99 protein-coding genes, 2 tRNA genes, 3 rRNA genes and 1 pseudogene (2 of these 105 only partly in view) are annotated in these 114,249 nt (G+C 67.6%); 54 read left to right on the forward strand and 51 right to left on the reverse strand.

Annotated elements, in window-relative coordinates:
• Both J2853_RS41070 and J2853_RS41075 read right to left on the reverse strand, forming a co-directional pair.
• A protein-coding gene (locus J2853_RS41070) for an NUDIX hydrolase (RefSeq protein ID WP_307566851.1) crosses the window boundary here: on the reverse strand, nucleotides 1–234 show its 5' end (the start). It extends 339 nt beyond the left edge of the window; 234 of the gene's 573 nt are visible here — the first part of the coding sequence; its start codon is at nucleotides 232–234; its stop codon lies beyond the left edge, outside the window.
• On the reverse strand, nucleotides 231–1,562 hold the full coding sequence (locus J2853_RS41075) for a zinc-dependent metalloprotease (protein ID WP_307566853.1): 1,332 nt from the start codon (nucleotides 1,560–1,562) through the stop codon (nucleotides 231–233). The genes J2853_RS41070 and J2853_RS41075 overlap by 4 nt, the downstream gene beginning before the upstream one ends.
• 82 nt (nucleotides 1,563–1,644) lie before the next feature.
• On the opposite strand from J2853_RS41075, the gene J2853_RS41080 reads away from it, so the two are divergent.
• From J2853_RS41080 to J2853_RS41095, 4 genes are all read left to right on the forward strand, one after another.
• Nucleotides 1,645–2,718, forward strand: a complete 1,074-nt coding sequence (locus J2853_RS41080; RefSeq protein WP_307566855.1) for an NAD-dependent epimerase/dehydratase family protein — start codon at nucleotides 1,645–1,647, stop codon at nucleotides 2,716–2,718.
• Between the two features lie 214 nt (nucleotides 2,719–2,932).
• Nucleotides 2,933–3,358, forward strand: a complete 426-nt coding sequence (locus J2853_RS41085) for a molybdenum cofactor biosynthesis protein MoaE (RefSeq protein WP_307566857.1) — start codon at nucleotides 2,933–2,935, stop codon at nucleotides 3,356–3,358.
• 158 nt (nucleotides 3,359–3,516) lie between these two features.
• Nucleotides 3,517–4,560 carry a YlbL family protein gene (locus J2853_RS41090; RefSeq protein WP_307566858.1) on the forward strand — a complete coding sequence of 348 codons (1,044 nt, stop codon included), beginning with the start codon at nucleotides 3,517–3,519 and terminating at the stop codon, nucleotides 4,558–4,560.
• Between the two features lie 388 nt (nucleotides 4,561–4,948).
• Nucleotides 4,949–7,855, forward strand: coding sequence for a UPF0182 family membrane protein (locus J2853_RS41095; protein ID WP_307566859.1), 2,907 nt, complete (start codon nucleotides 4,949–4,951; stop codon nucleotides 7,853–7,855).
• Between the two features lie 19 nt (nucleotides 7,856–7,874).
• Here J2853_RS41095 and J2853_RS41100 read toward each other — a convergent pair whose 3' ends face one another.
• Complete coding sequence (locus J2853_RS41100) at nucleotides 7,875–8,768, reverse strand: IS982 family transposase (RefSeq protein ID WP_307555729.1); 894 nt, start codon at nucleotides 8,766–8,768, stop codon at nucleotides 7,875–7,877.
• Between the two features lie 142 nt (nucleotides 8,769–8,910).
• Between J2853_RS41100 and J2853_RS41105 the strand changes: the two genes are divergently transcribed.
• The 3 genes from J2853_RS41105 (at nucleotide 8,911) to J2853_RS41115 (ending at nucleotide 9,890) form a co-directional block, all read left to right on the forward strand.
• Nucleotides 8,911–8,987 (forward strand) — tRNA-Met (locus J2853_RS41105).
• A 293-nt stretch (nucleotides 8,988–9,280) separates the two neighbouring features.
• Nucleotides 9,281–9,357, forward strand: a tRNA-Met gene (locus tag J2853_RS41110).
• A gap of 113 nt (nucleotides 9,358–9,470) precedes the next feature.
• Nucleotides 9,471–9,890, forward strand: coding sequence for a PH domain-containing protein (locus tag J2853_RS41115; RefSeq protein ID WP_307568985.1), 420 nt, complete (start codon nucleotides 9,471–9,473; stop codon nucleotides 9,888–9,890).
• 16 nt (nucleotides 9,891–9,906) lie between these two features.
• Here the strand turns inward: J2853_RS41115 and J2853_RS41120 are convergent, their stop codons facing one another.
• Together J2853_RS41120 and J2853_RS41125 are read right to left on the reverse strand one after the other, a co-directional pair.
• Nucleotides 9,907–10,134, reverse strand: coding sequence for a hypothetical protein (locus J2853_RS41120; RefSeq protein WP_307566861.1), 228 nt, complete (start codon nucleotides 10,132–10,134; stop codon nucleotides 9,907–9,909).
• 53 nt (nucleotides 10,135–10,187) lie between these two features.
• Nucleotides 10,188–10,586 (reverse strand): hypothetical protein, encoded by a 399-nt coding sequence (locus J2853_RS41125; RefSeq protein WP_307566862.1) that lies wholly within the window; start codon nucleotides 10,584–10,586, stop codon nucleotides 10,188–10,190.
• Between the two features lie 676 nt (nucleotides 10,587–11,262).
• Here J2853_RS41125 and J2853_RS41130 point away from each other — a divergent pair.
• From J2853_RS41130 to rrf, 3 genes are all read left to right on the forward strand, one after another.
• Nucleotides 11,263–12,783: ribosomal RNA gene (locus J2853_RS41130) — 16S ribosomal RNA — on the forward strand.
• Nucleotides 12,784–13,218: 435 nt separating this feature from the next.
• Nucleotides 13,219–16,354 (forward strand): 23S ribosomal RNA (locus tag J2853_RS41135).
• A gap of 205 nt (nucleotides 16,355–16,559) precedes the next feature.
• Nucleotides 16,560–16,676 (forward strand): 5S ribosomal RNA (gene rrf / locus J2853_RS41140).
• Together the 16S, 23S and 5S rRNA genes form the textbook arrangement of a ribosomal RNA operon.
• A gap of 253 nt (nucleotides 16,677–16,929) precedes the next feature.
• Here rrf and J2853_RS41145 read toward each other — a convergent pair.
• A complete protein-coding gene (locus J2853_RS41145) occupies nucleotides 16,930–17,382 on the reverse strand; it encodes a nuclear transport factor 2 family protein (RefSeq protein ID WP_307566863.1) in 453 nt (150 codons plus the stop codon).
• A 48-nt stretch (nucleotides 17,383–17,430) separates the two neighbouring features.
• Between J2853_RS41145 and J2853_RS41150 the strand changes: the two genes are divergently transcribed.
• Entirely contained in the window at nucleotides 17,431–18,138 is a 708-nt protein-coding gene (locus J2853_RS41150) for a TetR/AcrR family transcriptional regulator (RefSeq protein ID WP_307566865.1), read from the forward strand.
• Nucleotides 18,139–18,147: 9 nt separating this feature from the next.
• Here the strand turns inward: J2853_RS41150 and J2853_RS41155 are convergent, their stop codons facing one another.
• On the reverse strand, nucleotides 18,148–18,609 hold the full coding sequence (locus J2853_RS41155) for an Lrp/AsnC family transcriptional regulator (protein WP_307566867.1): 462 nt from the start codon (nucleotides 18,607–18,609) through the stop codon (nucleotides 18,148–18,150).
• A gap of 120 nt (nucleotides 18,610–18,729) precedes the next feature.
• On the opposite strand from J2853_RS41155, the gene J2853_RS41160 reads away from it, so the two are divergent.
• The gene (locus tag J2853_RS41160) at nucleotides 18,730–19,617 is read left to right on the forward strand and encodes a phenylalanine 4-monooxygenase (protein WP_307566869.1); all 888 of its coding nucleotides are present in this window, start codon (nucleotides 18,730–18,732) and stop codon (nucleotides 19,615–19,617) included.
• A gap of 160 nt (nucleotides 19,618–19,777) precedes the next feature.
• Here the strand turns inward: J2853_RS41160 and J2853_RS41165 are convergent, their stop codons facing one another.
• The 6 genes from J2853_RS41165 to hisN form a co-directional block, all read right to left on the reverse strand.
• Nucleotides 19,778–20,497: a response regulator transcription factor gene (locus J2853_RS41165; protein ID WP_307566870.1), complete on the reverse strand. Its 720-nt coding sequence runs from the start codon at nucleotides 20,495–20,497 to the stop codon at nucleotides 19,778–19,780.
• A 20-nt stretch (nucleotides 20,498–20,517) separates the two neighbouring features.
• Entirely contained in the window at nucleotides 20,518–21,294 is a 777-nt protein-coding gene (gene pstB / locus J2853_RS41170; protein ID WP_307566872.1) for a phosphate ABC transporter ATP-binding protein PstB, read from the reverse strand.
• Nucleotides 21,295–21,309: 15 nt separating this feature from the next.
• Entirely contained in the window at nucleotides 21,310–22,185 is an 876-nt protein-coding gene (gene pstA / locus J2853_RS41175) for a phosphate ABC transporter permease PstA (RefSeq protein ID WP_307566874.1), read from the reverse strand.
• Nucleotides 22,182–23,159, reverse strand: a complete 978-nt coding sequence (gene pstC / locus J2853_RS41180; protein WP_307566876.1) for a phosphate ABC transporter permease subunit PstC — start codon at nucleotides 23,157–23,159, stop codon at nucleotides 22,182–22,184. Before pstC ends, pstA begins: the two co-directional genes overlap by 4 nt.
• A 3-nt stretch (nucleotides 23,160–23,162) precedes the next feature.
• Nucleotides 23,163–24,275, reverse strand: coding sequence for a phosphate ABC transporter substrate-binding protein PstS (gene pstS / locus J2853_RS41185; protein ID WP_307566878.1), 1,113 nt, complete (start codon nucleotides 24,273–24,275; stop codon nucleotides 23,163–23,165).
• 454 nt (nucleotides 24,276–24,729) lie between these two features.
• A complete protein-coding gene (hisN, locus tag J2853_RS41190; RefSeq protein ID WP_307566879.1) occupies nucleotides 24,730–25,533 on the reverse strand; it encodes a histidinol-phosphatase in 804 nt (267 codons plus the stop codon).
• A 165-nt stretch (nucleotides 25,534–25,698) separates the two neighbouring features.
• Between hisN and J2853_RS41195 the strand changes: the two genes are divergently transcribed.
• Nucleotides 25,699–26,142: a DUF4442 domain-containing protein gene (locus J2853_RS41195; protein WP_307566881.1), complete on the forward strand. Its 444-nt coding sequence runs from the start codon at nucleotides 25,699–25,701 to the stop codon at nucleotides 26,140–26,142.
• Nucleotides 26,143–26,292: 150 nt separating this feature from the next.
• Here the strand turns inward: J2853_RS41195 and rsgA are convergent, their stop codons facing one another.
• Both rsgA and aroA read right to left on the reverse strand, forming a co-directional pair.
• Nucleotides 26,293–27,375 carry a ribosome small subunit-dependent GTPase A gene (gene rsgA / locus J2853_RS41200; RefSeq protein ID WP_307568987.1) on the reverse strand — a complete coding sequence of 361 codons (1,083 nt, stop codon included), beginning with the start codon at nucleotides 27,373–27,375 and terminating at the stop codon, nucleotides 26,293–26,295.
• Between the two features lie 152 nt (nucleotides 27,376–27,527).
• Nucleotides 27,528–28,817: a 3-phosphoshikimate 1-carboxyvinyltransferase gene (gene aroA, locus J2853_RS41205; protein ID WP_307566882.1), complete on the reverse strand. Its 1,290-nt coding sequence runs from the start codon at nucleotides 28,815–28,817 to the stop codon at nucleotides 27,528–27,530.
• On the opposite strand from aroA, the gene J2853_RS41210 reads away from it, so the two are divergent.
• A complete protein-coding gene (locus J2853_RS41210; protein WP_307566883.1) occupies nucleotides 28,816–29,655 on the forward strand; it encodes an SOS response-associated peptidase in 840 nt (279 codons plus the stop codon). The two genes, aroA and J2853_RS41210, sit on opposite strands and share 2 nt — an antisense overlap.
• Nucleotides 29,656–29,825: 170 nt before the next feature.
• The gene (locus J2853_RS41215; RefSeq protein ID WP_307566885.1) at nucleotides 29,826–30,158 is read left to right on the forward strand and encodes a TraR/DksA family transcriptional regulator; all 333 of its coding nucleotides are present in this window, start codon (nucleotides 29,826–29,828) and stop codon (nucleotides 30,156–30,158) included.
• Between the two features lie 36 nt (nucleotides 30,159–30,194).
• On the opposite strand, the gene J2853_RS41220 is transcribed toward J2853_RS41215, so the two are convergent.
• Nucleotides 30,195–30,935: a class I SAM-dependent methyltransferase gene (locus J2853_RS41220; protein ID WP_307566886.1), complete on the reverse strand. Its 741-nt coding sequence runs from the start codon at nucleotides 30,933–30,935 to the stop codon at nucleotides 30,195–30,197.
• 351 nt (nucleotides 30,936–31,286) lie between these two features.
• On the opposite strand from J2853_RS41220, the gene J2853_RS41225 reads away from it, so the two are divergent.
• From J2853_RS41225 to J2853_RS41255, 7 genes are all read left to right on the forward strand, one after another.
• The gene (locus tag J2853_RS41225) at nucleotides 31,287–31,823 is read left to right on the forward strand and encodes a sigma-70 family RNA polymerase sigma factor (protein ID WP_239514519.1); all 537 of its coding nucleotides are present in this window, start codon (nucleotides 31,287–31,289) and stop codon (nucleotides 31,821–31,823) included.
• A 67-nt stretch (nucleotides 31,824–31,890) separates the two neighbouring features.
• The gene (gene rsrA, locus J2853_RS41230) at nucleotides 31,891–32,157 is read left to right on the forward strand and encodes a mycothiol system anti-sigma-R factor (protein ID WP_307566888.1); all 267 of its coding nucleotides are present in this window, start codon (nucleotides 31,891–31,893) and stop codon (nucleotides 32,155–32,157) included.
• A 51-nt stretch (nucleotides 32,158–32,208) separates the two neighbouring features.
• Nucleotides 32,209–33,153 carry an NAD-dependent epimerase/dehydratase family protein gene (locus J2853_RS41235; protein ID WP_307566890.1) on the forward strand — a complete coding sequence of 315 codons (945 nt, stop codon included), beginning with the start codon at nucleotides 32,209–32,211 and terminating at the stop codon, nucleotides 33,151–33,153.
• Nucleotides 33,154–33,543: 390 nt separating this feature from the next.
• A complete protein-coding gene (locus J2853_RS41240) occupies nucleotides 33,544–34,893 on the forward strand; it encodes an HD-GYP domain-containing protein (protein WP_307566892.1) in 1,350 nt (449 codons plus the stop codon).
• Entirely contained in the window at nucleotides 34,890–36,170 is a 1,281-nt protein-coding gene (locus J2853_RS41245) for an HD-GYP domain-containing protein (protein ID WP_307566893.1), read from the forward strand. The genes J2853_RS41240 and J2853_RS41245 overlap by 4 nt, the downstream gene beginning before the upstream one ends.
• Nucleotides 36,171–36,296: 126 nt before the next feature.
• Nucleotides 36,297–37,628, forward strand: coding sequence for an acetyl-CoA carboxylase biotin carboxylase subunit (locus tag J2853_RS41250; RefSeq protein WP_307566895.1), 1,332 nt, complete (start codon nucleotides 36,297–36,299; stop codon nucleotides 37,626–37,628).
• Between the two features lie 49 nt (nucleotides 37,629–37,677).
• Nucleotides 37,678–37,890: a biotin/lipoyl-binding carrier protein gene (locus J2853_RS41255; RefSeq protein WP_307566897.1), complete on the forward strand. Its 213-nt coding sequence runs from the start codon at nucleotides 37,678–37,680 to the stop codon at nucleotides 37,888–37,890.
• A 93-nt stretch (nucleotides 37,891–37,983) separates the two neighbouring features.
• On the opposite strand, the gene J2853_RS41260 is transcribed toward J2853_RS41255, so the two are convergent.
• Entirely contained in the window at nucleotides 37,984–38,364 is a 381-nt protein-coding gene (locus J2853_RS41260) for a thioesterase family protein (RefSeq protein WP_307566899.1), read from the reverse strand.
• A gap of 554 nt (nucleotides 38,365–38,918) precedes the next feature.
• Here J2853_RS41260 and J2853_RS41265 point away from each other — a divergent pair.
• Nucleotides 38,919–41,006 (forward strand): serine/threonine-protein kinase, encoded by a 2,088-nt coding sequence (locus tag J2853_RS41265; RefSeq protein WP_307566902.1) that lies wholly within the window; start codon nucleotides 38,919–38,921, stop codon nucleotides 41,004–41,006.
• Between the two features lie 160 nt (nucleotides 41,007–41,166).
• Here J2853_RS41265 and J2853_RS41270 read toward each other — a convergent pair whose 3' ends face one another.
• From J2853_RS41270 to J2853_RS41285, 5 genes are all read right to left on the reverse strand, one after another.
• Complete coding sequence (locus J2853_RS41270) at nucleotides 41,167–42,819, reverse strand: acetolactate synthase (protein WP_307566903.1); 1,653 nt, start codon at nucleotides 42,817–42,819, stop codon at nucleotides 41,167–41,169.
• 17 nt (nucleotides 42,820–42,836) lie between these two features.
• Entirely contained in the window at nucleotides 42,837–43,058 is a 222-nt protein-coding gene (locus J2853_RS48055) for a hypothetical protein (protein WP_370879490.1), read from the reverse strand.
• Between the two features lie 25 nt (nucleotides 43,059–43,083).
• Complete coding sequence (gene bioD / locus J2853_RS41275) at nucleotides 43,084–43,806, reverse strand: dethiobiotin synthase (protein ID WP_307566904.1); 723 nt, start codon at nucleotides 43,804–43,806, stop codon at nucleotides 43,084–43,086.
• 99 nt (nucleotides 43,807–43,905) lie between these two features.
• On the reverse strand, nucleotides 43,906–44,625 hold the full coding sequence (locus tag J2853_RS41280) for a GntR family transcriptional regulator (protein WP_307566906.1): 720 nt from the start codon (nucleotides 44,623–44,625) through the stop codon (nucleotides 43,906–43,908).
• Between the two features lie 76 nt (nucleotides 44,626–44,701).
• Complete coding sequence (locus J2853_RS41285; RefSeq protein WP_307566907.1) at nucleotides 44,702–45,460, reverse strand: aminotransferase class I/II-fold pyridoxal phosphate-dependent enzyme; 759 nt, start codon at nucleotides 45,458–45,460, stop codon at nucleotides 44,702–44,704.
• Between the two features lie 68 nt (nucleotides 45,461–45,528).
• Here J2853_RS41285 and J2853_RS41290 point away from each other — a divergent pair, with 68 nt between their 5' ends.
• On the forward strand, nucleotides 45,529–46,992 hold the full coding sequence (locus tag J2853_RS41290) for a sensor histidine kinase (RefSeq protein ID WP_307566908.1): 1,464 nt from the start codon (nucleotides 45,529–45,531) through the stop codon (nucleotides 46,990–46,992).
• 299 nt (nucleotides 46,993–47,291) lie between these two features.
• Here the strand turns inward: J2853_RS41290 and J2853_RS41295 are convergent, their stop codons facing one another.
• Both J2853_RS41295 and J2853_RS41300 read right to left on the reverse strand, forming a co-directional pair.
• Nucleotides 47,292–47,546: a WhiB family transcriptional regulator gene (locus J2853_RS41295; protein ID WP_307566909.1), complete on the reverse strand. Its 255-nt coding sequence runs from the start codon at nucleotides 47,544–47,546 to the stop codon at nucleotides 47,292–47,294.
• A gap of 282 nt (nucleotides 47,547–47,828) precedes the next feature.
• Nucleotides 47,829–48,788, reverse strand: coding sequence for a diacylglycerol/lipid kinase family protein (locus tag J2853_RS41300; RefSeq protein WP_307566910.1), 960 nt, complete (start codon nucleotides 48,786–48,788; stop codon nucleotides 47,829–47,831).
• Between the two features lie 78 nt (nucleotides 48,789–48,866).
• Here J2853_RS41300 and J2853_RS41305 point away from each other — a divergent pair, with 78 nt between their 5' ends.
• Entirely contained in the window at nucleotides 48,867–49,250 is a 384-nt protein-coding gene (locus tag J2853_RS41305) for a hypothetical protein (protein ID WP_307566912.1), read from the forward strand.
• Here J2853_RS41305 and J2853_RS41310 read toward each other — a convergent pair.
• The 3 genes from J2853_RS41310 to sodN all read right to left on the reverse strand — a co-directional run bounded on the left by J2853_RS41310 (nucleotide 49,247) and on the right by sodN (nucleotide 51,092).
• Nucleotides 49,247–50,026 carry an RNA polymerase sigma factor SigF gene (locus J2853_RS41310; RefSeq protein ID WP_179282577.1) on the reverse strand — a complete coding sequence of 260 codons (780 nt, stop codon included), beginning with the start codon at nucleotides 50,024–50,026 and terminating at the stop codon, nucleotides 49,247–49,249. The genes J2853_RS41305 and J2853_RS41310 overlap by 4 nt on opposite strands.
• A gap of 17 nt (nucleotides 50,027–50,043) precedes the next feature.
• On the reverse strand, nucleotides 50,044–50,469 hold the full coding sequence (locus J2853_RS41315) for an ATP-binding protein (protein WP_307566913.1): 426 nt from the start codon (nucleotides 50,467–50,469) through the stop codon (nucleotides 50,044–50,046).
• Nucleotides 50,470–50,687: 218 nt separating this feature from the next.
• Complete coding sequence (gene sodN / locus J2853_RS41320) at nucleotides 50,688–51,092, reverse strand: superoxide dismutase, Ni (RefSeq protein ID WP_307566915.1); 405 nt, start codon at nucleotides 51,090–51,092, stop codon at nucleotides 50,688–50,690.
• Between the two features lie 91 nt (nucleotides 51,093–51,183).
• On the opposite strand from sodN, the gene J2853_RS41325 reads away from it, so the two are divergent.
• On the forward strand, nucleotides 51,184–51,489 hold the full coding sequence (locus J2853_RS41325) for a S24 family peptidase (RefSeq protein ID WP_307566917.1): 306 nt from the start codon (nucleotides 51,184–51,186) through the stop codon (nucleotides 51,487–51,489).
• A gap of 175 nt (nucleotides 51,490–51,664) precedes the next feature.
• Here J2853_RS41325 and J2853_RS41330 read toward each other — a convergent pair whose 3' ends face one another.
• A complete protein-coding gene (locus tag J2853_RS41330) occupies nucleotides 51,665–52,198 on the reverse strand; it encodes a CGNR zinc finger domain-containing protein (protein ID WP_307566919.1) in 534 nt (177 codons plus the stop codon).
• Between the two features lie 265 nt (nucleotides 52,199–52,463).
• Between J2853_RS41330 and J2853_RS41335 the strand changes: the two genes are divergently transcribed.
• The 3 genes from J2853_RS41335 (at nucleotide 52,464) to J2853_RS41345 (ending at nucleotide 54,808) form a co-directional block, all read left to right on the forward strand.
• Nucleotides 52,464–53,663, forward strand: coding sequence for an NAD(P)-dependent malic enzyme (locus J2853_RS41335; protein ID WP_307566922.1), 1,200 nt, complete (start codon nucleotides 52,464–52,466; stop codon nucleotides 53,661–53,663).
• Nucleotides 53,664–54,122: 459 nt separating this feature from the next.
• Nucleotides 54,123–54,371 carry a type II toxin-antitoxin system Phd/YefM family antitoxin gene (locus tag J2853_RS41340; RefSeq protein ID WP_307566924.1) on the forward strand — a complete coding sequence of 83 codons (249 nt, stop codon included), beginning with the start codon at nucleotides 54,123–54,125 and terminating at the stop codon, nucleotides 54,369–54,371.
• The gene (locus J2853_RS41345) at nucleotides 54,368–54,808 is read left to right on the forward strand and encodes a PIN domain-containing protein (RefSeq protein WP_307566926.1); all 441 of its coding nucleotides are present in this window, start codon (nucleotides 54,368–54,370) and stop codon (nucleotides 54,806–54,808) included. Before J2853_RS41340 ends, J2853_RS41345 begins: the two co-directional genes overlap by 4 nt.
• Nucleotides 54,809–54,831: 23 nt before the next feature.
• Here the strand turns inward: J2853_RS41345 and J2853_RS41350 are convergent, their stop codons facing one another.
• Nucleotides 54,832–55,050, reverse strand: a complete 219-nt coding sequence (locus J2853_RS41350) for a helix-hairpin-helix domain-containing protein (RefSeq protein WP_307566928.1) — start codon at nucleotides 55,048–55,050, stop codon at nucleotides 54,832–54,834.
• 253 nt (nucleotides 55,051–55,303) lie between these two features.
• Between J2853_RS41350 and J2853_RS41355 the strand changes: the two genes are divergently transcribed.
• Together J2853_RS41355 and J2853_RS41360 are read left to right on the forward strand one after the other, a co-directional pair.
• The gene (locus tag J2853_RS41355; protein ID WP_307566930.1) at nucleotides 55,304–55,819 is read left to right on the forward strand and encodes an HAD domain-containing protein; all 516 of its coding nucleotides are present in this window, start codon (nucleotides 55,304–55,306) and stop codon (nucleotides 55,817–55,819) included.
• A gap of 669 nt (nucleotides 55,820–56,488) precedes the next feature.
• A complete protein-coding gene (locus J2853_RS41360) occupies nucleotides 56,489–57,178 on the forward strand; it encodes a hypothetical protein (protein ID WP_307566932.1) in 690 nt (229 codons plus the stop codon).
• 262 nt (nucleotides 57,179–57,440) lie between these two features.
• On the opposite strand, the gene J2853_RS41365 is transcribed toward J2853_RS41360, so the two are convergent.
• Nucleotides 57,441–58,619 (reverse strand): Cmx/CmrA family chloramphenicol efflux MFS transporter, encoded by a 1,179-nt coding sequence (locus tag J2853_RS41365; protein ID WP_307566934.1) that lies wholly within the window; start codon nucleotides 58,617–58,619, stop codon nucleotides 57,441–57,443.
• A 560-nt stretch (nucleotides 58,620–59,179) separates the two neighbouring features.
• On the opposite strand from J2853_RS41365, the gene J2853_RS41370 reads away from it, so the two are divergent.
• Entirely contained in the window at nucleotides 59,180–60,538 is a 1,359-nt protein-coding gene (locus J2853_RS41370) for an NsdA family TPR-like regulatory protein (RefSeq protein ID WP_307566936.1), read from the forward strand.
• Nucleotides 60,539–60,724: 186 nt separating this feature from the next.
• Here J2853_RS41370 and J2853_RS41375 read toward each other — a convergent pair whose 3' ends face one another.
• From J2853_RS41375 to J2853_RS41385, 3 genes are all read right to left on the reverse strand, one after another.
• Nucleotides 60,725–62,374, reverse strand: coding sequence for a trypsin-like serine peptidase (locus J2853_RS41375; RefSeq protein WP_307566938.1), 1,650 nt, complete (start codon nucleotides 62,372–62,374; stop codon nucleotides 60,725–60,727).
• Between the two features lie 468 nt (nucleotides 62,375–62,842).
• On the reverse strand, nucleotides 62,843–64,015 hold the full coding sequence (locus tag J2853_RS41380) for a trypsin-like serine peptidase (RefSeq protein ID WP_307566940.1): 1,173 nt from the start codon (nucleotides 64,013–64,015) through the stop codon (nucleotides 62,843–62,845).
• A gap of 209 nt (nucleotides 64,016–64,224) precedes the next feature.
• Nucleotides 64,225–65,817 (reverse strand): trypsin-like serine peptidase, encoded by a 1,593-nt coding sequence (locus tag J2853_RS41385; RefSeq protein WP_307566942.1) that lies wholly within the window; start codon nucleotides 65,815–65,817, stop codon nucleotides 64,225–64,227.
• 325 nt (nucleotides 65,818–66,142) lie between these two features.
• On the opposite strand from J2853_RS41385, the gene J2853_RS41390 reads away from it, so the two are divergent.
• Nucleotides 66,143–66,730: an SSI family serine proteinase inhibitor gene (locus J2853_RS41390; protein ID WP_307566943.1), complete on the forward strand. Its 588-nt coding sequence runs from the start codon at nucleotides 66,143–66,145 to the stop codon at nucleotides 66,728–66,730.
• A gap of 82 nt (nucleotides 66,731–66,812) precedes the next feature.
• On the opposite strand, the gene J2853_RS41395 is transcribed toward J2853_RS41390, so the two are convergent.
• Nucleotides 66,813–67,928, reverse strand: a complete 1,116-nt coding sequence (locus tag J2853_RS41395; protein WP_307566944.1) for a trypsin-like serine peptidase — start codon at nucleotides 67,926–67,928, stop codon at nucleotides 66,813–66,815.
• A 436-nt stretch (nucleotides 67,929–68,364) separates the two neighbouring features.
• Here J2853_RS41395 and J2853_RS41400 point away from each other — a divergent pair, with 436 nt between their 5' ends.
• Nucleotides 68,365–69,243, forward strand: a complete 879-nt coding sequence (locus tag J2853_RS41400; RefSeq protein ID WP_307566945.1) for a hypothetical protein — start codon at nucleotides 68,365–68,367, stop codon at nucleotides 69,241–69,243.
• A 9-nt stretch (nucleotides 69,244–69,252) separates the two neighbouring features.
• A complete protein-coding gene (locus J2853_RS41405; protein WP_307566946.1) occupies nucleotides 69,253–70,212 on the forward strand; it encodes a zinc-binding dehydrogenase in 960 nt (319 codons plus the stop codon).
• Between the two features lie 286 nt (nucleotides 70,213–70,498).
• Here the strand turns inward: J2853_RS41405 and J2853_RS41410 are convergent, their stop codons facing one another.
• The 9 genes from J2853_RS41410 to J2853_RS41450 all read right to left on the reverse strand — a co-directional run bounded on the left by J2853_RS41410 (nucleotide 70,499) and on the right by J2853_RS41450 (nucleotide 80,380).
• A complete protein-coding gene (locus J2853_RS41410) occupies nucleotides 70,499–72,007 on the reverse strand; it encodes a golvesin C-terminal-like domain-containing protein (protein ID WP_307566948.1) in 1,509 nt (502 codons plus the stop codon).
• Nucleotides 72,008–72,322: 315 nt separating this feature from the next.
• Complete coding sequence (locus J2853_RS41415) at nucleotides 72,323–72,985, reverse strand: potassium channel family protein (RefSeq protein ID WP_307566950.1); 663 nt, start codon at nucleotides 72,983–72,985, stop codon at nucleotides 72,323–72,325.
• Nucleotides 72,986–73,085: 100 nt separating this feature from the next.
• Nucleotides 73,086–73,841 carry a PadR family transcriptional regulator gene (locus J2853_RS41420; RefSeq protein ID WP_307566952.1) on the reverse strand — a complete coding sequence of 252 codons (756 nt, stop codon included), beginning with the start codon at nucleotides 73,839–73,841 and terminating at the stop codon, nucleotides 73,086–73,088.
• Nucleotides 73,838–74,623 (reverse strand): DUF4097 family beta strand repeat-containing protein, encoded by a 786-nt coding sequence (locus J2853_RS41425; protein WP_307568991.1) that lies wholly within the window; start codon nucleotides 74,621–74,623, stop codon nucleotides 73,838–73,840. Before J2853_RS41425 ends, J2853_RS41420 begins: the two co-directional genes overlap by 4 nt.
• 228 nt (nucleotides 74,624–74,851) lie before the next feature.
• A complete protein-coding gene (locus J2853_RS41430) occupies nucleotides 74,852–75,034 on the reverse strand; it encodes a DUF6104 family protein (RefSeq protein ID WP_307566954.1) in 183 nt (60 codons plus the stop codon).
• Nucleotides 75,035–75,148: 114 nt separating this feature from the next.
• Nucleotides 75,149–78,811 (reverse strand): multifunctional oxoglutarate decarboxylase/oxoglutarate dehydrogenase thiamine pyrophosphate-binding subunit/dihydrolipoyllysine-residue succinyltransferase subunit, encoded by a 3,663-nt coding sequence (locus J2853_RS41435; RefSeq protein ID WP_307566956.1) that lies wholly within the window; start codon nucleotides 78,809–78,811, stop codon nucleotides 75,149–75,151.
• Between the two features lie 171 nt (nucleotides 78,812–78,982).
• On the reverse strand, nucleotides 78,983–79,648 hold the full coding sequence (locus J2853_RS41440) for a B3/B4 domain-containing protein (protein WP_307566958.1): 666 nt from the start codon (nucleotides 79,646–79,648) through the stop codon (nucleotides 78,983–78,985).
• A gap of 78 nt (nucleotides 79,649–79,726) precedes the next feature.
• Complete coding sequence (locus J2853_RS41445) at nucleotides 79,727–80,005, reverse strand: helix-turn-helix domain-containing protein (protein WP_307566961.1); 279 nt, start codon at nucleotides 80,003–80,005, stop codon at nucleotides 79,727–79,729.
• A gap of 9 nt (nucleotides 80,006–80,014) precedes the next feature.
• Nucleotides 80,015–80,380 (reverse strand): type II toxin-antitoxin system RelE/ParE family toxin, encoded by a 366-nt coding sequence (locus J2853_RS41450; RefSeq protein ID WP_307566963.1) that lies wholly within the window; start codon nucleotides 80,378–80,380, stop codon nucleotides 80,015–80,017.
• A 247-nt stretch (nucleotides 80,381–80,627) separates the two neighbouring features.
• Here J2853_RS41450 and J2853_RS41455 point away from each other — a divergent pair, with 247 nt between their 5' ends.
• The gene (locus J2853_RS41455) at nucleotides 80,628–80,873 is read left to right on the forward strand and encodes a hypothetical protein (protein ID WP_307566965.1); all 246 of its coding nucleotides are present in this window, start codon (nucleotides 80,628–80,630) and stop codon (nucleotides 80,871–80,873) included.
• Nucleotides 80,874–80,952: 79 nt separating this feature from the next.
• Here J2853_RS41455 and J2853_RS41460 read toward each other — a convergent pair whose 3' ends face one another.
• Nucleotides 80,953–83,508, reverse strand: a complete 2,556-nt coding sequence (locus tag J2853_RS41460; RefSeq protein ID WP_307566968.1) for a glycoside hydrolase family 9 protein — start codon at nucleotides 83,506–83,508, stop codon at nucleotides 80,953–80,955.
• A gap of 427 nt (nucleotides 83,509–83,935) precedes the next feature.
• Between J2853_RS41460 and J2853_RS41465 the strand changes: the two genes are divergently transcribed.
• Together J2853_RS41465 and J2853_RS41470 are read left to right on the forward strand one after the other, a co-directional pair.
• Entirely contained in the window at nucleotides 83,936–84,484 is a 549-nt protein-coding gene (locus J2853_RS41465; RefSeq protein WP_307566970.1) for an RNA polymerase sigma factor, read from the forward strand.
• On the forward strand, nucleotides 84,481–85,497 hold the full coding sequence (locus tag J2853_RS41470) for a hypothetical protein (protein WP_307566972.1): 1,017 nt from the start codon (nucleotides 84,481–84,483) through the stop codon (nucleotides 85,495–85,497). Before J2853_RS41465 ends, J2853_RS41470 begins: the two co-directional genes overlap by 4 nt.
• Nucleotides 85,498–85,648: 151 nt before the next feature.
• Here J2853_RS41470 and J2853_RS41475 read toward each other — a convergent pair whose 3' ends face one another.
• Nucleotides 85,649–86,542 carry a glutathione S-transferase family protein gene (locus J2853_RS41475; protein WP_307566974.1) on the reverse strand — a complete coding sequence of 298 codons (894 nt, stop codon included), beginning with the start codon at nucleotides 86,540–86,542 and terminating at the stop codon, nucleotides 85,649–85,651.
• 285 nt (nucleotides 86,543–86,827) lie between these two features.
• Here J2853_RS41475 and J2853_RS41480 point away from each other — a divergent pair.
• The 7 genes and pseudogenes from J2853_RS41480 to J2853_RS41510 form a co-directional block, all read left to right on the forward strand.
• Nucleotides 86,828–87,313: pseudogene (locus J2853_RS41480) on the forward strand (ABC transporter substrate-binding protein); the annotation flags it as partial.
• Between the two features lie 160 nt (nucleotides 87,314–87,473).
• On the forward strand, nucleotides 87,474–87,809 hold the full coding sequence (locus J2853_RS41485) for a substrate-binding domain-containing protein (RefSeq protein WP_307569059.1): 336 nt from the start codon (nucleotides 87,474–87,476) through the stop codon (nucleotides 87,807–87,809).
• Entirely contained in the window at nucleotides 87,806–88,600 is a 795-nt protein-coding gene (locus J2853_RS41490; protein WP_307568993.1) for an ABC transporter ATP-binding protein, read from the forward strand. The genes J2853_RS41485 and J2853_RS41490 overlap by 4 nt, the downstream gene beginning before the upstream one ends.
• On the forward strand, nucleotides 88,593–89,570 hold the full coding sequence (locus J2853_RS41495; RefSeq protein ID WP_307566976.1) for an ABC transporter permease: 978 nt from the start codon (nucleotides 88,593–88,595) through the stop codon (nucleotides 89,568–89,570). Before J2853_RS41490 ends, J2853_RS41495 begins: the two co-directional genes overlap by 8 nt.
• Nucleotides 89,570–90,907: an LLM class flavin-dependent oxidoreductase gene (locus tag J2853_RS41500; RefSeq protein WP_307566977.1), complete on the forward strand. Its 1,338-nt coding sequence runs from the start codon at nucleotides 89,570–89,572 to the stop codon at nucleotides 90,905–90,907. The genes J2853_RS41495 and J2853_RS41500 overlap by 1 nt, the downstream gene beginning before the upstream one ends.
• A complete protein-coding gene (locus tag J2853_RS41505) occupies nucleotides 90,904–91,425 on the forward strand; it encodes an NADPH-dependent FMN reductase (RefSeq protein ID WP_307566978.1) in 522 nt (173 codons plus the stop codon). The genes J2853_RS41500 and J2853_RS41505 overlap by 4 nt, the downstream gene beginning before the upstream one ends.
• A 124-nt stretch (nucleotides 91,426–91,549) precedes the next feature.
• Nucleotides 91,550–92,056: a flavin reductase family protein gene (locus J2853_RS41510; protein WP_307566979.1), complete on the forward strand. Its 507-nt coding sequence runs from the start codon at nucleotides 91,550–91,552 to the stop codon at nucleotides 92,054–92,056.
• Between the two features lie 133 nt (nucleotides 92,057–92,189).
• On the opposite strand, the gene J2853_RS41515 is transcribed toward J2853_RS41510, so the two are convergent.
• Both J2853_RS41515 and J2853_RS41520 read right to left on the reverse strand, forming a co-directional pair.
• The gene (locus J2853_RS41515) at nucleotides 92,190–92,669 is read right to left on the reverse strand and encodes an Ig-like domain-containing protein (protein ID WP_307568995.1); all 480 of its coding nucleotides are present in this window, start codon (nucleotides 92,667–92,669) and stop codon (nucleotides 92,190–92,192) included.
• A gap of 564 nt (nucleotides 92,670–93,233) precedes the next feature.
• Complete coding sequence (locus tag J2853_RS41520) at nucleotides 93,234–94,292, reverse strand: NAD(P)H-dependent amine dehydrogenase family protein (RefSeq protein WP_307566981.1); 1,059 nt, start codon at nucleotides 94,290–94,292, stop codon at nucleotides 93,234–93,236.
• Nucleotides 94,293–94,517: 225 nt separating this feature from the next.
• On the opposite strand from J2853_RS41520, the gene J2853_RS41525 reads away from it, so the two are divergent.
• The 8 genes from J2853_RS41525 (at nucleotide 94,518) to J2853_RS41560 (ending at nucleotide 106,775) form a co-directional block, all read left to right on the forward strand.
• Nucleotides 94,518–95,414 (forward strand): SDR family oxidoreductase, encoded by an 897-nt coding sequence (locus tag J2853_RS41525; protein ID WP_370879557.1) that lies wholly within the window; start codon nucleotides 94,518–94,520, stop codon nucleotides 95,412–95,414.
• 328 nt (nucleotides 95,415–95,742) lie between these two features.
• Nucleotides 95,743–99,258 (forward strand): ThuA domain-containing protein, encoded by a 3,516-nt coding sequence (locus J2853_RS41530; RefSeq protein ID WP_307566985.1) that lies wholly within the window; start codon nucleotides 95,743–95,745, stop codon nucleotides 99,256–99,258.
• A 316-nt stretch (nucleotides 99,259–99,574) separates the two neighbouring features.
• Complete coding sequence (locus J2853_RS41535) at nucleotides 99,575–100,660, forward strand: ROK family protein (protein WP_307566988.1); 1,086 nt, start codon at nucleotides 99,575–99,577, stop codon at nucleotides 100,658–100,660.
• A complete protein-coding gene (locus J2853_RS41540) occupies nucleotides 100,657–102,210 on the forward strand; it encodes a sugar ABC transporter ATP-binding protein (protein WP_307566990.1) in 1,554 nt (517 codons plus the stop codon). Before J2853_RS41535 ends, J2853_RS41540 begins: the two co-directional genes overlap by 4 nt.
• Nucleotides 102,207–103,304 (forward strand): ABC transporter permease, encoded by a 1,098-nt coding sequence (locus tag J2853_RS41545; protein WP_307566992.1) that lies wholly within the window; start codon nucleotides 102,207–102,209, stop codon nucleotides 103,302–103,304. The genes J2853_RS41540 and J2853_RS41545 overlap by 4 nt, the downstream gene beginning before the upstream one ends.
• Before the next feature lie 224 nt (nucleotides 103,305–103,528).
• Nucleotides 103,529–104,590, forward strand: coding sequence for a substrate-binding domain-containing protein (locus J2853_RS41550; RefSeq protein WP_307556150.1), 1,062 nt, complete (start codon nucleotides 103,529–103,531; stop codon nucleotides 104,588–104,590).
• Nucleotides 104,590–105,771, forward strand: a complete 1,182-nt coding sequence (locus J2853_RS41555) for a Gfo/Idh/MocA family protein (protein WP_307566994.1) — start codon at nucleotides 104,590–104,592, stop codon at nucleotides 105,769–105,771. Before J2853_RS41550 ends, J2853_RS41555 begins: the two co-directional genes overlap by 1 nt.
• Complete coding sequence (locus J2853_RS41560; protein WP_307566996.1) at nucleotides 105,768–106,775, forward strand: sugar phosphate isomerase/epimerase family protein; 1,008 nt, start codon at nucleotides 105,768–105,770, stop codon at nucleotides 106,773–106,775. The genes J2853_RS41555 and J2853_RS41560 overlap by 4 nt, the downstream gene beginning before the upstream one ends.
• A gap of 437 nt (nucleotides 106,776–107,212) precedes the next feature.
• On the opposite strand, the gene J2853_RS41565 is transcribed toward J2853_RS41560, so the two are convergent.
• From J2853_RS41565 to J2853_RS41575, 3 genes are read right to left on the reverse strand one after another with little or no spacing between them, the layout of a single operon-like run.
• The gene (locus J2853_RS41565) at nucleotides 107,213–108,298 is read right to left on the reverse strand and encodes a Zn-dependent alcohol dehydrogenase (protein WP_307566998.1); all 1,086 of its coding nucleotides are present in this window, start codon (nucleotides 108,296–108,298) and stop codon (nucleotides 107,213–107,215) included.
• Between the two features lie 11 nt (nucleotides 108,299–108,309).
• Complete coding sequence (locus J2853_RS41570; protein WP_307567000.1) at nucleotides 108,310–108,504, reverse strand: ferredoxin; 195 nt, start codon at nucleotides 108,502–108,504, stop codon at nucleotides 108,310–108,312.
• A gap of 9 nt (nucleotides 108,505–108,513) precedes the next feature.
• The gene (locus J2853_RS41575; RefSeq protein WP_307567002.1) at nucleotides 108,514–108,978 is read right to left on the reverse strand and encodes a pyridoxamine 5'-phosphate oxidase family protein; all 465 of its coding nucleotides are present in this window, start codon (nucleotides 108,976–108,978) and stop codon (nucleotides 108,514–108,516) included.
• A 77-nt stretch (nucleotides 108,979–109,055) separates the two neighbouring features.
• Here J2853_RS41575 and J2853_RS41580 point away from each other — a divergent pair, with 77 nt between their 5' ends.
• Nucleotides 109,056–109,703, forward strand: coding sequence for a class I SAM-dependent methyltransferase (locus J2853_RS41580; RefSeq protein ID WP_307567004.1), 648 nt, complete (start codon nucleotides 109,056–109,058; stop codon nucleotides 109,701–109,703).
• A 149-nt stretch (nucleotides 109,704–109,852) separates the two neighbouring features.
• On the opposite strand, the gene J2853_RS41585 is transcribed toward J2853_RS41580, so the two are convergent.
• Nucleotides 109,853–114,249: the 3' portion of an SDR family NAD(P)-dependent oxidoreductase gene (locus J2853_RS41585; RefSeq protein ID WP_307567006.1), read on the reverse strand. The gene runs 7 nt beyond the window's last position; only the last 4,397 of its 4,404 coding nucleotides appear in the window; its start codon lies off the right edge, out of view; its stop codon occupies nucleotides 109,853–109,855.

Here is a 114,249-nt window from a genome sequence, read left to right on the forward strand (position 1 = left end):
GCCGCCCATGGGCAGCCACATCCCGGCCTTGGGATGCAGCGTGAGCAGCACCCGCTCACCGTCGTGGGAGAGCACCGCGGTCGTGGCCGTCAGGTGGCCGGGGACGCACTCGCGCCACATCGCGTCCTCGTTGGCGTCCAGGTGCTCCAGGAACTCCTCACGCAGGAGTTCCTCCTCGGCGGTCGGCGCGGTCCAGCCCGTGAGCACGTTCCGTGCGTCGGCACGCAGGCTCACGTGCCGTCGCCCTTGTCTCCGCGGCCCTTTCCGTCGCCGTCCTCGCCGTCCTCGCCGCTCTCACCGCGTTCGTCGCGCTCGGAGGAAGGATCCTGCCCGGGGGCGTCCAGGAACGACAGGTCGAGCTCGGGCTCGCCCCTGACGAAGCCCTCGGGGTTGTCGAGGTCGTCGGCGGTGGGCATCAGGTCGGGGTGGCTCCAGACCGCGTCCCGGCCGTCCACACCCCGGTCCGCCTCCAGCGCCTGCCACAGAGCGGCGGCCTCGCGCAGACGGCGGGGACGCAGTTCGAGGCCGACGAGGGTGGCGAAGGTCTGCTCGGCGGGGCCACCGGTCGCCCTGCGGCGCCGTACGGTCTCCGCCAGCGCGGTCGCGGACGGGAGCTTGCCGTCGGCGGCGCCGTCCACCACGGTGCCGACCCAGCCCTCGACCAGGGCGAGCATGGTCTCCAGCCGGGACAGGGCGGCCTTCTGACGCTCGGTCTCCTCGGGCTTGAGCAGGTTGCCGCCGCTCAGCGCCTGCTGGAGCTGCTCGGGGTTGTTGATGTCGAGTCCGCGAAGCTGCTCCTCCAGGGCGGACGCGTCGACCGTGATGCCCCTGGCGTACTCCTCCACGGCGCCGAGCAGATGCGTGCGCAGCCATGGCACGTGCTGGAAGAGCCGGTGGTGGGCCGCCTCGCGGAGGGCGAGGTACAGGCGGATCTCCTCGGCGGGAGTCTCCAGGCCCTCGCTGAACGCGGCGATGCCCCCCGGCAGCAGGGCGGCGTTGTCGGACAGCGGCAGGCCGATGTCGGTGGAGCCGACCACCTCGCGGGCGAGGGAGCCGATGGCCTGGCCGATCTGCTGGCCGACCATCATGCCGCCCATCTGCTTCATCATGCCCATCAGCGGCCCGGCCATGGCCTGGGCCTCGGCGGGCAGGCCCGCGGCGCCGAGTGTGCCGCTCATGGTCTCGACCATGCGGGCGGCGATGGGGTCGCAGAGTTTCTGCCAGACGGGGACGGTCTTCTCGATCCATTCGGACCTGCTCCACGCCTGTGGGTTGCTCACCCCGCTCGGCAGTGCGGTGGCCTCGTTGAGCCACAGGTCGGCGAGATTCAGGGCGTCGACGATCTGGCGCCGCTCGCCTTCCATGACACTCGGGTCGCCCTCGGCGACCACGACGTGCCGTGCGATGTTCTTCGCCATGTCCCAATTGACGGGACCGGAGCTCGGTGGGGCGGAGAGCATGTCCGCGAACTGCCGCATGGCCGCTGCGATCTGCTCCGGGTTGCCGAACATGGCGAACGGATTTTCGTTGGGGTCGTTTTCCCGACCTGGCAAGTCAGTCACCGCTCTACCTCGTGCAGGATGGAGGAGTCCACATCCGCCACGTTATCCGTCGCATGGCGGGTCAGTGCAAAGTGAGGACCCGGTGCCTACCTCGAAACGCTCCCGGCCCCCGGTCGTCGCCGTCACCGGCGCGGCCTCGGGTATCGGCCGTGCCTTCGTCTCGAAAGTCGCCTCGTCTGCGGATTTTCGCAGAGTCGTGGCCATCGACGAGCAGCGCGGCGACGTGCCCGACGTCACGTGGCGGGTGCTCGACGTCCGAGATCCGCTCTTGGCGAACCGGATCTCCGACATCGATGTGCTCGTTCATTTGTCCGCCGACTACACACTCGACGCGGACCCCGCGGAACGGCGCGCCTACAACCTGCGCGCGGCTCAGACGGTGCTCACCGCCAGCGCCGCCGCCCGGGTGCGCCGTGTGGTGCTCGTCACCAGTGCCATGGTGTACGGCGCGGTCCCCGACAATCCCGTCCCGCTGCCGGAAGACTCCGCGGTGGCCGCCGAACCCGATACCGGCGTGGTCGGTGACCACCTGGAGATCGAGGCGCTGGCCCGGCGGTCGCTGCGCAGCCATCCGGGTCTCGACGTGACCGTGATCCGCCCCGCCGCCGTGGTCGGCCCCGGGGTGGACAGCGTGGTCACCCGGCACTTCGAGGCGCCCAGGCTGCTCAGCGTCAAGGGCTGCAGCCCCCGTTGGCAGTTCTGCCATGTGGACGACCTGGTCTCAGCGCTTGAGATGGCCGCGCTCGGCGCGGTCTCCGGCGTGGTGGCCGTGGGAGGTGAGGGCTGGCTGGAGCAGGAGCAGGTCGAGGAGATCTCCGGGTTGCGGCGGCTGGAACTGCCCGCCGGGCTGACCTTCGGCACCGCCCAGCGCCTGCACAGGCTGGGCATCACCCCGGCCCCTGCCGCCGATCTTCACTACGTCGTCTACCCGTGGGTGGTCGACTGCGCGGCGCTGCGCGAGGCCGGGTGGAAACCGCTGTGGACCAACGCGGCCGCGCTCGAACAGCTCCTGGAACTGGGCGAGGGCAGGCACGCGGTCGTGGGCCGCCGCCTGTCCGGCAAGGACGCCACGATCACCGCCGCCGCGGGCGCGACCGTCGCCGTCCTCGGCACCGCGGCGATCGTCGCCGCCGCCCGCAAGAAGCGCCGCCCGTGAGAAACGGCATTCATGGGAAACGTCGCCCGTGGGAAGTGCCGTCCACAGGGGCACGGTCCCTGAGGAGCCCGTGAGGGGCGCTGCCCGCGGTGGACACGGCGGTCGGGCACGGTGCGAAGAGGTGCCTCCGGGGATGCCGAACGTAAATCTTTTTAAAGTTTTGAGCACGATGCGCGCCCCGGGGACTTTTCCCCGGGGCAGTACTCTTTGTGACGTGGATGTCATCCGTTTGCTCGGTATTCGCGACAGCGCGCTCTCCGTCGACGAGGTGTTCGCCGCCATCGGCGATCATGCCGCGGGCGGAACGACGATCTTCGTCGGCACGGTGCGCGACCAGGATCACGGCAAGCCGGTCACCCGGCTCTCCTATTCGGCACACCCGAGCGCCGAGGATGAGCTGCGCCGGGTGGCCGAGAAGGTCGCGGCGGATTTCCCCGTGACCGCGCTGGCCGCGGTGCACCGGGTCGGCGACCTGGAACTCGGCGACATCGCGGTGATCGTGGCGGTCGCCTGCCCGCACCGCGGCGAGGCGTTCGAGGCCTCCCGGAGGTTGATCGACGACCTCAAGAGCGAGGTTCCGATCTGGAAGAACCAGCTTTTCGCGGATGGTTCGACCGAATGGGTCGGGGCCTGCGACTGAGGTCCCCGGCCGGAAAGCCGACAAAAAACGCTTCCCGTCGCCCTGAAGACGGGGTGCTCACCCTGGGTACCCGGTGAAATCGGGCGTAGGCGGCGGCATGGGCAGGGTGGCGGCAGATGGGGGCGTCATGACCTGCCGTACCGCATAGGCTCTACCCCATGTCCCGACGAGTGCTGACCCTCATGGTGGCCGGCTTCCTCACGCTGACACTCGCGGTTGTCGGCACCCTGCTGCCGGTGCCGTACGTCGTGCTGAGTCCCGGACCGACCGAGAACACCATCGGCGATGTCAAGGGCAAGCCCGTCATCAGCATCGAGGGACGTCCGACCTACCCGACCACGGGTGCGCTCAGCCTCGTCACCGTGGCCTACCAGGGCGGGCCAAGCGCCAGGATCGGCCTGTTCAGCGCACTCAGAGGATGGGTCGATCCGACCATCGCGGTCGTGCCGGAGGAGACGATCTTCCCGCCGGCGACCACCGCGCAGGAGGTCGAGGAGCAGAACACCCAGGAGATGACCGGCTCCCAGGACGACGCGACCGCGGCGGCCCTGACGGAGCTGAAGATCCCCTACAGGTCGGTCGTGACCGTGGCCTCCGTCGAGAAGGACCTGCCGGCCGAGGGGAAGTTCAAGAACGGCGACGAGATCGTCTCGGTGGACGGCACGCCCGCGGTGGACCGCGAGGCCGTGTCCGCCGCCGTCCGCAAGCACAAGGTGGGCGAGCAGGTCACCTTCGCCGTCAACCGCGGCGGCCAGAGCCAGACGATCGTCGTCCCCACCGTCGCGGCCACGGACGGCTCGCCCCTGGTGGGCATCAGCATGCAGATGGCCTACAAGTTCCCCTTCAAGGTGACCATCAACGTCGGTGACGTCGGCGGTCCGAGCGCGGGGATGATGTTCTCCCTCGGCATCGTGGACAAACTCACCCCCGGGGCCATGACCGGGGGCAAGTCGATCGCCGGGACCGGAACGATCACGCCGGAGGGCGACGTCGGCCCGATCGGTGGCATTCAGCAGAAGATGGTCGGCGCCCGCGACGCCGGAGCGACGTTCTTCCTCACCCCCGCGGACAACTGCGCCGAGGCGGTCAAGGCGATCCCCGACGGACTGACCCTGGTCAAGGTCGGCACGCTCCATGAGGCGTCGCAGGCGATCGAGTCGATTCGTACCGGTGGCGCCGCGCCGAGTTGCTCGGCGAGCTGACGGTCGTTCGATTCGTACCGGTGGCGCCACGCCAAGTCGCTTGGCGAGCTGACGGTCGTTCGATTCGTACCGGTGGCGCCGCGCCGAGTCGCCCGGCGAGCCGACCGCCGTGATCCGGGCCCCGAAGGCGCGGAAAGGCCGAGGACGTTTGGCGGGGGCCGCCGGGGGCGATCACGTCTTTCAGGGTTCGAATCGCGGGATGGGGCACTCATCCGGACTCCCGTACGTTGGTATCCCTGGACCCCAGACCTGCGGGAGTTGTGGCCGGACCGTGCCCGAGAGGCCTAACGCGACCGAACCCTCGCCGGTGTAGGTTGCCAAAAACGGACCGTGCTCTTACGACAAGGGGTTGGCCTTGAGCTTCCGGACCCCCGGAGCCGGTAGGGCAATGCGCTTGCCCCGCCGGCCGCGACTGCTACTTCCTGTCGCGATCGCCCTCGTTGCGATCGTCGTCTTGTTCTTCCTCTTTGCCGGAATTTTCACCGATTACCTCTGGTACAACTCAGTTGGATACACCTCGGTTTTCTCTGGTGTGATCGTCACGCAGATCGTGCTGTTCGTCGTCGGCGCCCTGGTGATGGTCGGCGTCGTCGGCGGCAACATGCTGATGGCATACCGGATGCGGCCGATGTTCGGTCCCGGGATGTTCGGGGGAGCCAGCGGCGCCGACCGATACCGGATGGCTCTCGACCCGCACCGTAAGCTGATCTTCCTGATCGGCGTGGCGGTGCTCGCCCTGTTCGCCGGATCGTCCTTCTCCGGCCAGTGGAAGACCTGGCTGGAGTTCGTCAACGGGACGCCGTTCGGTGAGACCGACGCGCTGTTCAAGATGGACATCTCGTTCTTCATGTTCACCTATCCGTTCTTGCGGATGGTGCTGAACTTCCTGTTCGTCGCGGTGGTGCTGTCCGCGATCCTGTCCGCGATCGTGCACTACCTGTACGGCGGTTTCCGGCTCCAGTCGCCGGGCATGCACGCCTCCCGCGCGGCCCGGGTGCACCTGTCGGTGCTGCTCGGCATCTTCGTGCTGCTGAAGGCGGTCGCCTACTGGGTCGACCGGTACGGGCTGGTCTTCTCCGACCGGGGCTTCCGGAACGGCGCCTCGTACACAGACGTCAACGCGGTGCTTCCCGCGAAGACCATCCTCGCGATCATCGCCCTGATCTGCGCCGCCCTGTTCTTCGCCGGGGTCGTACGGTCCGGCGGCATGCTGCCCGGCGTCGGCTTCGGACTCCTGGTGCTCTCGGCCATCCTGATCGGCGGGGTCTACCCGGCCCTGGTCGAGCAGTTCCAGGTCAAGCCGAACCAGCAGGGCAAGGAGCAGGAATACATCAAATACAACATAGACGCGACTCGAAAAGCCTACGGAATAGATAAAGCCGAGGTCATCGACTACACCGCGCAGGGCGACGCGAGCAAGGTCAACGTCACCGCCGACAGCTCCATCTCCGGCGTGCGCCTGCTCGATCCGAGCCTGGTCGCCAAGACCTACCAGCAGAAGCAGCGGATCCGCGGCTACTACGACTTCCACGACCCGCTGGACGTCGACCGCTACCCGGACCCCAACGGCACGATGCGCGACACCGTCGTGACCGTTCGCGAGCTCACGGGCCCGCCGCCGGAGCAGAACAACTGGATCAACCGGCACCTCGTCTACACCCACGGCTACGGTTTCGTGGCCGCGCCCGGCAACGAGGTCGACTCCGAGGGCCTGCCGAACTTCGACGCCAAGGACATGCCGGTCACCGGAGCCCTGGCGGAGCGGACGAAGCTCAAGGAGTCGCGGATCTACTTCGGCGAGGCTCCCGGTTCGACCGACTACGTCATCGTCGGAGGCAGCGGGAACCAGGAGCTCGACTACCCCGAAAGCGGCGGCACGGGCCAGAAGAACACCACCTACGACGGCAAGGGTGGCGTTCCGGTCGGCTCATTCTTCAACCGGATGCTCTACGCCGCCAAGTACGGCGAGATCAACCTCCTGCTGTCGAGTGACGTCAACGCGAACTCCAAGATCCTTTACGAACGCAACCCGCAGGAACGCATCGCCAAGGTGGCGCCGTTCCTGAGCATGGACGACAACCCCTACCCCGCCATCGTCGACGGCAGGGTGGTCTGGATCGCCGACGCGTACACCACCTCCAACGCCTACCCGTACTCCCAGAGCAAGAGTCTGGAGGCGATGACGCGCGACACCGTCACCGACCCGCGCCTGGTGGTGCCGCAACCGCGTGACCAGATCAACTACATGCGCAACTCGGTCAAGGCCGTGGTCGACGCCTACGACGGCAGCGTCAGCCTGTACGCCTGGGACGACAAGGACCCGATCCTGCAGACCTGGCGCAAGGCCTTCCCGGGCGTCATCAAGCCGCAGACGGAGATGTCCCCGGAGCTCAGGCAGCACCTGCGCTACCCGGAGGCGCTGTTCAAGGTCCAGCGTGACGTGCTCTCCCAGTACCACATCCAGGACCCGAACGCCTTCTACAGCGGTCAGGACTTCTGGAACGTCCCGAACGACCCGTCGTCGGGCGAGCGCGACATCAAGCAGCCGCCGTACTACCTGTCGGTCAAGATGCCGAAGACCTCGACTCCGTCGTTCTCACTGACCACCACGTTCGTGCCGCGTCAGGGACCCAACCTGGCCGCGTTCATGGCCGTGGACGCCAATCCAGGGCCGGACTACGGAAAGCTGCGCATCCTGCGCATGCCCTCCAACACCACGATCCCCGGTCCCGGCCAGGTGCAGAACAACTTCCAGAACAAGTTCTCCGGCGAGCTCAACCTGCTCGGTCTCGGCCAGGCGAAGGTCCGCTACGGAAACCTGCTGACCCTGCCGTTCGCCGACGGCCTGGTCTACGTCGAACCCGTCTATGTGGAGATCGCCGCGGCCTCCGGCCAGGAGCCGTATCCGATCCTCCGCCGGGTCCTGGTGGCCTACGGCAACAAGGTCGGCTCGGCGGACACGCTCAAGGGCGCGCTGGAGCAGGTCTTCGGCAACAACGCCGCCCCACCGGCCAATCCGGACACCACCCAGCCGGAGGAGACACAGCCGGAGGGGAACGAGTCCATCACCGAGGTGGCCAAGGTGATCGAGCAGGCGCAGGCGGCGTACAACAAGGCGCAGTCCGCCCTGACGCGCAACCCGCCCGACTGGGCGGAGTACGGCGTGGCCCAGAAGGAGCTGAAGGACGCTCTGGAGAAGCTGAAGGGCACAGCCGTGCCGGCGCCGACGTCCACCGCCACCCCGGCTCCCTCGGTGACACCGACGCCTACGCCTACGCCTACGCCGAGTTCCTAGACGAGTAAGTCCGATGTGATCAGTGGTCGTAGGCGATCAGCGAGCGGGTGACCGGGGCTCCGGTCTTGTTGTTGTGCCAGATTGCCGCGGCCATCGCCAGGATGCGCTGGGCGACGCGGACGGCGACGCCCTCGAAGGTCCGTCCGCCGTGTTGTTCCAGGTCGAGTTGGCCTTTGAGAGTGTCGTTGACCGACTCGATGAGCTGGCGGACCTTCTTGAGCATTGGCTCGCCGTGCCGCTGTTTCTCCCGCTTGCGGGAGGGACGCAGCAGGTCGATGCCGTGGGCGGCGAGTTCCTTCTCAAAAGGCTTGGAGGCGAAACCCTTGTCGCAGATGAGCAGAATGCCCTCGCGTTCGGCGATCAGGCCGGCATCGACCTCGAGCATCGCGGCCAGCACCTCCCGCTCGCCGATCTTCGGGTTGGCCAGCGCCCATAAGATCGGCATGCCGGTCGGGGTGCACACCAGATACAGCCGCAGGCCCCAGAAGAACCGGGAGTGTGAGGCGCAGTAGCCATAGCCGGCCCAGCCGGCCAGGTTCGAGCGCTGCACGGTTGGGCGCGACATCCCGCACGGCACCGGTGTGGAGTCAACGATCCAGTGGTTGTCGAACCAAAAGTCGCTGTCGGTGGCCAGCTCCCGGATCATCTGCTTGACCAGGGGCAATGCCGCGCGCAGGCGTTTGTTGTAGCCCGACTGCTGCGGCAGGTACGGGAACATGCCGGACAGGTGCGTGCGGGCGAAGCGCAGCCAGCGGGCCTCGGAGTGGTGACCGAGCAGCGCCTGGGCCACCGCTAGGCAGACGAGCTCGGAGTCGCTGAGCAGCGGCGGCCTGCCCATCGATCGGCTTCCTCCGATCTTGTCGTCGATCTTCACATATAGTGCGGTCAAGAGGGTGTTCAGGTCTTGCGTCACAACATGATCTTGAACGCCCTCTCTTCATGCCCGGTCACCGGCCCCAGACATCGGACTTACTCGTCTAGGGGATATGACAGGGCCCAGCGCTATTTGATTCGCATCCACCGCCAAAGCCGGGTAGTCTCCAGACATACACCGACGCGGGGTGGAGCAGCTCGGTAGCTCGCTGGGCTCATAACCCAGAGGTCGCAGGTTCAAATCCTGTCCCCGCTACCAAAGAAGATCCCGGTCTCCGAGAAATCGGAGACCGGGATTTTTTGCATCCGGTCCTGTCCTGCACCGGCACCGCCATTCCGGAGACGGGCAAGGCCTGATCCGCTGCCGGGGTGATCTCTCTCCGCACCGGATCGTCGAAAACGATCAACCGGACGGGCGCCGGCCCCGGAGATCCGGGATCCGGCTCCGTTGCCGGGTCCGCCGGGCCTCGTGGTCGTCCCGGGCTGACCAGGGAAGCCTCATATGGATTTGCCGTTCGGGTGGGAAGGCAATAGTGTTCAGACATACACCGACGCGGGGTGGAGCAGCTCGGTAGCTCGCTGGGCTCATAACCCAGAGGTCGCAGGTTCAAATCCTGTCCCCGCTACCACATGAAGGCCCTGGTCTCTGAGAGATCAGGGCCTTCGTCGTTTTCCACGCGGGAGCGTGGCTCCGCCGTACGTGGCCCGGAAAGCTGCGAGGTAGCGTGTCAGCGTGGCTGACATGTCCCCAGCGGTGCTGCACTGGCGCGTACGCCGGGAATTCCTCATCCTGAAGATCGTCGCGGCACTCGTGCTCGCGACGGTCACCGTGCTGAGCCTCGATGACCCGCGCGGGGCGGTCCTGGCGGCCGCCGCGACCGTGGCCGTGATCGTGCTGGCGCTGCGCGACGTCCTGGCTCCGGTACGGCTCAGCGTGGACGGGGAGGGACTCGTGGTGGTGAGGGGCTTCGCCGGCTCCGAGCGGTTGCCGTGGAACGCGGTCGAGCGAATCCGGGTGGACACGCAGACCCGCTTCACCTCCCGCACGGAGTTCCTGGAGATCGACACCGGCGAGAGAATCTTCCTTCTCAGCCGGTTCGACCTCGGCGCCCCCTGCCAGGAGGTCGCCGACGAGCTGCGCTCGTTCCGGACGGGTTTCTAAGCCGCTCTCCGGATTGTCAGGCTCTGATCCGACGATGCCTCGCGACGAACCTGGGCTCGGTACGGCGGAGCAGCAGGCCCGCCTTGTAGAGAGCCCAGCCGGCGAGGCAGGCTCCGAAGGAGGCCTGCCCCACGCGCGCCCATGCCGGTGCGTCGACGGCGGCGAACACCACAACACCGACCCAGGCAAAGCCGAAGACGCCCACGAGGGTCGTCGCAACCCAATTCAGCCCTCGCTGCAACATGCCTGAAGTCTTACAGATCTTGGTTCAAGCCCAGGTCAATGACGCGGAACGCCTCATCGCGGGAGGCTACGGCTTGTGCCGCCGCACCTTCGGGAACGGGGCCCGGAAGTGGCCACAGGGACAGGGGGCTGCTCCAGGCAGGCCAGCAGCGCGGCCGCGGTGTGCGCATCGGCCAGGATCCGGCTCACCTCCTCGCTCGCCGGGAGCTGGCCGCGTTTGGCGAGCTCGTCGGTGAGGAAGGTGAGCGGCTCCGGATAGCCGGCCGTCTTCGCGGCCACCGTCGCCCGAGCCGCGGTGAGAAGACGCAGATAGTAGGCGCGGAGGGTTGCCTCTCGCATCCGTGCGTCTTCAAGGTCGTTCAGCAGAGACCTGGCAACCCTCAGTAGGTCACCTGGATGGTCGGCCTCCGCGTCGATGTGCGCGCGGATGTCGTCGAACTCCGAGCGGGTCATGGTGCTCACCTCCACTGCGGAGTCAGGATTCTGACCCTCGCGAGTACTTCGTATCCAGAGTGGGTTGCGGATGGCTTGACGTCTGCTTGCGTGCTTCGACTTCCTACGAACGTTTGAGACGCGCGAGGGCCGGGGATGGTTGGCAAGTTGTCTCTGTGACGCGAGAGTCCTGGTAGTGTTCATCTCGCAGGGCGAAGAGCTCCGGGGCCTTGAATCCCCGGGTAGGTGAGCCGCCCAGCAACTCCTCTCACCAAAGCCTGACAAATCGGGCGTGTCTGCACAGTTGACACAAACCGAATGTCGGAGTAAGTTAGAGGGGTTGCCCTGGAAACAGGGCAGTCGAGATCCTAGCGGATTTCGCGGGTTCGATGGAAACGGATGCGCAAGCGCCGATTTCACTCGGACCGGGCGGACCTGCTAAGATCGGAACACAGAAACGAACACAGCACAACAGAAAACACAACGAACGCCCCGGATGGTCAGCCCTGGTGGGCTTGGTCACTCCGGTGTACGCGTCCGTTTCTTGAGAACTCAACAGTGTGTTAAAAGCCAGTGCATGATGCACAACCCCGTTCATCCCACCCTTCGGGTGGGGGACGGATTCCTTTGGTTGATACACGCGCCCCTCTTGTGTGAGGGGCGGGTGCTTTCAGCTGGGGTGAACTTTTTCAGACATTGTTTGGAGAGTTTGATCCTGGCTCAGGACGAACGCTGGCGGCGTGCTTAACACATGCAAGTCGAGCGGAAAGGCCCTTCGGGGTACTCGAGCGGCGAACGGGTGAGTAACACGTGAGTAACCTGCCCCTGACTCTGGGATAAGCCCGGGAAACTGGGTCTAATACCGGATACGACACCTCCTCGCATGGGGTGGGTGTGGAAAGTTTTTCGGTCAGGGATGGACTCGCGGCCTATCAGCTTGTTGGTGGGGTAACGGCCTACCAAGGCGACGACGGGTAGCCGGCCTGAGAGGGCGACCGGCCACACTGGGACTGAGACACGGCCCAGACTCCTACGGGAGGCAGCAGTGGGGAATATTGCGCAATGGGCGAAAGCCTGACGCAGCGACGCCGCGTGGGGGATGACGGCCTTCGGGTTGTAAACCTCTTTCAGCAGGGACGAAGTTGACGTGTACCTGCAGAAGAAGCGCCGGCTAACTACGTGCCAGCAGCCGCGGTAATACGTAGGGCGCAAGCGTTGTCCGGAATTATTGGGCGTAAAGAGCTCGTAGGTGGCTTGTCACGTCGGGTGTGAAAGCTTGGGGCTTAACTCCAGGTCTGCATTCGATACGGGCTGGCTAGAGGTAGGTAGGGGAGAACGGAATTCCTGGTGTAGCGGTGAAATGCGCAGATATCAGGAGGAACACCGGTGGCGAAGGCGGTTCTCTGGGCCTTACCTGACGCTGAGGAGCGAAAGCGTGGGGAGCGAACAGGATTAGATACCCTGGTAGTCCACGCTGTAAACGTTGGGCGCTAGGTGTGGGGACCTTCCACGGTTTCCGCGCCGTAGCTAACGCATTAAGCGCCCCGCCTGGGGAGTACGGCCGCAAGGCTAAAACTCAAAGGAATTGACGGGGGCCCGCACAAGCGGCGGAGCATGTTGCTTAATTCGACGCAACGCGAAGAACCTTACCAAGGCTTGACATTGCCCGGAAACACTCAGAGATGGGTGCCTCTTCGGATCGGGTGACAGGTGGTGCATGGCTGTCGTCAGCTCGTGTCGTGAGATGTTGGGTTAAGTCCCGCAACGAGCGCAACCCTTGTTCAATGTTGCCAGCAACACTTTCGGGTGGTTGGGGACTCATTGGAGACTGCCGGGGTCAACTCGGAGGAAGGTGGGGATGACGTCAAGTCATCATGCCCCTTATGTCTTGGGCTGCAAACATGCTACAATGGCCGGTACAGAGGGCTGCGATACCGCAAGGTGGAGCGAATCCCTAAAAGCCGGTCTCAGTTCGGATTGGGGTCTGCAACTCGACCCCATGAAGTCGGAGTCGCTAGTAATCGCAGATCAGCAACGCTGCGGTGAATACGTTCCCGGGCCTTGTACACACCGCCCGTCACGTCACGAAAGTCGGCAACACCCGAAGCCCGTGGCCCAACCAGCTTGCTGGGGGGAGCGGTCGAAGGTGGGGCTGGCGATTGGGACGAAGTCGTAACAAGGTAGCCGTACCGGAAGGTGCGGCTGGATCACCTCCTTTCTAAGGAGCACCGACCGTGCAGCGCAAGCTGCGGGGTCTACGCCGTGTTCGTGAGCGTTCGTCTCACGCATGGCACGCTCATTAGTGGAGCACTGGCTACTCGGTTCGGCGGGATCGCTGACCGGCAAGTACCGCCCACGCTCTTCGGAGCATGGGAGTGGGAACGACGGTTTCAGGGGTTCGGCCGGGGTGAACACACTGTTGGGTCCTGAGGAAACGGGCCGCTTTCGGGTCACCGCCGTCGGGTGGTGGCCTGGGTAAGTGGCTGCTCGCCCCTGTTGTGGGGTTGGGCGCCGTTGGTTCCTCGTTTGCGGGACTGTTCTCCTGCCACATCGGCTCATCACCTCTTCGCGGGGGTGTGGGTGTCTGGTGGTGGGGTGGATACGGTCGCTGTTTGTTGTTTGAGATTTGCATAGTGGACGCGAGCATCTTTGTGGCCAAGTTTTTTAGGGCACACGGTGGATGCCTTGGCATCAGGAGCCGATGAAGGACGTGGGAGGCTGCGTTAAGCCCCGGGGAGTCGCCAACCAGACGTTGATCCGGGGATGTCCGAATGGGGAAACCTAGCACCAGTCATGTGGTGTTGCCTCCGCCTGAATGTATAGGGCGGTTGGTGGTAACGCGGGGAAGTGAAACATCTCAGTACCCGTAGGAAGAGAAAACAAATAGTGATTCCGTGAGTAGTGGTGAGCGAAAGCGGAACAGGCTAAACCGTTCGCGTGTGATAGCCGGCAGGCGTTGCGCGGGCGGGGTTGTGGGACCCTCTAGCAGGAACTGCCGTTTCTGCAAACAGTAAAAAATCCTTTCGATAGTCGAAGCCTCTGGGAAGGGGCGCCACAGACCGTGAGAGTCGGGTAGGCGAAATCGGTTGGACTGTTTGAGGGGATCCCAAGTAGCACGGGGCCCGAGAAATCCTGTGTGAATCTGCCAGGACCACCTGGTAAGCCTAAATACTCCCTGATGACCGATAGTGAACAAGTACCGTGAGGGAAAGGTGAAAAGCGCCCCGGTGAGGGGTCGTGAAATAGTACCTGAAACCGTGTGCCTACAAGCCGTAGGAGCGTAAACACTTTTCGGAGTGTTTGTGATGTGACTGCGTGCCTTTTGAAGAATGAGCCTGCGAGTTATGGTGTGTGGCGAGGTTAACCCGTGTGGGGGAGCCGTAGCGAAAGCGAGTCTGAATAGGGCGTTTGAGTCGCATGCTGTAGACCCGAAGCGGAGTGATCTAGGCATGGGCAGGTTGAAGCGCGGGTAAGACCGCGTGGAGGACCGAACCCACCAGGGTTGAAAACCTGGGGGATGACCTGTGTTTAGGGGTGAAAGGCCAATCAAACTCCGTGATAGCTGGTTCTCCCCGAAATGCATTTAGGTGCAGCGTTGCGTGTTTCTTGCCGGAGGTAGAGCACTGGATGGCTAATGGGCCCGACAAGGTTACTGACGTCAGCCAAACTCCGAATGCCGGTAAGTGAGAGCGCAGCAGTGAGACTGCGGGGGATAAGCTCCGTAGTCGAGAGGGAAACAGCCCAGACCACCGACTAAGGCCCCTAAGCGTGTGCTAAGTGGGAAAGGATGTGGAGTCGCAGTGACAACCAGGAGGTTGGCTTAGAAGCAGCCACCCTTGAAAGAGTGCGTAATAGCTCACTGGTCAAGTGATTCCGCGCCGACAATGTAGCGGGGCTCAAGTACACCGCCGAAGTCGTGGCATTCACACGTATGCTGAGCCTTTGTGGTTTAGGTGTGTGGATGGGTAGGGGAGCGTCGTGCGGCCGGCGAAGCGGCAGAGTGATCTAGTCGTGGAGGCCGTGCGAGTGAGAATGCAGGCATGAGTAGCGAATCAGAAGTGAGAAACTTCTGCGCCGGATGACCAAGGGTTCCTGGGCCAGGCTAATCCGCCCAGGGTAAGTCGGGACCTAAGGCGAGGCCGACAGGCGTAGTCGATGGACAACGGGTTGATATTCCCGTACCCGCTACGATGCGCCAATACTGAATCCAGTGATACTAAGGGTCCTTAAGTCCCTCGTTTGCATCCTTCGGGGTGTGTAGGGGTGAGGCTGAACGCCTGGCCTGAACTGGTAGTAGGTAAGCGATGGGGTGACGCAGGAAGGTAGCCCAGCCCAGGCGATGGTAGTCCTGGGGTAAGCATGTAGGGAGAGAGGTAGGCAAATCCGCCTCTCATGTAATCCTGAGATGTGATGCCGAGCCGATTGTGGCGAAGTGGGTGATCCTATGCTGCCGAGAAAAGCCTCTAGTGAGTGTCGTGGCGGCCCGTACCCCAAACCGACTCAGGTGGTCAGGTAGAGAATACCAAGGCGATCGGGTGAACTGTGGTTAAGGAACTCGGCAAATTGCCCCCGTAACTTCGGGAGAAGGGGGGCCTCCGCTGGTGATCAGACTTGCTTTGTGAGCTGGTGGGGGTCGCAGAGGCCAGGGGGAAGCGACTGTTTACTAAAAACACAGGTCCGTGCGAAGTCGTAAGACGATGTATACGGACTGACGCCTGCCCGGTGCTGGAACGTTAAGGGGACCGGTTAGCGCACTTCGGTGTGCGAGGCTGAGAACTTAAGCGCCAGTAAACGGCGGTGGTAACTATAACCATCCTAAGGTAGCGAAATTCCTTGTCGGGTAAGTTCCGACCTGCACGAATGGCGTAACGACTTCCCCGCTGTCTCAACCGCAGACCCGGCGAAATTGCACTACGAGTAAAGATGCTCGTTACGCGCAGCAGGACGGAAAGACCCCGGGACCTTCACTACAGCTTGACATTGGCGTTTGGAACGTCTTGTGTAGGATAGGTGGGAGACTTTGAAGCTATCACGCTAGTGGTGGTGGAGTCATTGGTGAAATACCACTCTGGTCGTTTTGAACGTCTAACTTCGGTCCGTGATCCGGATCAGGGACAGTGTCTGGTGGGTAGTTTAACTGGGGCGGTTGCCTCCTAAAGAGTAACGGAGGCGCCCAAAGGTTCCCTCAGCCTGGTTGGTAATCAGGTGTCGAGTGTAAGTGCACAAGGGAGCTTGACTGTGAGACCGACGGGTCGAGCAGGAGCGAAAGCTGGGACTAGTGATCCGGCGGTGGCATGTGGAAGCGCCGTCGCTCAACGGCTAAAAGGTACCCCGGGGATAACAGGCTGATCTTCCCCAAGAGTCCATATCGACGGGATGGTTTGGCACCTCGATGTCGGCTCGTCGCATCCTGGGGCTGGAGTAGGTCCCAAGGGTTGGGCTGTTCGCCCATTAAAGCGGTACGCGAGCTGGGTTTAGAACGTCGCGAGACAGTTCGGTCCCTATCCGCTGCGCGCGCAGGAGACTTGAAAGGAGCTGTCCCTAGTACGAGAGGACCGGGACGGACGAACCTCTGGTGTGCCAGTTGTTCCGCCAGGAGCATGGCTGGTTGGCTACGTTCGGAAGGGATAACCGCTGAAAGCATCTAAGCGGGAAGCTCGCCTTGAGATGAGGTCTCCCACCACGTGAGTGGGTAAGGCCCCCGGGAGACGACCGGGTTGATAGGCCGGAGGTGGAAGCACGGTAACGTGTGGAGCTGACCGGTACTAATAGGCCGAGGACTTGACCACAAAGCAATCGTGCTCTGAAGGTCAACCGATGGTGGTTGTCGCTGCGCTCTGTATCCTTCGCCGGGTCCGGAGCAGCGCGTGACCGCTGGGGTTGGTTGGTAGGAGGGCAGTGTTGCCCGCGTCCACTATGTGATTCTGAAACAGCAAACACCGCCCCCCACGGCAGAGTTGGTGGGGGTGTGTGGTGTTGATAGTTTCATAGTGTTACGGCGGTTATGGCGAAGGGGAAACACCCGGTTACATTCCGAACCCGGAAGTTAAGCTCTTCAGCGCCGATGGTACTGCACCGGGGACGGTGTGGGAGAGTAGGTCGCCGCCGGACAATCTTTGAGAAGGGTCACCCCATGCGGGGTGGCCCTTCTTTCATTTCCGGCCCCGTTTTGTTCTCCGGGGGCTTTCCCGGGGGTTCCTCGGAGGGTTTTTCCTCTTGGGGTTTTCCCTGGGGGTTTCCTGGCGGCTTTTTGCCTGCGGATCCACCGCGCGGAGCCGCGGGGTTTCCCTGGGTTTCCCTGGGTTTCCCGGTGGTGTTTATGGGCTGATCCGGCCGTGTGACGACGGCTCGACGTCGATCGCGGTTATTTCTCGTCCTGGATCGGTGTCTGGGCCTCGACAAAGGCGGCGGCCATGGCCGGCGTGTCCTGGTACTCCCGCCAGTGCACCGTCTTCCCGTCGCGCACCCTGAGAACCGTGACGAAAGGAGAGGAAGCGCGGCGGCCGGTAGCTTTGATCGTTCCGACGAGTTCGTACTCGACGACGATCACCTCTTGATCGGTGGTCTCGTGGATGACCGTGTTGCGGACCTCTTCTATGGTGAATTGCCGAACGAAGGCGGCCCTTTCAGGGGCGGCGAAGTCGAGGAACTTCTCGCGTCCCTCGTAGCGCCGGGTCCTGCCCGGTGGGGCGAAGGGCATTTCGATGATGACATCCTCGGCCAGGTCCTTCCCGGTGTCCACGCTGTTGTCGAGCCACTGCTGCCGCATGCGCTCGAAGATCTCTCGGGGACCCGGAACGGTGACGGTTTCGGCCATGGTGGTCCTTTCCCGGTGAACGACTAAGATGAGTCGATACTCATCTTAATGATGATGGTGAGTCGAGACTCACTTTGTCAACGTCGCAGGAAGGCCGATCAGATGACCTCCTCGAAGCCCTCTCCGGATGCGACGGGAAACTCCGGAGATCCTGGCGGTGCCAAGCCGTTGCGTGCCGACGCCCGACGCAATCGAGAGCGCATCCTCGCCGCAGCCGAGGTGGCCTTCGCGGAAAAGGGCCCGGCGGCGTCGACCGACGAGGTCGCCGCTCGCGCGGGGGTGGCCATAGGCACGGTTTTCAAGCACTTCCCCACCAAGCAGGCCCTGTTGCAGGCCATCATGAAAGATCTTCTCCTCCGGCTCACCCAGGAGGTGGACACGCTTGCCGCCGCCTCCCCTCACGAAGGGCTCTTCACCTTCATCGCCCGGATGGTCGAGCAGGCGGCACAGAAGAAGACCGTCGTCGGCCTCTTGGCGGAGGCGGGCTTGGCGGAGGCGGGCATCGATCTCCAGGTCGCCGACTCGGTGCAGTTGCTGCGCGAGGGCATCGACGTGCTTCTGACGCGCTCCCAGGATGCCGGCGCCGTCCGTGAGGACGTCCGTCTGGACGAAGTGATCGCCCTTCTCACCGGTGTCTGCCAGGGCGCGCTACACGCCGGCTGGAATCGTGATCTTCAACACCGGACCCTTGCCATCGTCTTTGAGGGACTCCGTCCGTTCGAGGCCCGCGGAGGTGCGATCGGCCCTTCCTCCTGAACTCGGCCTCTACTCCTGAACCTGGAGCAGGGGTTCGATCCGGTAGGGAACCTGGACGGACAGGGCGATCGTGGTGTCCGTACGCTGGACAGCGGGTGAGGCCAGGATGCGGGCGATGATTTCCTGGAGGTCCGGGGTGCTGCGGGCGACCACCCGGCAGAGCAGGTCGGACTGGCCGCTGGTGCCGTACACCTCGAGGATCTCCGGCAGTGACTCCAGGATCTGTACCGCCTCGGTCAGGCGCCCCTGGGCGATCTGCAGGGAGACGAAGGCCAGGATCGGGTAGCCGGCGCCCTCGGGGGTGACCGTGGGGCCGAAGTCGGAGATGACGCCGCGGGCGAGCAACTTCTCGACGCGGGCCTGCACGGTGCCTCGCGCCACGCCGAGCAGGCGGGCCAGCTCGGTGAGGCCGATGCGGGGGTGGGCGCGCATGGTCACCAGGAGGCGGCTGTCCAGCTTGTCGAGAGGCATGGCATCAGATTAGGCGATATGACCAGTGCGGTGCCGGTCCGATCCCGTCCTTCTAGGCGAATCGCGCAGCGAAACTGCGCGCTCTTGCCATCGAATCGAGAAATTGCTGTCATTTCCTTCATGTTTGAGGAAGCGCAGTATTTCGCACCGACGGCCACCCGTGACGACGGCACTGTCGAGGTTGAACTCGCCGCGAGTCATCCTGGTTTCGCTGATCCGGTCTATCGAGCCCGTCGCAACGCGATCGCCGCGCTCGCTGTGAACCATGTGCCCGGCTCCCCCATCCCGACGGCCGAGTACACCGAGCAGGAGCATGAGGTGTGGGCGCTGGTCAGCCAGGCGCTGGCGGCCAAGCACCGCACCTACGCGACCGCCGAATACGTGGAGGCGACCGGGAGGCTGGGGCTGCCCGCTGAGCGGATCCCGCAGCTTCAGGAGGTCAGCGACCTGCTGGAGCCGTTGACCGGCTTCCGCTACCTCCCTGCCGCCGGGCTGGTGCCGCTCAGGGACTTCTACGGTGTGCTGGCGGACGGGTTCTTCCATTCCACGCAGTACATCAGGCACCATTCCACGCCGCTCTACACGCCTGAGCCGGACGTGATCCACGAGGTGATCGGGCACGCCAACGCGCTTGCCTCCGACCGTTACTCGCAGCTCTACCGGCTCGCCGGGGGTGCGGCGCGAAGGGTCGAGAGCAAGGAGGCGCTGGAGTTCATCTCGAAGATCTTCTGGTTCACGCTGGAGTTCGGTGTGATGACGGACCAGGGCGAGCTGCGGGCGTACGGCGCGGGCATCCTGTCCTCCTACGGGGAGATCGAGGAGTTCCGCGGCATGGACATCCGGCCGCTGGATCTTGCCGCGATGGGAACCACTCACTACGACATCACGAAATACCAGGATGTGCTCTTCCGAGCGGATTCACTGGAGCACCTGGAGGACGTGGTCGGGGGGTTCTGGGCGACCTGCGACGACGAGATCATCGCCAAAATGGCAGCCGAGGCTCATTAGGGCCGGGAGGCCGTCCGATCCCTGACGCATCCCCAAACCGGAGGGCGCGGTCAAGCGCATCCTGACGGCCTTCCGAGACGGGCGGGGATGCGCGGCGAACGCGCGCTGACAGGTCCCGCCGACCGGCCGGGATCTGTCAGGAACGCTTCAGGCCGAGCCGTCAGGAGGTCTTGTCGACCAGGCGGTACCCCACGCCGCGCACGGTCTGGATCAGCTGATCGTCGGTGTCGCCGAGGCGGGCGCGAAGGCGTTTGACGTGTACGGCGATCGTGTTGGTCGAGGTGGTGTCGGTGGAGTTCCAGACGTGCCGCATGATCTGCTCGCGGGTCACCGTGCGGTGCGCGTTGCGCATCAGATAGTGCAACAGCTCGAACTCGCGCAGGGGCAGGTGGACGGTCCGGCCGTCTACCTTCACCTGGTAGGCGTTCACGTCCAGTTCGACCTTGCCGACCGTGAGCGTCCGGCGGATCCCTGACTCACCGGTGAACGCGGCCTGCACCAGAGGCAAGAGCTCGGGCACCCGGTACGGCCGGGCCACGCATGCGGTGGCCCCGGCCGCGAGTGCCTGTACGGCCTGCTGGGCGTGTCCCTCGCCCACACCCAGCAGGACGGGGATCGCCCGCGTCAGCCGTACGGCGCGAATGAACTCCACCGCTCCGATGATCGGCAGTGAGGCGCTGACGAGGACGACGTCAGGCCGGAGCGCCCCGGCCTGCAACAGGGCCTGGGCGCCGTCGGTGACTCCCATGACCTCGACACCCTCACGTTCGAGGGCCGCTGCCAGGTCATGAACCAGCACCGCCTCAGGATCGGCCACCAGCAGCATGGGCGCTGTTCGTGTGTCCCCGTTCACATCAAGTGCCGACTGCGGCTGGATCACGCAGATCCTCCAATATCGGTTTAGCCGAAGCGACCGGTGATGTAGTCCTCGGTCGCCTTCTGGGAGGGATTGGTGAAGATCCGGGAGGTGTCGTCCATCTCGACGACGTGACCCGGCTGTCCCTGACCCGCGAGGTTGAAGAAGGCGGTGCGGTCGCTCACCCGTGCCGCCTGCTGCATGTTGTGCGTCACGATGATGATCGTGAACTGGCTCTTCAGCTCGGCCATCAGGTCCTCGATCGCCAGAGTGGAGATCGGGTCCAGCGCGGAACAGGGCTCGTCCATCAGGAGAACCTCGGGCTTGACCGCGATGGCTCTGGCGATGCACAGCCGCTGCTGCTGGCCGCCGGAGAGGCCGGCACCGGGCTTGTTGAGGCGGTCCTTGACCTCGTTCCAGAGGTTGGCGGACGTCAGCGACTTCTCGACGATGCCGTCGATCTCGGACTTCGGGTGCTTGCCGTTGAGCCGGAGCCCCGCCGCCACGTTCTCGTAGATCGACATCGTGGGGAACGGGTTGGGGCGCTGGAAGACCATGCCGATCATCCGGCGCACCGATACCGGTTCGACGTCGGCGGCGTAGAGGTCCTCCCCGTCGAGCAGGACCTTGCCCTCCACGCGTGCGCCGGGGATGACCTCGTGCATGCGGTTCAGCGTCCGCAGGAAGGTCGACTTGCCACAGCCGGAGGGACCGATGAAGGCGGTGATCGACTGAGGCTCGATCGTCATCGAGATGTCCTCGATCGCCTTGTGCTTTCCGTAGTACGCGTCGAGGCCGGAGACTTGGATCTGCTGGCTCATATTCGACATTCCTTCCTATCGGTCCCTGGCGGGCGAGCGCCATCTGCCAATGAGGCGTGCCGCGAGGTTGAGCAGCATGACGATCAGAATGAGCGTGAGCGCTCCGGCCCACGCGCGGTCGACCGCGGTGTCCGTCGGACGGACCGCCTGATCGAAGACATAGAGCGGCAACCCCATCTGCGGCCCGTTGAAGGGGTCGGTGTTGATGGAGTCGGTGAAGAAGACCGTGAGCAGGAGCGGAGCGGTCTCTCCCGCGACACGCGCGATCGCCAGCATGACGCCGGTCGCGATACCGGCGAACGCGGTGGGCAGGACGACCTTGGTGATCGTCCGCCACTTCGGCACGCCCAGTGCGTAGGAGGCCTCGCGCAGGTCGTTCGGGACCAGCCGGAGCATCTCCTCGGCGGAGCGGACCACCGTCGGCATCATCAGGATCGACAGGGCCAGCGCGCCGGCGAAGCCGGAGAACGGCATGCCCAGGACCAGGATCCAGAAGGCCAGGATGAACAGACCGGAAACGACGGAGGGGATGCCGGTCATGACGTCCACGAAGAAACTGATCGCTCGGCCCAGCCGGCCGCCCTGGCCGTACTCCACGAGATAGATCGCGGTGAGCAGGCCGATGGGGACCGAGATCAGCGAGGCCAGCAGGACCTGCTCCAGGGTGCCGACGATGGCGTGGTAGGCGCCGCCGCCGGCGTCCCTGGCGCCGATGTTGCGCATGGAGTGCGTCAGGAACTCGAGGTCGAACCGGGCGAGACCGTTCTTGATCACCATCCAGAGGACCGAGACGAGCGGTACCACGGCGATGGCGAACGACAGATAGACGAGCGACTGGACGAGCCGGTCCTTGAAGCGCCTGCCGGGAGAGACGCGCTGGATCGTGGTCATGCGGCGGCTCCCGAGAACTCCTTGCGACGAGCGACGATCAAACGGGCGCCGGTGTTCACGAGCAACGTGATGACGAACAGCACCAGGCCCGACGCGATCAGCGCGCCGCGCCCGATCGGAGTGGCCTCACCGAATCCGAGGGCGATGTTGGCGGCGATGCTGTTGCCCTGGGGGGTGAGGATCTCGAGGCTGATGCCGAACGTCGCGGGGAAGATGAGCGCGACGGCGATGGTCTCTCCCATGGCCCGGCCGAGACCGAGCATGGCGGCGCTGATGACGCCGGGACGCCCGAACGGCAGGACCGCGGTCTTGATCACTTCCCAGCGGGTCGCGCCGAGGGCCAGTGCCGCCTCCTCGTGCATCCTGGGCACCTGGAGGAACACCTCCCGGGAGATCGCCGCGATGATCGGCAGGATCATGACCGCGAGCACGATCGACGCCGTCAGCATCGAACGGCCCACGATGAGATCGCCACCGAACAGCGGGATGAATCCCAGGTACTCGTTGAGGAACTTGGAGGGCCCGTCCATGAACGGGACGAGGAAGGCGATACCCCAGAGGCCATAAACGATGCTGGGAACAGCCGCCAGCAGGTCGATGACGTATCCCAGGACTCCAGCCATGCGCCGGGGCGCGTAGTGGGAGATGAAGAGCGCCACTCCGATGGCCACCGGCACCGCCATGATCAGTGCGAGGGTCGCGCTGATCACGGTGCCGAACGCCAGGGCCCCGATACCGAAGACCTGGCTGCTGTTCGGCTCCCAGGTGAGGTCGGTGAAGAAGCTCCCCTTGTTGGCCTGCAGGGCCGGAATCGCCTCGACGATGAGGAAGACCGCGATGGCCGCCATGATCGCGAGCAGGAGGATTCCGGCGCCCGTGGAGGCGTAGCGGAAGACAACTTCACCTCGGCTGCGCCGCGAGGCGGATCGGCTCAGGGCCGATCCGCCGTCGCGGGTACGTACTGGAGTCGCCATCGGCTAGGAGATCGCCTCGACGGCGGTCTTGACCTTGGCGAGCAGCGTCGCCGGCAGCGGCGCGTAGCCAAGGCCGGTCAGCGCCTGCTGACCTTCGTCGCTGGAGGTGTAGGTGAGGAAGGACTTCACCAGCTTGGCGTCCGCGGGCGCCAGGCCCTTCTCACAGGTGATCTCGTAGGTCACCAGGACGATGGGGTAGGCACCGGCGGCCGAGGTGGCGTAGTCGATGTCCAGCTTGAGGTCGTTGCCCTGGCCGACGACCTGGGCGGCCTCGACCGTCTTGCCGGCGCTCTCCGGGGTCAGCTCGACGAACTCGCCGGAGCCGTTGGCGACCTTGGCCTTGGCCAGGCTGGAGTTCTCGGCGTAGGAGAGCTCCACGTAGCTGATCGCGCCCGCGACGTCCTTGACCTGCTGCGCGATGCCGTCGGAGCCCTTGGCGCCCTGGCCCTTGGCCTCGGCGGGCCACGCCTTGGCGGCCTCGTACGGCCACTCGGCGGTCTTGACGAGGAACTTGGTGAAGTTGTCGCTGGTGCCCGACTCGTCCGAGCGGTGGAACGCCTGGATCGGGGTCGAGGGGAGCGTGGCGTCGGGGTTGTCGGCCTTGATGGCGGCGTCGTCCCACTTGGTGATCTTGCTGTCGAAGATGCCGGCGATGGTCTTGGGGGAGAGCTGCAGGCCCTCGACGCCGGGCAGGTTGTAGACAATGGCCACCGGGCCGGTCACCATCGGCAGGTTGATGGCCTTGCCTGTCTTGCAGCGAGCGTCGGCCTGGGCGGGCTCGCCCTTCTCGTCGTTGAGCGCCGAGTCGGAACCGGCGAAGGAGACGGTGCCCTGGATGAACGCCTGGACGCCGGCACCGGAGCCGCTGGGCTGGTAGTTGATGCTCACGCCCGCGTTGGCCTGCTGGAAGCTCTTCTTCCATTCGTCCATGGCGTTCGCCTGTGCCGAGGAGCCCGCAGCGTTGATCGTACCGCTGAGACCGGCGTCGGAGCCGGCCGAGGCGGCGGCGGGGGCGCTGGAGGTGTCGGTGCTGGCGGTGTTGTTATCGGTGCCGCACGCAGCGAGCGAGAGCGCGCCGACAAGGGTGACCGCGGCGAGCCGGCCTGCATACTTCACGGTTGGGTTCCTCCCATTAAGTCCTTCAACATTCAGGAGAGTAGGCAGGCAAGATGACTCAAAACCCATATAAAGATGAACGGAAAATGAATGGCCCTGGTCGCAGTCGTTGTGATCTCTTGGGCGAGTCCTGGGGCCCCGAGCAGGATCTTTACGCCGGGTCGGCCCTGTGGGGCCTCAGGGGGTCCCGGGAAGCCTGAGAGGGCCTCAGGCGGCTTTCCGGGGAGGCCCTGGAAGTTGGTGGGGGCCCCGTCTGGCGGAGGCGTGAGCGGGCCACCGCCGAGCGCTTGAGGCGTGAGGGGGGATCGGACGGAGGCGTGAGCGGGCCACCGCCGAGCGCTTGAGGCGTGAGGGGGGATCGGACGGAGGCGTGAGCGGGCCACCGCCGAGTGCTTGAGGGGCATCTGGCGGAGGCGGGAACGGGCCGCCGATCGCTTGAGGCGTGCGGGGGTTGTCAGACGGGGAGTGTGAGCGGGCCGCCGCCGAGGCGCTTGAGGACCTCACCGTGCAGTGCGCCGTTGCTGCACAGCAGGCTGCCCCCGTCGATGTCGGGGACCCCGGACAGGTCGGTCCAGATGCCGCCGGCCTCCTCGACGATCACGGTCAGTGCCGCGATGTCCCAGGGGGAGAGTTCGGGTTCGGCCGACACGTCGACCGCGCCCTCGGCGACCATCATGTGCGACCAGAAGTCGCCGTAGGCGCGGCTGCGCCAGACGGACCGGTTCAGGTCGAGGAACGCGTCGAGCTTCCCGGCCTCCTCCCAGCCGCCGAGGCTGGAGTAGGAGAACGAGGCGTCCCGCAGTTGGGTGACGGCGGAGACCTGGCAGCGGGTGGCCTTGGTGAGGCTCTTGCCGGTCCAGGCGCCGCTGTCGCGGGCGGCCCACCAGCGGCGGCCGAGTGCGGGGGCGGAGACCAGGCCCACGACGACGCGGCCCTGGTCCATCAGGGCGATGAGCGTGGCCCAGATGGGAACGCCGCGGACGTAGTTCTTGGTGCCGTCGATGGGGTCGATGATCCACGAGCGCGCGCCGTGGCCGGTCTTGCCGAACTCCTCGCCGATCACCGCGTCCCTCGGCCGTGCCCGGCCGAGCGTGCCGCGGATCGCCTCCTCGACGGCCTGGTCGGCGTCGCTCACCGGGGTGAGGTCCGGTTTGGTCTCGACCCGCAGGTCCATGGCCTTGAACCGGCGCATGGTCAGATCGTCGGCGGCGTCGGCCATGACGTGCGCGAGGCGCAGATCGTCGTTGTAACCCGTCACGGAGGGCAACGCTATCGTGCCGATGGCCGGTTATAGGAGAGCGGAGATCAAGCGGGGGAATTATGTCGCGTCACACCAGTCGACGGGATACCTCCTAAAACACCCTTTGGGCCTTCGATTACCGAACGGTGGCACCTCGTGTTACCGGCCAGTAGCATTCGGGGCATGACCTTTGATGTGGGTGCCTTCATGCTGCAGAGCGTTCCGTTCGCGAGGACGCTGGACGTCTCCTTCGACAAGGTGGAGCCGGGATTCGCGGTCGCCCGCATGCCCGACCGCCCCGATCTGCACAATCACGTGGGCGGCCCGCACGCCGGAGCCCTGTTCAGCCTCGCCGAGTCGGCTTCCGGAGCCGCGATGCTCTCGGCCTTCGGCGACCAGCTGTCCCGGGCGACCCCTCTGGCCGCGAACGCGGCGATCCGCTACGTCAAGCTCGCGATGGGGGAGGTCGTCGCCGAGGCTCGTCTCCTGGGCTCCCGCGAGGAGGTCGTGGCCAAGCTGGACGCGGGCGAGCGCCCCGAGTTCGAGGTCGCGGTTGAGATCAAGACCACCGACGGCACCCTGGTCTCCGAGATGACCGTCGCCTGGACCCTGCGCCCCAACCGCTGACCGCACCGACTCCTCAGCCCGGCCGTACGGACTCTCCGGCCCGGGCCGCACCGGCTCCCCGGCCCGGCCGCACGATCCCCGCGCCGTCGACCGGCGGCCGTACGGACTCCGCGGCCCGGCCGCCGGCCACACGGGTCGGCGGCCGGGCCGTCAGAGGTCCGGAGCCTGCGACTCGACCGCGTGGTCGTCGTCGGGGGCGCCGTCGCGGCTGGCGAGCAGGCGGCGCAGCGAGACGAGCCGGACGGGGTCGGCGTGGCCGGCCGCCGCCCAGGCGTCCAGGGCGCACTCCTCGGTGAGGTGGTTGCAGCCCTTGGGGCACTGGACGGTCCCCTCGATGATGTCGGGGAAGGAGGCCAGGACGGTCTCGACCGAGACGTGGGCCAGGCCGAAGCTGCGCACGCCCGGGGTGTCGATGATCCAGCCGCCGCCGGGCAGCTCCAGGGCCACGGCCGAGCTGGAGGTGTGGCGGCCCCGGCCGGTCACCGCGTTGACGTGGGAGACGGCCCGGTTGGCATCCGGCACGAGGGCGTTGACCAGCGTGGACTTGCCCACGCCCGAGTGGCCGACGAGCACGCTGATCCGGCCTCTCAGCCGCTCTCTGATCTCGTCCAGGGAACTGCCCTTCTGCAGCACCACGTACGGCACGCCGAGGGGATCGTAGAGCGAGACCAGCTCGTCGGGTGAGGCGAGGTCGGACTTGGTGAGGCAGAGCATCGGCTCGATGTCGGCGTCGAAGGCGGCGACGAGCATGCGGTCGATCATGCGGGGCCGGGGCGGCGGGTCGGCCAGGGCCGTCACGATCACGAGCTGGTCGGCGTTGGCGACCACGGGACGCTCGATGCCGTCGGTGTTGTCGGTGTCGTCCGCGGAGCGGCGGAGCATCGAGGTGCGCGGCTCCACCCGGACGACGCGGGCCAGCGTGTCGACCATGCCGGAGACGTCGCCCACCAGGGCCACCCGGTCACCGACCACGATTCCCTTGCGGCCGAGCTCCCGGGCCTTCATGGCGACCACGACCCGGCCGCTCATGGCGGCGCCCTCCAGGTGGTCCTTCTTGCGGCGGCGGCCCTTCTCGCCCTCCGACTCGATCAGGCACGTGTAGCGGCCCCGGTCGACCGCCACCACGAACCCCGAGACGGCCTCCTCGTGCGCAGGCCGGATGCGGGTTCGGGGCCTGGAGCCCTTTCCCGGTCTGATCCTGACGTCATCCTCGTCGTATTCGCGCTTTTTCAGCTTCTTCGCCTTCTCGGACCCGGGTCGCCCTCGTTCGAGCAGCCACAACGGTCACTCGACCTTACCGGGCATCTCTCAGGGCCTACCGGACGGTAAGCCGTCATCTGCGTATCCAGCCGCGCGGCCCGCCGGGCATTTCGGCGACGTGCGTCTCAGCGCGTGCCACGCAGCATGTCCGCCCACATGGAGGCGAACTCGGGAAGAGTCTTACCCGTGGTGGCGATGTTCTCCACCTCGACGCCGGGAACGGCCAGGCCGATCACCGCGCCCGCGGTGGCCATGCGGTGGTCGTCGTAGGAGTGGAAGACCCCGCCGGTGAGCGGGCGCGGCCGGATCTCCAGGCCGTCCTCGGTCTCGTTCGCGTCGCCGCCGAGGCCGTTGACCTCGGCGACCAGCGCGGCCAGCCGGTCGGTCTCGTGCCCGCGGATGTGGGCGACGCCACGGATCCGGCTCGGTGAGTCGGCCAGGGCGGCGAGGGCGACGATCGTCGGAGTCAGCTCGGCCACGTCCCGCAGGTCCGCGTCTATGCCGGTGATCCGCCCGGTGCCGGTGACCGCCAGCCCGCCGGGAGCGTTCTCCACCGAGGCGCCCATGTCCGCCAGGAGCGTGCGGAGCTGGTCACCCGGCTGGGTGGTCCGCGAGGGCCAGCCGGGGATGGTGACCGTACCGCCGGTGACCATGGCGGCGCTGAGGAACGGCGCCGCGTTGGACAGGTCGGGCTCCACGGTGAAATCTCTGGCCTCGATCGGGCCCGGCTCGACCCGCCAGACGTCGGGCTCGGAGTCGTCGACGAGGACGCCGAACTCGCGAAGCATCTGGACGGTCATCCGGATGTGCGGCTGCGACGGGATCGGCGGGCCCTCGTGCCGTACCGTCACGCCCTTGGCGAACCGGGCCGCGGCCAGCAGCATGCCGGAGAGGAACTGGGAGGAGCCCGAGGCGTCGAGCCTGACCTCCCCGCCGGTCAGCGGGCCCCTGACGGTGAATGGCAGCGCGTCGCCCGAGACCTCGGCGCCGAGGGCGCGCAGCGCGCGCAGGATCGTCGCCATCGGCCGCTTGCGCGCGTGAGGGTCGCCGTCGAAGAACACCTCGCCGTCGGCCAGGGCCGCCATCGGCGGCACGAACCGCATCACGGTGCCCGCGAGCCCCACGTCGATCCGCGCCCCGGCGGTGACGGGGCCGGGAACGATCGACCAGTCGACGCCGGAGGCAGTCGCGTTGGAGGGGGTCATCGTGGCGCCGAGCGCCCGCAGCGCGTCCGCCATCAGGTCGGAGTCCCTGCTGCGCAGCGCCAGCCGTACCGTGCCGGGACCGTCGGCCAGGGCGGCGAGCAGCAGAGCGCGGTTGGTCACGGACTTCGACCCCGGAAGGGGGACGGTCGCGCGGACGGGTTCGGTCGCGGTCGGTGCGGGCCACAGCGGAGCGGACGTCGAAGCGGACATGTCGAAAGCCTACCGGGACGGCGGCCCCGTGCCCTCGGACGCGTGGCAGGGTGGAGACATGTGCGGGAGATACGCGTCCACGCGAGCCAAGCAGGAGTTGCTGGAGACGTTCGAGGTCGAGGTCGACGGGGCGGCCGAGGAGGAGCTCCGGCCCGACTACAACGTCGCACCGACCAAGCCGGTCTACGCGGTGATGAGCCGCGTGCCGAAGGCGAACCCGGGCAGCAGGGCGGTGCGGCAGCTCAGGGTGGTCCGCTGGGGCCTGGTCCCGGCCTGGGCGAAGGACCCGTCCATCGGCTCGAAGATGATCAACGCGCGGGTGGAGACGGTCACCGAGAAGCCGTCGTTCCGCAAGGCGTTCGCGGAGCGCCGCTGCCTGCTCCCCGCGGACGGCTACTTCGAATGGGCCGTTCAGGACGAGGCCAAGGCGGCCGACACGCCCGGGAAGCCGGGGAAGCCGAAAAAGCAGCCCTACTTCATCCAGCCGTCCGACGGCGGGGTCATGGCCATGGCGGGACTGTACGAATTCTGGCGGGACCGGAGCAGGGCCGACGACGATCCGCTCGCGTGGATGACGACCTGCGCGATCATCACCACCTCGGCCGAGGACGAGCTGGGCGCCATCCACGACCGGATGCCGATGCTGATCGAGCACGACCGCTGGGCCGAGTGGCTCGACCCCGGGGTGCCCGACGCGCGGGAGTTCCTGATCCCCGCGATCTCCACCACGATGAGGGCGTATCCGGTCTCCACGGCGGTGAACTCGGTGCGCAACAACGGCCCGGAGCTCATCGAGCCGGTGCGCGAAGGGGAAGGCAACGGTCAGGCGCTCTTCTGACTTCCGTAAACACTCTGTGATCGGTGTAAAACCAAGCTCAAATGGGCATCCGGTGGGGAAAGCGGTGTCTCAGGACGAGACCACCGTCGCAGGACTCACCCCTTGCCGCCTGACGGGAGAATCGGGGGATCCCTTCACAGGCCGCTCCCGATTCCCGGAGGTGCGGGTTCGTGGACAACGCGACCGCGCGTATGCGCCTGGAGAGCACACTCGCCGAGCTCGACCGATCCATCGGGGTTCTGGGGGGAGATCCTCAAACGGTGTGGGATCGGTCCGGGGCGGATGCGGGATCCACCCTGACCGACACCGACCGCAACCGGGCCATGCTGGACGCGGCCAGGCAGCAGCGCAGCTCGGTGCTCGCGGCGCTCAAGCGGATGGAGGACGGGAGCTACGGCCTCTGCACCGACTGCGGCAGCCCCGTGCCCGAGGGCAGGCTGGAGGCGCGCCCGGAGGCCGCCCGCTGCGTGCAGTGCCAGTCCAAGCGCGAGCGCAGACGCTGACGCGGGCCGGATCCGCCGGGCGCTCGCGACCGGATGTCAGATCCGCCGGGCGCTCGCGACCAGATGGATGCCCACCGTGTCGTCGTCGTCCCGGTGGGCGTCCAGCTCGGTGTTGACCAGCCAGGTGAGGGCGCGCGAGTCGGCGGCGAGCACGTGGTCGACCGTCGAGGGGGACAGCACCGTGCGGGACCGTACCCACTCGACCTCCAGCCCGGCGTCGGTGAGCAGCTCGCGGAGCTGGCCGCTGCTGAAACACCGGGTGATGCTGCCGTCAGGCCAGGGCACGAGCATGACCTCGCCGGTCTGACGCAGGTGGGCCCAGTAGTTCTGCTCGGCGAGGATCGCCATCCCCAGGACCAGGGAGTCGACGCAGATCAGCGCCCGGCCGCCGGGGCGCAGGACCCGGGCGATGTCGCTGACCGCGGACTCGGCCATGAGCTCCACCGACATCGCGCGCTCCTCGGCGAGCACGGCGTCCACGCTGCAGTCGGGCAGGAAACGCAGATCGTCGGCACGGACCTGACGGACCTTGGAGGCGTCGTGCAGCAGAGGCTGACCCTCCGCGGATCTGCGGAAGTCGACCACCTCGATGACCCGGTGCCCCGCCTTCGCCGCCTGGGAGGCCCAGCGGCCCCGGCCGCAGGACATGTCGAGGATGGTGGAGGGACTCTCCGGCAGCCATCGGCTCAGCTGCTCGGCCACGACCGCGTGGTAAAAGGTCCAGTACGGCCCGAGCGTTCCTGAGCCGTTCAGCTCTTCGGCCGGGATGGGCAGCACAAGCAGCTCCTGGCTTCGGGGGATCCGGTGATTTCAGCTACCTACCGGTACGTATCTTTTTCCCCGTACCGGATCGTTCGTCACCTTCTATCTTGCGGGAACAGATGAATGGGTGGGCGTGTTGCAAGCGGACAACGCACGATCCTTTCGGAGGTTGGCAAGCGAATGCTCGCGTTGATCGAACCCATCGGCCGCCCCGGCGATCGGTCTCTCCCCGGTGAGCGGGTATCCTCCGCTCAGTACGGTGTCCCGCGCCAGCAGGGCTCCGGCGATCTTAAGGGGGTGGGTCCGGTCCCTGCGACAGACGAGGAGACTCTGGAGCAGCGGAGCACGCGGTTCGAGCGGGATGTGATGCCCTATCTCGACCAGCTCTATTCCGCCGCTCTTCGTATGACCCGCAACCCCGCGGATGCCGAAGATCTCCTTCAGGAGACCTTCGCCAAGGCTTTCGCGTCCTTCCACCAGTTCCAGGAAGGCACGAATCTCAAGGCCTGGCTTTACCGCATCCTGACCAACACTTTCATCAACAGTTACCGCAAGAAGCAGCGGGAGCCCAAGCAGTCGGGTGCCGAGGAGATCGAGGACTGGCAGCTCGCCAGGGCCGAGTCCCACACCTCGGCCGGCCTGAAGTCGGCGGAGCTCGAGGCGCTTGAGCACCTCCCCGACAGTGACGTGAAGCAGGCGCTCGCCGCGCTTCCCGAGGAGTTCCGCATCGCGGTCTATCTCGCCGACGTCGAGGGGTTCCCCTACAAGGAAATCGCCGACATCATGGGGACCCCCATCGGGACCGTGATGTCGCGGCTTCACCGTGGCCGTCGCCAGCTGCGGATCCAGCTCGAGGACTACGCGCGCGAGCGTGGTCTGGTTCCCGCGGAGGGTGCGAAGTGAGCGAGCGTGGCAGGCACGGAAGGCACGGCGGACCCGTGGGCGCGGAGCTCCGGGGCGAGGTGATCGTATGAGCTGCGGGAACCACCACGACACCGACTGTCGCGAGGTCCTGGACAAGGTCTACAGCTACCTGGACGGCGAGCTCGACGAGAACAACTGCGGCGACATCCGCCAGCACCTCGACGAGTGCCACCCCTGTCTGAAGGAGTACGGCCTGGAGCAGGTCGTCAAACAGCTCGTCGCCAAGCACTGCGGCTGCGACCACGCCTCGGACGATCTGCGGGCCAAAGTGCTCAGCCGGATCGCGCAGGTCCGCTCCGAACTCGCCCGCTGACCTCCTAAGATCTCTCGTACGGCCAAGGCCATACGAAGATGGGGGTTCAGCATGCGGATACTCGTCACCGGCGGAGCGGGATTCATCGGGTCCAACCTGGTGGATCGGCTGCTGGCGGATGAGCACGAGGTCATGGTCGTGGACGACCTGTCCGGCGGTGATCGCGCCAACCTCGCCGACGCGGCGCGGAGTCCCCGTTTCGCGCTGCACGTGACGGACGTCCGTGACCCCGCGCTGATCGGCCTGGCCGCCGAGTGGAAGCCCGAGGTCATCTGCCATCTCGCCGCGCAGATCAGCGTGCGCAAGAGTGTGGACGACCCCGTCCACGACGCCAGGATCAACGTCGAGGGCACCGCCTCGGTCCTCACCGCCGCTCATCACGGGGGCACCCGCAAGGTCGTCTTCGCCTCTTCGGTCGCCGTCTACGGCAGGCCCTCGGTCATCCCGGTTCCCTCGGACGCCGCGACCGACCCGCGCTCGCCGTACGCGGCCTCCAAGCTCGGCGCGGAGACCTACCTGGCCACCTTCAAGGCGCTCTACGGCATCGACTACACCACGCTGGTGCTCTCCAACGTCTACGGCCCGCGGCAGTCGCCCGACGGGGAGGCGGGGGTGGTCGCCATCTTCACCGACGCGCTGCTCAAGGGCACGCCCACCGTGGTGTACGGCGACGGCGGCCAGACCCGCGACTACATCTTCGTCGACGACGTGGTGAACGGCTTCGTCCGCGCCTGCGGCGACCAGGGAGGCGGACGCCGCTTCAACCTGGGCACCGGCGTGGAGACCACCGACCGGAGGCTGCACTCCCTCGTGGCCGCGGCGACGGGCGCCGCCGACGAGCCGGCCGCCGCCGAGGCACGCCTGGGCGACCTGCCCGCGATGGCCGTGGACCCGGCCGCCGCACTCGAAGGGCTCGGCTGGCGTCCGCAGACGGATCTGGCCACCGGCCTCAAGGCCACGGTGGAGTGGGCCAGGGGTCGTCTGGCGGTTCGTTAGACCCCGCTCTCCGGGCTCCGCGTCGCGCGGAAATCCCCGGCGCCGGTCTCCATGCCTTCGCGCCGGGGTTTCGTGCGATCCGCGGCGGCCCGGAGGCTCCGGCCGTACGTCGATCCCCGCCGTGGTCGCGTCGGTCTTCCGCCCGTGAACGAAGCGTGTTCGCGCAGGTCGCGAATGACAACATAACAGCGCCACAGGGTGACTTTTAGTGACGTATTGATTACACTTTGCTCGCGATTCTCGGTCTCTCCCTCCACGCCCGGCTCACTTCTGTAGCCTGAGTGCGAAATCGACGTGGAGGCAGCGCATGTTAAAGGAAACGGTCGACCCTACACAACCTGGGATCTCCTGGACCTGAGCGCGCGCTCGTGGGACCCAAAGGTGGCCGCTTTGCGTGGACTGCCGTGGTTTGCCAAGATCTATCTCACCCTTGTCATCGGAGTGGCGTTCGCGCTACTCGGACACAGCGCGGTGGTAAGCGGTCGGCTTGAGCAGCTCGACTGGTCCACCCTGCTGGTACTGGCTCTGTTGTTCCTGGTGTGCGAGTCGGTGCCGACCCTGCTGAACGTCCGGCAGGCCGCGGTGTCGGTCAGCTTCTCGGCTGTGCTCGCGGCGGTCGTGCTCGTCGGACCGGAGGGCGCGGCGCTGGTCGGCATAACGGCCGTCTTCAGCGTGCGCCCGGGGCTGCCGCTGGTGAAGCGGCTGTTCAACGGAGCCCAGTTCGCGATCTGCGGTTACGCCGCGGGCTGGGTCTACCAGCGGTTGCTGGGCGGCCCGTCCGTCACGCCGGTGATCGCCGGGTTCGACGACCTGATCGTGCCCTTCGCGGGCGCGGCCGCGGTCTTCGTGCCGCTCAACTTCGTCCTGATCGCGCTCGTGCTCGTGGCGACCGGGCAGGCGGATCAGGTGCCGCTGCGCGGCCTGGCCCAGTTCCTGGTCTCCTACATGGGCTACGCCACCTTCGGGCTGCTGATCGCCGGGCTGTGGGCGACGGTCAACTCGATCGCCGCGGTGCTCGTGCTGCTCCCGCTGTTCGTCGCCCGCTGGGCCTTCGGCCAGTACCTCGCGCAGCAGCGTTCCTACGACGCCACGATCGCCGCGCTCTGCCAGGCGGTGGAGACCAAGGACTACTACACGCGCGGCCACTGCACCCGCGTGTCACTGGCCTCCGGCATGATCGCCCAGGAGATCGGCATGGGGCCCGAGCGGCTGCGGGCGATCCGTTACGCCGGGATGCTGCACGACGTGGGAAAGCTGGGCGTGCCGACCAAGGTGCTGCAGAAGGACGGCCCGCTCACCGAGGAGGAGTACGCCGCCATCCAGCTCCACCCGATGCGCGGGCTGGAGATCGTGCGGGGCATCGACTTCCTGGACGAGGCGTTCGCCGGGATCATGCACCACCACGAACGGCAAGACGGCAAGGGCTACCCGATGGGACTGGCCGGAGACGAGGTCCCGGAGTTCGCCAGGATCATCGCGGTGGCCGACGCCTTCGACTCGATGACCTCCGACCGCTCCTACCGCAACGCCCGCCCGGTGGAGGTGGCCATGGCCGAGCTCCGTAAGAACGCCGGCACCCAGTTCGACCCGGTGATGGTCACCGCGTTCATCAAGGCCGTCGGCCGCGACGGCTGGGAGCCGCCGCGCAAGGTCGTCACGCCCCCGGCCGACGCGGCGGAGACCGCCACCAAGGATCACGACGACCCGACCATGCCCATCCAGGTGGTGTCCGAACGATGAGCGGTCCCACGGAGATCCGGGCCTTCCAGGGACTCGACTCGGGGCAGCTCCTTCTGATCTGCGCCGCCGGGCTGCTGGCGGTGGCCGGGGTGGCGCACACGGCCGCGACCGGGCTGGTCGATCCCGAGATCGCCCTCGGGTTCGGCGCGTTGATCGCGGCGGGGGAGCTGGCCAGGCTCACCATGCCCGGCAACCGGGAGGTGGCGCCGATCGGAGCCGCCGCCGCGCTCGGCTACACGCTGCTGCTGGACATGGGCGGCGTCCCGGTGGGGCATTCGGCCTTCCAGGTCGTCGCGGTGCTGGCGGTCGGCATGATCGCCGGAGCTCTGCCGCACCTCGCCGTGGGCCGCCGGCCCAGGCTGGACGCGATGGCGCGCAGGCTGCTCACCGGCGCGTTGCTGGCACTGGTCTACCGGCCGATGGCCGGACCGCTGTTCACCCTGGCGGTGGAGGGCGAGGGCAACTGGTGGCCCGCGCTCGGGGCGATGGCCCTGCTCATCCTGATCATGGTGCTGATCGACGTGCTGCTGGCCGCCGCCCTGCGCGCCGAGCAGGTACGGGCGTCCTTCAAGGTGGCCGTCCACGACGAGATGCAGATGGCCGCGCCGCTGGGGGCCGCCGTCGCGGCCTCCGGCATCCTGCTCGCGCTCGCCTCGCACAGCATGGACATGGCCGCGCTGCTCGTGTTCGCCGCGCCGTTGCTGGTCACCCAGGTCGCCTTCCGCAAATACGCCGGGATCCGAGCCACCTACCTCCAGACGGTCAGGGCGCTGTCACGGGTCACCGAGGTCGGAGGCTACGTCGAGCCCGGGCACTCCCGCCGGGTGAGCCGCCTGGCGGTGGCGGTCGGGCGGGAGGCCGGCATGCCCGAGCCCGAGTTGCTGGAGCTGGAGTACGCCGCGCTCATGCACGACATCGGCCAGCTCTCGCTGAGCGACCCGATCCCCGGCGGCGCCACGGTGCTGACCGATCCCGAGCAGGCACGGCGCATCGCCGAACTGGGCGCGGAGGTGATCCGGCAGACCGGGGTGCTGGACCGGGTGGCCGAGATCGTCCGCCGCCAGTGCGACACCTGCGCCGAGACGCCGCCGCAGGCCAGCCGCATCATCAAGGCGGCCAACGCCTACGACGACCTGGTCGGCGGCTCCACCGACCGAGACCGTGCGGGGGCCGCTCTCGAACGGCTCCGCCTGGGCGCCGGCGGAGAGTACGACCCGGCCGTCGTCGAGGCGATGGCGCGTGTCATCGACAGGATGGCTCCGCTCCACCGGCTCTGAGAAGTTCTGATTCCGTCCAGGTGCAGGTTTCCTGCAGATCAAATTGCCGTGATCGGTGGTTTCGGGCGAGGGGGTGCGCCGAGATCCCGGTCGTAAGGTGGAGCGGTCGAAAGGGGGCCCACCACCGTGTTCGAGTCCGTTCTGGTCGCCAATCGTGGCGAGATCGCACGGCGAGTCATTCGCACGGTCCAGCGCATGGGGCTGCGAGCCGTCGCCGTGTATTCCGAGGCCGATGCCGACCTGCCGTTCGTGAGGGAAGCGGACGAGGCGATCCTTCTGGGGCCGGCCGATCCCGCGCAGAGCTATCTCGACGCAGGAAAGGTCCTTGAGGCCGCTCGTCTGTCGGGGGCGCAGGCGATCCACCCCGGCTACGGGTTCTTCTCGGAGAACGCCGGATTCGCGCGGGCCGTCATCGAGGCGGGCCTGATATGGATCGGTCCATCGCCCGAGGCGATCGAGCGGATGGGCGACAAGATCAACGCCCGGAACCTGATGGAGGCGGCGGGAGTGCCCGTCGCCGCCGGCACTCGCGAGCCGGTCACCGACCTGGAGCAGGCCGTGGCGGCCGCCGCCGGGATCGGCTACCCGGTGATGGTGAAGACGGCCGGTGGAGGCGGCGGCATCGGCATGGGGGTCGCCCACGAGGAGGCCGGGCTGGCCAGGGCGTTCGAACAGGCCTCCAGGGCCGCCGTGCGCTTCGGCGGCACGCCCGCGATCCTGCTGGAGCGCTATGTCGAGCGCGCCCGCCACGTCGAGGTGCAGATCCTCGGCCTGACGGACGGCACGGTCCTCGCGCTGGGCGAGCGTGACTGCTCGGTGCAGCGCCGTCACCAGAAGATCGTGGAGGAGACGCCGTCCCCCGGTGTCACCCCGGAGCTGCGCGAGCGCATGCTGGCGGCGGCCGTGCGAGCCGGGGAGGCCGTCGGCTATCTGGGCGCGGGCACCGTGGAGTGCCTGGTGGACACCGACAAGCAGGACTTCGTGTTCCTGGAGATGAACACCCGGCTCCAGGTCGAGCACCCGGTGACCGAGCTCGTCACCGGCCTGGACCTGGTGGAGCAGCAGCTACGGATCGCGGCGGGTGAGAAGACCGAGATCTCGGTGGCGGTGCACGGTCACGCGATCGAGTTCCGGGTCTACGCCGAGGACCCCAGGAGGTTCTTTCCGGGGCCGGGGAAGATCGAGGTGTGGGAGGAGCCGTCGGGCGAGGGCGTCCGCGTGGATTCCGGCTACACCAGGGGGAACACGGTCACCCCGTTCTACGACCCGCTCATGGCCAAGCTGTGCGTGTTCGGGCAGACGCGGGCCGAGGCTCTGGAGCGCGCTCGCAAGGCCGTGGCGAGCTTCCAGGTGGAGGGCCCCAAGAACAACCTGCCGTTCTGCGCGGAGCTGCTGGAGCATTCTGATTTCACCGACGGGAACTACGACACGGGGCTGGTCTCCCGAATGAGGGCATGATCAGATCCTTCTGGCACAGTTGAACCACAGTGAGTGATGGGAGTTCCCGGTGGCCGAAGTACACGCTGAGATGGTGGCGAACGTCTGGAAGGTCCTCGTGGCCGAGGGCGACACCGTCGAGGAGGGTGACACCCTGGTCATCCTTGAGTCGATGAAGATGGAGATCCCGGTCCTCGCCGAGGACGAGGGTGTGATCTCCCAGCTCAAGGTGGCCGAAGGCGACGTCATCCAGGAGGGCGACCTCATCGCCGTCATCGAGTAGTCGTGTCGTACCGCGGCGCCGGTCACCGCGGTACGGCGGGTTTTCGCTGCACCGGCGCGGCCGGGCCGAAAGCCGCACCGGCCGCGAGCGTGGTCAGCGGGCGAGTTTCTCGAGGAAGCGTTCGCGGTCGACGACCACGCGCTCGATCGTGCCGACGGCGACGGTGGCGCGCCGATCGCGGGCGGTGAATCCGAAGACCAGACGGCGGCCGTCGACCTCGGTGAGCTCGACGGTGATCTCGACGTGGGTGCCGATGAGGCTTGCCGCCAGGTGCTCCAGGACGACCTTGGTGCCCACCGAGGTCTGGCCGGGGTCGAGAGCGCCCGTCACCGCCCGGACGGTGGCCTGCTCGGCGAAGGCGAGCAGGCGGGGCGTGGCCAGCACGGGGACGTCCCCGCTGCCGACCTTCATCGCGGTGTCCGACTTCTCGACCATGATGAGGAGCTGGGCGCGCAGACCGGGAATGAGCGTCATGCGCGCCAGCATAGGAGACACGACGCGAAGCGGCCGGTTCCGGCCGTGCCGGACGCGGCCTGCCCGGCTGTGAGCACGGATCGAAGCGGCCGGTTCACGGTCTACCCGGCTGCGGGCACGGCCGGTTCAGGCCGGACCGGACGCGGCTCGCCGAGTGACCGATCTCACTCATGCCGCTTTCGGTGAATCTCCTCTGTACCGCTCCGTGTTGGATTGAGTACTTTTGACCGTTCCCTAGATCTATGTTCACTTTGAATGGTCTTGTACGTATCTAGGGAATTCGATAGGGTGTCGCGGGTCCGAACCACGGGCGATCGGGGCAGTTCCGTGGTCGGTCGTTTCCAGTGGGAGACTCGGGCATCTCTGGGGCAGGGGTGTGCAAGGTGTACAAGTACCCCTAAAAGCTCTGAGTTTTGTGCGATGCTACGGCACGCGTCTTGTTTGCGAGCTGTACGGTACGCAGGGTTTCGTCACTTTGCCGTTACCTTGCCGCGATACAAATCCGCTTTGTTTGGGAAGTCTGGGGCGGAAGTGGAGAGGGTTACGGGGGAGCCATGGTGGCCCAAGGCACGACGCTGGCGGCGCGGTACCGGTTAGACAGCCGCATCGGCGCCGGTGGTATGGGCGAGGTATGGCGCGGTGAGGACATCGTCTTGGCCCGCACCGTCGCCGTCAAGGTGCTGCTCCCGGGCCGTACCGACGATCCGGGCTTCCTGGTGCGTTTCCAGGGCGAGGCCCGGGCGATGGCGACCATCAACCATCCGGGAGTCGTGGACGTCTACGACTACGGGATTCACGAGGTGCCCGGCGCGGGGGCGACGGCGTACCTGGTGATGAAGTTCGTGGACGGCGAGCCGCTGGACCGTCTGCTCGGGCGGCTGGGCAGCATCGCCCCCGCGGCGGCGATGGATCTCATCGCCCAGGCGGCCTCGGCGCTGCAGGCCGTACACGACCAGGGCATCGTCCACCGGGACATCAAACCCGGCAACCTCCTGGTGCGATCGGACGGCACACTCGTGCTGACCGACTTCGGCATCGCCAGGTCCGACGCGGCCAGCCGGCTGACGGACGCGGGCATGGTGCTCGGCACCGCGGCCTACTGCGCGCCCGAACAGGCCGAGGGCGCGCCCGTCACCCCAGCGGTGGACATCTACGCGCTGGGCGTGGTGGCCTACGAATGCCTGGCCGGGCGGCGTCCCTTCGAGGGCGACACGCCGGTCACGGTCGCGCTCAAGCACATCCGCGAGATGCCGCCCCCGCTGCCCCAGCACATCCCTCCCGCGATCCGCGCCCTGGTGGAGCAGTCCCTGGCCAAGGATCCGGCCCGGCGATTCCCCAGCGCCATGGCCATGAGCAACGCCGCGAGGCAGTCGATCCTCGGGCTGGGGCCCGAGTCGGTGTCGGATCTGCAGCCGTCGCATCAGGCCGAGAGCGCCCGGGAGACCGGCTGGCAGGCGGCGCAACCGGCGCAGCAGGGCTGGCAGGGACAGACGGCCGCGGTGGGCGCCCAGGCGGACTGGCAGGGGCAGGCGGCCGAGGGGGCGCAGACGGGCTGGCAGGGATCCGTCGCGGCGCCGACGGGTAGCTGGCAGGGGGCCCAGACCGGGACGATGCCGCCCGCGGGACCGGCCGTCGAGACCGCCTCCACCGTGCAGGGCCGCCGGGCCGCGAAGAAGCCGCGGCGTAAGGGCCCGCTGGTGGCCGTGTTCGCGGCGGCGGGCGTGGTGTGTGTCGGCCTCGTCGCACTGGCGCTCAACGGGACGGCGGCCTCCACGCCGAACGAAGATGTGGCGATGACCTCGCCGCCGCCCAGCGTGAGTGAGCCGTCGTCCTCTCCGAAGCCGTCGAGGCGACGGGTGCCGGACGTCATGGGCCTGGCACCGGAGACGGCCCAGCTGCAGCTCAAGAAGGTGGGCATGAGGGCGACGGTCATCCCGAGCGCCGGCGTCGACGACTCGCAGTGCACGAAGGTGGTCCGGCAGACCCCCGAGGCCAAGACCCTGTGGGACCCCAAGCGGGAGGTGGAACTCGTCATCGACGCCTGCCCGGAGCAGAGCGCCGAGCCGACGCCGACCCCGCCGACCCTGGCCTTTCCCGCACCGCCGGCCGGCAAGGCGGGGGAGAAGTACAGCGTCTCGCTGGCCGTCGACGGCGGCACCGAGCCGTACGCCTGGTCGGTCAGCGCGGGCAAGCCGCCGCCGGGCCTCACCCTGAACGCCTCCACCGGTGTGCTGTCGGGCGTCCCGGCCAAGGCCGGCATCTACCCCTTCACCGTGCGGGTGACGGACGCCGACGACGCGAGCGCCACCCAGGCGGTCAAACTGGTCATCGGGTCCGGGCAGACCCCGACCCCGACCCCGACGATCACGCCGGTGGTGAGGAAGAAGGTGCCGAACGTCGTGGGCATGACACCGGAGGCGGCCAAGGCGCAGCTCGCGAAGGCGGGCCTGCAGACGGTGATCTCCGACGGCTCCGGCGGCGAGCACTCGCAGTGCCAGGTGGTGGTTCAGCAGGATCCCGGCGTGGACACCCTGTGGGACGTCAAGAAGCCGGTGGACATCACCGTGATCAGCAAGCCGTGCCCGCCGCCCGCCACGCCGACCCCGACGTCCACCTCCGGTCAGTCCCGCACGCAGGGCTGACCGGGCTCCGCCGGGACCGAAAGGCGTGAGACGCCGTACTCGTGAGGGGCGCACGGTCACCGTGCGCCCCTCACGAGTATGGCGATGATCGTGCCGCTCCGGACTTCGCCGGCCGGACACCGGCGGGGAGCGCGGTACCGTGCTCCCCGCCTGCCCCGGCCTAGATGCCGGTGGTGTTGCGGGGATAGGCGACGGCCGGGTCGGTGGCGATGTTCACCATGTACGGCACGCCGGAGTCGAACGCGCGGCGCAGCGCCGGGCCGATCTCCGACGGGTCGGTGACAAGCTCGCCGCCGCCGCCGAGCGCGGTCACCACCTGGTCGTAGCGGCACTGCGGCTGGAGCTCGGCGGCCACGTCGTAGCCGTAGAGCATCTGCATGGGGTGCTTCTCCAGCCCCCACATGCCGTTGTTGCCGCAGATCATCACGACCGGCAGGCGGTGCCGTACGAGCGTGTCGACGTCCATCAGCGAGAAGCCCGCCGCGCCGTCGCCGAGCAGCAGCACCACCTGCGAGGAGGGCCGGGCCAGCCGGGCGGCGATGGCGTAGCCCAGGCCCGTGCCCAGGCAGCCGTACGGGCCGGGGTCGAGCCAGTTTCCCGGTCGCATGGGCTCGATGTACTTGCCCGCGTAGGAGACGAAGTCGCCGCCGTCGCCGATCACCACGGCGTCGTCGGCGAGGATCTTGTTGAGCTCGCCGTAGATCCGCATCGGGTGGATGGGGTCGGAGTCGGACGCGAGCAGGCCGGAGTCTCCCGCGATGGCGGCCGAGGCGGTCTCGGCCAGCGTCGCGACCCACGGCGCGTAGGACGTGGGAGACACGCCCGCGTCGGCGCAGGCCGCGCCGAGAGCCCAGAAGACCAGCGACAGGTCACCGGCGGCGGCGCCGGCGGGATCCATGTGCGAGGTCAGCTGCGAGGCCGCGTCGGCCAGGTGCACGACCTTGGCGAGCGGGGCGCCGTCCTTGCCGCCGAACCAGCCGTAACCGAGACGGAAGTCGACCGGGGTGCCCACCACGATCACCAGGTCGGCCTGGGAGAACGCCGCCCCCCTGGCCCGGGTGACCAGGAGTTCGTGCCCGGCGGGCAGGATGCCGCGGCCCTGGCCGTTGAGGATGACCGGCAGGCGGTATTCCTCGGCGAAGCTCCTGGCGACCTCCTCGGCGCGGTCCATCCACACGTCCGAGCCCAGCACCAGCACCGGGTGCTTGGCCTCGGCGAGCAGCCGGGCGATCTGGGCGATCGCTTCGGGGTCGGGCTCCAGCGGGGACGGGCTCAGCGTCTCGGTGGCCTCTTCGAGCGGGGGCGCGGCCGAGAACAGGTGGTCCATGTGGAAGTCGAGGAAGACGGGGCCGCGGTGCGGGGCGAGGGCGGTGCGGAAGGCCATCTCCACGTCCTGGCCGATGGAGTCGGCGCCCGAGCCGGTGAAGGCGAGTTTGGTGATCGGCGCGAGCAGCGGCGGGTGGTCGATCTCCTGCAACGCGCCGGAACCCCAGCGTGACTGCGGCGCCCGGCCTCCCATGATCACAACGGGGGAGCCGTTGAAATGGGCGGTGGCGATCCCGCTGACGCCGTTGGTGATGCCGGGGCCGGCGGTGAGCACGGCCAGCCCGGGTTTGCGGGTCAGGCGGGCGGTCGCCTCGGCGGCGAAGACCGCGCTCTGCTCGTGCCGGACGTCCAGGATGGGCATGCCCTCGTGGACCGCTCCGTCGTACAGCGGGAAGACGTGCCCTCCGGACAGGGTGAACATGGTCTCGATGCCGTAGGCCTTGGAGACGGCGACCGCGATGTCGCCTGCATGCTTGGGAGACTCCATATCGCGCAACCTACCAGTCAGTTAATTAGCGGGACAGGGAATGCTCTTCCTGCCCGGAATCCCCTTACCCGAACGACCTCCCCCATCGGGGGAGGTCGGGGACCACGGGGACGGCGGGCGTCACGGACGCCGGAGTCGCCCGGGGACGGCTCGCGCGCGCCGGCGTGCCGCAGGGTCGTGCGGGGCAGGGCGAGACGGAAGGCGGCGATCGTCGTGAGCGCCTCGGACCCCTCCGGCATCGGGGATGATTCGAACGCCCGCCGTCTACGAGGAAAGCCTGAGGGTGGTCCGGAACCGGGCGGGATCGAATCCGCCTCCGAGGGCAGGGCCCAGCCCGGCGCGGGCCGTACGGGCGAAGGACTCCCTTCCCAGGAGCCCCGCCCCCTCGGGGAGCGCGCCCACCAGCGGCCTGGCGGCCAGCATCTCCAGATCCGCCACGTTGCACCGCTCGGCCAGACCCGGCTCGGCCGGCCACGACCCGATCACCACTCCGGCGGGCTCCACCCCCCGGTGGGCCATCGCCTCCAGCGTCAGCGCGGTGTGGTTGAGCGTTCCCGACCCGGCCCCGGCCACCAGGAGCACCGGCGCGGAGATCATCCGGGCCAGGTCGGCCACGGTCGCCCCCTCCTCGTCGAAGCGGACGAGCAGCCCGCCCGACCCCTCGACGATCACGAGCTGGTGCGACTCGGCGAGCTCCCTGATCCGGATCGCCGCCTGGACGAGGGAGACCGGCGGCCGGCCCGACAGCCGAGCCGCCGCCGCCGGGGCCAGCGGATCGGGGAACCTGGAGAGCTCGAACGTGGTCATCACCCCGGACAGCCGGATGACATCGTCCAGATCCCCGGATTCGGTGTCGCTCACCCCGGTCTGCGCGGGCTTCACCACCGCGACGGAGGCGCCTCGCTCTCTGGCGAGTGAGGCCACCGCCGCGGTGACGATCGTCTTGCCCACCCCGGTGCCGGTCCCGGTGACCACGAGAATGCTCATTCACCTCACCCTAGGCGGACCCCGGCCTCACCGGCCCGAACTCTCGCGGCCGGACGCGGCCCGTGTCCCGCGGGGGTTCACATGGTGAACCCGCGGAGGTCAGGGACGGCGCAGCCTGGTGACGAACTTGTAGCGGTCGCCTCTGTACAGGGACTGGGCCCACTCCACCGGGTTGCCGTCGGCGTCGAAGGCGTGCCGGGTGAGCAGGAGCATCGGCAGGCCGGCGTCGACGCTCAGCACCTGTGCGTCGTACGGCGTGGCCAGCACGGTCTCTATGATCTCCTCGGCGTCGGTCAGCCGCACGTTGTAGGCGTTGTACAGCGTTTCGTACAGGGAGGAGTGCACCTCCAGCTCGCGTCTGAGCCGGGGGAAGCGCCGGGCCGACAGGTGGGTGGTGTCGATCGACATCGGCTCACCGTTGGCCAGGCGCAGCCGGTGGATGCGCAGCACCCGGCCGCCGGAGTTGATGGCCAGGCGTCGGGCCAGCGGCTCGTCGGCGGTGATGTAGCTGATGTCGAGGATCTTCGTGTCGGGTTCGAGGCCGACGGTCCGCAGGTCGCCGGTGTACGACGTCAGCTGGAGGACCTGGGCGACCTTGGGCTGCGCGACGAAGGTCCCCTTGCCCTGGATGCGCACCAGCCGGCCCTCGACCACGAGTTCGGACAGGGCCTGGCGCACGGTGGTGCGAGAGGTCTCGAAGCGTACGGCGAGGGTCCGCTCGGGAGGCAGGGCGCTGCCCGCGGGCAGGCTCTTGGTCAGGGCGAGCAGGCTTCGCTTGACGTCGTAGTACTTCGGAATCCTGGGCGAGTCATCACTCACGACCCCACCTCGCCCGACAGCCCGAAACCGGCGCGGCAACAGGTGCCTCGCCCGAGGGCTCGCCCGCTTCGCTCACTCACTTGGTCACCTTCGTCTCGGCCACGGCGGCAGGCGCATTCCCGATCGCCGCGAGATCATCTGAACTCAGATTGGCCCGTGCGGTCAACCGCGGGCAAGAGCGGCCGACCGGCACCGAGGGCGGCCGGAGCCATCCGGCACGCACCTCGCGTTCCGCGCAGGTGAGGGCGGCCCGACGCGCGGTCTCGGGCGGGCCGAGCACGATGGGGACGACCGCACCCGCTGGATCGTTGGTCTCCAGGCCGAGTTCGCGGGCCGTCGAGGCCGATTCTCTCGCTCTGGTCCGTATGGATCCGGGCAGTCCGGGTTGGTTGTGAAGGATATCCACAGCGGAGAGGGCCGCCGCAACGCCGCCGGGAGCCGGCCCGGTGTCGAAGACGAACGAGCGACCCGTGCCGATGAGGGCTTGGACCACTTCGGGCGTGGCCAGGACGGCTCCGCCCCGGGATCCCGGGGACTCGGAGAGTGTGAGCGTTCTCACTACGCCCGGCTCGGCCGCGAGGCCCGCGCCCTGCTCGCGAGGGCCGATGACGCCGGTCGGGTGGGCCGCGTCGGCGACCGGAAGCGCGCCCTGCCGTACGGTCGCCGCCTCCAGCGGCCGTTCGTCCCCTGCCGGCCCGGGACGGTCGTCGGACGTCGGGTCGATCAGACCGTCGTCGTCCGGGGTGCGGACGCGCGGTGCCCGCTTCAGACCCGCTGCCTCCCGCGAGGCCGCCGCTTCACGGAAACGTGCCGTCGGGTCAGGGGTCTGTTCCATAGGGGGCATTTTCCCAGTCAGGCTCACCCGATTCGCGTTCGGGCCTGCAAAGAACGCATGATGCACGGGTGCCGACTCTAAGCGACCTGGCGGTTCGTCACACCGCGCTCGACGATGCGGACCTCGAGTGGATGCACTCGCTGGTCTCCGACTGGCAGCTCCTCGCGGACCTGTCGTTCGCCGACCTCATCCTGTGGATACCGCTCAAGGACGGCTCCGGCTGGATCGCGGTCGCGCAGATGCGGCCCACCACGGGGCCCACGGTCTATCACGACGACATCGTCGGGATGATCGTGGCCAAGGGGGAGCGGGTGCTTCTGGAGATCGCCTGGGACGAGCGGCGGATCTGCCGTGAGGGCGATCCCGACTGGTCGAGCGGCGTCCCGGTCCGGGAGGAGACCATCCCGGTACGGCGGGCGGACCACTTTCTCGGGGTCATCCAGCGCTCGACCAACCTGTCCTCGGCGCGCACCCCTTCGAGGCTCGAACTCACCTACCTGCAGAGCGCCTCCGACCTCGCCCAGATGGTCGCCGAGGGCCGGTTCCCATTCTCGGGCGCCGAGCCGATCCTGGTCCGCTCGCCGCGCGTGGGCGACGGGCTGCTCCGGCTGGACCGGGCGGGACGGGTCACCTACGCCTCGCCGAACGCGCTGTCGGCCTACCGGCGGCTGGGTCTCAACGCCGACCTGGTCGGCGCCGAGCTGGGCCGTACGACCGCGACGCTCTGTTACCGCGACGAGCCCATCAACGAGAACCTGATGATCGTGGCGAGCGGGCGGGAACCCCGGGAGACCGAGGTGGAGTCGGGCGGCACGGTCGTGCAGCTGCGGGCGATCCCCTTGGTCGTCGGGGGCGGGCGGATCGGCGCCCTGGTGCTCATCAGGGACGTGACCGAGCTGCGGCGCCGCGAGCGGGAGCTGATGACCAAGGACGCCACCATCCGGGAGATCCACCATCGGGTGAAGAACAACCTGCAGACGGTGGCCGCGCTGCTCCGGCTGCAGGCCAGGCGCCTGCAGGTGCCGGAGGGGCGGGAGGCGCTGGAGGAGGCGGTGCGCAGGGTCGGGTCGATCGCGATCGTGCACGAGACGCTGTCCCACACGCCCGAGGAGCAGGTGGACTTCGACGACATCGCCGATCGCGTGATCGCGATGACGGGCGAGGTGTCGGCGCCGGAGGCGCAGGTCGTGCCGCGTCGCATAGGGGCGTTCGGGGTGCTGCGATCGGAGATCGCGACGCCGCTGGCGATGGTCCTCACCGAGCTGCTGCAGAACGCGGTCCAGCACGGGCTGGCGCACCGGCCGGGCAAACTTCAGGTGATCGTGTCTCGCGGGGCGGAGCGGCTGGACGTGATCGTCTCCGATGACGGCACCGGTCTGCCCGAGGGGTTCGACCTGGAGTCGTCCACCAGTCTCGGCCTGCAGATCGTGCGCACCCTGGTGGTGGGAGAGCTGTCCGGACGGCTGAGCATCGAGCCCCGGCAGGGCGGCGGTACGGAGGTCACCCTGGGCATTCCCCTGCCCGCCGTCTGAGCGGAGCGGGGGTCTCAGGCGCGTGCCTTCCACGGCCCGGACGGGGTGATGCGGCTCGCGGCCCGGGGCTCGGGTGAGAAGGTGGAGCGCTCACGGCCCCACCCGATCCGGGCAGGGCGTGGGCATCACGCCCCTCCCCGCGGTTCTGAGCCGGGCGGGGAAGGGGGAACACCCCGATTTGTCTTTCGCGGATCCACGGGATCCGCCGGACCGCCGGATCAGCCGTTGGACGGCGTTCGGCGACCCATGGGACGGCGACGACGACCCGCTGACGGGGTCGGCGGTCGAGTGTGGTTGGATCAGACGTTGACGCGGGCGCGTGCACGGGCCGTGCGACGCTTGAGGGCGCGGCGCTCGTCCTCGCTCAGGCCGCCCCAGACGCCGGCGTCCTGCCCGGATTCGAGGGCCCACTTCAGGCATGCATCACTGATGCTGCACGAACGGCAGACCTGCTTGGCCTCTTCGATCTGCATCAGGGCGGGGCCGCTGTTGCCGATGGGGAAGAACAGCTCGGGGTCCACGTCACGGCAGGCAGCTCGGTGGCGCCAGTCCATGCGTCCACTCCTTCGGAAGAGGAGCCCTTGCGGTGGCTCCGTCGGCTTACTTTGTGAAGACTTTCACTAGCCAGCGCGAACAGTAGCCCGAACCTTGGTTGGGTTCGGGGGCCTGCCCGCTTGATCGTCGGTGGCCTGGGAGCGAGGTCGTCGCTCAAAGGTCCTACGTTCCGACGTCAATGTTGAGATTGGCAGCCACGCTGTGTGCACGCAAGAGGTTTGGGGGAACGTTTTGCCTGATATGGATGTCGGATGCGTCACACAATGACCCCATGTAACGGGTTAGACCAAGACTTGTAACGCATTCGGGATAGAACGGAACGTAATCCGCTCGACCTCTCCCAGGTAGTCCCCGTCGAGCTGGAACGCCACGGGACGTGCGGCGCTCAGGGTGAACTGCTTCTCGTCGTGGAGCTGCACCAGGTGGCCGCCGTTGGGCAGGGTGTCGCGGACCCCGATGATCTGAGGCATCAGATGGAGCATCGAGGGCAGGCCGAGGCGCTGAAGCCCCAGCAGATCGAGACCGGTCTCGAAGCTCGCCCACGGGGTCGGGGAGACCGGCCGGGAACCTATGTAGCTCCACGGGGAGGTGTTGGAGATGATCGCCAGGAAGATGCCGCCGGTCGGCGGCACGTCCGGGCCCTCGACGGTCATGGCGGGGCGGCGTTTGTCGGTCGAGAGATAGTGGTGCAACGCGGTGTTCACATAGCGCGTCGGGGTGGCCTTGCGGCCTGCGCCCCGGATGCCCTCGACCGCCCGGATCACCTCGGCGTCATAGCCCAGGCCACTGCAAAAAGTAAAATATCTACTCTGATCTTCCCAAATCGCCTGACCGAGGCCGACCGTCCGCCGCCGCCCGTCGCGGATCGCCTCCAGCACCGCGCCGACCGCCTCGACCGGGTTGTTCGGCAGGCCGAGCGCCCTTGCGAAGACGTTCGCACTGCCGCCGGGGATCACCAGCAGCGCCGGCCGGTCCACCGCGCTTCCGTCGTCCCCGCTCTTGCCGTCTTCCGCGTTGAGCAGGCCGTTCACGGTCTCGTTGATCGTGCCGTCGCCGCCGAGCACGGCCACCACGTCGAATCCTGATGCATGTGCCTTACGGGAGAGCTGGGCCGCGTGCCCCCGGTATCGGGTCTCCTCGACGGTGATGTTCAGGGTGGCGCTCAGTGCCCTGATGAGGACGTCTCTGGTCCGACGGTTGGTCGTCGTCGCCTTCGGGTTCACCAGGAGCATCGCGCGCATAATTTTCAGCGTATCCGCCGATTACGGCACGGGGGCGGTAAAGAAGCAGGCGAGATGTCCCGGCGATAGGGTTGGCCTGTGCCGAACCGTCCGATGACTCTCACCGTCGCCGCCGCCATCATGGGGCTGGAAGGCCTCACCGCCCTGCTGCTCGGCGCTTACGTCGGCGTCGAGACGGTGATCGGCGATCCGACCGACCTGATCAGCTCGATCTTCATCGCCGGATTCGGGATCCTCGTGGGCGCGCTTCTGCTCCGGGTGGCCTGGGGGATGATCCAGGTCGACCGGTGGACACGGAGTCCGGGCGTGCTGACGCAGATCTTCGCCCTCCCCGTGGGCGTGACGCTGATCCAGTCCGACCAGATGGCGATCGGCATCCCGCTGATCGCCATCGCGGTGATCGGACTGGTCGCGCTCCTATCCCCGCCGACGACCAGGGTCCTCTACGGGGATCAGAACTAGTCTTCCACGGTCAGGCCTTCGCGAAGCTGTGCCAGGGTCCTGGCGAGCAACCGGGACACGTGCATCTGCGAGATGCCGAGCTCGGTGGCGATCTGCGACTGCGTCATGTTGCCGAAGAAGCGCAACAGCAGGATCCGCTTCTCACGCGGAGGCAACCGCTCAAGCAGAGGCTTGAGCGACTCGCGGTATTCGACGCCCTCCAGGGAGTCGTCCACGATGCCGAGGGAATCGGCCACCGCGGGCGCGTCGTCGTCACCCGAGTCGGGCGCGTCGAGGGAGACCGTGGAGTAGGCGTTCGCCGACTCGAGCCCCTCGAGCACCTCCTCCTCGGTCATCTTCAGGAAGCCGGCGAGCTCGGCGACGGTGGGCGCGCGCCCCTCCCGCTGGGAGAGCTCGCTGATCGCCTTGGTGAGCGAGAGCTTGAGCTCCTGCAGGCGGCGCGGCACGCGCACCGCCCAGCCCTTGTCACGGAAGTGCCGCTTGATCTCGCCCACGATCGTCGGGGTGGCGTAGGTGGAGAACTCCACCCCCCGGCCGAGGTCGAAGCGGTCGATCGACTTGATCAGACCGATGGTCGCGACCTGGGTGAGATCGTCAAGCCACTCGCCCCGGTTGCGAAACCTGCGGGCGAGGTATTCCACCAAGGGAAGGTGGAGCTCGACGAGCTCGTCACGGATACGCTGGCGTCGCGGGTCGTCGGCGGGCAACTCCACCAGTTCCGCGAAGAGCAGGCGCGCGCGCACCCGGTCGGGCACAGCGTGGTCGCTGGCGGCCATGGCACGAGTCCTTTCCGTCACGCCGGCCTCGCCGCGCCTCGGCGCTTGCGGAGCACGATCGCCATGCGGTCGGGGGAGTCGGTTACGGCATCCACATCATCAGCCAGGGCGGTGAGCACCATCCAGGCGAAGTCATCGCGGTTCGGTGCGGAACTACCGACCGTGCTGACCTCGACCCGGACCTGCATCAGCTGCCCGGTGAGCTCGAACTCGGCAGTCAGATCGGTGCCGGGCACGGCTTGGGCCAGCAACATCGCGCACGCCTCGTCGACCGCGATCCGCAGATCCTCGATCTCGTCCAGCGTAAAGTCCAGCCGTGCGGCCAGTCCGGCGGTAGCCGTACGTAGCACGGACAGATAGGCACTCGCCGCAGGCAGCCGGACGCTCACCACGTCACGGACATTGCTCATACCGACGGCAGGCACCTCGGTGTGTTCGGTCACGTTCCTCCTCGCAGAGTCGCTCTCTGCAACCTACAGCCCCTAGACGCTCCTTGGCCCGATTGGACTCGCGATCGGGGTGAATTGACACCACTAGAACATCTGAAGATGTCCAAAAAGTGCGCTTGAACAGGTCAAGCCCCGCATGATCGCACCTCATGCGGGGCTTGCTGTGATGATCACGACGCTCACCGCCGCGGCGGACGGCGGCGCCGCTCCGCTCAGGCGGCCTTCTTGGTCTCCCAGAAGATGTCGGAGATCTCGTTGATCTTGCCCAGGAGCTCGTCGGCTTTGGCGACGTCGACGGTGCCCTTACCGCCGGCGGCGCCCGCGAGCTTGGTGGCGTCCCAGAAGAGCTGGTGCAGCTGAGGGTAGGCCTCCAGGTGCGGGGGCTTGAAGTAGTCGGTCCACAGCACCCACAGGTGGTGCTTGACGAGCTCGGACCGCTCCTCCTTGATGGTGATCGCGCGGGCGCGGAAGACCGGGTCCTCGTTCGCGGCGTACTTCTCCATGATGGCCTTCACGGATTCGGCCTCGATACGAGCCTGAGCCGGGTCGTACACACCACACGGCAGGTCACAGTGCGCGGAGGCGATGTGCTTGGGTCGCAGAAGTCGTGCGAGCATCGGAAAATCCTTCCTTGATGCTGAGTTCGGCATGGTCCGGTTAACGACCTTACTCGTCTTCAAAAACCCGTGTGGGAGGGGGCTGGGCTCCATGAGAGTGCGTGTCGAGGGAGAGTCGATGCTGCCCGCGCTGCGACCGGGCGACTGGCTGTGGGTACGGCGCGGCGCCACGGTGAGAGCCGGGGACCTGGTCGTGGCGCGGCTCCCGTCCGAGGAGGCGAGACTGATCGTCAAAAGGGCCGCCTGGGAGGCGGACGGGGGATGGTGGCTGGAGAGCGACAACCAGCGCGCCTCCGGCCGCCGCGACAGCTGGGACTTCGGCGCGCTCCCGCCGTCGTCGATCGTCGGCCGGGTGATGCTGCGCTACTGGCCGCCCCCTTTCCGGCGGGCACGGTAGCGGCGGCGGCGCCTCCGGCACCGATCCTCCGGCCGTTCCTTCCCGCCGTTCTCCTCCGGCCGTTCCTTTCCGCGGGGCCTTTCCTCAGGGCCTTGCACAGGTCTTTTCCGCGGGTCTTTTCCGCGGGCACGGTGGCGGCCGCGACATCTCCGGCGGCACGGTGCCACCGGCCGCGTTACTGGCTTCCCACCTTCTGGCGGGCACGGTAGGCGGCCACGTTCGCCCGGCTGGCGCACCGCTCCGAGCAGTAGCGCCGGGACCGGTTGGAGGAGGTGTCGAGATAGGCCTTGCGGCAGGGCGGCGCCTGGCAGATGCCGAGGCGGTCCACGCCCAGGTCGGTGACGATGGTGGCCAGGCCCATGACGGCGCCCACGGCGTACTGGTCGGCCATCCGGCCGCCCTCGGTGAGGTGCATGTGCCAGCGCTCGCCGTCGTGACCGGAGATCTGCGGCTGGACCGGATGATGGATCAACAGCGAGTTGAGGCGGTCGACCACGGCCTGCTCGTCACCGGCGTCGGCGGTCTCGAACACGATGATGAGCTCCTCGCGGAGGTCGCGCAGGGCGTCGAGGTCTCCGCGGGTGAGACGGCAGCCCGGCCGGTAGCGGCCACCCTCTTCCAGGAGGGTGCGCAGCCCTTCCAGGCCGTTCAGCCTCTCGGGGCTGTTGATCAGTAGTACGGCCAGCTCGGCGTAGGTGGTCAGGTCCATCGGGTGACCCGTCGATGTAAGCGATGGATAGGGATTTCGAGTATTACACGAGCGGCGCTATTAACACCACGTCAACAGGGTAAGCGTCTTCTGGCATCTGGCGGAGTCTCAACATGTGGCACAATCGAGCGACGGGTGACCCCCGACCCCTCCAGGCGACCGTGCTCAGTGAGCAGGCCCCGAGCGGCTACCGAAGCCCGGGACAGGCTTCCTGCGGCCGCCTCCGAAGGAACTTGTCCGTCTGATCGAACCAACAGGGGTCACTGTGGCTGTCACGCCATCCTCCGCTTCCCTCAAGACACTCGAGGCCCTCGACGAGGACCCGGCCTTCGCCCTGCATCGCGGTGGCAAGCTGGAGGTCCGCTCGACCGTTCCGGTCCGCGACGCCGACGACCTCGCCCTCGCCTACACCCCGGGTGTGGCCAGGGTCTGCAGCGCGATCGCCGAGAACCCGGAGCTCGCCAAGGACTACACCTGGGTGTCCAACGTGGTCGCCGTCGTCTCCGACGGCACCGCGGTCCTCGGCCTCGGAGACATCGGGCCCTCCGCCGCCATGCCGGTCATGGAGGGCAAGGCCCTGCTGTTCAAGCAGTTCGCGAACGTCGACGCGGTGCCGATCTGTCTCGACTGCACCGACGTGGACGCGCTGGTCGAGACGGTCGTGCGGCTCGCGCCCTCCTTCGGGGGCATCAACCTGGAAGACATCAGCGCGCCCCGTTGCTTCGAGGTCGAAGACCGGCTGCGCGAGCTGCTGGACATCCCCGTCTTCCACGACGATCAGCACGGCACCGCGATCGTGGTGCTGGCGGCGCTGAAGAACGCCGCCCGGCTGACCGGCCGCTCGCTGGGCGAGCTGCGGGTCGTGGTCGCCGGCGCCGGGGCCTCCGGGGTCGCCGTCAGCCGGATCCTCCTCAACGCGGGCATCGGCGACATCGGGGTGTCCGACTCCAAGGGCCTGATCTACCAGGGCCGCGAGGGGCTCAACGCGGTGAAGGAAGCACTGGCGCGCGACACCAACAGGGCCGGCCTGCGCGGTTCCACGGAGCACGCGCTGGCCGGGGCCGATGTGTTCGTCGGCCTGTCGGGCTCGACGGTCTCCGAGGAGTCCATCGCGTCGATGGCGCCCGGCTCGATCGTCTTCGCGCTGTCCAACCCGACGCCGGAGGTGCATCCGGAGGTCGCCAGGAAGCACGCGTGGGTGGTCGCGACCGGCCGCTCCGACTTCCCCAACCAGATCAACAACGTGCTGGCCTTCCCCGGCGTCTTCAGGGGGGCGCTCGATGTCCGGGCCACCACCATCACCGAGAACATGAAGGTCGCCGCGGCCGAGGCGCTGGCCGCCGTGGTCGGGGACGACCTGTCGGCCGACTACGTGATCCCGAGCCCGTTCGACGAGCGCGTCGCCCCCGCCGTCACCGCCGCGGTCGCCGCGCAGGCCCGCGCCGACGGGGTCGCCCGCGTCTAACCCGGGCCAGCGGACAAGGCGATCTCGAAAGTCGTCACGGCTGGTCATCACCTCTGCGATGACCAGCCGTCTCGTCTGTTCCTGGACGGCTCGCCGCTTGTGCCGCGCCTTGTTCGCCCTGGATTGTGAACGCTTTCGTGCGATCCGCCCGATCACCGGCCAAGCATGTGAAAGCCCCCGAAGAGCTGTTGCCCGGGTCCTTGGAGGAGACGACCGCCGGCTGGTACCCCGAGCGGGGACACCCCACCTGCCAGCCTGGAGAAGCCCTGACGGGATGGATCGCGGCTTTCCGGATCACCGGCTCACGTTCTCGCGTCATTCGAGCTGGTGGTTGAGGCAGATCCATGACGCATGATCTCGCGTGTTGATACGGCGGGCACTCGTTGGGAATGTCCGCTGTCCTTTCGCTGATTCCAAGGAATCCTGCCCGATGTAGTACATAAGTAGTACAGTGGGCGCATGGAGGCTACAGCACGTGAGTTCAACCAGCAGTCTGCCCGGATCCTTGCCGCAGCCGAGCACGGGGAAACCGTCGCGGTCACCAAGAACGGCCGCCACATCGCCACACTGGTGCCTGCCCACCAGGCCGATCCGCCGCCCCCGTTTCCTGTCGACCCCATGGGTGACGACGACCTTCCCCTGTTCGACGGACCTGCCGATCTCTCGGCACGGGCTGACGCGCTTCTCGCTGAGGGATTCGGTCTGTGACTGTTCCTGTCGCCATCGCCGACACCTCCGCACTGCTGGCGATATTCAATCGCCGCGACGTGGAGCATGAGGCCTGTGTCAAGGCTCGCGCCCAGGTAGGCCATCTGGTCATCTCCCCGCTTGTCCTCGCCGAGCTCGACTACCTGATCACAAGCAGGGTCGGCCAGCACGCCGCCTTCGCGGTTCTCGACCACATCATGGGCAGAATCGATGTGAAGAGGTACGAGGTGCCCGAGGTCTCTCCGTACCTGCGCACCGCCCGCGCGCTCATGGCTCGCTACGGGACGATGAACATCGGCCTGACCGATGCCATGAACGCGGCCCTGGCGGCCGAGTTCCGAACCGACGCCCTCTTCACGTTGGATCGTGAACACTTTCGTGCGATTCGCCCGATCACCGGACACGAATGTTTTCGCCTTCTCCCCGATGACATCTGAGCAGTCCTTCAGAGTCGCGAGGCTCAGGTTTCCTGGTCGGTCAAGGCGAGGTCGCGTTCGGCGAGCGCGGCGCGCAGGAGGCGGATGGCTTTGGGCCCCATGCCGTGCAGCCGCAGGAGTTCTTGCTCGGTGGCGGAGGCCACCTGGGCGAGTGTCGTGTAGCCGGCCGCTGCCAGGGCTCGGCGCGCCGGCACCCCAAGGTTGCTCGGGATGTCGTCCTTGCCCTGGCTCTGATCCGTCACGATGTCTCCTTGATCAGGTCGGCGATCTCGTGGTCTCTTCCGTCGGACTCTGTCGCATGACGATCACGGCCGGGGTGAGCTGAGAGCCTACGACGGCATCCGCCGCCACGAGCACGCGACAGCCTCACACCATCGTCGGCCTCATCTGGCATCGTCGGCACTGGGACGGCTGATCCGTCTGACAAACGGTCTGCCTCCGTCCCGCCTCCGTCCCGCCTCCCAATGGCCGGCGCTGACAGATGAGGGGGACTCGGTGAAGCCGCTCGTGCTCCTGGACGTGGACGGGGTGCTCAACCCGCAGAGGCGCTCCTTCTTGCGGTTTCGACGCTACGAGGTCGTCATTGACGGCGAGGCGCACGGGATCCTGCTTGATCCTCGGCACGGAGCCAAGCTGGTGGCGCTGGCTCGTGACACCGGCGCCGAGCTGGCCTGGGCCACCAGTTGGGAGCAGCACGCCAACACCGAGATCAGCCCGCGCATCGGCCTGCCCCACCTGCCGGTGATCACCGTGGCGGGCGATCTGACCTCATGGACCGGCGAGCATTTCAAGACCCGGCCCGTCGCCGACTACGTACGGCACCGCCCGTTCGTCTGGTTCGACGACGACCTCACCCCCGCCGACCAGAACTACCTGCGCGCCCACCCCGGCGTCGGCGCCTTCCTCCTGATCGACGTCGACCCCCGAACCGGCCTCGCCGACCACCACCTCGACCAGGCTCGCGACTGGCTCATCACGACCGTTTCGAATCAGGGCGATGCCCAGGCGTGACCCGCACGAAGGGATAACTCTTCGGCATCCTCGGGATCTTCAGCACCGGAATCACCTTTTCAACTACCGGCTCATCGCGGACATCGATCGTCCCGGCATCCGAAGACGCGAGTGCCCGCTTCGTATCGCACTGGCCGCCGCGTTGCTGTGGGCATGTCTGCCGAGGGAAGGGCTGTCGTCGTATCAAGGATCGTGGCCGTCTCCGGATGAGCGGGCCGAGCCGCGCGAACTCATACGGCCGTTGCCGGAGGCGGTCCCGGCGAATTACCGAGCTCTTTTCTCTTCCCATGCCGACGGATCGAGGAAGGATAGATTTGGTGGAGCTCCATTATGCCAGTGACTATGACCTGGGGATTTCCAGTATGGCCTGAACGGCGACAGGGAAGGTTCGCTCTTCACGATGGGATTCATCCCGGGGATGAATCCCTGAGCTCTGATCTCCGTCAAACTTGTTCAGCCCCAATCGCTGACTGACCGGAACTTCGTCCCTACCCTTGTCGTTGATCGATCCGATGACCTCTTCCCGCATAGCGAGGGCCTTTGTCACTGATCAGGTTACGGCTGGTCTGCTTGGTCACGTCTGTATTCATGGTCGCCGGATGTTCCGGCACGATACCCGTTTCCACTCACAGTGAAGCTCCCACCGTTCCTCAGCCGACTCAGGATTTCGTGGAGGATGGGGAGGACGTGGAGGACGAAGAACGGGGGTTCGTTGAGATCTGCGTCACGAAAAAGGCGCGGGTACGGGTCAACTATCGGGGTTGTGATGACGCGCAGTCCGGCGTTGTCTGGTACTTCCTCCCGTTGAGCGCTCGGGCACCCGCCACCGGATCGAAGGCGAAGCGTGGCTCACTCAAACAGCCGCCCGGTAGTTCGTACCGGGTCCCGGCGAAGGGCGGCATCGGCTCAGAGGTGAGGATTACCGATGTTGAGGACCGTGTTAAGGTCTGCGTTTTCAAAAGTACGCGAATCCGGTTCTCTGATATCAGATGCGATGACGGCGAGAAGGGTTACGACTGGTACTACATCCGAATCGACGGCTATGTTCCGGGAGTAGGCAAGAAGGCCGAGGACGGCTCCTTCCAGACGCCGTACGCGGATCCGTACAGCGCTCGTAGGAACGGTGGGGATGCGACCAAGGCCGCGATCGGTTACGAAGACCCGAACATGCCTGAGGTCGAGGAGGAGGAAGAAGAGGAATACTGCACCACAACCATTGACGGTGAGTGTGTTTCCACTAACCGTTGCACAAGAACCGTGAACAGCGTTTGTGTCGAGAACGAGAACGGCTCCTTGGGGTCAAGCTCCAGCAGGTGCAGTAACGTTTTTGCGAATAAACGTTGGACGCGTCGCTGCTAAGCGATCGGTTGGCCGCCGGCGCAGACCGGGGCTGTGATCACGGTTGTGGACGCCTGACGCCACTCGGGAGATGTCCTCACACCTCGGCTCTCCGCTGTTCCGGAGACGGCCTGAAGGCAGTCGGCAGGATCCCGTCATCGGACGGAATCCTGCCGACTGCGTACTTGGCGTGGCTGTTCCACACCTCCGGCACGGTGACGGTCCCCGCGATCGCATCGCGTGATGCCGGCACGCTCAGTGCGTGACTGTGCGGTGCGGGCGGCTAGGTCGTGGCGAGATCCTCGTGAGGGTTCGCCGTCCAGCGCCGGATTCCCTGGGCCGCGCCGGCGGTGACGAGCGCGAGGGCCACCAGCAGCGCGCTGACCCACAGTGGCGAACGGTAACCGAGTCCCGCGCTGATGGGGATCCCACCGAGCCAGGGGCCGATCGCGGCGCCCACGTTGAACGCGGCCGTGGCGAACCCGCCGGCCAGGGTCGGCGCCTTGGTCGCCGCGTAGAGTGCCTGCGAGATCAACGTCGATCCGACGGCGAACGCCAGGGTCCCCTGGACAAGGACGAGCACGATCGTCGCCACCGGGTTCCCGGCGGTCACCGCGAACACCACCCAGCCGATGAGCAGGGCCACCCCGCCGGTCACCAGGAGGGGGACAGGTCGCACATCGGCGATGCGACCGCCGAGGGCGACACCGAGGAACGAACCCAGGCCGAAGAGCGCCAGCATGGCGGGCACCCATGCGGATTCGATTCCGGCGACGACGGTGACCAGCGGCGCGAGGTAGGTGAACGTGCAGAACGTCGCGCCGTTCACGAGGGCTCCCAGGAGCAGGGTCACCAGAAGCCGCCGATCGCGCAGCGAGCTCAGTTCCCCGCGCGCGCTCGTGTGGGTGGAGCCGGAGCCACCGGCCGGGACCGCCCGCAGGATCGCGATGACGGCCGGCACCGACACGATGGCCACCGCCCAGAACGCTGAGCGCCATCCCCACAGCTGACCGAGCAGCGCACCGGCGGGAACGCCCACGACACAGGCGATGGTGATGCCACCGAGCAGGATGGAGGCGGCGCGGCCCTTGGCGTTCGGCGCGACCATACCGGTCGCGGTCGTCAGAGCCACCGCCAAGAACCCGGCGTTGGCCAGCGCCCCGACGACCCGCGTGGCCAGCAACACCCCGAAGCTGGTGGTGATCGCGCCGAGGACATGGACGAGCAGGAAAACGATCAGGAAGGTCAGGAGCGAGCGACGGCGTGACCAGCGCAGGCTCAGAATCGTCATCAGCGGCGCGCCGATGACCATCCCCACCGCGAACGCCGAGGTCAGAAATCCCGCGGTGGGGATGGACACGTACATGTCTCGCGCGATGCCCGACACGAGGCCGGACAACATGAACTCGGACGTTCCCTGGGCGAAGACCGCCAGTCCGAGCAGGTAGACAACGAAGGGCATGACAAAACTCCGCAACCACATCGTGGATCGGTAAGGAGGCGGTAGGCCGCGGCGGCACCCGCATCGACGCCGGAAGAACGACCGTCCGATCGGGGGCGCGGCTACCGCGCGGAAGAACCTGCCGGCGTCACGGAGGTGACGCACGGTTCAGGTCGAAGAGAGCCCGCTCTACAGTGATCCGGCGGCAGTGGTCGCAGACGGCAACGACCGCGGCCTCATTGGCCACGGAGCTTCAACGCGACGACGTGGGCAGCCACCGGACGACCGGTGGCTGGAGTCTTGACGCCTCGGGGCTGGACATGGGCGCAAACTAGCAACCCCGAGCACACCATGTCCAACCATTTAGCCGCGAGCTTCGCGAACGGTGGGACTCCCGCCCCTCGGCTCATCGGCGTGAAGCGGCTTGGATTTCTGAAAATCCCGAAAATGGTTACGGATCGTGCTATAAAAAAAGCGCTCCGTCACCTATGTGTGCAAGATAGGCACCCAGGGCGGATATGTGCGTTGAAAGCGTGGACGCGCTCTCGGCGCGCCCACGGTTCTCACGGGGAGGAGAGCTGATGGAACGCGAGCCCAACCGATCACTCCAGAGGCTCATCGTCGAAGCGGGTTTCACCCACAAGGGGCTGGCTCGCCGGCTCAACGATCTCGGGGCGGCTCGCGGCCTGTCCGGTCTGAAATATGACCACAGTTCTGTTCTGCGCTGGATCGCCGGTCAACGGCCGAGAGACCCCGTTCCGGGACTCCTCGCCGAGATCTTCGCACTCCGGCTGGGCAGGACCGTCAGTACGGAGGATCTCGGCCTGCCGGCCGTCTCGACGCCTCTTGACCTGGGACAGGAGTTCACCCACACGTGGCAGGAGGGGATCGCGACCGTGACAGCACTGTGGCGCGGGGATGTTGAGAGACGCAGGTTCCTGATCGACTCCACCTTCGCGATCGGAGCCGGATCCACCGGAGCCCTACGCTGGCTGACCCTTCCCATGGAAGGCCGTACGGCGGGGACGGGCACCCGGCAGGTGGGCATGGACGACATCGCCGCGATCCGGGAGGTCACTCGATCTTTCGGCGAGCTGGACAACCGGTTCGGTGGAGGCCGGGTTCGTTCGGCGGTGGTGAGATATCTGGACACGGCGGTCGCGCCGTTGCTCAACGACGGTTCGTACGGCGAGAGCACCGGCAAGGCGCTGGCCTCGGCCGCGGCCGAGCTGACCCGGCTGGCCGGGTGGATGGCCTACGACCTTGAGCAGCACGGCCTGGCCCAGCGCTACCTGATCCAGGCGCTGCGCCTGGCCAGGGGAGCGGGGGATCACGGGCTCGGGGGGGAGATCCTCGCCGGGATGAGCCATCAGGCCATATACATAGGGCAACCCGCACACGCCCTCGACCTGGCCAGGGCCGCCCAGCTCTCCGCCCGCCGGGCCGCGGTCTTCGCCCTGCTGGCCGAGGCGCATGTGCTGGAGGCCCACGCGCACGCGGTGCTGGCGGATCGCGAGGCGTGCGCGAGGTCTCTGCACGAGGCCGAGCTGGCCTTCGACCGGCGTAAGGCCGGGGGCGAACCCGACTGGATCGCCTACTTCGACGAGGCCTACCTGTCGGCCAAGTTCGCCCACTGCTTCCGCGACCTGGGTGACGGGCCTGGGGCCGTGCGGCACGCGAGGCGGTCGCTGGAGATGGACGGGCGTTACGTCCGGGGCCGGATGTTCAACCTGTCGTTGCTGTCGGCAGGACTGGTCAAGTCCGGGGAGTTGGAGGAAGCCTGTACGGTCGCCGCCGACGCGCTGGATCTGGCCGGTGGCCTGCAGTCGGCCCGTACCCGGTCCTACGTCACGGACCTGCGCAGACGGCTTGATCCCTTCGCCGGGGAGCCGTTGGTGAAAGCGCTGAACGAGCGGGCGAGGGAGCTCAGCTCCGCCTGACGTCGCGATGGCAGCCGAACGGATGAGGGGCCCGGCGTCAGCCGGGCCCCACTTTCGTGCCGCGTCGGGATTTTCTGTTCCCCGTAAAAGGCCGAGGGCCCCGGCGTGTGCCGGGGCCCTCGGATGATGCTGGGGTGAGTGCGAGGTTTGGACCCTCGCTCTCGGGTGATCGTCGAGTAGCTACTACTACTTGGTGACGATCGAGCCGGACCACACAGCGGCGGCCTGGTTGTAGACAGCCGCGGTCTCGCCGTCGAAGTACGCCGAGGTGTTGGTGTCGATACGGCCGTCCTTGTTGGCGTCGCCGAACAGGCTGGTGGCGCCGTTGACGTAGCCGAGACGCTTGGCGCTGCTGTACTTGACGAGCCACGGGGCGCCATCGGAGCCGGTGGTCATCGAGCACTTCAGGCCAACGTGCTCTTCGACCTTGTCGGCCGCGGAGACGTACTTGGTGGCAGCGGTCTTGCCGTAGCACCACTTGGGCGTAACGCCGGTGAAGGCCTTGTTGCCGTCGGGGTGCGCGCCGGCCGGGTAGCCGAAGACGTAGACCGTCTGGCCGGGCTTCTGGTTCCAGGTGAAGCCCTGGCCGCCGACGTTGTCACCAAGGCGACCAGCGTCCTTGATGAAGTCGGAGGCGAGGTAGTAGGTCTCGACCCAGTAGGTGGTCTGGACCGTCGACTTGATCCACTTCTTCACGAAGAACTGCTGCTTGAACCAAGCAACGTCGTTCTTCTTGTCGTCCTGGGTCGTGGTCAGCTTCAGGCCGAGGGGGAACTTGCCGTCCGCCTTCTGAGCAGTAAGGGCGTCGTACTCGTCCTTGCTGATCGCGACCGGCTGGCTCTTGCTCTCGTACTTGCTGTTGTTGTCGACGCTCCAGTCCTTGCCACCCACCGCGTCGCCATCAGGCGCAGCGTTGTAGGTCGCCTCGGAAACCTCGACGGAGCTCAGCTTGACGCCGTCGTGGCCGTTCGGGAGCAGGTACTTGTCGAGCTCGCCCTTGTCCCGAGCGTCCTTCGGCATGGCAACGGTCTCGACCTTGGGGTCGACATCCTTGCTCTTGTACGGGCCAGCCTCGCCGTACTGGGCAACGCCCTTGGCGTACTGCTCTGCGGTGATCGGGGTCTTCTTGACGAACTTGCCAGTCTTGGCAGCGTCGAACTCCGACTTCTTGACTTCCTTGGTGGTGCCGCCACCGACCTGGATGCCGTTGTAAACGGTCACGAACGCGTAGTCGCGGTCGCGGTCGTTGTAGACGGAGAAGTCGTAGTGGGTGTAGGCGGTCTTGCCGACGTAGATGCCCCACGGGGTCTTGCCCTGGTAGTAGCCGGGGACGAAGACCCAGTTGTCCATGACCGAGGAGTTGGTCTTGTCGTCGTAGGCGCAGTGACCGGCCGTGGCGACCAGGTTGCGGTACTTGGACTGGATCGAGGTGGCGGAGCACCACTTCAGCTGGTTCTTGGCGTCAACGAAGAACACCTTGCCGATGGACTTCGGCAGGTTGACGTTCTTGACGACCGAGGTGGTGGCCTTCTCCTCACCGATCGGAGCCACGACGCCGGGCTTGCCGTCGGGGGTGTAACCGCCCGAGATCTTCAGCGTCGAGGCCGGGGTGGTCTCCGTGGTGTAGGCGGTGGCCTGGGCGAGACGGTTGGTCTTGCCGTTCTTCTTGACCCACCAGTTGGCGACCTTGAGCGCCGAGGGGGCGTCCTTGGCCATCGTGTCAGCGGCCCAGTCCGGGGCGGCGCTGGCGCTGGCGGTAGCGGCGCTGACCAGACCTGCGGCCAGCATGCCGGTGGCGAGGATCGCGCCGCCGGCGGGGAGGAGGATGCGCTTCAAGGGAAACTCCTTGGTCTGATGTGGAACGCTTCTTGCGTCCCATGCGTCAGTAAAGGGAATGCCAGAAACATACAGTGTCGATCTTGGGAACCGGAAGCCGATTCGGCAGGGAAAGATCCCGCCTATGGCTCCGAGATGCTTTCGTGATGTTTGAGCGACCCTGAAAACGTTGTTGCGTTTGTGGTTTGCGCGCCATGTTTGCCCAGATGGGCACAGTCTTGTTACGAGAGTTACCGATGTGGCGTGAACACTCCGGTACGCTAAGTGATGATTTCAGTGTGACGCAGATCACATGGAACCGATGGCACCGATTCGACGGTGGCTACGTCTAACGACCCCATCGGGCTCCCGGAGCGAAGCCGCAGACCCCCCGAAACGGCCGCGGGACCCGGCGCACGCGCCGGGTCCCGCGGGGGTGAGACGGGGAGGGGCGGGGATCCCCCGCCCGGGGCTGAGAGCCTCTCGGGGCTACTTCGTTTTCTGGCTCGCCGCCCACCGATAGATGACGAGGGTCGAGGCCTTGAAGTACGGCGAGGAGATCTGGTCGTAGATCCGATCGGTGTCGGTGTCCCAGGTGAAGCTGTTGACCCCGTTGAGATAGCCGACGGCGTACTTGGTGTTGTAGGCGATCAGCCACGGTCCGCCGCTCGCCCCGGCGGTGAACCTGCACTTCAGGGCGATGCCCTCCTCGACCAGCCGGGTGGGGGCCTGCTGCCTGGTCGTGAGCCCGTCGCACGACTTCAGTTGCTGGCCGTCGAACGGCCGGCTGCCGTCGATGTTGGGAGCGGCGGGGTAGCCGAAGGCCCGGGTGTACAGGCGGACGCCGCGGTTGACGGCCAGACCCTGTCCGCCGACGTTGTCCTCCAGGCTCCCGACGTTCTGCATCTCGTAGGTGCCGGCCGTCTTGCCCGGCTTCCACACGAACCCGTCGTGCACGGTGACGAACGCGTAGTCGTAGTCGTAGTCGCCCTTGCCGACGAAGCTCTCGTGCAGGTTCAGAGAGTGGCCGACGTAGATCCCGTAGGGGGTCGCACCCTTGTTGTAGCCCGGAATGAAGATCCAGTATTCGGCGTGCTTGCCCTGCTTGGCGTCGTAGGCGCAGTGCCCGGCCGTGGCGACCAGGTTGCGGTTGGCCGCCGCCACCGACGAGGCGGAACACCAGTAGTCCTTGCCTCCGATCTGGAAGAACACCTTGCCGACGGTCACCGGTGCGATGCCGCTGGCCGGGGGCCTCTTCTTCGGGAGGGTGGGCTTGATGAGCTGCGAGGAGGTGCTGGAGTCCGTCGCGGTCGTCGTCAGGGTGGTGTCCGCGGTGGAGGCCGCCGTGGCGGTGGCGGTGGCCGTGGCGGTGGCGCTCGTGCCGGTGGGCGTGGGGGAGGCCGAAGGAGTGCTGCTGCTGGACTTCATCTCGGGGCTGGCCGGGACGTTGTTCATGACCTGCTTGAGCTTGGCCGGGTTCCAGTACTCCGCGACCCGCTTCATGTCGGCGCTGCTCTTCGTCAGAGTGATCGATGTGACGCCGTTGGGCACCTCGTTGTAGGGGTTGGCCGCAGCGCTCCCGGCGAACGCGGACGTCATGGTCACACATGCGGCGACCAGGGCACCGAGTGTGGCCGTGAGCCGCCGTGCACGGGGAGACAAGAGGACCGTTCCTTTCCAAGGAGTTCAGAGTGCAGCAAGGTACTAATGGGTGATTTTTTCAGATCAACTTACTTTTGGGCAGTTCGATTTGCCGATCCGCTCTCAGTCCGTTACCTGGCCAGTCTGTCTCCGGGGGCATAAGAGGCCCGTGAAGACCTCGAAAGGGCCCGGTGGATACCGGGCCCTTCCACGCTCAGGAGACGCTGAGGTTAGGCCGGAAGCTTCCCGGTCCAGAGGTTGGCGGCGTACTTGTAGATGCCGTAGGTGTCACCGTTGAAGTACGGGGTGGTCACGCGGTCGTAGCGGCCGTTCTTGTCGCTGTCGACCGTGAGGCTCACGACACCGTTGAGGTAACCGGTCCGCTTGCTGCTCTTGTACTGGAGCAGGAAGGGGCCACCGCTGGCGCCGGGGGTGAAGGCGCACTTGATCGCCTGCTGCTCCTCGGCCTTGTACGCCGAGACGACGGGGGCGGCGCCGGTCGTGCCGTAGCACCACTTCTGCGTCTGCCCGGAGTACGGCTTGTCGCCGTCCAGGTGAGGAGCGGTCGGGTAGCCGAAGGTGAAGACCTTCTTGCCGAGGCTCTGGTTCCACATGAAGCCCTGGCCGCCGACGTTGTCGCCCAGACGGCCGGCGTCGGCGAGCGTCACCACGAAGAACCGCGTGTAGTAGTAGAGCTCCTTCACGCTGGTCTTCACCCACTTCTTGACGAAGTACTGGGTCTTGTACCAGGCGATCTCGTTGCCGTTGGCGTCCTTGGGGGCCTCAAGTTTGGCGAGGACCTTGCCGTCGGCCTTGTCCTTGACCAGCTGGTCGTACTGCTCCTTGCTGATGGCCACCCGGCCGTTGGCGTCGCTGAAGCGCTCGAACCTGGCGTGGTTTTCCAGGCTGTTGGCGGCGGCGGCCTTGTAGGTGCTTTCGGTGACCTCGACAGAGGTCAGCTTGACGCCGTTCCGGCCGTCCTTGATGTAGTCCTCAAGGTACTTCTCGGCGTCGGCGGGCTTGCCGATCGTCTGCACGTCGGGGTCGGCGGACTTCTTCCAGTACGGGCCCTTCTCGCCGTACTTCTCGATCCCCTTCTCGAACTCGGCCTGGGAGATCGCCTTGTCCTCGGTGTACTTGAAGGACTTGGTGGCCGCGTACTGGGACGCGGTCACCTCCTTGACACCGGTCTGCTTGATGCCGTTGTAGACGTTGACGAAGGCGTAGTCGTAGTCGTAGTCCTCGTAGACCGTGAAGTCGTCGTGGGTGTTGACCTTGGCGCCGACGTAGATGCCCCAGGGAGCCTTGCCCTGGTAGTAGCCGGGGATGAACACGAAGTTGCTGAAGGGCTTGTTCGTGTCGGTGTCGTACACGCAGTGGCCGGCGGTGGCGACCAGGTTGCGGTACTTCGACTGCACGGAGCTGCCGGAGCACCAGCGGGTCTTGCCCTTGTCGTCGATGAAGAAGACCTTGCCGACGGTGATCGGCAGGTTCAGGTTCTTCGACATGCCCGCGGACTTGCCGCCCTCACCGGTGGGGGCGACGACGCCCGGCTTGCCGTCGGCGGCCGCCTTGGCGGCGCCGGTCTTGGTGAGCTTGGAGGAGACGGTGGAGTCGGCGAGGTAGGTCGTCGCGGACTTCAACCGGGAGGAGGTCCAGTAGCCCGCGATGGCCTTCGCGTTACCGGAGGTGGTGAGCGCCGTGGTCTTGGCGTCGGGGTCCGACTTCGCCTGTGCCGCGGTGGAGAGGGATGCGCCGATCACGGAGGTGACCATGAGGGCCCCTCCGAGAGGGAGGATCAGGCGCTTTGCTCGGGGGTTCAATTTAGCTCCTTCTGCGTCGTGGGTCACTCGAGAGTCATGGATCACTCGGGACGCAATCCACACATGAGCAAAGAGTCAAGTGGTGACCGTACTAGGCAAAGATGGGTTAAAAAGTTACAAATCGGGCAAGCATTCGGACCGATATGATTTTGTTATCAAATCGGGGGAACCGAAGATCCCTGACTCGCGTCTGCTTGACCATGTGTGGGGTCGCATGCCGTACGTGGGTGTGACCTGCGGAAACGCCGGAGTCGGTTGTTGCCCGGCCGGGGCGGTCACGGGAAGCTGAGCGGACATCCGACGTCACGCGTTATCGGGGGATCTCATGCGATGTCTTCTCTGTCTGGCCACTGCTGGACTTTTCCTTCTCTCCGGTACGGCCGGCGCGGTCGCGGAGTCCCCTCCCTACGATCCCCGCCCGTCCTCGGATCCGACGATCCCGCCCGACTCGGATGGCTCCGTCGGGAACGGGCCGGTTTCGAGTGCGGTCGAGCCTCCACGCAACGTGAAGACGCTCGTGCTGAGCATCGCGAAGGGAGACGAATCAGCACCCGTGGCGCGTTATGCCCTGCTCCAGTGCGATCCGCCGCGCGGCACGCACTCCGATCCCGAGTGGGCGTGTGAGGTGCTGGAGGAGGTGGGAGGTCATCCCGCCGATCTCAAACCGCGACGGGAGGTGGCCTGTACGTTGCAGTACGACCCGGTCACCGTGAGCGCGACCGGGATCTGGAACGGCCGCTTCATCCGATTCGAGCGAACCTACGGCAACACCTGCATGCTGTTGGCCGAGACGGGCCCGGTCTTCGCCTTCTGGAATTCCGCGGGCTGGGGCCCCAAGGGTTCACGGCGTTCTCAGCCCCAGGGGGACACGGGAGCGGTCGCGACCGCCGAACCGCTGAGGGCGAAGAACTGAAGGACTGAAGGGCCCGATCCGAGGATCGGGCCCTCGCCGTCGCGGCCGGCCGAATGGCCTTACAACCGGCCGATCGAGCAGGTTACTTGGTCCAGCGGTTGGCGGCGGTCGTGTAGACCTTGTGGGTGTCCCCGTTGAAGTACGGCGAGGAGATCTTGTCGTACCGGTCGTTCTTGTCGGTGTCCCAGGCGATGCTGTTGACGCCGACCAGGTAGCCGGTCCGGGTGGAGTTCTTGTACTTGAGCAGCCAGGGGCCGCCGCTCGCGCCCGCGGTGAACGCGCACTTGAAGCCGACGTGCTCCTGGACGTTGTACTTCGGTGCGGCCGGCATGGCGCCGGTCGTGCCGTAGCACCACTTCATGGTGCGGCCGGTGTAGGGCTTGTCCCCGTCGGGGTGCAGGCCGGCCGGGTAGCCGAAGGAGAAGACCGTGCTCTTGACCTTCTGGTTCCAGGCGAAGCCCTGGCCGCCGACGTTGTCGCCGAGCCGGCCGACGTTCTTGATGAGCGGCTTCCACTTGCCGTCGGCGCCCTTCTCCCAGTTCACCTTGAACCCGGAGCTGACGTTGACGAAGGCGTAGTCGAAGTCGTAGTCCTCCTTCACGACGAAGTCGTCGTGGGCGTTGAACCACTTGGCCGCGTAGATGCCGTAGGGGTTCTTGCCGTCCCACGCCTGGTCGCCGTCCCAGTAGGACGGGATGAAGATCCAGTTGTCGTAGAACTGGTTGGTCTTCACGTCGTACACGCAGTGCGCCGAGGTGGCGACCAGGTTGCGGTACTTGCCCTGGACGGAACTGCCGGAACAGTACTTCCAGCTCTTCGGGTCCGCGAGGTTGGCCTTGGGCAGGGTGAAGAAGACCCGGCCGACGGTGTTGGGCAGGTTGACCTGCTTGCTCTTGATCGTCTTCGTGCCCTCACCGCCGATCGGTGGAACCGATCCGCCGGGACCGTCGGGGCCCGCGGCGGTGGAGGGCGCGCCACCCTTGACGCTCAGGTCGAGGTCGTCGGTCGCGTCGGTGGCCTTGCGCATCCGCTCCGGTGACCAGAAGGAGGTGGCCTCCGTGGGCGTCTCCGAGGCTTGGGAGCTGATGACGTCGCTGGGGGCCGTGCCGGCGTCGGCACTGGTGGTGGCGCCGATCACTCCGGCGATCATGAGGATGCCGGTGAGGGGGATCGTGAGGCGCCGTGCTCGGGAATTCAATGGAGCTCCTTTCGTTCTCGGCATGAAGACGGGACACCTTCGTGCCAGGAAAACGATCGGAACGTTACTGAATGGATCAAGCACGCGGAGAGGGAATGACGCGAAAAAGTCTGAGATGGTTCCGTTCGATGCGCTCTCGTTATTAAAATAGCAATTAGTTATAATTTAACTGATTGGCATTCTCGCAGGTCAGAGTGTGTTTTTGATGTCCTTCACGACACCGCTGACACCATCGGTACCATCGATTATCGACGGTTTCTCAAGCAACTCGGGAAACTTCGGACTATTAACTCGAATCACGTTCTGGTTGGATGTCCCCATGAATGGAGATGTCAGCATCCCCCTCCCCGGCGGTACGGCTCCGAGGTCGCCCGGCAGGGCCGCCACGGGAGAACCGGGGCGCCGGCCGTACCTCCCCCGGAAAGCGGCCTGAGACATGGCCGACGGCGGACACGATATCGTCGAGCCCCCGAAGGGCGCCGGGCGCTGGATCGGGTTCGCGGTGCTGGCCGCGCTCGTGGCCGTGCCGGTGATCGTGCTGATCGGCCGGCAGCCCGAGGAGCCCCCGGAGATCGTGTTGCCCGTGGTCCCTCAGCCTCAGGTCACCGTGAAGAGCGTTCCCAACGCCCTCTACCCCGAGCCGCGCCACAAGGGCGGCAGGGAGATCCTGGACGTGGTCTTCCCCGACGGCTCCAAGGCCGAGGTCGGCTACCCCGCCGGGCTGGACCTGGCCAAACTGGGAGTACGGCCTGCTCAGGGGGGTTGGCTGGACGGGCACAAGGATCGGTACCGGCAGTTGACCGCGCCCGCGGGAGGGCCGGCCGGAGTCTCCATGGGAAGGCCGATGATCCGGCAGCTGACCGAGCAGGTCACGCTCTGGCACCCCATGAGCTCCGCCGAGGGGGAGACGCTGCTGTTCTCCTACGACCCCTGGTACATGGCGCTGCGCGATGAGAAGGACGGCATGCCCTTCGAGCAGCGGCTGCTGTGGGCCGAGAACCTGAGCGGCACGGTGACCAAGAGCGGCTATCTCGTGCTCGACGCCAAGCCCCCGGTACGGCTGGCGCGGGCGGGAGAGGGGCTCGGAGGCGAGCGGGTGGGACCGCAGCTCTGGTTCGGCGGGGCGAGGGAGGCTTTGCTGGTGCTCGCGCCGGTGCCGGGCTGCGACGTCGAGTCGATCGAGCTCTCGGTCATCCAGCAGCGACGCCGTTTTTCCGCCGAGGCCTGCATGGACGGGGTGTACGTGGCGATTTCAGGAGAGCGCGGGTTCGTCCAGCGGGCGATCGACGGCATCGTGATCAAACAGGTGGCGTAGGGTGCGGCCATGTTCGCTGTAACCGCCACCCAGATCGATCCCGACAATCCTCTCGCCGGACTCACGCTCGGTGAACGCCCCGAGCCCAAGGTTCCCGAAGGCTGGACCACCGTCACGGTGAAGGCAGCCTCGCTCAACCATCACGACCTGTTCACGCTCAAGGGCGTGGGCATCCGCCAGGACCAACTGCCGATGGTGCTCGGCGGTGACGCCGCCGGACTCGACGAGGAGGGCAACGAGGTCATCGTGCACTCGGTGATCGGCAGCGGCGCCGACGAGACGCTCGACCCGAAGCGATCCCTGCTGTCGGAGAAGTACGACGGCACCTTCGCGGAGCGGGTGGCCGTCCCCCGGCGCAATCTGGTGCCCAAACCCGCCGCGCTGAGCTTCGAGGAGGCGGCCTGCCTGCCGATCGCGTGGCTGACCGCCTACCGGATGTTGTTCGAGAAGGCCGAGCTGGAGCCGGGCTCCACCGTGCTGGTGCAGGGGGCCGGCGGCGGCGTGGCCACGGCGCTGATCACGCTCGGCCGGGCGGGAGGCTACCGGGTCTGGGTGACCAGCCGATCGGAGGAGAAGCGGGCGCGGGCACTGGAACTCGGCGCCGACCAGGTCTTCGAGAGCGGCGCCCGGCTGCCCGAGAGGGTGGACGCGGTGATGGAGACCGTCGGCCAGGCCACCTGGGCACACTCGCTGAAGGCGCTGCGTCCCGGCGGCCGGATCGTGGTCTGCGGCGCGACCAGCGGCGCGGTTCCCCCGGCCGACCTCAACCGGGTCTTCTTCCTGCAACTGTCGGTGATCGGCTCGACCATGGGCACCCGTGACCAGTTGGGCAGGCTCGCCCGCTTCCTGGAGCAGACCGGAGCCCGTCCGCTGATCGACCGGACGCTCCCGCTGGCCGAGGCCCGCGAGGGGTTCGCCGCCATGCACGAGGGAAACCTCTTCGGAAAGATCGTTTTCACCCTTCCCTAGCGGACCGTCCTACTCGCGGGCGCGCTTCGGGCCACAGGGTCCTCGGCGGCCTCGCTCCACGGCGATCTCCGCGGGAGCGCGGTTCGCGTCTCCCGAGAGGCCGACCGGAGATTCGCTCCAGGGAATCCCTCGCGAGGGCGTTCCGGGTCTCCCGGGGGTTCGCTTCACGGCGATCTCCGTGTGAGTGCGGTCCGCGCTTCTCGGGGGTCGGCCGGAGATTCGCTCCAGCGTGATCTCGGCGGAAGTACGGCTCGCGCCTCCGCGCGGGGCGCGAGCCGTACTCGTCTCAGAGCCGGCTGATCCGCACGGCGTCGGCGATGACGTGGCCGGTGCCGGAGGTCCACCGGCTCACACCGACGACGTTGTAGTCACCGGCGTTGAGCGAGAAGGTGCCGATGCTGCGCCAGCCACCGCCGCCGGAGCGCTGGTCGACGTACACCGTCTGGTTGCCGCTGGACGTGGTGACGATGTAGGGCGCGGAGCTGTTGTAACCGGGGTCGGACGGATACCAGACCTCGACGCGGTACGTGCCCGTGGTGGGGATGGCCGCCCGGTACCAGGCGGAGTCGCTGGCGGACACCGGGCCGGCGAATCGGTAGTCGGCGCCGTTCCGCTGGCTGGAGTAGGCGGAGGTGCCCCAGTTCGCGCTGGCGGTGAACTTCCCGGCGGTGGCGTTGTCGACGGTGACCGACCACGACGGAGGGGTGGTGCCGCCACCGGTCACGTACTGCATGTACCTGGTCCAGTCCCAGTTCGAGCCCGGGTCTGTGTGCGTCGCACCGGGCACCTGGTTGTGCCCGATGATGTGGTTGCGGTCCTTGGGGATGCCGTACCGGTCGCAGATGTAGCGGGTCAGCGCGGCGGAGGAGCGGTACATCGCGTCGGTGAACCACGAGGCGTCGTTGACGAAGCCCTCGTGCTCGATCCCGATGGACCTGGTGTTGTAGTTCGACGCGTGCCACGCGACGTCCTTGTTGCGGACCATCTGCGTGACGGCGCCGTCGGAGGACCGGACGACGTAGTGGGACGACACCCTGGAACTGGGGTTCTGGAACCAGGAGATGGTGCCCGCGTACGACCCCTGGGTCATGTGGATGACGACCCGGTCGATCGCGTTGCTCGTCGGGCGGTTGGAGACGACGTAGTTGCTGGTGCTCGCGGCCACCCAGCTCCCGTTCGGGTAGTCGGGGCTGACGGCGGCCGTCGCGTTGAGGTCGGCGGTCCGGGCATAGGCGCCCAGGTCGGCATGGACCTCCTGCGGGGCGACCGTCACTCCGGCCGCCTTGAGGCCACTGCCGAGAAACCGGTAGACGGTGTCGGCGTAGAGCCGGGCGACCTCGGGGGTCGAGGCGTTGCCGTACTCGGCCACGGCCCCGTACCACCGGCCCGCGTCCTTTCTGGCCGTCGCGTCGAGCCCGAGCTTGTCGGCGTGGGAGCGCAGGACGGCGGCGCCGCCGAGGATGTTGGCCTCGGTGTCGGTACGCAGCTTCGCGGCCGGCACTCCCGTGAGCTCGGCCGCCTTTTCGAGGGAGTGCGTGGTGGGGTTGCTGACCAGGTGCATCACGCCGTAGCCGCCGCTCGCGCTCGGCGCGCCGTCGTGGCCGTCGAGGTGGGTCTCGGAGTAGGCGAGCGCGACGAGCAGGTCACGAGGCACGTCGTGGGTGGCAGCGGCGCGGTCGAACGCGGTGGCCAGGGGCGTTTCGGGCGCGGCGACCGCCGGGCGGCCGGTGAAGACCAGGAGAGAGGTGAGCAGGAGGGTTGCGGTGGCGGCTAATCGGGTGCGGGCAAATGTCACGATCGCTCCTCGAACGGGGGGTGCCGACCGATGCAGAGTAAGTGCTTTTCGTGACAAATGTCGATAATTGACATTACTGGCGAGTTAGAAGAAGATTTCCGCCGCCGGTCGCGGTCGCCGCCACCACCGCTGCCGCTGCCGCTGCCGCTGCCGCCGTCGCCGGTCGCGGTCGTCGCCGCTCGCGGTCGCGGCGAGGACGGCGGACGCCGGTCAAAGCCCTGAGATCAAAGCTCACTGGTCAAAGCCCTGAGGCCAAAGCCCTGAGATCAAAGCCCCGAAGGCCAACGTCCGGGAGGTCACCGCGTGGGCGAGGAGTCAGGGCAGTTCCGCGAACCGTTCGACCTGGTCGATCTTCCCCGCGATGATGATGATGTCGCCGTAGGCCAGGACCGTGCCGGCGCCGGCGTAGGTGAACTCCTCGTCCGCGCTCTTGACGCAGACCACCGTCACCCCGTACTTGCGGCGCAGGTTGGACTCTCCCAGCGGGACGCCGACATACTCGCGGGGCGGGCGGGTCTTGACCAGCGCGTAGTTCTCGTCGACTTCCATGTAGTCGAACATGCGCCCGTTGAGCAGGTGTGCCACCCGCTCTCCCATGTCGTGCTCGGGCAGGATCACGTGGTGGGCGCCGACGCGCTGCAGGATACGGCCGTGATTGTGGTTGACGGCCTTGGCCCAGATGTCGTCGATCTCCAGCTCCACCAGCAGGGAGGTGGTCAGGATGCTGCCTTCGAGATCGGTGCCGATGGCCACCACGGCCCGGTAGAAGTCCGGCACCCCGAGCTGGCGCAGCGCCTCGAGATCGGTGGAGTCGGCGGCGACGACGTGGGTGAGCCGGCCCGCCAGGCTCTGCACGAGCTTGGGCCGGCTGTCGATGGCCAGTACCTCGGTTCCCCTGCGGGTGAGCTCCAGGGCCAGGGAACTGCCGAAGCGGCCGAGCCCGATCACCACCACGGGGTCGTTCCTAGTGTCGGCCAACGATGGTCCTCTCCTCGGGAAGCCCATGATGGCAGGCGTTTTCGCGCGGTGCGAACGCGGGAAACGGGTGGCGGGGGCGGGCGCGGGCCGTACGGGAGGGTTATCGGAGCGCGTCGCGGATACGGCGGGCGGCGTCGTAGAGCGCGTCCTGCGCGGCGGCCAGCGTCTCCTCGCTCACCCGCGCGTTCGCCGCGTCCTGGCGGACCTCTTCGACGAAGTCGGCCAGCATCTGCCCGAGCCGGGCGTCACTGTCGCGTGAGCCCTCCCCGGTGAAGGTGTCGGCCCAGATGCGCTTCCAGTCGTGCTTCCACTCGTTGGTGTGACGCTGCCACTCGCGCTTGTGTCGTTGCCATTCGGTCTTCTGGCGCTGCCACTCGGCCTTCTGCTCGCGCCAGGACTCGCGCTGGTTCTGCCTGGTCTGTTGCTGATCCTGGTGCGGATGGTGCTGCTCGTCCTGTTTCGCGCCCTGGCGCACGTCGCGCGCCATCTGGGTGAGCTCCTCGCGCAGCGACTTGACCGTGTCGCGCACGTCCTCCTTGACCTCGCGGGCGATGTCGCGGACGGAGTCGGAGATCTCCTGTTCGAGATCGGCGAGTTCGTCGAGTCGCGCGTTCAGCTCGGCGCGGCCCTGGTCGGTGATGGTGAAGACCTTCTTGCCGTCCACGAGCTCGTGGGTGACCAGGCCCTCCTCCTCCAGGCGGGCCAGGCGCGGGTAAATCGTGCCGGGCGAGGGGGAGTAGACGCCGAGGAACCGGTCCTGGAGCAACCGGATCACCTCGTAGCCGTGGCGGGGGCTCTCCTCCAGCAGCTTCAGAAGGTAAAGCCGCAACCGCCCGTGGCCGAAGACCGGGCTCATACCTGTTCTCCCTTCAGGAGTGTGACGTCGGCGGAGACGGTGCTCACGGTCAGGGAGGCCATGCCGCCGCCGATCCGGCCGGTCAGCGTCTTGCCGCCCTGGGCGAGCTTGGGAAAGGCGGTGCTGATCCTGCCGGAGGTGGAGCGGATCGTGACGTCGGTCTCGACCGTGTGCGGAAGCCGGAGCACGATGTCGCCCGTGACGCTGTTCATCGTCACGTGACCGGTCGGCGGCAGCTCCAGGTCGGCGGTGATCCGGCCGGAGACGGTGGTGGCACGCAGGCGGCGGGGTGTGCCCTGCGCCACGGTCAGCTCACCGGAAATGCTCTTGAAGGACAGGTCGCCCACCAGGCCGCGGCTCTCCGTGGTGCCGGAGACGGTGTCGGCGTGGATCTCGCCGCTCACCCCGTCGAGCACGATCTCGCCGGAGACGCTCCTGACCGAGGTGAGGCCCTCGAAGCCGGTGACGACGGCGGAGGCGGAGACGACTCCCACGTTGACCGGGCACTCCTTCGGCACGGTCAGCGTCAGCGTCGCCGTCCGTTGCCCGGGACGCAGCCAGCCCAGCAGACCGTCCCAGGTCAGGTCCTTGTAGGTGACGGTGAGTGTCCCGTCGTCCTCGTGGGTGACGATCAGCGGGGGGCTGCCGACGTCGGTGACCTCAAGGGTGGGAGGGCCGTCGCTGGCGAGCACCGCCAGCCTGCCTGCCACGATGCGTACGTTGAGCTTGCTCACGGACTCGAAGGTGAGCTGCTCCGGCTTCTCGATGGTCCATTGCCGCATGGTCACGACCTCCTTGTGTTGAACACGATATGTCGCGTCATGCGAGGGGTCAAGATATATCGCGTTTTGCTCTCTGGTCGCAGATCTTGTCGACCGGCTGGGGCCCGCCGCTTCGGGCGACCGGACCTTCGTGCGGGTCACCGAGGCGAACCGCCGGCTCGGGGCACGGACGGGAACCGCCGGCGCGAAGCACCGGCCGGGTCACCCGCGTGGGTCCCCTCGTCCGGGCTACTCGTCTTCGTCGTCTTCGTCGAGCCGGGCCAGCCAGGTGGCCAGCCGCTCCACCGGGGTCTCGAACTCGGGGTTCAGGTCGACGAACTCGCGCAGCCGCTCGGCCAGCCAGACGATGTTGACCGTTTCCTCTCCGCGGCGCTCGACGAGCTCCTCGATACCCCGATCGGTGAAGTACATCGTTCTCCTCGTGGTGACGTTCGCCGTCACCTGTCATAGGTCATAACGGGAAATCCCCCGCAGGGGTTCCTGCGGGGGACTCCGGGTGACGCCTGTTCCGCGCGGACGCGATCCCTAGTTGAAGATCTCGCCCAGCATCTGCTGCAGCTCCGCCTCGTGCGCGGAGTGCGATCCCGAGGCGGGGGAGGAGTTCGCCTTGCGGGAGACCCGCCTGATCGAACGCCCTCCGAGCGTGTCGGGGTTCTCGGCCAGCTTCAGCGTCAGGAACGGCCACGGACCCATGTTGATGGGTTCGTCCTGCGCCCACACCAGCTCGACGTCGTCGGCGTAGCGGTCCAGCTCGGCGAGGAGCGGGTTCGTCGGGAACGGGTAGAGCCGCTCCAGGCGGACGACCGCCACGTCGTTGCGGCCCTGCTTGTCACGGGCGCCGGCCAGGTCGTAGTAGACCTTGCCGGAGCAGAGCACGACCTTGCGGACGCCGGCCGGATCCACCGTGGTGTCGCCCAGCACCGGCCGGAACGACCCCGAGGTGAAGTCGCTGACCTTCGAGACCGCGGACTTGTGCCGCAGCAGCGACTTGGGCGTGAACACCACCAGCGGACGGCGCCGGTTCGACATCGTCTGCCAGCGCAGCAGGTGGAAGTAGTTCGCCGGGAGCGTCGGCTGGGCCACGGTCATGTTGTCCTGGGCGCACATCTGCAGGAAGCGTTCGATGCGTGCCGAGGAGTGGTCCGGGCCCTGGCCCTCGTAGCCGTGCGGCAGGAGAAGCGTGACCGAGGAGCGCTGGCCCCACTTCTGCTCGCCCGAGGTGATGTACTCGTCGATGATCGACTGGGCGCCGTTGACGAAGTCGCCGAACTGCGCCTCCCAGGCGACCAGCGCGTCGGGACGCTCCACGCTGTAGCCGTACTCGAAGCCGAGCGCGGCGTACTCGCTCAGCAGGGAGTCGTAGATGTAGAACTTCGTGGTGCCCTGGTTGAAGGCCTTGAGCGGGGTGTGCTCCTCGCCCGTCACCCGGTCGACCAGCACCGCGTGGCGCTGGGTGAACGTGCCTCGCCGGGTGTCCTGGCCGACCACGCGGACGGGGTGGCCGTCGATCAGCAGCGAACCGAAGGCCAGGGTCTCGCCCATGCCCCAGTCGATGTGATCCTCGGAGACCATCTGGCCACGACGTTGCAGTACCGGCAGCAGACGCGGGTGGACCGTGAAGCCCTCCGGCATGTTGAGCTGGGTCTCCACGATCTGCTTGACGGTCTCCTCGGAGATGCCCGTCGGGTGGTCCTCGTGCGACCAGGGGACGTTCTCCCGGTCGACCGGGCGGGCGAACTCGCCGGTGGGCTCCTTGACCGCCGCGCGGGTCTCGGCGAAGGCGTTCTCCAGCTTGGCCTGGTAGTCGCGGAGCGCGCTCTCGGCCTCCTCCACCGTGATGTCGCCCCGGCCGATCAGCGCCTCGGTGTAGAGCTTGCGGGTGGAGCGCTTGGCGTCGATCAGGTCGTACATCAGCGGCTGGGTGAAGCCCGGGTTGTCGGCCTCGTTGTGGCCCCGGCGCCGGTAGCAGATCAGGTCGATCACGACGTCCTTGCGGAACGCCTGACGGTATTCGAACGCGAGGCGCCCGACCCGGACCACGGCCTCGGGGTCGTCCCCGTTGACGTGGAAGATCGGGGCCTGGATCATCCGGGCCACGTCGGTGGCGTACACGCTGGAGCGGGAGCTCGCCGGGCTCGTCGTGAAGCCGACCTGGTTGTTGACCACGATGTGGACGGTGCCGCCGGTGCGGTAGCCGCGCAGCTGCGACAGGTTCAGGGTCTCGGCCACGACGCCCTGGCCCGCGAAGGCCGCGTCGCCGTGCACGAGCACGGGCAGGACGGTGAAGCCCTCCTCGCCGCGCTCCAGCAGGTCCTGCTTGGCGCGGACCACGCCCTCCAGGACCGGGTCGACCGTCTCCAGGTGCGAGGGGTTGGCCACGACCGAGGTCTTGAGCTTGGAGCCGTCGGGAGAGATGAAGTCGCCGGACGAGCCCAGGTGGTACTTCACGTCGCCCGAGCCGTGGGCGCTGCGCGGGTCGATGTTGCCCTCGAACTCGCCGAAGATCTGGCCGTAGGACTTGCCCACGATGTTGGCCAGCACGTTGAGGCGGCCACGGTGGGCCATGCCGACCACGGCCTCGTCGAGGTCGTCCTCCGCGGCGGCGCTGAGCACCGAGTCGAGCAGCGGGATCAGGGACTCGCCGCCCTCCAGCGAGAAGCGCTTCTGGCCGACGAACTTGGTCTGCAGGAACGTCTCGAACGCCTCGGCGGTGTTGAGCCGCTCCAGAACCCGGAGCTGCTCCTCACGGTCGGGCTTGGCGTGCGGGCGCTCCACCCGCGCCTGGATCCAGGCGCGCTCCTCGGGGTTCTGCATGTGCATGTACTCGACGCCGATGGTGCGGCAGTAGGAGTCGCGCAGCACGCCGAGGATCTCGCGCAGCTTCATCAGGGGCCGGCCGCCGAAACCGCCGGTGGCGAACTCGCGCTCAAGATCCCACAGCGTCAGCCCGTGCGACTTGATGTCGAGGTCGGGGTGCTTGCGCTGCTTGTACTCGAGCGGGTCGGTGTCGGCCATCAGGTGGCCGCGGACCCGGAAGGCGTGGATCAGCTCGATGACCCTGGCCGACTTGGCCACGTCGTCGTCGTGCGTGGCGGAGATGTCCTGGACCCAGCGGACCGGCTCGTAGGGGATCCGGAGAGACTCGAAGATCTCGTCGTAGAAGCCGTCCTCGCCCAGCAGGAGCCGGTGGATCAGCCGCAGGAAGTCGCCCGACTGGGCGCCCTGGATGATCCGGTGGTCGTACGTGCTGGTGAGCGTCATGACCTTGCTCACCGCGAGGCGGGAGAGCGTCTCGGGGGAGGCCCCCTGGTATTCGGCCGGATACTCCATCGCCCCGACGCCGATGATCGTGCCCTGTCCCGGCATCAGGCGCGGCACCGAGTGGACGGTGCCGATGGTGCCCGGGTTGGTCAGGGAGATCGTGGTGCCGGAGAAGTCGTCGACACCGAGCTTGCCCGCCCGGGCCTTGCGCACGACGTCTTCGTAGGCCACCCAGAACTGGCGGAAGTCGAGGTTTTCGGTGGCCTTGATCGACGGGACGAGGAGCTGGCGGGTGCCGTCGCTCTTGGCGACGTCGATGGCCAGGCCCAGGTTGATGTGCTCCGGCTTCAGCAGGACCGGCTTGCCGTCGACCTCGGTGTAGGCGTGGTTCATCTCCGGAAGGAGCTTGAGCGCCTTGACCACCGCGTAGCCGATCAGGTGCGTGAACGACACCTTGCCGCCGCGACCGCGCGACAGGTGGTTGTTGATCACGATGCGGTTGTCGACGAGCAGCTTCGCCGGGACCGCGCGCACGCTGGTCGCCGTCGGAACCACGAGGCTGGCCTCCATGTTGGCCGCCGTACGGGCGGCCGCGCCACGGAGTCGGACTTCCTCGGCACCGGCGGGCAACTTCGTCTCCTGCGTGAGTGGGGCCGCCGGGGCGGCCTTGGCCCTCGGCGCTGGGGTTGGCTGTGCGGCAGGCGGGGTCACCGGAGTCGCAGCGGGTGTTGGTGGAGCGGCTGTGGCCGCTCCCTGGGGCGCGGCTTTGCCGGACCCGGAATCAGGGGTGTAGTCAGCAAAGAAGTTCCACCAGGCACGGTCCACAGACTCGGGATCCTGGAGGTACTTCTGATACAGCTCGTCGACAAGCCATTCGTTTTGACCGAAGGCTGCCAGCGGGTTTGTCCGCGACGACTCAGACGACACGGCGGAAATCGCCTCTTCCGCAGATCGGCGTTAATGAAAAAGAGAACCTGTCCAAGGCTACTCGCCTCGGATGGAACCTGCGCCAGTCTCAGCTCAGCTTCCTTGTCGATCCTCTCAGCACAGTCTAAAACGGTCACTCGCTGGAGATCTATTACGCCGCTCCGATTCCGGTCACCCCTGTCCGACCAGCCTGGACTCGACACGGACGCCCGGGGTGATCGTCTCCAGCATCTTGACCAGTTCTTTTCCCGCCTCCTCCAGCTCCTCCAGGGACATGGGCGCGAGCCGCTCCAGCAGGAACAGGGCGTCCGTGGTCTCCTCGGTGATCCGGGTCCTGACGCACTGCCGCCAGTTCCACCGGCGGCAGGTGACCCCCTTGTCGTCCCGCCAGACCACCTCGCCGATCTCCGGGTGGTCGATCGCCGGCTCGCCCTTCTCGACGACCTCGAACGGCTCCTCCCCGGTCGCGCGGATCAGCCTGGCGGTCCCCTCGTAGTGGTTCAGATCCTCTCCGCCGATGGGCAGGCCGTGCCTGACGCTGATCGCGTTGTAGGCGTCCACCACCTGGTTGATCTCGGGCAGAGGCATGCGCCTGACCAGGGCGTCCACCGACGGCCTGGTCCGCTGCGGCTTCGCCCCGAAGGCCCGGTAGGCGTCTCGCCACGCCTCGACCTTCGGGTCGTCGGCCGCCACGGCCTTCTCCGCCGCCTCCGCCAGCCAACCCCGCGACCTGTCGTCGGTCGTCCCGTTGCGCAGGCCGTACACCCCCATCGCCAGCACCGCGAAGTCCGGCCTGAGCGCGCCGACCGAGGGGTCCACCCATATGTTTTCGATCACTGCCCCAGTTTAGGCCGGATGAGTTCCTCACCTGCGACGGAGCCGGATCCCGCCGTACCCGACCGGCTGTGGAGCGCGTCAGGCGGCCGTGTGAGGTGTGAACGTGACGTTCAGTTCGGCGTCCAGTGCCTTGGCCAGGCGTCGCAGCAGCGGCAGGGTGGGAGTGACCCCGCCGGTTTCCAGGCGCGACACCTGAGGCTGCGTCATGCCGGCCCGTTCCGCCAGCTCCGCCTGCGAGAGGCCGAGTTCCGTACGGCGGTCGTAGACCCGCTGTCCCAGAAGCAGCGCCTCGCGGGCTTCCTGGTAAGCGTCGGCACGACGCTCGGCACCGGCTCGCTCCCATTCGGTATGTGCCACGGTCGTCACTCATTCCTTCCAAACGCGATCGTAGATCTCCGAGGCGGTTGTATGACGGATCTCACACTCGAGCTGTGCCCTACGGGCTCGCTCGACCTGGCTGGTCTCCTTGCGGCGTGTCTTGTAGAAGACGGTGAGAAGAACCACCCGCCTGCCGGGAGAGAGCCAGTAGGTGATCCTTGCCTGGCGCCGTGTGAGCGCGAGGCGTAACTCTCGCAGCCTGCCTCCGAGGTGCTTGGAGTATGGCTCGTCAAAGGTCTCCGCCTGTTCGGCGAGGAGGTCGGCCAGGGCTTCAACCTTCACGTAGTCGCGCTCGGACAGTGACTCGAGCCAAGACTGGATCTCGGGCTCGATCTCAATGACGTATAACCTCACGGTCCGTGAAGCTATATGCATTCGATTATATAATCCGTGGTACGCCGAAACCAGCATGACTGGAGTGCGCGACAAGAGAATTTTCGGTGGTTATCTGGCGGATCTCATGATCGCTCCGCCTTCGTGGCGGGCGGTGCCGAGGGCCGGCGGAGCGGTGGGGACCGGGGGCCGCCGCGCGTGGAGGGAATCGAGGGAGGTTCGCCATGTCTGCGCCGTTCGCCGCTCTCGTCGGCGTAGCGTGATCGGCATGACGCTCATCGTTGATCCTGATGCGGACGCGGGCCCGGAGGACATCCACCCGGTCGCCGCGGTCATCCTCGCCTGCACCGAGTACGCCGCCCACGCGAACATCCTGGCCGACCGGCTGGAGGGAGCCGAGCTGACCCGGGACGAGTGCGAGCAGGTGCTGGCCTCCGTCGGCTACGCCACCACCGCCTCCACCCGGCTCGTCAGGGCCGTCACGCCCCGCCCGGAGGCCGGGGACGAGGACTGATCGCCGTACGGGGCCCGTTCGGCGACGGAGAGCGGGATCGGGGCGGCCGCGGGGAGGGCGGCCGCCCCGGTTCGAACGGTTACCGGCAGCGGGTTCCGTTGAGGAGGAAACGCTCCGGTGTGGGGTTGGGGCCGGGAGCCTCGGCGCCGATGAAGCCGAAGGTGATCGAGCCACCGGGCTTGATGGTCTTGTTCCAGCCCAGGTTCGCGGCGGTCACGGTCGCGCCGCTCTGGGTCAGGTCGGTGCTCCAGTGATCGCGGACCTTCTGGCCGCCGAGGAAGGACCACTTCAGGGTCCAGCCGTTGATCGCCTTCGTGCCGGTGTTGGTGACGGTGACCTGGGTGTTGAACCCGTTCGGCCACTGGCCGTGGGTGGTGTAGGTCACCGTGCAGACGCCCGCGGGGGCGGGTGTGGCGAGGAAGGACGAGATCCAGGCCAGCGGGGAGTTCCAGTTGATGGTCAGCTCGTTGGTGGACCACGACTCGATGTCGTCGATGTAGCAGAACTGGGGCGCGCAGCCGCGGAGCTTGGCCTGGGCCACCGGGTCCTGGATGCTTGAGTTCGGTCCGCCGGACAGGGTGCCGCGCGGCGGGTTGGGCAGGGCGGGGTCGAGCTGGTGGGCGTACCAGCGGCTGTGCTGGTTCTTGGAGGCCACCTCACCGTAGCCGGTCACGTAGGACTGGTTGAGGGCGTTGCGGCCGAAGATGTAGTCCATCCCCTCCAGCACCCCGTCGCGATACTCGGCCTCGCCGCTGATGTCGTGCGCGACGGCCATCACGACCATGTTGTTCAGCACCAGGTTGTTGGAGCCCCAGTCGAAGTCCGGCGGGTTGTACGGCAGGCCGTACGGGTGTGCCCTGGCGACGGCGAGATACCTGTCGGCGCCCTCCAGCACCGACCGCCGCACCCGATCCCGGTCGGGGAGCGCGTTGGGCACGCTCGCCAGCTGCAGGCGGCCGAGCTGGGCGGTGTTGCCCCAGTCGAATCCGCGCTCGCGCCAGATGTCGCCGGTGTGGTGGGGGGAGGCGAGCACGTAGTCCCTGAACTCCTTCTCTCCGGTGGCGATGTAGAGCTCGGCGGCGGCCCAGTAGAACTCGTCGGTCACGTTGTCGTCGTTGTACGCTCCGCCGCCCACCCCGTCGGCGGGGTCGGCGTACCGGGACGGGTTGGCCTTCGCCGCCGCCCAGGCCTCCCTGGCCGCCTTCAGGTTCCGCGCGGCGAACGCGGCGTCGTACGGCGTGAACAGCCGGGACGCCTGGGCCGCGGTGGCGGCCAGGTTGAGGGTGGCGGCGGTGGAGACCGGGTGCAGCTCACGCCTCTGCGGGTCGAGGTGGGGCAGGAGCGGCAGGCCGGTCCACGCGGCGTCGTGGATCTTGTGGTGGGCCATCCCCGCGTACGGCTTTCCGTCGGGGACCTGCATGCTGAGCAGGAACTCCTGCTCCCAGCGGGCCTCGTCCAGGATGTCGGGCACCCCGTTGCCGCTCTCCGGGATGTTCAGATCCCCGTCCTTGTGGGTCCCGTCGGTCTTCGAGCGCTCGAAGGCGGCCATCAGCTGGTGGACGGAGATGCCGCCGTTGACGACGTACTTGCCGTGGTCGCCCGCGTCGTACCAGCCGCCCTTCACGTTGAGCGTGTAGTCGCAGACGCCGGGCTGGCACGGCACCTCGACGTCTCCCTGGTTGGGGGCGGTCCCGACATGCCCGGCGGGCCTGCCGTACCCCGGGCGCAGGGCGTCGAGGATCGGGGTCCCGCTGCGCTGGGTGTAGTAGAACTTCAGCGCGTCGGTTCTGAGCTCCTCGTAGAGGTTCGCGCCGATGTCGAACGGGCGGCTGGTCTCGCCGTCGGCCTCCAGCGTGTAGCCGGTGCCGGGGGTCGTGACCCTGCCGAAGTCGATCGAGTGCACGTTCTGGCGCGAGCTGGGGTCGACCCCTCGCGGAGTGGTGTCGCCCTGGGCGACGGTCGCCCCCGCGCGCTTCAGCGTCCAGCCCACCGGCTCGGTCTCCTCGGTGACCACGGTGGCGTTCTTCGGCCCCGTGGGCAGGTAGCCGACCATGTTCACCCGGACGCGCGGCCCGGTGTCGGGCCGGTAGACCTCGGGCTCGGCACCGCCCTTGAGGGAGACGTCGTCCACGCAGAACCTCCAGGGGGTGGCGCTGCCCCCGAGCTGGAACACCACCTGTCCGGTCGGCAGGTCCACCGGCGAGGTGAACGTGTAGGAGTAGTCGTTGCCGGACACGCTCAGCTCGGGGTTGGCCGACAGGAACTGGGTGTAGGGGTCGACCGGGAGCTGGACGAGGGCCCTGGCGACGCGGCCGGGGGTCGCGATGCCGAAGAAGGAGTATTCGTACGTCTCGTCCTTGACCAGCGCGACGTTGTCCTGGCCGATGATGACGTCCCACGGGTTGACGGTGCCGCCGGGGACGTCGGCGCAGAGCCGGCCGCCGTCGATCTCAAGTGTGGTGTTGCCGGTGCTCCACCACGGAGCCGTGCCGGTGTCGAAGGTGCCGTTGACGATCTGTTCCGGGCCGTCGGCGGAGGCGGGCAGGGGGTCAGGGTCACCAGGGCGGCGGCCAGGGTGAGGGCGAGCCAGGCAGGTGGTCTGATCACGGGGGGTTCCTTTGAGTGAAGGACGCATCCGCAGGTGAGTGTAAGGACGCATCCGCAAGTGGGAGCGCTCCCATTTTCGGATGCGCCGATGTTTCCAGCGGGTTTCCCCAGCGTCAACGAGCCGCCCCCGGTTCCCGGCCGCTGACCGGGTGAATGACCGATTTGCCCGATGAAACTTTCAAGCGATCGACCCGGTGCCCTTCTCGGCGATCGCCTGGACTTCTCGGTGAGCCGGGCGCCCGGCTCGGATCGGGAAGGCGCTTCTTTCCTGCCCGCCCGTCGGCCGGGATCGGAGGAGCGCCGCCGTACGAGAAGCCGGCCCTCCGGGAACGCCGGGACACGTCTCCGGCGCGTCAAAGATTCTCCGGTTGGCGAGAAATGATGGGCCAGATCCGCACATAGGGAGGATGTCCGTATTTCACGCTGACAGAGGAGACCGGTCATGGGAACCGCCCGTGGATGACGAACGGTCGGCCAGGTTCGAGACCGTCTACAGGGAGGCGTACGGCCTGATCACGGCCTACGCCGCGCGCCGCTGCGACTCGCCGCAGGACGCGGCGGACGTGGTGGCGGAGACCTTCGTCGTCGCCTGGCGCCGGATGGACGAGCTGCCGCCGGGGGAGGAGGCCACGCCGTGGTTGTACGGCGTGGCGCGCAAGGTGCTGGCCAACCACCGCCGCGGCGAGGTCCGCCGCCAGGCGCGCAGCGTCGAGCTCGACGTGGAGATGGCGGACCTCTACGGAGACTCCCCCGACAGCGGGGTCGAGCTGAGCGTGATCGCCCAGGTGTTCCGGACCCTGTCCGACGACGACCGCGAGCTTCTGTCGCTGGTCGCCTGGGAGAACCTGGACCGCGAGGAGATCGCCACGTCGCTCGGTCTGTCACGCAACGCCGTACGCATCAGGCTCTACCGCGCCCGCCGACGCCTGTCGCGTGCGCTCACCGAGGCGGGCGTCCGGCTCACGTCAGAGAGCCGGCTGGTTCCGGCGGAGAGGTCGCTGTGAAGAACATCGACGAGATCAAGGCCGCGGTCGGACCGCTGGCCAGGGTCGAGCCCGGAAAGCCGGGAGGCGGCTCGTCCGGCGCGGGGGCGCGGGCGCTGCTGGCCTCGATCATTGCCGAGGAGCCCGGCACGGCCGTCGCCGAGCCACACCGGGCCCGCCGCCGGTCCCGGTCCCACGGTCTCCGGCGGCCGGTCATGGGACTGGCGGCCGCGGTGGTGCTCGCCGCCGGCGTCGTGGTCGGCCCGAGCCTGCTGGAGGGCGGCCGCGGCGTGGCGGCCTCCTACGCCGTCACCAAGGACTCCGACGGGATCGTGTACATCACGGTCCGCGATTTCCGCGACACCGTGGGGCTGGCAAGGCGGTTGAAGGACCTCAGGGTCCCCGCCGTCGTCGACTACGTCCCCCAGGGGCAGAAGTGCCGGGAACCGCGGGCGACGCCCGTGAGAGACATTCCCCCGGGCCTGTACTACCCGCCTACGAACATTCCGGGTGAAGAGCACGGCTCCGGCTGGCAGATGCGGATCAACACCAAACTCTTCAAACCCGGCCAGACCTTCGTCTGGACCATGACGGCCACCCCCGGCGGGGGGAGCAGCACCGGCACCATCCTCATGAACAACCCCGTGGCACCCTGCGTGCTCGTACCCGACGACACCCCCACGCCGAAGGCGGTTCGCCCGGACGCCCGCCTGGCGACCGTCAAGGGTCGCTCGCTCGCCGGGTTCCGGGTGGACGAGAAGACCGTGGGCGAGGTGGTGCCGGAGATCAAGAAGCGAGGGTTGAAGGTCACCTACCTGATCATGGCCGTCGCTCCGGGAAACCCGGGGGGCTTCGGGGAACTGCGCATACAGGACACCCCCGTCGGCGACGACTGGATCGTCTGGGAGGCGGAGGAGGTCGTCCAGGGGGCGGAGGAGACCCCCACGGGGGTGATCCGCCTGCTCGTCACCGACAGGCGCTACGGCAGAAACCCGGTCTACGGCGGCCCGCGCGACGACGTCGTCACCGACTGACCGCGAACCTCCCGTGCGGCTCCGCGTCCCGCTCGCCCACCGGGTCGCGGTCGCCGCCCCCCGGTCGCCCGCCGACGCCGGCGGGCGCCCGGCGGGTCCCGTACGGGACCCTTGCTCTGTCAGGACACCTCCCGCGGGGGAGGCGAGACTGTCAGGTCACCGTCCAGTCGATCTCCGGCCCCTGCGGCACGATCCCGCTCGGGTTGATGTTCGTCTGGGTGATGAAGTAGTGGCGCTTGATCTGGTCGAAGTCGGTGGTGTCGCCGAACGCCGGGATCGCGTACAGCCGGCGGGCGTAGGCCCACAGCGCCGGATAGTCGGTCAGGCGGCGGATCGCGCACTTGAAGTGGGAGTGGTAGACCGCGTCGAACCTGGCCAGCGTCGGATAGAGCCGTACGTCGCTCTCGGTCAGCGCGTCGCCGTGCAGGTACGGCCGGCCGGAGAGCCTCTCCTCCAGCAGGTCGAGCGTGGAGAAGACCTTGGTGACCGCCTCGTCGTAGGCCTCCTGGGAGGTGGCGAACCCGGCCTTGTAGACGCCGTTGTTGAACCCGTCGAAGATGACCGCGTTCAGCGCGTCGATCTCCTCGCGCAGCCCGGCCGGATAGAGATCGGGCGCGCCCTTGGCGTGCCACGGGGCGAAGGCGGTCTCAAGGGTGAGAGTGATCTGCGGGTAGTCGTTGGTGACCAGGCGCTTGGCGGTGAGGTCCCAGACGCAGGGCACGGTGTAGCGGCCCTGGTAGTCGGGGTCGGTCGCCAGATACAGCTCCGAGAGGTATTCGATTCCGGTGACCGGGTCGCCTCCGGGGACGCGCCAGCCCTTCTCGTCCCTGATCGGGTCGACGATCGTCACCCCGACGACGTCCTGAAGGCCCAGCAGTTCGCGGACGATGAGCGACCGGTGCGCCCACGGGCAGGCGTAGGAGGCGTAGAGCCGATACCGGCCGGGCTCGGGCGGATGATCGCCGTCCGCCTCGATGCGTGCCGTGAACCGGTTGGGCTGCCGGACGAAGCGTCCGCCGTCGGAGATCTCACGTCCCAGCTTCATGCCTTAACCGTACGGGACCCCGCATAGAACGTGATTCGGTTCAGAAGGCACAATCATCACGATGGTGGAGAAAGGTATTTCATGTAAAGCCGGTAGGGAATATTGACTTAGGGAGGATCCGTGCGTAGCTTTTCCGGTATGGGCCTCTATCTGACTAAGTGCGCGCATGTCGACTTTTGTCGCGTGTGCAGCGCCCAGTGTCCGTGATCACGAACCGACGTCGTCGCACCCCTCCCACCTTCCAGGACGCACCTCGTGATCAAGACCAGAAATGTCCTTACCTCCATGTCACTTCTCGCCACCCTCACCGCCTGCGGCGGGGAGGCCTCCGCCAAGCCCGGTGAGCCCGAAACCCTGGAGCTTCGCTACCAGGGAAGCGTCGGCGCCGTGACCTTTCCCGAGCTCGCCGAGGAGCTCGGCTACCTGAGCCCTCTCAAACTGAAGTGGATCGGCAACACGATCTCCGGTCCGCAGGACATCCAGGCCGCCGCGACCGGGCAGACCGACTTCGGGGGCGCCTTCAACGGCGCCATCGTCAAGCTCGCCGCGGCCAAGGCCCCGGTCAAGGCCGTGATCGGCTACTACGGCAGCGACCAGGACAGCTACGTCGGCTACTTCGTGGCCGACGGCTCGCCGATCAAGGGTCCGCGCGACCTGATCGGGAAGAGGATCGGGGTCAACACCCTGGGGGCCCACCTGGAGGCCGTGGTCAAGGAGTACCTCAAGCGCGGCGGCCTGACCCCCGAGGAGATCAAGCAGGTCGAGCTGGTGGTCGTGCCGCCGGTCAACACCGAGCAGTCGCTCCGCCAGGGCCAGATCGACGTGGCCGCGCTGAGCGGCATCCTCAGGGACAAGGCCCTGGAGCGCGGCGGCATCCACCCCCCTCTTCAAGGACATCGACCTGTTCGGCCCCTTCACCGCCGGCAGCGTCGTGCTCACCGAGAGGTTCATCCAGCGGAACCCGGTCACCGTCAAGAAGTTCGTGGGGGCCTTCGCCAAGGCCGTCGAATGGACGCAGACCCACTCCCGCGAGGAGGTCGTCGCCTTCTCGAAAAAGATCATCGAAAAGCGCCGGCGCAACGAGGACTCCACCGCCATCGAGTTCTGGAAGAGCAGCGGGGTGGCCAACAAGGGCGGCGTGATCGACGCCAAGGAGTTCCAGACCTGGATCGACTGGCTGGAGCGCGAGGGCGAGATCGAACCGGGCCAGGTCAAGGCAGAGGACGTCTTCACCAACGAGTACAACCCGTTCGGAGGTACCCGATGAAGATCCAGATCCAGGGGGTCGGCAAGAGGTTCCGCGTCCGCGACACGGACCGGCTGTTCACCGCCCTCGACGACATCACCCTCGACGTACGGTCCGGGGAGTTCCTCACCCTGGTCGGCCCGAGTGGCTGCGGCAAGTCCACCCTCCTCGACCTGCTCGCCGGGCTGGACTCCCCGACCACCGGCCGGATCCTCCTGGACGGGACCCCCGTGAACGGCCCCGGCCTCGACCGGGGGATCGTCTTCCAGCAGTACGCGCTGTTCCCCTGGCGCACGGCGCTGTCCAACATCGAGTTCGGGCTGGAGGCGAAAGCCGTACCGAGGAGGGAGCGCGTCGAGCGGGCCAGGACCTACCTGGACCTCGTGGGCCTGCGCGGATTCGAGAACCGGTATCCGCACGAGCTCTCCGGCGGCATGCGCCAGCGCGTGGCCATCGCCAGAAGCCTGGCGTTCGACCCGGACGTCCTGTTGATGGACGAGCCGTTCGCCGCGCTGGACGCGCAGACCCGCGAGTCGCTCCAGGAGGAGCTGCTGCGAATCTGGGAGAAGACCGGCAAGACAATCGTGTTCATCACCCACGGCATCGACGAGGCCGTCTACCTCGGCCAGCGGGTCGCGGTCATGACCTCCCGTCCCGGACGGATCAAGCGGGTCGTCGAGGTGGAGTTCGACTCCAGGGAGGGCGATCTGCGAGCCGACGCCCGCTTCGGCGAATACCGCCACGAGGTGTGGACGCTGCTCCGCGACGAGGTCGCGGCGGCCAGAGCCGAGGAGGTGGTTCCCGTTGGCTAGCACCCCGACCCGGGCACCCGTCGCGGACGCTCCGGCCGACGCCCCTGTCGCCGCCCCGGCCCGCTTCCCGTTCCCGGTAGGCGCCTCCGATCCGGGCTCCGGCGCGGGCGCCGTCTCGGAGCCGATCCCCGCCGTCCTGCGGGAAGCGGTCGCCGAGGCCTCGGAAGGCTCCCTCGCCGGTCCGGGCGCGGGCCGCCGCCTGCTGCGTGGCTCGGCGCGGATGGCCGGAGCGGTGGGGCGGCGCACGGCCGCGGTGGCCGCGCTCGCCGCGATCTGGGAGCTCCTGCCCCGGCTGGAGGTGGTCGACCCCACCTTCCTGACCCCGCTGTCGGGGGTCCTGGCGGCCTGGTGGGACCTGCTCGTCTCCGGTGAGCTGCTCGACCACACCCAGGCCAGCCTGATCCGGTCCCTGGCGGGACTCGCGCTGGCGATCGTCGTGGCCATTCCCCTCGGCCTGCTGATCGGCTGGTACAGGCCGCTGGCCGACCTGCTCAATCCGATGCTCGAACTGTTCCGCAACACCGCGGCGCTCGCCCTGCTCCCGGTGTTCGTGCTGGTCCTCGGGCTCGGCGAGACCTCCAAGATCTCGATCATCCTGTACGCCTGCGCGTGGCCGATCCTGCTCAACACGATCGCCGGGGTGAAGGGCGTGGATCCGCTGCTGATCAAGTCGGCCAGGTCGATGGGGCTGGCCCCGATCCGGTTGTTCCAGAAGGTGATCCTCCCGGCCGCGGTGCCCACGATCTTCACCGGCATCCGGATGGCCGGCGCCTACTCGATCCTCGTGCTGATCGCCGCCGAGATGGTCGGCGCCAAGGCCGGTCTCGGCTACCTGATCAACTACGCCCAGTTCAACTTCCGGGTGCCCGACATGTACGCGGGGATCCTCACGATCTCCGTCCTCGGACTGCTCTTCAACCAGCTCCTCGTCCGCCTGGAGCGCCGTTTCTCGACGTGGAAGGCATCCTGATGACCACACGGCCCACACGGGAACTGCATCTGAACGCCTTCCTGATGGGAGTCGGGCACCACGAGGCCGCCTGGCGGCACCCGCGCACCGACTCCTCCGGTGTCACCGACGTCCGCCACTACCAGCATCTCGCCCGGGTCGCCGAGCGGGGCAGGCTCGACTCGGTCTTCCTCGCCGACGGGCTGGCCCTGTGGGGCGACGTCAGGCACAACGCACTCGGCGGGCTGGAGCCCCTGACCCTGCTGGCCGCGCTGGCCGCGGTCACCGAGCACATCGGCCTGATCGCGACCGTCTCCACCACCTACAACGAGCCCTTCCACGTGGCCCGCAAGTTCGCCTCGCTGGACCACATCAGCCGCGGCAGGGCCGGCTGGAACATCGTCACCTCCGCGAGCGAGGCCGAGGCGCACAACTTCGGTGTCGAACGCCCCGCCCACAAGGACCGCTACGCCCGCGCCACCGAGTTCCTGGAGGTCGTCACCAAGCTCTGGGACAGCTGGGAGGACGGCGCGATCCTGGGCGACCGCCTCAGCGGGGACTACGCCGACACCGGCAGGATCCACACCCTCGACCACGACGGCCCCCACTTCCGGGTGCGCGGCCCGCTCAACACCTCCCGGCCCCCGCAGGGCCACCCCCTGCTGGTCCAGGCCGGGTCGTCCGAGGACGGCAAGGAGTTCGCCGCCCGCTTCGCCGAGGCCGTCTTCACCGCTCAGCAGACCCTCGCCGACGGCCAGGACTTCTACGCCGACCTCAAGTCCCGTCTCGGCCGGTACGGCAGGCGCGAGGACGAGCTGCTGATCCTCCCAGGCATCTCGCCGATCATCGGCTCCACCGAGCGGGAGGCGCTCCAGCTGGAGAGGGAGCTCGAAGAGCTGATCATCCCCGAGTACGGCGTGCACCAGCTGTCGAACATCCTCGGCGTGGACCTGTCGGACCATCCGCTGGACGCGCGCCTGCCGGAGGTGCCTCCGGCGACCGACGGCCAGCAGAGCAGGGTCAAGCTCGTCACCGATCTCGCCGAGCGCGAGCAGCTGACCCTCCGGCAGCTGATCGGCCGGCTGGCCGGGGGCAGGGGCCACCGCGTGGTCACCGGCACCCCCGAGCAGATCGCCGACCAGATCGAGGAATGGTTCGTCAACGGCGCCGCCGACGGCTTCAACATCATGCCGCCGGTCCTTCCCGGCGGCCTGGAGGACTTCGTCGATCACGTCGTACCCGAGCTACGGCTTCGCGGACTGTTCCGCGCAGACTACGAGGGCCGTACCTTGCGGCAGAACTACGGCCTGGCGCGTCCGGGCTCCCTTTTCGAGCAGAAAGTACCGGTGGCCTCATGAGCATCGTGATCGTGGTGGGAAACCCGCGTCCCGGGTCGCGCACGTACGGGGTGGCCGTTCAGGCCGCGGAGGCCCTCGCCCGCCGAATCGGAGACCGGGCGGCCCCCGAGGTGGTCGACCTGGCGGCCCTGGCGCCGCGGCTGTTCGCCCCGGAGGCGTCGGGGGCGGTGGAGGCCGCACTGGAGCTGGTCGCCGGAGCGGACGTGCTGGTGGTGGCGAGCCCGACGTACAAGGGCACCTACACCGGCCTGCTCAAGGCCTTCCTCGACCGGCTGCCGGGTGGCGCGCTGACGTCGACGGTCGCGCTCCCGCTGCTGGTGATGGGGGACGCGCGGCACGCCCTGGCGGTGGAGGTCCACTTCCGGCCCCTCCTGGTCGAGCTGGGCGCGACGGTTCCCACTCCCGGCCTGGCGCTGCTGGAGTCCGAACTTCCGGAGGTGGAGCCCGTCCTCGGCCGATGGGCCGACAGAGTCGCTCCTCAAGTGATCGCGGCACTCAGAGAAGGTGCTTCTGCGTGATATCGGGAAGAAAAGATGTTGTGAATGGGTTATCGACCCTAAGTGCGATTAGTGCCTTCAGGGAGGACCGAGTGACCGAGCGAAGAGCCTTGGTCATATCAGACGAGCCGTTGAGTGAGGGATCATGACGGAGACCCTGTCCGGCAGGGCGATCGACGCCGAACGCTTCCGGAAGGCACTGGCCGTCCACGCGGCCGGGGTCGTCGTGGTCACCGCACAGTGCGAGGAGGTCCCCGTCGGGCTGACGGCCACCTCGTTCTCCTCGGTCAGCCTCGAGCCCCCTTTGGTCTCCTTCTATGTGAACCAGTCGTCGACCACCTGGCCCTCGCTCCGCCAGGCCGGCCACTTCGCGGTGAACGTCCTGGCCAGTGACCAGGCCGAGCTGGCCTCACGTTTCGCGAAGAAGGGCGTCGACCGTTTCGCCGCCCCCACGGACTGGCATTCCGGCCCCCTGGGCATCCCCCTGCTGAGCGGTGTCTCCGCCCAGCTGATCTGTGCCCCTCACTCCACCGTCGACATAGGCGACCACATCCTGGTCGTCGGCCTCGTCACCGAGACCAACCTCGGCCCCGGTGGTCGCCCGCTCCTCTATCACCAGGGCCGCTTCGGCCGTTTCACCCCTCACGCCTGAGTCCTCGCGGGGGACACCCCGTCATGGGGCGCACCCCCCGCGAGGGCGTGTCACACCGGACCGTGCTCGCGGGTCCGGGCTCACCGGTGCGGCCGAGTCCGAGGTAGTGCGCGATTCGTCCGCGTGCGAACGGTTAGCCGTGACGGCCCCTCTTGTGGTGTCCCCCACCCGCGAATCCGTCCGCGTTGTTGTTGTTGTTCGTGTTGCCGACGCCTCCGTGGCTCGAGTGCCGCCTCGTCATGCAACGGCCCTCGGAGTTGACGCCCTGGACCAGCCTCTCCGAGGTGCTGGAAGCCAGGCCCTGCCCGGGGTTGCCCTGGAAGGTGGCGGTGATCCGAGCCCTGCCGGCGGGGAGGCTCGGATTCAGAACGGCCTGCCCGGACATGTCGAGCGAGGCCGAGCCCAGGACGGTCGAGCCGTTGCTGAAGGAGACCAGACCGGCGGGAGTGGTCCCGCCCGCGGACGTCACCCTCGCGGTGAGGGCGATCGGGCCGGGCCGTCCCGACTCGCACGACGAGGTCAGCCTCGTCGTGGTCGCCACGACAGGCTGGTAATCGAGCGGCACCGGTGCCGAGGCGCTCGCGGTGAGCGGGGTCGCGACGATCGCTCCCATCGCCGTCACGCAGACGAGAGCAGACGCCAGCCGAGAACAAAGGGTGTTTCGCGCGATACGAGGGCGAATGACGCTTGTCATAAGCCGTCCTTTCCTTTGTATTTGTATAGTTAAGGCGCATCGCTAATAATGTGCCACGGCATTTGAGTCTACTAATCGTCGTCCTCTTCATCGTTTTCCGACATGCGCGATTTTCGGGGCCTGTCTTATATCATGATAAATCGAGACATCACTCTGTTTGGCGGCCGAAGATTGCCGCAGACGTGGGGATTCTCCGAAGTTCACCCGAGTGTGCCGAATCGCTGCGCGTGCGGCGGCCGAAGGCGAGCCGGTCGGGTGATTTTTGATCGGGACTGGTTTTCTCGTGACGTTTTCACCGCCTGCGGAACCATGCCTTCAGGTCGGTTGACGGCCGGCTTGATAAAAAGCGGTGTACGAGACCGGTAATCCCCTTGAATGGAGAATTACATGTTAAAAACGGGCAGACCTTTTCGACATGGGTCGCCGAGGAGGGCGGGACGCCTCCGGGAGGGGCCGGAAGCGGACCGTCGGACGGTGCGACCGTCAGGCGATGCGGGCCGTTCCCCGGCCGGTGGCGAGGGGAAGGTCGAGGACCGTGTGGATGCCGGGTGGGGCGGCGCAGACCGCCGCCACGGAGTTGACGGCGTGCGCGGCGGCGCCGGCCAGGCCGTGGGAGATCTCTTCGACGCTGAGCGTCATCTGGGGGACGCCCTCGATGTGGATGCTGAAACCGGGCTCGGACCAGCGATGAACCTTGGTGGCGTCGGCCTTGTAGACGCACTCCACCGTCATGAAGGGACGGCCGCGGACCAGGCCGGTGAACGTCCAGCGGGACGCGCACACGGTGTCGACCCGGACCAGGCCCGCGGCGATCTCGAACTCCTCGGAGGCGAGCTCGAACTCGTCGCTCTCGTCGATCCCGTCGAGGGTCACGTCGAGGTTCTCGGCCACGAACTGGACGCTTTCGGCGAACAGCGAGCGCTGGTAGGCGCGGAACGGGCGGACGGCGGCGGCGTAGTCCTTGGCCGAGCGGGTGAAGCCGAACAGGTCCACCACGACCTGCCGGGACGGGTGGCCCCGGAAGTCGGAGGTCTCCCGGACATAGATGTGGTCGACCCGGCTGGACAGGCCGGTCAGGGCGAGGGGGAGCAGGTCGCTCATGAATCCGGGGTTGATGCCGGTGCCGTGCAGGGACGAGCCGCCGATGCGGCAGGCGGTCTCCAGGCGCTCGATCACACCCGGGCCGTAGCACTTGGGATACACGAATCCGGTCGTGGTGATGACGTTCTTGCCCGCGGCGAGCAGGGTGCAGATCGTCTCCACGTCGATTGAATGACCGCCGCCGAAATACGAGGCGGGCAGTGGCATGTGCAAGACGCAGTCGGCGTCCATGGCGATGATCGCGTCGACGTCGTCGGTGCAGACGATGCCGGCCTCGGGGAGTCCGACGAGCGTCCCCGCGTCCTGGCCGACTTTGTCCGGGTCGTAGACGAGCACCCCGGCCAGGTCGAACTCGGGGCGGGTGATCACGTTGCGCAGGGAGTATCTACCGACGGCGCCCGTGGCCCATTGGACCACACGAAGGGGCGGCGATGAGGGCATGCAGGGCCTCCAGCCCGGGTTTTTGGGCGGGGGCGTACTGAGAGAAAGTGAGGAGTGTCGTCATTGACCCTCGCCCGGTGCGGGGCAAAAACTTTAGCAGAAATTAATACGGTCGGTGACTATCCGCGACGGTCCGACAACATGTGGTTTTCTGCCAATGGCATATGGGGCTCCAGGCGACTATTGTCCAGGAAACAGAACTATATTCTCGTGAGAGGGTGGCGGATGTCGGAGTTGCGGTTTGACGGCAAGGTCGCGGTCATCACCGGAGCCGGGCACGGTCTCGGACGCTCGCACGCGCTGTCGCTGGCCGAGCGCGGCGCCAAAGTGGTCGTCAACGACCTGGGCGGGACACTGGACGGCACGGGCGCCTCCGCCGGGCCGGCCGCCGACGTGGTCGAGCTGATCAGGAAGAACGGCGGCGAGGCGGTCGCCAGCACCGACGACGTCGCGACCCCCGAGGGGGCGAAGGCGATCGTGCAGGCCGCGATCGACGCCTTCGGGCGGCTGGACATCGTCGTCAACAACGCGGGCATCCTGCGTGACAAGTCCTTCGGCAAGATGAGCGTCGAGGCGTTCGACCAGGTCCTCGCCGTCCACGTGCGCGGCTCGTTCCTGGTCAGCCGCGAGGCCTTTCCCCACCTCAAGGAGCAGGGCTACGGCAGGATCGTCAACACCTCCTCGCCCGCGGGCCTGTTCGGCAGCTTCGGCCAGGCCAACTACTCCACGGCCAAGATGGGTCTGGTCGGGCTGACCAAGACACTCGGCATCGAGGGCGCCAGGGCGGGGATCAAGGTCAACGCGATCGCGCCGATCGCCTGGACCCGGATGACCGAGTCGATCCTCCCGGCCGAGTTCGAGGCCAAGTTCACCGCGGAGGCGGTCAGCGCCCTGGTGACGTTCCTGGCGCACGAGTCCTGCGAGACCAGCGGCGAGGTCTTCAGCGTCGGCGCCGGCCGGGTCGCCCGGGTCTTCGTGGCGGAGGGGCCCGGATGGAGCAAGGACGACCACACCGTTGAGGACATCCGGGACAACTGGGAGGCCATCATGGCCGAGCAGCCCTACCTGACCCCGACCACCCTCGGCCAGCAGACGGCCACCTCCATGAAGGCCATGCTCTGACATGAAGGCCGTGCTCTGACGACCTGACGCTTTTCGCGCCCAAGGGCGCCCTCCCGGGTGGGGGCGCCCTTTTTGCTGTCCGAAACCGGTGTTTTCTCCCTGCATGACGATACTTTCGCCACCCCTGACCTGGGTTCGGATGACAACAGCCAATCTTTTGCTTGACCATCGACAGAACCCGTATTTAGTATCCGGAAATAAGGAGGAAATAAGTCGGAAATCGACAAATCTTGCTTATGTCCCCCCCCCCCCCTAGATTTCCCGGCACCTCGGGCCCCGATGGAAGTCGCCCGGCCCGCTCCGCAGGTCTCACCCCCCAGGAGATTCCATGCGTCGCCTGCTCATCGCCCTCATGGCTCCCCTTCTGCTCCTGTTACCCATCGGTTCGGCGAACGCGCAAGCCGTACGGGCAGCGGCGGACTTCCGCGTGCTGCTGTTCACCGAGACCGCCGACTACGTCCACGACTCGATCCCGGCGGGGATCGCGATGGTGCAGGCGCTGGCGTCCGCCAACAACTTCGAGGTCGTCCAGTCCGCCAGCTCGACGGCCTTCACCGACGCGAACCTCGCCACCTTCGACGCGGTGATCATGCTGCAGAACTCCGGCATGGTCTGGGACAACGAGGCCCAGCGCCAGGCCACCCAGAGGTTCGTCAACAACGGCGGCGGGATCGTGGCGGTCCACAACACCACCGACATGAACATCGAGGCCCAGTTCCCCTGGTGGGACCAGCTCATCATGGGCGGCGCGCACATGACCGCGCACTCCAGCATCGTGCAGGGCACCGCCAAGGTCCTCGACCACAAGCACCCCTCCACCGCCGGTCTGCCCGACCGCTGGACGCGCAGCGAGGAGTGGTACAACTTCGACAGGAGCATGCGGGGCGACGTCCACGTCCTGGTCACCGCCGACGAGACCACCTACGACGCCGGGCCCAGCAAGATGGGCGCCGACCACCCGATCTCCTGGTGCCGCTCGGCCGAGGGCGGGCGCGTCTGGGCGACCGGAATGGGTCACCAGATCGCCTCCTACAACGAGACGCTGTTCCGCCAGCACGTGCTCGGCGGCATCAGGTGGGCGGCGGGCAACGCCGAGGGCGACTGCGGCGGCACCGTGTGGAACCGCTTCCAGAAGGTGACGCTCGACAGCGCCCCCGACCAGCCGATGCAGCTCGACGTGGCCGCCAACGGGGACGTCTACTACATCTCCCGCTCCGGCAAGCTCATGCTCATCCGCAAGAACGGCCAGATCGTGGTCACCGGCACGCTGAACGTCTACACCGGCGGCGAAGACGGGCTGATCGGCCTGGTCCTCGACCCGGGCTTCACGACCAACCGCTGGGTCTACCTCAACTACTCCCCGGCCGGATCGGCGGCGGTCAACCAGGTCTCCCGGTTCACCCTGAACGGGGACACCCTCGACCTGGCCAGTGAGAAGAAGCTCCTCACCATCCCCGCGACCAGGACCGACGAGCCGGGGCACACCGGCGGGAACCTCGCCTTCGGACCCGGGGGGAACCTCTACATCGGCGTCGGCGACGACATCAACCCCTTCTCCTCCGACGGCTACGCGCCGATCGACGAGCGTCCGGGACGGGCGAACTTCGACGCCCAGCGCAGCTCGGCCAACACCAACGACCTGCGCGGCAAGATCCTGCGGATCCACCCGGAGAGCGGCGGCACCTACACGATCCCGGCGGGCAACATGTTCGCGCCGGGCACCGCGCTGACCCGCCCGGAGATCTACGCGATGGGCTTCCGCAACCCGTTCCGGTTCGCGGTGGACGCGGAGACCGGCTGGATCTCGATGGCCGACTACGGTCCCGACGCGGGGAGCGCCAACGCCAACCGCGGGCCCGAGGGCACCGTCGAGTGGAACCTGATCAAGTCGCCCGGCTTCTACGGCTGGCCGTACTGCGTCGGCAACAACACGCCGTTCAACGACTACAACTTCGCCACGTCCACCTCGGGGCCGAAGTTCAACTGCGCGGCGCCGGTGAACAACTCGCCCAACAACACCGGCCTGACGAACCTGCCTGCGGTCAAGGCGGCCACCGTCTGGTACACCTACCACCTCACGCCCGAGTGGCCGGAGATGGGCACCACCGGCGGAGCGGCCCCGATGGGCGGGCCGTTCTACCACTACGACGCCGCCAACCCCTCGGAGACGAAGTTCCCCGCCTACTTCGACGACACCCCGTTCTTCTACGAGTGGAGCCGCAACTACCTCGCCGAGATGCGGCTGGACGGCAGCGGCAACGTCCTGAAGACCAACCGGTTCCTGTCCAACCTCGGGTTCAGGTCGCCGATGCACATGAAGTTCGGCCCCGACGGGGCGATGTACCTCATCGAGTGGGGCGCCGGCTACGGCGGCGCCAATCCCGACGACGGCGTCTACCGCATCGACTACGTCAGCGGGTCCCGCACCCCGACCGCCAAGGCGAGCGGCACGCCCACCTCCGGACAGGCCCCGCTCACCGTCCAGTTCTCCTCGGCCGGATCCTCGGACCCCGACGGAGACCCGTTCACCTACGCGTGGGACTTCACCAGCAACGGCTCGACCGACTCCACCGCGGCGAACCCCTCCTTCACCTACACCGCCAACGGCACCTTCACCGCCAGGCTCACGATCACCGACCCTTCGGGCAAGAGCGGCTCGGCGACGGTGCCCATCACGGTCGGCAACACCGCGCCGATCGTGAGGTTCGGCTCGCCGCCCGACGGCGGGGCCATCTCCTTCGGCGACTCGGTCCCCTACACGGTGACCGTCACCGACCCGGAGGACGGCACGATCGACTGTTCCAGGGTCAACGTGATCACGGCGCTCGGACACGACACCCACAGCCACGACACCGGCCAGTTCACCGGCTGTTCGGGAACCGTCGTGACCACGAACTCGGGGCATGACGCCGACGCCAACACCTTCTACGTCCTCACCGCCACCTACACCGACAGAGGCGGTCTGGCCGCGACCGCCAACCTGATCCTGCAGCCCCGGCAGAAGCAGGCCGAGTACTTCACCGGCTCGTCCGGCGTCCGGGTGGTCGACCAGGCCGGCGCGCAGAACGGCAAACGGGTGGGCGACATCTCCAACAACGACTGGATCTCCTTCTCGCCGATGAGCGTCCAGGGGATCACCTCGGTGGCCTACCGGGTGTCCTCGCCCGTCGGGGGCGGCACCATCGAGCTGCGTGCCGACTCGCCGACGGGTCAGCTCCTGTCCACCACGTCCGTGCCGAACACCGGCGGCTGGGACACCTACCAGTCGCTGACCGCCACCCCCGTGGCGGCACTGTCGGGCAGTCACCCGCTGTTCCTGGTGTTCAGGCACCCGACCGCCAACCAGTTCGACCTCGACTCCCTCACCCTGAACGGGCCGGGCGTCGGAGGCGGCGGCGGTTCGAGCGGGCCCGTGGCGAACGCCGTCTACACCCTGACCGCCGCGCACAGCTCCAAGGTGGCCGACGTCGAAGGCCAGTCCACGGCCGACAACGCCAGGGTGCTGCAGTGGGGCGGCAACGGCGGGACCAACCAGCAGTGGAGGGCCGTCGACAGAGGGAACGGCAACTTCTCCCTCTCCTCGGTCCTGAGCGGTAAGTGCATGGACGTGACCGGCGCGTCCACCGCCCCGGGCGCGCTGATCATCCAGTGGGCCTGCGGCACCGGCACGAACCAGCAGTGGAGGTTCGCACCGGCGGCCAACGGCAACTGGAAGATCACTTCCGTCGGCAGCGGCCACTGCCTGGAGGTTCCCGGCGCCTCCACCGCCGACGGTGTCCAGCTCACCCAGGGCACCTGCGGCACCGGCACCAACCAGCAGTGGAGGCTCACCCGCGTGAGCTGAGCGTCACCGAACGGCCCCGGGTACGGCCGGGCGGCTTGAGCACCATCGAGCCGCCCGGCCGTACCGCGTGGTGATGAGCGCCACCGGACCGAGCCCGGTACGGGTTTACTGACTTTTGTAGAAATCTGCAAAAGTCGGCGAATCGCAACTAAAAGTCTCTTCACAAGGCAAGCAGAAGTGGGTTAACTTCTGCTCAGCCAACTCCGAACGCGGAGGTGTTGTGAAGCGGATTACCGCCCGGCCGGAAACCGCCCATCAGGCTGTGCTCCTCCGGATGCTGCGCGAGAGAGCATGGTCACGTGCTGAGCTCGGCGATGTGGTTGATTTGTCGCGTTCCAAGCTCAACCTGGAGATCGACCGGCTGATCGAGCTGAGCCTGGCGGAACAGGCGGGCCTGGCGGCTTCACGCGGCGGGCGCAGGTCCGGCATGGTACGGCTGGCCGCAAGCCTGCGCTTCGCCGGCATCGACATCGGCGCCACCTCGATCGACGTGGCCGTCACCGACGCGGAGCTGAAGATCCTCGGCCACCTGAGCGAGCCGTGCGACGTGCGCGAAGGGCCCGCGGCCGTGCTCGACCAGGCCACGGAGATGGTCGGGAAGCTGCGCGCCCAGGGGTTCTTCGCCCACCTGCACGGGGTCGGAATCGGTGTCCCCGGGCCGGTCAGTTTCCGGGAGGGAATGCCGGTCGCACCACCGCTCATGCCCGGCTGGGACCGTTACCCCGTCAGGGAGATGGTCGGCCAGGAACTCGGCTGCCCCGCGGCGGTCGACAACGACGTCAACATCATGGCGCTGGGCGAGCTTCACGCGGGGCTGGCCAAGCAGGTGGACGACTTCCTGTTCGTCAAGATCGGCACCGGGATCGGCTGCGGGATCGTGGTGGACGGCAAGATCTACCGGGGCGTCTCCGGCAGCGCCGGCGACATCGGCCACATCCGCGTCGACGACCAGGGGCCCACCTGCGCCTGCGGCAACGTCGGCTGCCTTGAGGCCTACTTCGGAGGGGCCGCCCTGGCCAGGGAGGCCGCGTCCGTCGCCGGGCGCTCGCCGTATCTCGGCGAACGGCTCCGGCGGACCGGCACGCTCACCGGAGAGGACGTCGCCGCGGCGGCCGAGATGGGCGACGCCGAGGCGGTGCGGCTGATCCGCGACGGCGGGCGCAGGGTCGGCACGGTGCTCGCCGGGCTCGTCAGCTTCTTCAACCCGGGACTTGTGATCATCGCGGGAGGCGTGGCCAAGCTGGGCCACGTCCTGCTGGCGGAGATCAGAAGCGTCGTCTACCGCCGGTCGCTGCCCCTGGCGACGGGCAACCTCCCCATCGTGCTGTCGGAACTCGGAGCCGACGCCGGTGTGATCGGCGCGGCCCGGCTCAGCAGTGACCACGTTTTCTCGGCTCCATGAACGATCAGCGAGGCCTCATGTCCGATGACACCCCCCTGCTGTTGATGCGGGGGATCGTTAAGCAGTTTCCCGGTGTGCGTGCGCTGGACGGCGTCGATCTGGAGGTGTTGCCCGGTGAGGTGCACTGCCTGCTGGGCCAGAACGGCGCGGGAAAATCCACGCTGATCAAAGTGCTGGCCGGGGCGCATCAACCCGACGAGGGCACGATCACCCTGGGTGGGGAGGCGGTGCGGCTGTCGTCGCCGACCGCGGCGATCAAGCTGGGGATCTCCACCATCTACCAGGAGCTGGACCTGGTCGACGGGCTGAGCGTGGCCGAGAACATCTTCTTGGGCCATGAGATGGCCCGGCTGGGATTCGTCAGCCGCGGCGAGGCCAACCGGGCGGCGCGCGGGTTGCTGGAGCGGCTGGGGCACGGGGAGATCCGGCCGAACACCGAGGTGGGCCGGCTGTCGCCGGCGGCCAAGCAGGTGGTGAGCATGGCGCGGGCGTTGTCGCATGACACCCGGTTGATCATCATGGATGAGCCGTCGGCGGCGTTGGCGCATGACGAGGTGGGCAACCTGTTTCGGATCATCCGGGAGTTGACCGCGCAGCAGGTGGCGGTGGTGTACATCTCGCATCGGCTGGAGGAGATCCGCGAGATCGGGGATCGGGTGACGGTGCTCAAGGACGGGCGGACCGCGGCGGTGGGGTTGCCGGCCAAGACGACGCCGACCGCGCAGGTGGTGGCGTTGATGACCGGCCGCAATGTGGAGTATGTGTTTCCGCCGCGCCGCCCCGCCCCCGCCGCGGGGACGGAGGAGAGCACCGGTGGGGGTGAGCCGGTGTTGCGGGTGCGGGACTTGACGGTGCCGGGGGTGTTCGCCGGGGTGTCGTTTGAGGTGGCGGCCGGGGAGATCGTGGGGTTGGCCGGGTTGGTCGGGTCGGGCCGCTCGGAGATCATCGAGGCGATTTACGGGGCGCGCCGGTTTTCCGGGTCGGTGGTGTTGGAGGGGCGGCCGGTGGGCCGGGGCGGTACGTCTGGGGCGGTGCGCCGGGGGATGGGGTTGGCGCCGGAGGAGCGTAAGGCGCAGGCGTTGCTGCTGGATCAGAGTGTGACGCGCAATATCAGCCTGGCGAGTTTGGGCCGGTATTCGCGGTGGGGGTGGATGGATCGGCGGGCGGAGGCGGCCGAGGCGGCGGAGTTGGTGGCGGCGTTGGATATCCGCCCGGCGGATCCGGAGCGGCCGATCAAGACGTTGTCGGGGGGTAATCAGCAAAAGGCGGTGCTGGCGCGGTGGTTGGTCAACGGGCGGCGGTTGTTGTTGCTGGATGAGCCGACGCGGGGGGTGGATGTCGGGGCGCGGGCGGAGTTGTATGCGGTGGTGCGGCGGTTGGCCGATACGGGGGTGGGGGTGTTGCTGGTCTCCAGTGAGGTGCCGGAGGTGTTGGGGTTGGCCGATCGGGTGTTGGTGATCCGGGAGGGTCGGGTCATTCATCGGGCGGCGGCGGCGGAGCTGGACGAACATCGGGTACTCGACATGATCATGGAGGGGAGTGCGCTGTGAGCGACTCCAGGAACACCACCCCGGCCGGCGGCCCGGTGGACTCGGCGGGCGAGACGGGAAGCCCGGGGAGCCCGGTGGGTACGGTCACCGCCGGTGACCCGGGTAGGGGGTCGGCGCAGGTGCGGCGCTCCCCGGTGGCGCTTGGGCCGTTGGCTCGGCTGGGGGAGGCCCGTCATCTCGGGCTGGTGGTGGCGTTGGTGCTGCTGGCGGTGGTCGGGTTGGTCACCGTCCCGGACACCTTTGCCACCACCTCGAATCTGGTGAGCATTCTGTCGCTGGCCGCGACCATCGGGGTGATCACGGTCGGGGCGACGTTCGTGATCATCGGTGGGGGGATCGACCTGTCGGTCGGGGCGCTGATGGCGTTGGCGTCGGTGTGGGCCACCACGCTGGCCACCCAGGCGTACGGGCCGGCGGTGATGATCGTGTGTGCGGTGGCGGTGGGCACCGGGGCCGGGCTGGTCAATGGGTTCTTGATCGCTTATGGGCGGATGGTGCCGTTCATCGCGACGCTGGCGATGTTGGTGGCCGCGCGTGGGTTGGCGCAGCGGATGTCGGATCGGCGCACCCAGCTGGTGCAGCAGGGCAATGAGCTGATTGTGGATTTGTCGACCAGCCGGGTGTTCGGGGTGCCGGTGCTGGTTTACATTTTCGCGGTGGTGGTCGCGGTGGGCTGGGTGGTGCTCAATCGGACCACGTTCGGCCGGCGCACGTATGCGGTGGGGGGTAATCCGGAGGCGGCGCGGTTGGCGGGGATCGATGTGCGCCGGCACACCATGTTGTTGTATGCGCTGTCGGGGTTGTGTTGTGGGATCGCGGCTGTGTTGATCATGGCGCGGACCACGACGGGGTCGTCGACGCATGGGGATTTGTATGAGTTGGATGCGATCGCGGCGGTGATTATCGGCGGGACGTTGCTGACCGGGGGCCGGGGGTCGATCATCGGGTCGATCCTGGGTCTGTTGATCTTCACGGTGATCACGAATTTGTTCATTCTGAACGGGTTGAACACCAGTGATCAGTTGATCGCGAAGGGTTTGATCATTGTGGTGGCGGTGCTGCTGCAGCGGCGCAGCCTGGAATCACGAACCTAGACGTCCCCTCTTGCCACGAGGGTTCCGCCGACCGGCCCATGGTGGGCCTCGTCGATCCGCGAGTACGGCGCCGTCGTCCGGCGCCGGGCCCGAGGTCGCGAGGATCGACACCGGCTCGGGCGGCGGGGTCCGGCGAGAGGGAGGGCGCATTCTCCCGGCGGCCGGTCAGGGGTTCGCGGGAGTCGTCACCTACCTTTTCACCCCCTTTTCAAAGGAGCAGGTTCATGGCAGAAAACGTCGCCCGTCGGGGATTCCTCCTCGGCGGAGCCGTTCTTGGCGCCGGCGCGTTAGTCACCGGATGCACCAGCAACGCCCCGGCCGCCGCCCCGGCCGCCGCGCCCTCCTCGGCGGCGCCCGCCCCGGCCGGCGGCAACGACGCCCCGGGCACCAAGGTCGTCATCGGATTCTCCGCCCCGGCCGCCGACCACGGCTGGATCGCGGCGATCGCGAAGAACGCCGAGGCCGCGGCCAAGGAATACCCCGACGTGGAGTTCAAGCCGGTCGAGCCGACCAACGACATCAACGCGCAGATCTCCGCGGTGGAATCGCTGATCGCGGCCAAGGTCGCCGCCCTGGTGATCCTGCCGAACGACGGCCAGCAGCTCAACCAGATCGCCCGCCAGGCCAGCGACGCCGGCATCCCGGTGATCAACCTGGACCGGGTGTTTCCGGACAAGCTGTCCTATCGCACCTGGATCGGCGGCGACAACTACGGCATGGGCGTGGCGGCCGGTCACTACATCGGCACCAAGCTGAAGGAGAAGGGGGTGGCCAACCCGGTGATCCTGGAGATCCAGGGCATCGCCACGCTGCCGCTGACCCAAGACCGCAGCAAGGGCTTCGAGGACGCGCTGAAGACCTTCGGGTTCACGGTGACCGCCAAGCAGGACGCCCAGTTCACCGTGGAGTCCGGCACCGAGGTGGCCAGCAACCTGATGCAGGCGCACAAGAAGATCGACGCGATCTGGAACCACGACGACGACCAGGGCATCGGCGTGCTGGCCGCGATCAAGGAGGCCAACCGCAGCGAGTTCTTCATGGTCGGCGGCGCCGGGTCGGCCAACGCGATGCGTGACATCCAGTCCGGCTCCAGCGTGCTGGAGGCCACCGTCACCTACAGCCCGACCATGGCGTCGTCGGCCATCAAGCTGGCTCGTCTGATCGCGCAGGGCAAGGGCATGAGCGACCTGGTGGAGAACCAGGTGCCGCAGTCGATCACTTTGGCTTCGGAGACCATCACCAAGGACAACGTCGCCCAGTACCTGCCGCTCGGATTCGAGTCCTGATGTCACATGACGACAAGCCGACACTGGGGATCGGCATGGTCGGATACGCGTTCATGGGGCGCGTTCACTCGCAGGCCTGGCGGAGCGTCTCGGCGTTCTTCGACCTGCCGGTCACACCGACGATGGCCGCGCTCTGCGGCCGTTCAAAGGAGCGTACGACCGCCGCCGCCGCGCAGCTCGGCTGGGGCGCGGTCGAAACCGACTGGCGCGACCTGATCCGCCGCGACGACGTCGACATCGTCGACATCTGCACGCCGGGCGACTCCCACGCGGAGATCGCCATCGCGGCGCTGGCCGCCGGCAAGCACGTCCTGTGCGAGAAGCCGCTGGCCAACACCGTGGCCGAGGCCGAGGCGATGGCCGAGGCGGCTCGCGACGCGGCTGCCAGAGGCGTGCACGCCATGGTCGCCTTCAACTACCGGCGGGTCCCGGCCGTCGCGCTGGCCCGACGGTGGGTCGCCGAGGGACGGCTGGGGGAGCTGCGCCACGTCCGGGCGCAGTATCTCCAGGACTGGATCGTCGACCCCGAGTTCCCGCTGGTCTGGCGGTTGCAGCGGGACCAGGCGGGCTCGGGCGCGCTGGGTGACATCGGCGCGCACATCATCGACACCACCGAGTTCATCACCGGTGACGTGATAGCGGGCGTCTCGGCTCTCACCGAGACGTTCGTGAAGGAACGCCCCCTCGCCGAGGCCTCCTCCGGTCTGGCCGGCGACAGCCGTACCTCCGAGAGGGGGACGGTCGACGTCGACGACGCCGCACTGTTCATCGGGCGGATGCGGGGCGGGGCGCTGGCCTCGTTCGAGGCCACCCGGTTCGCCTCGGGCCGCAAGAACTCGCTGCGGATCGAGATCAACGGTTCGAAGGGAAGCCTGGCCTTCGACTTCGAGGCGATGAACGAGCTGTGGTTCCACGACCACACCCTCAGCGGGGCCGAGGCGGGGTTCCGCCGCGTCCTGGTCACCGAACCCGAACACCCGTACGCGGCGGCCTGGTGGCCTCCGGGGCACGGGCTCGGTTACGAACACACCTTCACCCACGAGGCGAAGGACTTCCTTGAGGCGGTCGCCGCCGGTGTCGCCCCGTCGCCGTCCTTCGAGGACGGCCTGCGGGTGCAGCGGGTGCTGGCGGCGGTAGAGACGAGCGCGGCCGACGAGAGCCGCTGGACGGTGGTGTCATGAGCAGGCCTATCACGTTGTTCACTGGCCAGTGGGCCGACCTCCCGTTCGAGGAGGTCTGCCGCCTGGCGTCCGAGTGGGGCTACGACGGCTTGGAGATCGCCTGCTGGGGCGACCACTTCGAGGTCGACAAGGCCCTGGCCGACGACTCCTACGTCGAGCGCAAGCTGGAGGTGCTGGCCAAGCACAACCTGAAGGTGTGGACGATCTCCAACCACCTCGTCAGCCAGGCCGTCTGCGACAGCCCGATCGACGAGCGGCACAAGGGAATCCTGCCGGCGCGGATCTGGGGCTCGGGAGATCCGGAGGAGGTACGGCAGCGCGCGGCCGAGGACATCAAGAACACCGCCAGGGCCGCGGCGAAGCTCGGGGTGAAGACCGTCGTCGGATTCACCGGGTCGTCGATCTGGCACACGCTCGCGATGTTCCCGCCGGTGCCGCCCTCGATGATCGAGGAGGGGTACCAGGACTTCGCCGACCGGTGGAACCCGATCCTGGACGTCTTCGACGAGGTCGGCGTCCGGTTCGCGCACGAGGTGCACCCGAGCGAGATCGCCTACGACTACTACACGACGGTCCGGGCCCTGGAGGCCATCGGTCACCGTGAGGCGTTCGGGCTGAACTGGGACCCGTCCCACATGGTGTGGCAGGACCTGGACCCGGCCGGGTTCATCCTCGACTTCGCCGACCGGATCTACCACGTGGACTGCAAGGACGCCAAGGTCCGCACCGGCAACGGGCGGCGCGGCCGGCTCGCGTCGCACCTGGCCTGGGCGGACATGCGGCGTGGCTGGGACTTCGTCTCGACCGGTCGCGGGGACGTGCCCTGGGAAGACTGCTTCCGGGCCCTGAACTCCATCGGCTACGACGGTCCCATCTCCATCGAGTGGGAGGACGCGGGCATGGACCGGCTGGACGGCGCCCCCGAGGCGCTGGGCATCATTCGGAAGCTGAACGCCATCACGCCTCCGTCGTCGTCCTTCGACGCGGCCTTCTCCTCGGAGTAAGGACTCCTCGGCGTAAGGCGGACCAGGCCGCCGATCCGCACCGCTCCGGCGGACGGATCGGCGGCCTGATCGTTGTTGTGCGTCGCGGCTGTGATGCCGGTAGCCACCACGGCCGCGGTCCTCATGCCGCCGCGCGGCCGTAGCCGGCGGGACGGTGACGGGGATGTCCTGCGCGGGGCCCGGTAAGGAGCTCAACCGAGCGGAGAAGCTGAGCGCGCCGTGGCCGCCGCGGGCAACGTGGTGCGATGGGTGGCAACGGCGTGGAGACTCGATCGCCCGGACGTTGAAAGGCTGAAGGAGGAATCTTCCGGCTCACGGGTGTTCCCGTCGGGCGGGTACGGCCCGCGTCCGCCGATCGCGCCGGCGGTCGCGGGCCGTACCGCTGGGAGGGCGCAGCCGGGAGAGCCCTCTGCCCGGCTGCGCCCTCCCAGGACGGGCTAGTCCAGGACGACGATCTGACGCAGGACCTCGCCGCCCTTCAGCGCGGCCACGGCGTCGTTGAGGTCGGCCAGCTTGATGCGGGCGCTGATCATGCTCTCCAGGTCGAGCTTGCCCGCCTTGTAGAGCTCGGCGAAGAACGGGAAGTCCCGCCGGACGTCCGACCCGCCGTACAGCGAGCTGAGGATGTTCTTGCCCTCGAACAGCAGGCTGAAGGCGCTCAGCGGGACGGTGTCGTCCATCGCGCCCGCGCCCACCACGATCACGTCGCCGCCCCGGCGGGTGGCCTGCCAGGTGGTCATGATGGTGGCGGACTTGCCGACGGCCTCGAAGCCGTAGTCGAATCCCTTGCCGCCGGTCAGCGTCCCGAGCGCGTCCGGGAGTTGCTCGGGGGTGACGGCGTGGGTGGCGCCGACCTTCTTGGCCAGCTCGTGCTTGGACTCCACCGGGTCGATCGCCAGGATCGTGGTCGCACCGGAGATCCGGGCACCCTGGATCACCGACAGGCCGATGCCGCCGCAGCCCACCACGACCACGGTCGAACCGGCCTTGACGCGGGCGGTGTTGAGCACCGCGCCGACGCCGGTGGTGACGCCGCAGCCGATCAGCGCCGCGGCCTCGAAGGGCACCTCGGGGTCGACCTTGATCGCGCCCTGCCAGGGGACGACGATCTCCTCGGCCCAGGTGCCGCATCCGGCCATGCCGAACGCCGGGGTGTCGCCGCCGAAGCGGAAACGGGCGTTGACGAAGCTGTCCATGAGATAGGTCGTGCACAGGAACGGCTGGCCGACCAGGCAGTTCGGGCAACCGCCGCAGGCCGGGTTCCAGTTGACGATGACATGGTCGCCGGGCTTGACCGTGGAGACGTGGTCGCCGACCTCCAGGACCTCGCCCGCGCCCTCGTGGCCGAGGATGATGGGCAGGGGCATGGGAAGCACACCACTGATCACCGACAGGTCGGAGTGGCAGACGCCGGTCGCCCTGATCTTGATCCGGACATCGGTCGGGCCTATCGGGGCGAGGGTGAAGTCATCGCGAATGTCGAGCTTGTCGTCACCGACGGCATGCAGAAGCGCACCACGCATGGGGGTCCTTCCTAGTTCTCCTCAAGGGAGAGAGCGGCTTTGGGGCAGGACCGCACGGCATGCCGGACGCGGTCCGTCATCTCCGGCGGCGGCTCAGGCAGCAGCAGGTGCAGCTGGTCGTCGTCGTCGAGTTCGAAGACCTCCGGGGCGAGTCCGGTGCAGACGGCGTTGGACTCGCAGACCAGATAGTCGACCTTGATTTTCATGTGAACCTCCTAGGCGGGAATGGCGAGCTTACGGTGATCCCAGGAGATCACTCGACTCCGCTCCACCACGAAGGCGACCCGCTTTCGGCCGGTGTAGGCGACGTACTCCGCCAGGAGTTCCTCCTCGTCGGGCATTCCGGCCATTCGCCGGGCCACGTTCATGCCGACGCCGCGAACGCCCTCCGGGTCGTCGATCCGCCGGGCCACGCCGTAGATCAGGACTCCGCGCAGGTCGGAGTATTCGTCGCCGGCCTCGATCAGGCAGCTCACCCGGGGGTCCCGCTGGATGTTGAGTGTCTTCTGGGCCTTGCCATAGGTCCAGAAGGCTACTTCTCCTTCGACCAGCCCGTAAAACATGGTCACCATGTGCGGTGTCCCGTCCGGATTGATCGTGCCGAGCTGGAGCTTTCGCGACTCACGGACGAAAGCCGTCACCTCGTCGTCGGACATCACGATGCGGGTGCGCTGGTTCACGGTGCAAAGTAGAACATGTTCCATAAGGCCGGGCAAGGGCCATTTGGAATGTTGTTCGGTCTAGGTAGGCTGCTGTGATGAGCACCGCCACCATGCCCGCCGACCTGCTGTACGCCGCCCAGCGAGCGAAGGGATTCATGCCCCACGCGGAGGGTCTCGTGCTGTTCGAGACCGCCGTCGAGTACGGCCCGCTCGGCCCGATCTGTGAGATCGGCAGCTACTGCGGGAAGTCGGCCCTCTACCTCGGCTCGGGAGCCAGGCAGGCCGGATCCGTCGTCTTCACCGTGGACCACCACCGGGGCTCCGAGGAGATTCAGCCGGGGTGGGTGCACCACGACCCCACGCTGATGGACCTCCGCTTCGGCAAAATGGACTCGTTGCCCTCCTTCCGCTGCACGATCGCCGCCGCCGGGCTTGAGGAGGAGGTCATCGCGATCGTCGGAAGGTCCGAGCGGGTCGCCGGGCTGTGGAACACCCCGCTGGCGATGCTCTTCATCGACGGCGGTCACTCCGAGGGGCCGGTCACCAAGGACTACGAGGGATGGGCCCCGCACATCGTGGAGGGCGGCGCTCTGGTCTTCCACGACGTCTACCCCGACCCGGCGCGGGGCGGGCAGGGACCGCACCTCGTCTACCGGCGGGCTCTCGCCTCCGGCGCGTTCAAGGAGATCCGGCACGAGGGATCCCTGCGGGTGCTGGAGAGGGTCGGCTCCGGCATCGGATGACCCGGGGCGCACCCGCCCGGCGACCATGGCGCACGAGGCCGTCTCCTCCTGGAAGGACCGGAAGGAGCCGAGCGCGCCGGGCGTGAACGGCGACCGCGGCGTACGAGGTCGTCTCCCCGGAGGTGATCCGGCGCCGGAGGGCGCGGGTCTCACGACCGCTCGGTCATGATGGAGACCGCCACCGGCTCCCGCACACCCCTCACCCGCACCACCGCCGAGGCGATCAGGCCGGTGCCCGCGCGCAGCAGCAGCCAGCCTTCCTCGTGACTCCCCACCACGACGAGCGGGGTCGTCGTCGGCCTGCCCGCCTTGGACAGGCACTCGACGGCCGTCCGGATCCGGGCGGACACGGTCTCCTCCGGTTCGCCGCAGCGGGGCAGCAGTTCGGCGATCAGCGGGTCGAACGCGGGCCCCAGCGTCCTGCCCGCACCTCCCACCCGCTCCCAGTCGCAGTACGCGGGACCGTTCACGCCGAGCACGAGGTCGTCCAGGTGGCTGCGGGACGTCCCGCCGGTCATGGTCACGTGCAGCGCCGGATCGAGACCGAGACCGACCGCGGCCCGCTGCAGGTAGACGGCCAGCAGGTTCGCCGGCCACGGGTCGCGCCGGGGGAGAGGGCCGACGTCCTTCAACCGCAGCCCGATCCACGCGGCCACCAGCCGCCCGCGCACGTCGGTCGTGGTCACGTCCCAGACATATTCGCCCCTGTCGTGCCCGCGCTCGGTGGCGTGCAGCCGCACGTCCCCCTGGGACGGCCGCACCACCAGCCGCTCGCAGCCGACCGGGAGCAGCCGCCGGTGCGGCACGCACGCCTGCAGCGCGTGGATCGTGGCGTCGCTCAGTCCCGGGCTGCCCAGCACGGGCCTGTCCTGGAACCAGCCGTCGGGGTCGTCGCCGCGCAGCTCGCCCCGGCAGTTCCGCGCCTCGACGAGGGTCAGCTCCCTGACCCGCTGGAACCTTCCGGTGGAGAAGCACAGCGCGCCGTACAGGTCCTTGGCGTCCAGCGGTTCGGTGCCGTCGCGGTTCAGCTGCGGTACGAAGAGGGTCTCGCCCGCCGGGTTCACCGGGAACACCGCCCTGAAATGATCCAGGTGGAATCCGGTCTCCTCGCTGCGGATCACGGCCTCGACCGTCTGCTCGTGCCGGAGCGCGCACACCCGGATCGTGGTGCCGCCCGCCTCGGGCACGACGACGGGCCGGTCGAACGTCATCTCCGCGGCCTCGTCCAGGGGCCGCCCGGTCAGCGCGCCCGCGGCCTGCGCCATCGCCTCCAGCGCCACCACCGCGGGCAGCGTCGCCTGCCCGTCCATCCGGTGGTCGGCCAGGTAGGCGTCGGACTCGATCGACAGGCGGCTGTCGGCGACGAGCTCCACGCCGGGGACGTGCACCCGCAGCCCTTCGAGGAACCGCCCTCCTCCCGGGCAGGGCGCGGCGGGCCCGCCCAGCCGGCCGTGCACGGCCACGCTGGACGGCAGATCCTTGGTCCTGAGCAGGCCGAGGAACAGCTCCACGCCCTCCCGTGAGGGAATGGCCGTCACGTCCGTCTTGACCAGCGATTCGAGCACGCCCAGTCGCTCGCCCATCCCGGCGCCCGACCATACCGACCAGTCGATGTTCAGCCCGCCGATCCTTCTGACGCGTTCTCTCATCAGCCCGTTGGCCAGCGCGTAGTGACTCTCCCCCGCCAGGCCGTACAGACCGATCACCGACCCGAACGTCACCACCCTGCGGGGCGCGGTCGCGGCGAGCAGGTTGTCCAGCCCGGTGAGCTTGGGCGCGATGTGCCGCTCGAAGTCCTCGGCCGTGAGCTCGGCGAACCGGCCCGGCCGGTTGACGTCCGCCGAGTGGATCAGCATGGTGACGGGTCCGAGCGTCCGCTCCAGTTCTCGTACGGCACGCTTCACCTCGCCGGCGTCACTCACGTCCGCCGCGGCGTAGCCGTACCGGATGCCCTTGACGGACAGCATCTGCAGGTTGGTTCTCAGGATCGGGTCGTGGCTCGGACGGCGGGGCCCGAGCAGGGCCAGAGCGCACCCGGCGGCCTCCGCCAGCGCCCTGGCGCATGCGAATCCGATCCCCGTGCCGCCCCCGCTGACCAGTACCACGTCCTCCGGGCCCACCGGCAGCGGGCCCTCCCCGTCAAGGGCGATCACGGTCCTCGCGCGTGGCTCCCCGGCGCCGAGGTCGAGGTCGGGGTGCTCCAGCCGCAGGCTGCCCAGGAACCCGGACACGGCGTCCGAGGCGCAGACCACGGCCAGCCGATCCCGGCTCGCGACCGCCTCGCGGGCCGCCGAGATCAGGGCCTCGGCGGCGCCGGGGCGCAACGGATCGTCGATCACGATCCGCCTGCCCTGAATCTCCGCGTCCTCCGGGCCGTCCGCCTCCCCGTCCGGATCGGCGCCTTCGTGCGCGGCGGGGACGTCCCAGCCGCCGGGCTCCGGGGCCTCGGCGAAACATCTCACCCAGTGCGAGACCCCGGCCACGGGTCCCGTCCTGCCGACGTGCTCGGGTTCGTCCGACGTCGGCAGCCTCGCGATGACCCCCGCGACCAGTCCCATCACGATTCCCGCGATGCCGCCGCCCGACGCCGGGGCACCGCCCGCCCGCTCGGCGCCCGCCCCCGCGCCCTGCGGGGACGAGCAGGGGTTGGAGACGAAGACGCGGTCGCGCCAGATGTCGACGGGCCTGGCCGGGTGATCGCCGTAGAGGGCGGTGAGATCCTGGATCGCGGTGTCCGCCCAGAGAGCGGCGACGGTCTCCGCGGACGCCGTGTCCGGGATCGGGCGGTCGGCGTCGAAGTCGCCGTCGGGGGCCTCCTGGCTGGGAAAGAGCAACGTGACCCGTCCCTTCACGTCCTGCCCGAGGTAGAGCCCCGAAAGGGCGACGAGACTGCCGGACTCCAGGGTGTCCAGCCGTTTCAGGGCGAGTTCCGCGCGCTCGGAGAGCTGTTCCGCGGACCCCGCCACGATCGCGATCCGCAAAGGCCCGGCCGAGGCGCTCCCCAGCGCGTGGGCGAGGTCGCACAGCTCCGCCTCCGACCACCGGGTGGCCTGGTCCGCGACCCGCTCCAGCACCGGTCGCACGGCCTCCGCGTCCTCGCCCGAGAAGGCGAACACCAGGGGCTCGTCCGGCGACGGACGATCGGGCGCGGGCCGTGCCGGATCCATGAGGTTGTTCGCCTCGGCCGGGGCCGGGGCGGTGAGGACGAGGTGGGCGTGGACGCCGCCGAAGCCCGTGGCGCTCACCCCCGCGTGGCGGGGGCCGTAGGGCCAGGGCTCGGGGATGGACAGGACGCGAAGAGGGGCGCCGGGAGCGGCGAGGAGGGAGTGGGGGGAGCCGCAGCCGGTGGTGGGAGGCAGGACGCCGGAGGCGATGCTCAGGGTGGCTTTGATCAGTCCGGCGGCCCCGGCAGCCGCCCCGGTGTGCCCGATGTTGGCCGTGACGGAGCCGAGGGCCGCCTGCCGTACGCTGCCCGACAGCAGGCGGGTGAGCGCGGTGAGTTCGGCGGTGTCACCGACGGGGGTGCCGGTGCCTTGACCTTCGAACAGGGCCACCTCGACGGGGGAGACCCCGGCCTGGGCGTAGGCGCGGCGCAGGGCCAGGAGCCGGCCGTCGGACTCCGGACGGGTCAGGCCCCCGCCGTCGGAGGACACGCCCCAACCGGCGATCTCCGCGTAGATCCGGACCCCGGCGGCCCTGGCGCCGGCCGTGGGCATCAGGGCCACGATCCCGCACCCCTCACCGGGCCAGAAGCCGTCCGAGCGGGTGTCGTAGATCCGCATCCGCTCCTCGGCCAGCGCGCCCGCCTTGGCGAGGCCGACCAGCTCGAACGGGTCGAGGCTGAGGTTCACGCCCCCGGCCAGGGCGAAGTCCGCGCTGCCGTCCAGCAGCGAGCGACAGGCGGCGATCACGGACAGCAGGGACGAGGCGCCCGTGCCGTCCACGGTGTATCCGCCGCCGCGCAGGTCGAAGTGGTCGCAGACGCGTCCGGCGATCGTGCTGGACAGGCTTCCGGCCAGAGTCTCCTCGGAGGTCTCGGGAAACGGCCGCAGATACTCGCTCCGCGCGCGGGCCAGCACCCGGGTGACCGTCTCCTCGGGAAGCCCGGCCAGGGCCGAGACCAGCACGCGGCGCACGTACGGCCAGCGCAGTCGCAGGGTGGCGGCCCGGGAGACCTCGCCGGTCAGGGTGTTGCCCATGACCACCGTGACCCGATCGCGGTCGAGTCCCCTCCCCCCGGGGAAGCCCGCGTCGGCCAGGGCCTGGGACGCCGTCTCCAGGGCGAGCCAGTGGGCCGGGTCCCCGGCGCGGTGCGCGGCGCCGGAGACGTTGAAGGCGGTCCGGTCGAACTCCCAGCCCTCGATCAGGGCGGCGCGGGTGCTGTAGGTGTGGTCGGGGGCCAGCCGGTCGGAGGAGTGGTAGTCGGCCAGGTCAAGCCGTTCGACCGGCATGCGCCGGAACGCCCGCCGCCGCCACAGCACCGTCTCCCACAGCGCCCCCGGATCAGGCGCGTCCGGGTAGGTACAGGCCAACCCCACGATCGCAA

The organism is Streptosporangium lutulentum, from assembly GCF_030811455.1.
Classification (GTDB): domain Bacteria; phylum Actinomycetota; class Actinomycetes; order Streptosporangiales; family Streptosporangiaceae; genus Streptosporangium; species Streptosporangium lutulentum.

What these genes read in the sequence shown, in the direction of transcription:
- J2853_RS41530 (WP_307566985.1), top strand. Translation starts at nt 95,743, where the DNA reads ATGCGTCGCCTGCTCATCGCCCTCATGGCTCCCCTTCTGCTCCTGTTA.
- pstA (WP_307566874.1), bottom strand. Translation starts at nt 22,185, where the DNA reads ATGACCACGATCCAGCGCGTCTCTCCCGGCAGGCGCTTCAAGGACCGG.
- J2853_RS41490 (WP_307568993.1), top strand. Translation starts at nt 87,806, where the DNA reads ATGAAGATCCAGATCCAGGGGGTCGGCAAGAGGTTCCGCGTCCGCGAC.
- J2853_RS41405 (WP_307566946.1), top strand. Translation starts at nt 69,253, where the DNA reads ATGTTCGCTGTAACCGCCACCCAGATCGATCCCGACAATCCTCTCGCC.
- J2853_RS41425 (WP_307568991.1), bottom strand. Translation starts at nt 74,623, where the DNA reads ATGCGGCAATGGACCATCGAGAAGCCGGAGCAGCTCACCTTCGAGTCC.
- J2853_RS41520 (WP_307566981.1), bottom strand. Translation starts at nt 94,292, where the DNA reads ATGCCCTCATCGCCGCCCCTTCGTGTGGTCCAATGGGCCACGGGCGCC.
- J2853_RS41115 (WP_307568985.1), top strand. Translation starts at nt 9,471, where the DNA reads ATGTCCCCAGCGGTGCTGCACTGGCGCGTACGCCGGGAATTCCTCATC.
- J2853_RS41475 (WP_307566974.1), bottom strand. Translation starts at nt 86,542, where the DNA reads ATGAAGCTGGGACGTGAGATCTCCGACGGCGGACGCTTCGTCCGGCAG.
- J2853_RS41270 (WP_307566903.1), bottom strand. Translation starts at nt 42,819, where the DNA reads ATGGAGTCTCCCAAGCATGCAGGCGACATCGCGGTCGCCGTCTCCAAG.
- J2853_RS41225 (WP_239514519.1), top strand. Translation starts at nt 31,287, where the DNA reads ATGCCCTATCTCGACCAGCTCTATTCCGCCGCTCTTCGTATGACCCGC.
- J2853_RS41430 (WP_307566954.1), bottom strand. Translation starts at nt 75,034, where the DNA reads ATGTACTTCACCGATCGGGGTATCGAGGAGCTCGTCGAGCGCCGCGGA.
- J2853_RS41555 (WP_307566994.1), top strand. Translation starts at nt 104,590, where the DNA reads ATGTCACATGACGACAAGCCGACACTGGGGATCGGCATGGTCGGATAC.
- J2853_RS41095 (WP_307566859.1), top strand. Translation starts at nt 4,949, where the DNA reads ATGCGCTTGCCCCGCCGGCCGCGACTGCTACTTCCTGTCGCGATCGCC.
- J2853_RS41500 (WP_307566977.1), top strand. Translation starts at nt 89,570, where the DNA reads ATGACCACACGGCCCACACGGGAACTGCATCTGAACGCCTTCCTGATG.
- J2853_RS41390 (WP_307566943.1), top strand. Translation starts at nt 66,143, where the DNA reads ATGCGATGTCTTCTCTGTCTGGCCACTGCTGGACTTTTCCTTCTCTCC.
- J2853_RS41265 (WP_307566902.1), top strand. Translation starts at nt 38,919, where the DNA reads ATGGTGGCCCAAGGCACGACGCTGGCGGCGCGGTACCGGTTAGACAGC.
- J2853_RS41330 (WP_307566919.1), bottom strand. Translation starts at nt 52,198, where the DNA reads ATGGACCTGACCACCTACGCCGAGCTGGCCGTACTACTGATCAACAGC.
- J2853_RS41560 (WP_307566996.1), top strand. Translation starts at nt 105,768, where the DNA reads ATGAGCAGGCCTATCACGTTGTTCACTGGCCAGTGGGCCGACCTCCCG.
- J2853_RS41260 (WP_307566899.1), bottom strand. Translation starts at nt 38,364, where the DNA reads ATGACGCTCATTCCCGGTCTGCGCGCCCAGCTCCTCATCATGGTCGAG.
- J2853_RS41150 (WP_307566865.1), top strand. Translation starts at nt 17,431, where the DNA reads ATGATGATGGTGAGTCGAGACTCACTTTGTCAACGTCGCAGGAAGGCC.
- J2853_RS41120 (WP_307566861.1), bottom strand. Translation starts at nt 10,134, where the DNA reads ATGTTGCAGCGAGGGCTGAATTGGGTTGCGACGACCCTCGTGGGCGTC.
- J2853_RS41460 (WP_307566968.1), bottom strand. Translation starts at nt 83,508, where the DNA reads ATGCGTCCTTCACTCAAAGGAACCCCCCGTGATCAGACCACCTGCCTG.
- J2853_RS41340 (WP_307566924.1), top strand. Translation starts at nt 54,123, where the DNA reads ATGGAGGCTACAGCACGTGAGTTCAACCAGCAGTCTGCCCGGATCCTT.
- J2853_RS41370 (WP_307566936.1), top strand. Translation starts at nt 59,180, where the DNA reads ATGGAACGCGAGCCCAACCGATCACTCCAGAGGCTCATCGTCGAAGCG.
- J2853_RS41195 (WP_307566881.1), top strand. Translation starts at nt 25,699, where the DNA reads ATGACCTTTGATGTGGGTGCCTTCATGCTGCAGAGCGTTCCGTTCGCG.
- J2853_RS41525 (WP_370879557.1), top strand. Translation starts at nt 94,518, where the DNA reads ATGTCGGAGTTGCGGTTTGACGGCAAGGTCGCGGTCATCACCGGAGCC.
- J2853_RS41455 (WP_307566965.1), top strand. Translation starts at nt 80,628, where the DNA reads ATGACGCTCATCGTTGATCCTGATGCGGACGCGGGCCCGGAGGACATC.
- J2853_RS41125 (WP_307566862.1), bottom strand. Translation starts at nt 10,586, where the DNA reads ATGACCCGCTCGGAGTTCGACGACATCCGCGCGCACATCGACGCGGAG.
- sodN (WP_307566915.1), bottom strand. Translation starts at nt 51,092, where the DNA reads ATGCTCGCACGACTTCTGCGACCCAAGCACATCGCCTCCGCGCACTGT.
- J2853_RS41550 (WP_307556150.1), top strand. Translation starts at nt 103,529, where the DNA reads ATGGCAGAAAACGTCGCCCGTCGGGGATTCCTCCTCGGCGGAGCCGTT.
- J2853_RS41580 (WP_307567004.1), top strand. Translation starts at nt 109,056, where the DNA reads ATGAGCACCGCCACCATGCCCGCCGACCTGCTGTACGCCGCCCAGCGA.
- J2853_RS41245 (WP_307566893.1), top strand. Translation starts at nt 34,890, where the DNA reads ATGAGCGGTCCCACGGAGATCCGGGCCTTCCAGGGACTCGACTCGGGG.
- J2853_RS41540 (WP_307566990.1), top strand. Translation starts at nt 100,657, where the DNA reads ATGAACGATCAGCGAGGCCTCATGTCCGATGACACCCCCCTGCTGTTG.
- J2853_RS41145 (WP_307566863.1), bottom strand. Translation starts at nt 17,382, where the DNA reads ATGGCCGAAACCGTCACCGTTCCGGGTCCCCGAGAGATCTTCGAGCGC.
- J2853_RS41310 (WP_179282577.1), bottom strand. Translation starts at nt 50,026, where the DNA reads ATGGCCGCCAGCGACCACGCTGTGCCCGACCGGGTGCGCGCGCGCCTG.
- J2853_RS41420 (WP_307566952.1), bottom strand. Translation starts at nt 73,841, where the DNA reads ATGAGCCCGGTCTTCGGCCACGGGCGGTTGCGGCTTTACCTTCTGAAG.
- J2853_RS48055 (WP_370879490.1), bottom strand. Translation starts at nt 43,058, where the DNA reads ATGCCGGAGGGGTCCGAGGCGCTCACGACGATCGCCGCCTTCCGTCTC.
- pstB (WP_307566872.1), bottom strand. Translation starts at nt 21,294, where the DNA reads ATGAGCCAGCAGATCCAAGTCTCCGGCCTCGACGCGTACTACGGAAAG.
- J2853_RS41295 (WP_307566909.1), bottom strand. Translation starts at nt 47,546, where the DNA reads ATGGACTGGCGCCACCGAGCTGCCTGCCGTGACGTGGACCCCGAGCTG.
- J2853_RS41565 (WP_307566998.1), bottom strand. Translation starts at nt 108,298, where the DNA reads ATGCGTGGTGCGCTTCTGCATGCCGTCGGTGACGACAAGCTCGACATT.
- J2853_RS41235 (WP_307566890.1), top strand. Translation starts at nt 32,209, where the DNA reads ATGCGGATACTCGTCACCGGCGGAGCGGGATTCATCGGGTCCAACCTG.
- rsrA (WP_307566888.1), top strand. Translation starts at nt 31,891, where the DNA reads ATGAGCTGCGGGAACCACCACGACACCGACTGTCGCGAGGTCCTGGAC.
- J2853_RS41515 (WP_307568995.1), bottom strand. Translation starts at nt 92,669, where the DNA reads ATGGGAGCGATCGTCGCGACCCCGCTCACCGCGAGCGCCTCGGCACCG.
- J2853_RS41505 (WP_307566978.1), top strand. Translation starts at nt 90,904, where the DNA reads ATGAGCATCGTGATCGTGGTGGGAAACCCGCGTCCCGGGTCGCGCACG.
- J2853_RS41325 (WP_307566917.1), top strand. Translation starts at nt 51,184, where the DNA reads ATGAGAGTGCGTGTCGAGGGAGAGTCGATGCTGCCCGCGCTGCGACCG.
- J2853_RS41400 (WP_307566945.1), top strand. Translation starts at nt 68,365, where the DNA reads ATGGCCGACGGCGGACACGATATCGTCGAGCCCCCGAAGGGCGCCGGG.
- pstC (WP_307566876.1), bottom strand. Translation starts at nt 23,159, where the DNA reads ATGGCGACTCCAGTACGTACCCGCGACGGCGGATCGGCCCTGAGCCGA.
- J2853_RS41210 (WP_307566883.1), top strand. Translation starts at nt 28,816, where the DNA reads ATGTCGAAAGCCTACCGGGACGGCGGCCCCGTGCCCTCGGACGCGTGG.
- J2853_RS41160 (WP_307566869.1), top strand. Translation starts at nt 18,730, where the DNA reads ATGTTTGAGGAAGCGCAGTATTTCGCACCGACGGCCACCCGTGACGAC.
- J2853_RS41090 (WP_307566858.1), top strand. Translation starts at nt 3,517, where the DNA reads ATGTCCCGACGAGTGCTGACCCTCATGGTGGCCGGCTTCCTCACGCTG.
- J2853_RS41365 (WP_307566934.1), bottom strand. Translation starts at nt 58,619, where the DNA reads ATGCCCTTCGTTGTCTACCTGCTCGGACTGGCGGTCTTCGCCCAGGGA.
- J2853_RS41285 (WP_307566907.1), bottom strand. Translation starts at nt 45,460, where the DNA reads ATGGAACAGACCCCTGACCCGACGGCACGTTTCCGTGAAGCGGCGGCC.
- J2853_RS41300 (WP_307566910.1), bottom strand. Translation starts at nt 48,788, where the DNA reads ATGCGCGCGATGCTCCTGGTGAACCCGAAGGCGACGACGACCAACCGT.
- J2853_RS41155 (WP_307566867.1), bottom strand. Translation starts at nt 18,609, where the DNA reads ATGCCTCTCGACAAGCTGGACAGCCGCCTCCTGGTGACCATGCGCGCC.
- bioD (WP_307566904.1), bottom strand. Translation starts at nt 43,806, where the DNA reads ATGAGCATTCTCGTGGTCACCGGGACCGGCACCGGGGTGGGCAAGACG.
- J2853_RS41510 (WP_307566979.1), top strand. Translation starts at nt 91,550, where the DNA reads ATGACGGAGACCCTGTCCGGCAGGGCGATCGACGCCGAACGCTTCCGG.
- aroA (WP_307566882.1), bottom strand. Translation starts at nt 28,817, where the DNA reads ATGTCCGCTTCGACGTCCGCTCCGCTGTGGCCCGCACCGACCGCGACC.
- J2853_RS41570 (WP_307567000.1), bottom strand. Translation starts at nt 108,504, where the DNA reads ATGAAAATCAAGGTCGACTATCTGGTCTGCGAGTCCAACGCCGTCTGC.